General features: G+C 36.2%; 98 protein-coding genes, 1 tRNA gene and 1 pseudogene (2 of these 100 cut by a window edge). 40 read left to right on the plus strand and 60 right to left on the minus strand.

Translation table 11 applies throughout. The annotated features are described in order from the left end of the window. Nucleotides 1-163: the end of an NRDE family protein gene (locus tag ACFSRZ_RS13910; RefSeq protein ID WP_379667176.1), read on the plus strand. The gene continues 548 nt to the left of window position 1, outside the view; the window shows 163 of its 711 coding nt (coding positions 549-711); its start codon lies beyond the left edge, outside the window; it ends in the stop codon at nt 161-163. Here ACFSRZ_RS13910 and ACFSRZ_RS13915 read toward each other — a convergent pair. The 4 genes and pseudogenes from ACFSRZ_RS13915 to ACFSRZ_RS13930 form a co-directional block, all read right to left on the minus strand. Then, complete coding sequence (locus tag ACFSRZ_RS13915) at nt 160-975, minus strand: hypothetical protein (RefSeq protein WP_379667177.1); 816 nt, start codon at nt 973-975, stop codon at nt 160-162. The two genes, ACFSRZ_RS13910 and ACFSRZ_RS13915, sit on opposite strands and share 4 nt — an antisense overlap. Before the next feature lie 12 nt (nt 976-987). Continuing rightward, nucleotides 988-1,302 (minus strand): annotated as a pseudogene (locus tag ACFSRZ_RS13920) (DUF3667 domain-containing protein); the annotation flags it as partial. Then, nucleotides 1,290-1,676 carry a Co2+/Mg2+ efflux protein ApaG gene (gene apaG / locus ACFSRZ_RS13925; protein WP_379667271.1) on the minus strand — a complete coding sequence of 129 codons (387 nt, stop codon included), beginning with the start codon at nt 1,674-1,676 and terminating at the stop codon, nt 1,290-1,292. The gene apaG and the pseudogene ACFSRZ_RS13920, both read right to left, overlap by 13 nt. 90 nt (nt 1,677-1,766) lie before the next feature. Next, a complete protein-coding gene (locus ACFSRZ_RS13930) occupies nt 1,767-2,999 on the minus strand; it encodes a type IX secretion system plug protein (protein WP_379667178.1) in 1,233 nt (410 codons plus the stop codon). A 211-nt stretch (nt 3,000-3,210) separates the two neighbouring features. Here ACFSRZ_RS13930 and ACFSRZ_RS13935 point away from each other — a divergent pair, with 211 nt between their 5' ends. The 9 genes from ACFSRZ_RS13935 to ACFSRZ_RS13975 all read left to right on the plus strand — a co-directional run bounded on the left by ACFSRZ_RS13935 (nt 3,211) and on the right by ACFSRZ_RS13975 (nt 13,457). Next, nucleotides 3,211-4,560 (plus strand): Na(+)-translocating NADH-quinone reductase subunit A, encoded by a 1,350-nt coding sequence (locus ACFSRZ_RS13935; RefSeq protein ID WP_379667179.1) that lies wholly within the window; start codon nt 3,211-3,213, stop codon nt 4,558-4,560. A 12-nt stretch (nt 4,561-4,572) separates the two neighbouring features. After that, the gene (locus ACFSRZ_RS13940) at nt 4,573-5,802 is read left to right on the plus strand and encodes an NADH:ubiquinone reductase (Na(+)-transporting) subunit B (protein WP_379667180.1); all 1,230 of its coding nucleotides are present in this window, start codon (nt 4,573-4,575) and stop codon (nt 5,800-5,802) included. A 2-nt stretch (nt 5,803-5,804) separates the two neighbouring features. Further along, complete coding sequence (locus tag ACFSRZ_RS13945) at nt 5,805-6,554, plus strand: Na(+)-translocating NADH-quinone reductase subunit C (RefSeq protein ID WP_379667181.1); 750 nt, start codon at nt 5,805-5,807, stop codon at nt 6,552-6,554. 4 nt (nt 6,555-6,558) lie between these two features. Beyond that, nucleotides 6,559-7,206 carry an NADH:ubiquinone reductase (Na(+)-transporting) subunit D gene (locus ACFSRZ_RS13950; protein WP_379667182.1) on the plus strand — a complete coding sequence of 216 codons (648 nt, stop codon included), beginning with the start codon at nt 6,559-6,561 and terminating at the stop codon, nt 7,204-7,206. Nucleotides 7,207-7,212: 6 nt separating this feature from the next. Next, nucleotides 7,213-7,956 (plus strand): NADH:ubiquinone reductase (Na(+)-transporting) subunit E, encoded by a 744-nt coding sequence (gene nqrE, locus ACFSRZ_RS13955; RefSeq protein ID WP_379667183.1) that lies wholly within the window; start codon nt 7,213-7,215, stop codon nt 7,954-7,956. 4 nt (nt 7,957-7,960) lie between these two features. Further along, the gene (gene nqrF, locus ACFSRZ_RS13960; RefSeq protein ID WP_379667272.1) at nt 7,961-9,268 is read left to right on the plus strand and encodes an NADH:ubiquinone reductase (Na(+)-transporting) subunit F; all 1,308 of its coding nucleotides are present in this window, start codon (nt 7,961-7,963) and stop codon (nt 9,266-9,268) included. A gap of 192 nt (nt 9,269-9,460) precedes the next feature. Next, nucleotides 9,461-9,658, plus strand: coding sequence for a hypothetical protein (locus ACFSRZ_RS13965; RefSeq protein ID WP_379667184.1), 198 nt, complete (start codon nt 9,461-9,463; stop codon nt 9,656-9,658). A 263-nt stretch (nt 9,659-9,921) separates the two neighbouring features. Further along, a complete protein-coding gene (locus ACFSRZ_RS13970; protein ID WP_379667185.1) occupies nt 9,922-11,571 on the plus strand; it encodes a tetratricopeptide repeat protein in 1,650 nt (549 codons plus the stop codon). Nucleotides 11,572-12,602: 1,031 nt separating this feature from the next. Beyond that, entirely contained in the window at nt 12,603-13,457 is an 855-nt protein-coding gene (locus tag ACFSRZ_RS13975) for a helix-turn-helix transcriptional regulator (protein WP_379667186.1), read from the plus strand. A 1,285-nt stretch (nt 13,458-14,742) separates the two neighbouring features. On the opposite strand, the gene ACFSRZ_RS13980 is transcribed toward ACFSRZ_RS13975, so the two are convergent. The 3 genes from ACFSRZ_RS13980 to ACFSRZ_RS13990 are packed head-to-tail and all read right to left on the minus strand — an operon-like array spanning nt 14,743 to nt 16,684. Beyond that, nucleotides 14,743-15,204 carry a Na(+)-translocating NADH-quinone reductase subunit F gene (locus tag ACFSRZ_RS13980; protein WP_379667187.1) on the minus strand — a complete coding sequence of 154 codons (462 nt, stop codon included), beginning with the start codon at nt 15,202-15,204 and terminating at the stop codon, nt 14,743-14,745. A 36-nt stretch (nt 15,205-15,240) separates the two neighbouring features. Next, entirely contained in the window at nt 15,241-15,834 is a 594-nt protein-coding gene (locus ACFSRZ_RS13985) for a DUF6090 family protein (RefSeq protein WP_379667188.1), read from the minus strand. 25 nt (nt 15,835-15,859) lie between these two features. Next, entirely contained in the window at nt 15,860-16,684 is an 825-nt protein-coding gene (locus ACFSRZ_RS13990) for a DUF6090 family protein (protein WP_379667189.1), read from the minus strand. A gap of 150 nt (nt 16,685-16,834) precedes the next feature. Between ACFSRZ_RS13990 and ACFSRZ_RS13995 the strand changes: the two genes are divergently transcribed. The 4 genes from ACFSRZ_RS13995 to ACFSRZ_RS14010 are packed head-to-tail and all read left to right on the plus strand — an operon-like array spanning nt 16,835 to nt 19,779. Continuing rightward, entirely contained in the window at nt 16,835-17,701 is an 867-nt protein-coding gene (locus ACFSRZ_RS13995) for an alpha/beta hydrolase (RefSeq protein WP_379667190.1), read from the plus strand. Continuing rightward, entirely contained in the window at nt 17,698-18,489 is a 792-nt protein-coding gene (locus ACFSRZ_RS14000) for an alpha/beta hydrolase (RefSeq protein ID WP_379667191.1), read from the plus strand. Before ACFSRZ_RS13995 ends, ACFSRZ_RS14000 begins: the two co-directional genes overlap by 4 nt. 29 nt (nt 18,490-18,518) lie before the next feature. After that, complete coding sequence (locus ACFSRZ_RS14005) at nt 18,519-19,394, plus strand: DUF4846 domain-containing protein (protein WP_379667192.1); 876 nt, start codon at nt 18,519-18,521, stop codon at nt 19,392-19,394. A 19-nt stretch (nt 19,395-19,413) separates the two neighbouring features. Beyond that, nucleotides 19,414-19,779, plus strand: coding sequence for a Na(+)-translocating NADH-quinone reductase subunit F (locus ACFSRZ_RS14010; protein WP_379667273.1), 366 nt, complete (start codon nt 19,414-19,416; stop codon nt 19,777-19,779). 1 nt (nt 19,780) lies between these two features. On the opposite strand, the gene ACFSRZ_RS14015 is transcribed toward ACFSRZ_RS14010, so the two are convergent. Both ACFSRZ_RS14015 and ACFSRZ_RS14020 read right to left on the minus strand, forming a co-directional pair. Continuing rightward, nucleotides 19,781-22,498 (minus strand): DEAD/DEAH box helicase family protein, encoded by a 2,718-nt coding sequence (locus ACFSRZ_RS14015; protein ID WP_379667193.1) that lies wholly within the window; start codon nt 22,496-22,498, stop codon nt 19,781-19,783. A 77-nt stretch (nt 22,499-22,575) separates the two neighbouring features. Next, nucleotides 22,576-23,427 carry an OmpA/MotB family protein gene (locus ACFSRZ_RS14020; protein ID WP_379667194.1) on the minus strand — a complete coding sequence of 284 codons (852 nt, stop codon included), beginning with the start codon at nt 23,425-23,427 and terminating at the stop codon, nt 22,576-22,578. A 131-nt stretch (nt 23,428-23,558) separates the two neighbouring features. Here ACFSRZ_RS14020 and ACFSRZ_RS14025 point away from each other — a divergent pair, with 131 nt between their 5' ends. Next, nucleotides 23,559-24,542 (plus strand): FAD:protein FMN transferase, encoded by a 984-nt coding sequence (locus tag ACFSRZ_RS14025; RefSeq protein ID WP_379667195.1) that lies wholly within the window; start codon nt 23,559-23,561, stop codon nt 24,540-24,542. On the opposite strand, the gene ACFSRZ_RS14030 is transcribed toward ACFSRZ_RS14025, so the two are convergent. Continuing rightward, on the minus strand, nt 24,539-25,600 hold the full coding sequence (locus ACFSRZ_RS14030; protein WP_379667196.1) for a helix-turn-helix domain-containing protein: 1,062 nt from the start codon (nt 25,598-25,600) through the stop codon (nt 24,539-24,541). The two genes, ACFSRZ_RS14025 and ACFSRZ_RS14030, sit on opposite strands and share 4 nt — an antisense overlap. A gap of 105 nt (nt 25,601-25,705) precedes the next feature. On the opposite strand from ACFSRZ_RS14030, the gene ACFSRZ_RS14035 reads away from it, so the two are divergent. Both ACFSRZ_RS14035 and ACFSRZ_RS14040 read left to right on the plus strand, forming a co-directional pair. Further along, nucleotides 25,706-26,416 carry a hypothetical protein gene (locus ACFSRZ_RS14035; protein WP_379667197.1) on the plus strand — a complete coding sequence of 237 codons (711 nt, stop codon included), beginning with the start codon at nt 25,706-25,708 and terminating at the stop codon, nt 26,414-26,416. Nucleotides 26,417-26,899: 483 nt separating this feature from the next. Continuing rightward, on the plus strand, nt 26,900-27,640 hold the full coding sequence (locus ACFSRZ_RS14040; protein ID WP_379667198.1) for a hypothetical protein: 741 nt from the start codon (nt 26,900-26,902) through the stop codon (nt 27,638-27,640). A gap of 209 nt (nt 27,641-27,849) precedes the next feature. Here ACFSRZ_RS14040 and ACFSRZ_RS14045 read toward each other — a convergent pair whose 3' ends face one another. Genes ACFSRZ_RS14045 through ACFSRZ_RS14075 form a run of 7 tightly spaced genes read right to left on the minus strand, consistent with a single transcriptional unit; the run spans nt 27,850 to nt 32,580 of the window. Then, on the minus strand, nt 27,850-28,608 hold the full coding sequence (locus tag ACFSRZ_RS14045) for a class I SAM-dependent methyltransferase (RefSeq protein WP_379667199.1): 759 nt from the start codon (nt 28,606-28,608) through the stop codon (nt 27,850-27,852). A gap of 8 nt (nt 28,609-28,616) precedes the next feature. After that, on the minus strand, nt 28,617-28,937 hold the full coding sequence (locus ACFSRZ_RS14050; protein WP_379667200.1) for a cupin domain-containing protein: 321 nt from the start codon (nt 28,935-28,937) through the stop codon (nt 28,617-28,619). Nucleotide 28,938: 1 nt separating this feature from the next. After that, complete coding sequence (map, locus tag ACFSRZ_RS14055) at nt 28,939-29,757, minus strand: type I methionyl aminopeptidase (RefSeq protein ID WP_379667201.1); 819 nt, start codon at nt 29,755-29,757, stop codon at nt 28,939-28,941. A 57-nt stretch (nt 29,758-29,814) separates the two neighbouring features. Next, on the minus strand, nt 29,815-30,219 hold the full coding sequence (locus tag ACFSRZ_RS14060; protein WP_379667202.1) for a BT0820 family HAD-type phosphatase: 405 nt from the start codon (nt 30,217-30,219) through the stop codon (nt 29,815-29,817). After that, complete coding sequence (locus tag ACFSRZ_RS14065) at nt 30,220-30,738, minus strand: thioredoxin family protein (protein ID WP_379667203.1); 519 nt, start codon at nt 30,736-30,738, stop codon at nt 30,220-30,222. 2 nt (nt 30,739-30,740) lie between these two features. Next, on the minus strand, nt 30,741-32,258 hold the full coding sequence (gene gpmI / locus ACFSRZ_RS14070) for a 2,3-bisphosphoglycerate-independent phosphoglycerate mutase (protein WP_379667204.1): 1,518 nt from the start codon (nt 32,256-32,258) through the stop codon (nt 30,741-30,743). A 49-nt stretch (nt 32,259-32,307) separates the two neighbouring features. Then, on the minus strand, nt 32,308-32,580 hold the full coding sequence (locus tag ACFSRZ_RS14075) for a hypothetical protein (protein WP_379667205.1): 273 nt from the start codon (nt 32,578-32,580) through the stop codon (nt 32,308-32,310). Nucleotides 32,581-32,695: 115 nt separating this feature from the next. On the opposite strand from ACFSRZ_RS14075, the gene ACFSRZ_RS14080 reads away from it, so the two are divergent. Continuing rightward, nucleotides 32,696-34,438, plus strand: a complete 1,743-nt coding sequence (locus ACFSRZ_RS14080) for an aromatic amino acid hydroxylase (RefSeq protein ID WP_379667206.1) — start codon at nt 32,696-32,698, stop codon at nt 34,436-34,438. On the opposite strand, the gene ACFSRZ_RS14085 is transcribed toward ACFSRZ_RS14080, so the two are convergent. Then, nucleotides 34,435-35,505: a family 10 glycosylhydrolase gene (locus tag ACFSRZ_RS14085; RefSeq protein WP_379667207.1), complete on the minus strand. Its 1,071-nt coding sequence runs from the start codon at nt 35,503-35,505 to the stop codon at nt 34,435-34,437. The genes ACFSRZ_RS14080 and ACFSRZ_RS14085 overlap by 4 nt on opposite strands. 1 nt (nt 35,506) lies before the next feature. After that, nucleotides 35,507-36,604, minus strand: coding sequence for a carbohydrate-binding family 9-like protein (locus tag ACFSRZ_RS14090; RefSeq protein WP_379667208.1), 1,098 nt, complete (start codon nt 36,602-36,604; stop codon nt 35,507-35,509). Nucleotides 36,605-36,713: 109 nt separating this feature from the next. Here ACFSRZ_RS14090 and ACFSRZ_RS14095 point away from each other — a divergent pair, with 109 nt between their 5' ends. Next, nucleotides 36,714-37,022, plus strand: coding sequence for a rhodanese-like domain-containing protein (locus ACFSRZ_RS14095; protein ID WP_379667209.1), 309 nt, complete (start codon nt 36,714-36,716; stop codon nt 37,020-37,022). Here ACFSRZ_RS14095 and ACFSRZ_RS14100 read toward each other — a convergent pair. From ACFSRZ_RS14100 to alaS, 8 genes are all read right to left on the minus strand, one after another. Then, nucleotides 37,019-37,411: a hypothetical protein gene (locus tag ACFSRZ_RS14100; protein WP_379667210.1), complete on the minus strand. Its 393-nt coding sequence runs from the start codon at nt 37,409-37,411 to the stop codon at nt 37,019-37,021. The two genes, ACFSRZ_RS14095 and ACFSRZ_RS14100, sit on opposite strands and share 4 nt — an antisense overlap. A gap of 49 nt (nt 37,412-37,460) precedes the next feature. Next, nucleotides 37,461-38,114 carry a response regulator gene (locus ACFSRZ_RS14105; RefSeq protein WP_379667211.1) on the minus strand — a complete coding sequence of 218 codons (654 nt, stop codon included), beginning with the start codon at nt 38,112-38,114 and terminating at the stop codon, nt 37,461-37,463. Continuing rightward, the gene (locus ACFSRZ_RS14110; RefSeq protein ID WP_379667212.1) at nt 38,111-39,883 is read right to left on the minus strand and encodes a tetratricopeptide repeat-containing sensor histidine kinase; all 1,773 of its coding nucleotides are present in this window, start codon (nt 39,881-39,883) and stop codon (nt 38,111-38,113) included. Before ACFSRZ_RS14110 ends, ACFSRZ_RS14105 begins: the two co-directional genes overlap by 4 nt. 37 nt (nt 39,884-39,920) lie before the next feature. Next, the gene (locus tag ACFSRZ_RS14115) at nt 39,921-40,199 is read right to left on the minus strand and encodes a hypothetical protein (protein ID WP_379667213.1); all 279 of its coding nucleotides are present in this window, start codon (nt 40,197-40,199) and stop codon (nt 39,921-39,923) included. A gap of 8 nt (nt 40,200-40,207) precedes the next feature. Then, nucleotides 40,208-40,645 carry a hypothetical protein gene (locus ACFSRZ_RS14120; RefSeq protein WP_379667214.1) on the minus strand — a complete coding sequence of 146 codons (438 nt, stop codon included), beginning with the start codon at nt 40,643-40,645 and terminating at the stop codon, nt 40,208-40,210. Nucleotides 40,646-40,782: 137 nt separating this feature from the next. Continuing rightward, complete coding sequence (locus ACFSRZ_RS14125) at nt 40,783-41,184, minus strand: hypothetical protein (RefSeq protein ID WP_379667215.1); 402 nt, start codon at nt 41,182-41,184, stop codon at nt 40,783-40,785. Between the two features lie 66 nt (nt 41,185-41,250). After that, nucleotides 41,251-42,201, minus strand: a complete 951-nt coding sequence (locus ACFSRZ_RS14130; RefSeq protein WP_379667216.1) for a GSCFA domain-containing protein — start codon at nt 42,199-42,201, stop codon at nt 41,251-41,253. Nucleotides 42,202-42,351: 150 nt separating this feature from the next. After that, a complete protein-coding gene (alaS, locus tag ACFSRZ_RS14135; protein WP_379667217.1) occupies nt 42,352-44,964 on the minus strand; it encodes an alanine--tRNA ligase in 2,613 nt (870 codons plus the stop codon). Between the two features lie 169 nt (nt 44,965-45,133). Between alaS and ACFSRZ_RS14140 the strand changes: the two genes are divergently transcribed. From ACFSRZ_RS14140 to ACFSRZ_RS14205, 14 genes are all read left to right on the plus strand, one after another. Then, nucleotides 45,134-46,099 (plus strand): M23 family metallopeptidase, encoded by a 966-nt coding sequence (locus ACFSRZ_RS14140; RefSeq protein ID WP_379667218.1) that lies wholly within the window; start codon nt 45,134-45,136, stop codon nt 46,097-46,099. Between the two features lie 9 nt (nt 46,100-46,108). Beyond that, nucleotides 46,109-46,438, plus strand: a complete 330-nt coding sequence (locus tag ACFSRZ_RS14145; protein WP_379667219.1) for a MerR family transcriptional regulator — start codon at nt 46,109-46,111, stop codon at nt 46,436-46,438. 160 nt (nt 46,439-46,598) lie between these two features. Further along, on the plus strand, nt 46,599-48,410 hold the full coding sequence (locus tag ACFSRZ_RS14150; RefSeq protein ID WP_379667220.1) for an acyl-CoA dehydrogenase: 1,812 nt from the start codon (nt 46,599-46,601) through the stop codon (nt 48,408-48,410). A gap of 132 nt (nt 48,411-48,542) precedes the next feature. Continuing rightward, nucleotides 48,543-49,307, plus strand: coding sequence for an SDR family NAD(P)-dependent oxidoreductase (locus tag ACFSRZ_RS14155; RefSeq protein WP_379667221.1), 765 nt, complete (start codon nt 48,543-48,545; stop codon nt 49,305-49,307). A gap of 9 nt (nt 49,308-49,316) precedes the next feature. Beyond that, on the plus strand, nt 49,317-50,006 hold the full coding sequence (locus ACFSRZ_RS14160) for a DUF6304 family protein (protein WP_379667222.1): 690 nt from the start codon (nt 49,317-49,319) through the stop codon (nt 50,004-50,006). Between the two features lie 4 nt (nt 50,007-50,010). Continuing rightward, a complete protein-coding gene (locus tag ACFSRZ_RS14165) occupies nt 50,011-51,228 on the plus strand; it encodes an acyl-CoA dehydrogenase family protein (protein ID WP_379667223.1) in 1,218 nt (405 codons plus the stop codon). Continuing rightward, entirely contained in the window at nt 51,215-51,472 is a 258-nt protein-coding gene (locus ACFSRZ_RS14170; RefSeq protein WP_379667224.1) for a hypothetical protein, read from the plus strand. The genes ACFSRZ_RS14165 and ACFSRZ_RS14170 overlap by 14 nt, the downstream gene beginning before the upstream one ends. A 12-nt stretch (nt 51,473-51,484) precedes the next feature. After that, the gene (locus tag ACFSRZ_RS14175; RefSeq protein ID WP_379667225.1) at nt 51,485-52,543 is read left to right on the plus strand and encodes a phosphotransferase family protein; all 1,059 of its coding nucleotides are present in this window, start codon (nt 51,485-51,487) and stop codon (nt 52,541-52,543) included. A gap of 82 nt (nt 52,544-52,625) precedes the next feature. Further along, nucleotides 52,626-52,991 carry a hypothetical protein gene (locus ACFSRZ_RS14180; protein ID WP_379667226.1) on the plus strand — a complete coding sequence of 122 codons (366 nt, stop codon included), beginning with the start codon at nt 52,626-52,628 and terminating at the stop codon, nt 52,989-52,991. A 73-nt stretch (nt 52,992-53,064) separates the two neighbouring features. Then, nucleotides 53,065-53,820 (plus strand): SDR family NAD(P)-dependent oxidoreductase, encoded by a 756-nt coding sequence (locus tag ACFSRZ_RS14185; RefSeq protein WP_379667227.1) that lies wholly within the window; start codon nt 53,065-53,067, stop codon nt 53,818-53,820. Between the two features lie 32 nt (nt 53,821-53,852). After that, nucleotides 53,853-54,458 carry a LemA family protein gene (locus ACFSRZ_RS14190; protein WP_379667228.1) on the plus strand — a complete coding sequence of 202 codons (606 nt, stop codon included), beginning with the start codon at nt 53,853-53,855 and terminating at the stop codon, nt 54,456-54,458. Nucleotides 54,459-54,460: 2 nt separating this feature from the next. After that, nucleotides 54,461-54,901, plus strand: a complete 441-nt coding sequence (locus ACFSRZ_RS14195; protein WP_379667229.1) for a TPM domain-containing protein — start codon at nt 54,461-54,463, stop codon at nt 54,899-54,901. Next, nucleotides 54,898-55,674 carry a TPM domain-containing protein gene (locus tag ACFSRZ_RS14200; RefSeq protein ID WP_379667230.1) on the plus strand — a complete coding sequence of 259 codons (777 nt, stop codon included), beginning with the start codon at nt 54,898-54,900 and terminating at the stop codon, nt 55,672-55,674. The genes ACFSRZ_RS14195 and ACFSRZ_RS14200 overlap by 4 nt, the downstream gene beginning before the upstream one ends. A gap of 90 nt (nt 55,675-55,764) precedes the next feature. Further along, nucleotides 55,765-56,652 carry an SdiA-regulated domain-containing protein gene (locus tag ACFSRZ_RS14205; RefSeq protein ID WP_379667231.1) on the plus strand — a complete coding sequence of 296 codons (888 nt, stop codon included), beginning with the start codon at nt 55,765-55,767 and terminating at the stop codon, nt 56,650-56,652. Between the two features lie 46 nt (nt 56,653-56,698). On the opposite strand, the gene ACFSRZ_RS14210 is transcribed toward ACFSRZ_RS14205, so the two are convergent. Continuing rightward, nucleotides 56,699-57,133: a hypothetical protein gene (locus tag ACFSRZ_RS14210; RefSeq protein ID WP_379667232.1), complete on the minus strand. Its 435-nt coding sequence runs from the start codon at nt 57,131-57,133 to the stop codon at nt 56,699-56,701. A 413-nt stretch (nt 57,134-57,546) separates the two neighbouring features. Between ACFSRZ_RS14210 and ACFSRZ_RS14215 the strand changes: the two genes are divergently transcribed. Together ACFSRZ_RS14215 and ACFSRZ_RS14220 are read left to right on the plus strand one after the other, a co-directional pair. Beyond that, on the plus strand, nt 57,547-57,930 hold the full coding sequence (locus tag ACFSRZ_RS14215; protein ID WP_379667233.1) for a fascin domain-containing protein: 384 nt from the start codon (nt 57,547-57,549) through the stop codon (nt 57,928-57,930). A 155-nt stretch (nt 57,931-58,085) separates the two neighbouring features. After that, a complete protein-coding gene (locus ACFSRZ_RS14220; RefSeq protein WP_379667234.1) occupies nt 58,086-58,907 on the plus strand; it encodes a hypothetical protein in 822 nt (273 codons plus the stop codon). 93 nt (nt 58,908-59,000) lie between these two features. Here the strand turns inward: ACFSRZ_RS14220 and ACFSRZ_RS14225 are convergent, their stop codons facing one another. From ACFSRZ_RS14225 to msrB, 11 genes are all read right to left on the minus strand, one after another. Continuing rightward, complete coding sequence (locus ACFSRZ_RS14225) at nt 59,001-59,669, minus strand: ion channel (RefSeq protein WP_379667235.1); 669 nt, start codon at nt 59,667-59,669, stop codon at nt 59,001-59,003. Between the two features lie 181 nt (nt 59,670-59,850). Next, entirely contained in the window at nt 59,851-63,504 is a 3,654-nt protein-coding gene (locus tag ACFSRZ_RS14230; protein ID WP_379667236.1) for a metallophosphoesterase, read from the minus strand. 183 nt (nt 63,505-63,687) lie between these two features. Then, the gene (locus tag ACFSRZ_RS14235; RefSeq protein ID WP_379667237.1) at nt 63,688-64,626 is read right to left on the minus strand and encodes an L-histidine N(alpha)-methyltransferase; all 939 of its coding nucleotides are present in this window, start codon (nt 64,624-64,626) and stop codon (nt 63,688-63,690) included. Then, the gene (egtB, locus tag ACFSRZ_RS14240) at nt 64,619-65,749 is read right to left on the minus strand and encodes an ergothioneine biosynthesis protein EgtB (RefSeq protein ID WP_379667238.1); all 1,131 of its coding nucleotides are present in this window, start codon (nt 65,747-65,749) and stop codon (nt 64,619-64,621) included. The genes ACFSRZ_RS14235 and egtB overlap by 8 nt, the downstream gene beginning before the upstream one ends. Before the next feature lie 125 nt (nt 65,750-65,874). Then, nucleotides 65,875-67,098, minus strand: a complete 1,224-nt coding sequence (locus ACFSRZ_RS14245; protein WP_379667239.1) for a bifunctional alpha/beta hydrolase/OsmC family protein — start codon at nt 67,096-67,098, stop codon at nt 65,875-65,877. Beyond that, nucleotides 67,095-67,619 (minus strand): peptide-methionine (S)-S-oxide reductase, encoded by a 525-nt coding sequence (locus ACFSRZ_RS14250; RefSeq protein ID WP_379667240.1) that lies wholly within the window; start codon nt 67,617-67,619, stop codon nt 67,095-67,097. The genes ACFSRZ_RS14245 and ACFSRZ_RS14250 overlap by 4 nt, the downstream gene beginning before the upstream one ends. Beyond that, nucleotides 67,609-67,890, minus strand: coding sequence for a DUF427 domain-containing protein (locus ACFSRZ_RS14255; protein WP_379667241.1), 282 nt, complete (start codon nt 67,888-67,890; stop codon nt 67,609-67,611). The genes ACFSRZ_RS14250 and ACFSRZ_RS14255 overlap by 11 nt, the downstream gene beginning before the upstream one ends. A gap of 105 nt (nt 67,891-67,995) precedes the next feature. Continuing rightward, entirely contained in the window at nt 67,996-69,546 is a 1,551-nt protein-coding gene (locus ACFSRZ_RS14260) for a protein adenylyltransferase SelO (protein WP_379667242.1), read from the minus strand. Next, nucleotides 69,543-69,785, minus strand: a complete 243-nt coding sequence (locus ACFSRZ_RS14265; protein WP_379667243.1) for a glutaredoxin family protein — start codon at nt 69,783-69,785, stop codon at nt 69,543-69,545. The genes ACFSRZ_RS14260 and ACFSRZ_RS14265 overlap by 4 nt, the downstream gene beginning before the upstream one ends. 67 nt (nt 69,786-69,852) lie before the next feature. Continuing rightward, the gene (msrA, locus tag ACFSRZ_RS14270; protein ID WP_379667244.1) at nt 69,853-70,389 is read right to left on the minus strand and encodes a peptide-methionine (S)-S-oxide reductase MsrA; all 537 of its coding nucleotides are present in this window, start codon (nt 70,387-70,389) and stop codon (nt 69,853-69,855) included. Nucleotides 70,390-70,471: 82 nt separating this feature from the next. Then, complete coding sequence (gene msrB, locus ACFSRZ_RS14275; protein ID WP_379667245.1) at nt 70,472-70,915, minus strand: peptide-methionine (R)-S-oxide reductase MsrB; 444 nt, start codon at nt 70,913-70,915, stop codon at nt 70,472-70,474. A gap of 138 nt (nt 70,916-71,053) precedes the next feature. Between msrB and ACFSRZ_RS14280 the strand changes: the two genes are divergently transcribed. Beyond that, on the plus strand, nt 71,054-72,250 hold the full coding sequence (locus ACFSRZ_RS14280; RefSeq protein ID WP_379667246.1) for a Pycsar system effector family protein: 1,197 nt from the start codon (nt 71,054-71,056) through the stop codon (nt 72,248-72,250). A 65-nt stretch (nt 72,251-72,315) separates the two neighbouring features. Here ACFSRZ_RS14280 and ACFSRZ_RS14285 read toward each other — a convergent pair whose 3' ends face one another. The 3 genes from ACFSRZ_RS14285 to der all read right to left on the minus strand — a co-directional run bounded on the left by ACFSRZ_RS14285 (nt 72,316) and on the right by der (nt 79,801). After that, nucleotides 72,316-74,706: a GAF domain-containing protein gene (locus ACFSRZ_RS14285; protein WP_379667247.1), complete on the minus strand. Its 2,391-nt coding sequence runs from the start codon at nt 74,704-74,706 to the stop codon at nt 72,316-72,318. A 445-nt stretch (nt 74,707-75,151) separates the two neighbouring features. Further along, nucleotides 75,152-77,950 (minus strand): outer membrane beta-barrel protein, encoded by a 2,799-nt coding sequence (locus ACFSRZ_RS14290; RefSeq protein WP_379667248.1) that lies wholly within the window; start codon nt 77,948-77,950, stop codon nt 75,152-75,154. A gap of 540 nt (nt 77,951-78,490) precedes the next feature. Continuing rightward, the gene (gene der, locus ACFSRZ_RS14295) at nt 78,491-79,801 is read right to left on the minus strand and encodes a ribosome biogenesis GTPase Der (RefSeq protein WP_379667249.1); all 1,311 of its coding nucleotides are present in this window, start codon (nt 79,799-79,801) and stop codon (nt 78,491-78,493) included. Between the two features lie 79 nt (nt 79,802-79,880). Between der and ACFSRZ_RS14300 the strand changes: the two genes are divergently transcribed. Then, nucleotides 79,881-80,381 carry a GTP-binding protein gene (locus tag ACFSRZ_RS14300; protein WP_379667250.1) on the plus strand — a complete coding sequence of 167 codons (501 nt, stop codon included), beginning with the start codon at nt 79,881-79,883 and terminating at the stop codon, nt 80,379-80,381. Here ACFSRZ_RS14300 and era read toward each other — a convergent pair whose 3' ends face one another. Then, nucleotides 80,382-81,263 (minus strand): GTPase Era, encoded by an 882-nt coding sequence (gene era / locus ACFSRZ_RS14305; RefSeq protein WP_379667251.1) that lies wholly within the window; start codon nt 81,261-81,263, stop codon nt 80,382-80,384. A gap of 140 nt (nt 81,264-81,403) precedes the next feature. Here era and ACFSRZ_RS14310 point away from each other — a divergent pair. Both ACFSRZ_RS14310 and ACFSRZ_RS14315 read left to right on the plus strand, forming a co-directional pair. Then, nucleotides 81,404-81,476, plus strand: a tRNA-Met gene (locus ACFSRZ_RS14310). 1,068 nt (nt 81,477-82,544) lie between these two features. Continuing rightward, nucleotides 82,545-83,831, plus strand: a complete 1,287-nt coding sequence (locus ACFSRZ_RS14315; protein WP_379667252.1) for a reverse transcriptase domain-containing protein — start codon at nt 82,545-82,547, stop codon at nt 83,829-83,831. 166 nt (nt 83,832-83,997) lie between these two features. On the opposite strand, the gene ACFSRZ_RS14320 is transcribed toward ACFSRZ_RS14315, so the two are convergent. The 17 genes from ACFSRZ_RS14320 to ACFSRZ_RS14400 all read right to left on the minus strand — a co-directional run bounded on the left by ACFSRZ_RS14320 (nt 83,998) and on the right by ACFSRZ_RS14400 (nt 107,094). After that, nucleotides 83,998-84,822, minus strand: a complete 825-nt coding sequence (locus ACFSRZ_RS14320) for a hypothetical protein (protein WP_379667253.1) — start codon at nt 84,820-84,822, stop codon at nt 83,998-84,000. Beyond that, on the minus strand, nt 84,815-85,561 hold the full coding sequence (locus ACFSRZ_RS14325) for a hypothetical protein (protein WP_379667254.1): 747 nt from the start codon (nt 85,559-85,561) through the stop codon (nt 84,815-84,817). The genes ACFSRZ_RS14320 and ACFSRZ_RS14325 overlap by 8 nt, the downstream gene beginning before the upstream one ends. Beyond that, the gene (locus tag ACFSRZ_RS14330) at nt 85,561-86,670 is read right to left on the minus strand and encodes a hypothetical protein (RefSeq protein ID WP_379667255.1); all 1,110 of its coding nucleotides are present in this window, start codon (nt 86,668-86,670) and stop codon (nt 85,561-85,563) included. Before ACFSRZ_RS14330 ends, ACFSRZ_RS14325 begins: the two co-directional genes overlap by 1 nt. Continuing rightward, on the minus strand, nt 86,657-88,078 hold the full coding sequence (locus ACFSRZ_RS14335) for a hypothetical protein (protein ID WP_379667256.1): 1,422 nt from the start codon (nt 88,076-88,078) through the stop codon (nt 86,657-86,659). The genes ACFSRZ_RS14330 and ACFSRZ_RS14335 overlap by 14 nt, the downstream gene beginning before the upstream one ends. Nucleotides 88,079-88,279: 201 nt before the next feature. Beyond that, on the minus strand, nt 88,280-89,065 hold the full coding sequence (locus tag ACFSRZ_RS14340) for a helix-turn-helix domain-containing protein (protein ID WP_379667257.1): 786 nt from the start codon (nt 89,063-89,065) through the stop codon (nt 88,280-88,282). A 226-nt stretch (nt 89,066-89,291) separates the two neighbouring features. Further along, nucleotides 89,292-89,789 (minus strand): hypothetical protein, encoded by a 498-nt coding sequence (locus ACFSRZ_RS14345; protein ID WP_379667258.1) that lies wholly within the window; start codon nt 89,787-89,789, stop codon nt 89,292-89,294. Nucleotides 89,790-89,798: 9 nt separating this feature from the next. After that, the gene (locus ACFSRZ_RS14350) at nt 89,799-90,836 is read right to left on the minus strand and encodes a hypothetical protein (RefSeq protein ID WP_379667259.1); all 1,038 of its coding nucleotides are present in this window, start codon (nt 90,834-90,836) and stop codon (nt 89,799-89,801) included. A gap of 33 nt (nt 90,837-90,869) precedes the next feature. Next, a complete protein-coding gene (locus tag ACFSRZ_RS14355; protein WP_379667260.1) occupies nt 90,870-91,406 on the minus strand; it encodes a hypothetical protein in 537 nt (178 codons plus the stop codon). A 14-nt stretch (nt 91,407-91,420) separates the two neighbouring features. Then, a complete protein-coding gene (locus ACFSRZ_RS14360; protein ID WP_379667261.1) occupies nt 91,421-91,912 on the minus strand; it encodes a hypothetical protein in 492 nt (163 codons plus the stop codon). 45 nt (nt 91,913-91,957) lie between these two features. After that, entirely contained in the window at nt 91,958-92,425 is a 468-nt protein-coding gene (locus ACFSRZ_RS14365; RefSeq protein ID WP_379667262.1) for a hypothetical protein, read from the minus strand. A 43-nt stretch (nt 92,426-92,468) separates the two neighbouring features. Continuing rightward, nucleotides 92,469-93,542: a hypothetical protein gene (locus ACFSRZ_RS14370; protein ID WP_379667263.1), complete on the minus strand. Its 1,074-nt coding sequence runs from the start codon at nt 93,540-93,542 to the stop codon at nt 92,469-92,471. Next, nucleotides 93,539-95,032 carry a hypothetical protein gene (locus ACFSRZ_RS14375; protein WP_379667264.1) on the minus strand — a complete coding sequence of 498 codons (1,494 nt, stop codon included), beginning with the start codon at nt 95,030-95,032 and terminating at the stop codon, nt 93,539-93,541. Before ACFSRZ_RS14375 ends, ACFSRZ_RS14370 begins: the two co-directional genes overlap by 4 nt. A gap of 30 nt (nt 95,033-95,062) precedes the next feature. Further along, entirely contained in the window at nt 95,063-99,394 is a 4,332-nt protein-coding gene (locus tag ACFSRZ_RS14380) for a hypothetical protein (protein ID WP_379667265.1), read from the minus strand. Nucleotides 99,395-99,405: 11 nt separating this feature from the next. Beyond that, entirely contained in the window at nt 99,406-100,140 is a 735-nt protein-coding gene (locus tag ACFSRZ_RS14385) for a hypothetical protein (protein WP_379667266.1), read from the minus strand. Between the two features lie 176 nt (nt 100,141-100,316). Continuing rightward, nucleotides 100,317-101,750, minus strand: a complete 1,434-nt coding sequence (locus ACFSRZ_RS14390; protein WP_379667267.1) for a hypothetical protein — start codon at nt 101,748-101,750, stop codon at nt 100,317-100,319. A gap of 2 nt (nt 101,751-101,752) precedes the next feature. Then, on the minus strand, nt 101,753-106,105 hold the full coding sequence (locus ACFSRZ_RS14395) for a DUF6603 domain-containing protein (RefSeq protein ID WP_379667268.1): 4,353 nt from the start codon (nt 106,103-106,105) through the stop codon (nt 101,753-101,755). Next, complete coding sequence (locus tag ACFSRZ_RS14400; RefSeq protein WP_379667269.1) at nt 106,102-107,094, minus strand: hypothetical protein; 993 nt, start codon at nt 107,092-107,094, stop codon at nt 106,102-106,104. The genes ACFSRZ_RS14395 and ACFSRZ_RS14400 overlap by 4 nt, the downstream gene beginning before the upstream one ends. Nucleotides 107,095-107,754: 660 nt before the next feature. Here ACFSRZ_RS14400 and ACFSRZ_RS14405 point away from each other — a divergent pair. After that, the coding region annotated (locus tag ACFSRZ_RS14405; RefSeq protein WP_379667270.1) for a beta strand repeat-containing protein crosses the window boundary (this coding region is incomplete at its 3' end): on the plus strand, nt 107,755-115,343 show 7,589 of its 8,056 nt. The annotated region continues 467 nt past the right edge of the window.

Below are 115,343 nucleotides of genomic sequence, written 5' to 3' on the forward strand. Positions count from 1 at the left end.
TAAAAGTACAGACAAGGGAACGGAAGGAACTACATTGAAAATGAAGCGTCCTTACGTAGAAACAGTAAGTGTTACCTCTGTAAAAAAAGAGCTAGGTGATGTAAGTATGAAATATCAGGATCTTCTAAAAGGATCTTCAGAAAATTTAGAAAACCTCTTCTAAATAAGTAAGAAAGAGATTAGTCCTACAAATATAATTCCTATAGTAGCCAAGAACAGGTATACCCAGTTGACAAGAATGTACTTGATCAATGTTTTAAAGAATCCTTGTCCGTAAAACTTCTTCATGGCTAAGAAAAGATAGATTAAGAATAGGATAGTAAACACCCATATAGGAGCATTCTGAGTAAAGAAATCCAGCAACACAAAAATGATTAACAGTAAGAAAAAGACTGTTTGTGTGTGAAAAACAAAGATCAAATGTTCTACATAGGTAAACTTTCTTCTGATATAGAAGAATTTTAAAAACAGGGTAAAGATTGGTAGTAATATAAATAATGATACAGATGCATACGACAGCATTTGGTTTAAGAACTTTTTACCGCTCTCTCTGTTGGTGAAAAATTCACCTGAAACTTTTGCTCTGTCATAGATAAATCGATTCTTAAAATTCTTAGCATAACCCAAACTATCCAAAGCATCATCAACGTTTATATTTGGGTGTTTTTGATGAAATACAACAAACTCATCAAAACGAGTAGCGCCCCCAAAAGAAAAGGCAGTACGATTCCTATTGCTGGTTGTGTCTTTTGCTTGTTTTTCGATTTCGTCTAATATTTTGTTCTTCTGTATAGAATCTAATGGAATAAAAGTACTGTTGAGCTTTTCACTCATTACATTTCTAATCGAATCTGCATCGATCTCTTTTGTATTGATTGCTTTGTTCAATTCTTCCAAAGAAACCTGTTGCTTTTTTGGAGAAGCTTGGGTCATGTCTTTGAACTTATTGTAGTTGTCAATAGCTCCAAAGATCAAAAAGAAGAGAATAGAAGTAGTTAAGTAGAATTGAAAAGGGTTTGAGTATCGGATTCTTTTTCCGCTAACAAAATCTTTGGATACTTTTCCTGGTTTGATTAGTAATGGGATTAATGTGGTCCAGAATTTGGCATCCCAAGAAATAAAACCGTTAAAGACCTCTCTTACAAAACTGACAAAGGTAATTTGTCTTCCCTTGTTCTTTTGCCCGCATTCAGGACAAAACTTTTCATGACCAAAAAAAGGATGACCGCAATTGAGACATTCCGAATCTTTGATGGTGGCAAGCTTTCGTTGTTTGTTATTTCTCTTAGTTAGTTTAATGATACAGGTGTTGAAAGTTGGAAAGTTGGTATGGTTACATCAAAACTCTGTTGTGTTTCTATATTTACCATGGTGTAAAATCCACTCATTGCTCCAGTGTTGGAAAGTAAGAAACATCCCGATTTGTATTTGTAAGTGTCTTGAGGTTCTAAAATTGGTGTTTGTCCAACTACACCTTCACCTTCTACAACTTCGGTTGTATTTAGTGAATCAAAGATCTTCCAAAAGCGATCTGTAAGTTGAACGGTTTCTAATGATTTATTTTCTATGGTAATATAATAACTGAAATTATGGTACAGACGATAATTTCTGTACAAAGTTCCATCATACTTCGTCTTTACAGAAATCTTGATCCCTTTTGTTATTTGCTGTACCATCATAGCTAAAGTAACATTTTTGGTTTAAAGTTCAAAGTTTAAATACGAAACAGAAAAATCTGAGATTTCCAATCTTCGCTCTTCAATTAGCTAACGCTCTCCTTGATAACTAATAGACCCTACACCAATTACTCTATCAAAAAGCCCACCTAAGGGTCTGTAGTAGACAATTACAGTATATTCGTTTTCTGTTTTTGAGAAGTTTCCTAAGATATCTGCTTGTGATATATCTCCATTACCTGAGCGAGTAACAAACGTATAGTTATAAAACCCTTGCTTTAAAGGAAAGTTGGCAAGGTAGGTTTTCGTGCCCGTATCATAGTACATTTTATTCTCATCTGTTAGTTTGAAGTTGTTAAATGCTCCATAAACGTATACATCTTTGTTTTCAAATTGATCTTCTACTTCCAATGCAAAATGCATCATGGCATAATCTGCTTCTGTTTTGGGATTGTCTCCCTCTAAAGTCCTGATAATAAACTGCCCGTTGATATCTGGATTGTATGTGTAGTTTTTTACCTCTTTGTTTTTATAAGGATACAGATAGTTGTGGTATAAGTCTTTTCGTACTACTCGAGCCACATTTACACTGGAGTTTCGTATGATCTTATTGTCGAAAAACAAATATTGATTTCCTCCCCAAAAATTGGTTTGCCTGGTATAGCGATAGATCAATTGGCTAGGTTTGTAAAACTGTGGTTCTACATTAGTAATAGCAGTTTTCCAGTTTTGATTTTGTAAGACAGCAACATGAATTTCCTGATTGGGATTGTTTAGCCTGATTGTAGGATGATTTACAATAAAGTTCACTGTTTGCTGTTGATCTAAGGTCTTGGTATTTCGACTCCTGCTTACAGAAACACCTACAACAGCAACAGATTCGTAAAGTGTAAATCTGCGAGTAAAAATAACTTCATCATACTGATCCAAAACGGATAATAAGTAGTTGCCACTTTTGGTAATTCTTGTGTTCTGATTAGGAAGTTTTACACTGTAGTGTGTGTAGTTTTGAAAGGTGTTGAACGAATTTTCTACGTTAAAAATTACGTTAGACTGAAACCCTTCTAAGTATTGATTGGCAATCAAACTGCTGGGAGTCCAATCGTGGTTCATCAATTCAACTTTATAATAATAATTCTTTTGATCCCCTTCCAAATCATCAAAGCTCAACTCTAAAGGAGTTCCCAAAGGAACTACAATTGAGAAATTTCTATCTCCCAAAGGCTTTAGTTGAATGGACTTGATGTAGTCCGGCTCGTTTTTTTGAGCAGTTGTTACTTTAAAAAGAAAGAGCAACAAAATGAAAGGCAATGTTTTTTTCATAAAAATAGAATCGACTTTTTAAGAAACGCAAAAATGAAACCACAATTATTCTACAAACCTAAACAATTAAAAACATGAGAGAAAATAAGTTTATTTAGAATTAATATAAATAAGTTTGAATCTCCAAGATAAAGTCCCATTTGTTCTGTCTTGACTATCAAAATAACTAAATTTGCATGATTTTTTTAGATAATTAAATTTCGTATTTACCATGTCAAAAGACATTCGTATCAAAAAAGGCTTAGATATTAAGCTGGTTGGCGAAGCAGAACACGTAACTACTGACATTTCTACAAGTGGAGTTTATGCAATAAAGCCAGAAGACTTCCACGGAATTATCCCAAAACTTATCGCAAAAGAAGGAACTGAAGTAAAAGCAGGTGAAGCTCTTTTTTATTCAAAGAGTGATGAGCGCATTTTATTTCCTAGCCCTGTAAGCGGAAAAGTAACTGAGATTATTCGTGGTGCAAAACGTAAGATATTAACGATGAAAATTCTTGCTGATGGAAAGCAAGAATATCAAGATTTTGGAAAGCAAGATGTTGCTAAGATGTCTGCTGATGAAGTGAAGAATCACTTATTTACAGCAGGATGTTGGCCATTTATCAAACAGCGACCTTATGATGTGATCGCAAATCCTAATCAAGCACCGAAAGCAATTTTTGTTTCTGCTTATGCAAGTGCACCTTTAGCTGCTGACTACAATTATGTATTGGCCGGAAAGGAAAAGGAATTGCAAGCTGCATTAACTGCTGTTTCTAAGCTTACAGAAGGAAAAGTTCATGTTTCTGTTGGAAAAGGTGATAACTCACCATTCAACGGACTGAACGATATTCAACTTCACAAAGTTTCCGGGCCACACCCTTCAGGAAATGTGAGTACTCAAATCGTAAACATAGATCCTATCAACAAAGGAGAAGTGGTTTGGGTTGTAGCACCAGAAGATTTAGTAGTGATCGGAGAGCTTTTGTTGACAGGAAAATTCAATATTACAAGAACAATTGCATTGACAGGTTCTCAATTTGAAAAGCCATCTTATGTAACGGCTTTAGCAGGAGCATCTATTTCTGATGTTACAGCAAAGAACTTGCAAAACAATAATACTCGAATCATCAGCGGAAACGTATTAACAGGAACTCAGGTTGCTGAAGACGGATTCTTAGGATACTACAACAACCAAGTTACAGCGATCCCAGAAGGTGATGATTACGAATTCTTTGGATGGAATAAGCCAATCTTTAACAAGATATCTACTTCCAGAGCCTTTACTTTTTCTTGGTTGAATTCAAAGAAAAAATATGACTTGAATACAAATACTAATGGAGAGCACAGAGCTTTTGTTGTAACAGGATCTTATGAAGATGTTTTCCCATTAGATGTTTATCCATTACAGTTTTTAAAAGCTTGTATGTATAAAGATTTAGATGAAATGGAAAACTTAGGAGGGTATGAAGTAGCTCCTGAAGATTTCGCATTAACAGAGTTTATTTGTGTTTCTAAGCAACCTCACCAAAAGATCGTGAGAGAAGGTTTGGATTTAATGAAACAAGAATTAGGCTAAAAATTTGAGAGAATGAGCTTAAAAACGAAACTACATAATTTAAAAGAGAAGTACAAAGGAACGAAGATGGCTCCTGCGTTTAACGCAATCCATACTTTTTTGTACTTGCCAAATGAAGTAACTCACGGAGGAACTCATATCAAAGCTGCAGATGATTTAAAACGTACAATGAACATTGTGATCATGGCATTAGTTCCATGTTTGTTTTTCGGAATGTTCAACGCAGGTTTTCAACACTACGCAGCAGTAAACGGCAACTTTGTGTCCGGAATGTCTTTCTTTAGTGGAGAGTTCTGGAATTTAGATAACTTCTTATTTGGAGCAGCGAGAGTTCTTCCTTTAGTAATTGTGTCTTACGTAGTAGGATTAGCAGTAGAATTTGTTTTCGCTGTAATCAAAGGACACGAAGTAGAAGAAGGATACTTAGTAACAGGAATGTTAGTTCCATTAATTGTTCCAATCGATATTCCATTATGGATGTTAGCAGTAGCTGTAATCTTTGGAGTGGTAATCGGAAAAGAAGTATTTGGAGGAACAGGAATGAACATCTTAAACCCGGCTTTAACAATTAGAGCATTTTTATTCTTCGCATATCCAACTTGGATGAGTGGAGATAAAGTATGGGTAGCTGAAGCTAGAGATAGAGCAGACCAACTTGCTGAAGGAGCAACAGGAATTGATGCTATTTCGGGAGAAACAGTTCTCGGAAGTCTGGCGCAAGGACAAGAATTAACCTATAGTGTATCAGATATGTTCTTCGGATTCATTCCGGGATCAGTAGGAGAAACATCCACATTATTAATCTTATTTGGAGCATTGTTCTTGGTTTTTACCAAGATCGGAAGCTGGAGAATCATGCTAAGTTCTGTAATAGGAGCCTTAGTAATGGGATTGATCTTTAACGCAGTTGTAGACCAAGGATGGATTACAGAGAGTAGCAAGTTCTATGCATTGATGAGTACTGAGTTCTGGCATCACTTGTTAATTGGAGGTTTTGCATTCGGAGCAGTATACATGGCAACAGACCCTGTAACAGCTTCACAAACCAATAAAGGAAAATGGATCTATGGATTCTTAGTTGGATTTATTTCAATTATGATCCGTGTATTCAACCCGGCATATCCAGAAGGAGTAATGTTAGCAATTCTATTGATGAACGTATTTGCTCCAACCATTGACCATTATGTGGTACAAGGAAATGTAAAGAGAAGATTAAAACGTTTAAAAGCTAAAAACGCATAATTATGAGCAAGAGAACTGATAGTAATATATATACGGTATTTTTTGCTACAGGTATGGTATTGGTTGTAGGCGCATTGTTGGCGTTCTTAGCATCCTTTTTCAAACCAACCATAGATGAAAATAAACGTATAGAGAAGCAACAGAACATTTTATACGCAATGGGCGTAAATGAAAATGATGAATCTAATGCGAATTTTGTTTCTAAAGATAAAGTAGGAGAAGAGTTTTCAAAATACATCACAAGACAATTGGTAATTACCAATGGTACAGAAGTAAGAGAAGATGAAAAAGCCTACTTGATCGATGTTAAAAAGGAGCAAGCAAATGCAAAAGATGGTATTGAAAGACAATTACCATTGTTCATCGGAGAAAAAGATGGAAAAACATTTTATATAGCTCCTATTAGAGGAAAAGGTCTTTGGGATGCTGTATGGGGATATGTTGCTATGGATGCCAATATGGTAGTTCAAGGAGTATATTTTGACCATAAAGGAGAAACTGCAGGTTTAGGAGCAAACATCAAGTTGCGTTTCTTTATGGATGATTTTACAGGAGAAAACTTAAAGGATGCTTCAGGAAACTTTGTAGGAATTGCAATTTCTAAGAGTAATGGAGACCCTTTAAATAAAGATAAAAATGATAATGAGGTAGATGCTATTGCAGGAGCAACTATTACAGGTGATGGTGTTGCAGCAATGCTGAAATCAGAATTGAAGTTGTATGTACCTTATTTTAAAACTTTAAATCAATAATTATATGGGACTTTTATCTAAGAAAGACGCAAAACTTATTACAGACCCATTTGCTGATAATAACCCAATTACCATTCAGGTATTAGGTATTTGTTCTGCCCTGGCGATTACAGCTGAGTTAAAGGCTTCTATTGTGATGTCTATTTCTGTAATCTTCGTATTGGGAGTTGGAAATGTTGTGATCTCTTTAATGAGAAATATCATTCCTTCTAAAATTAGAATTATTGTACAGTTGATCGTAGTAGCAACATTGGTAATTATTGTAGATCTGGTCTTAAAAGCCTTTGCTTATGAACTGAGTAAAACCTTAGGAGCCTTTATTGGACTAATCATTACCAACTGTATTATCATGGGACGTTTTGAAGCCTTTGCTTTAGGAAACGGACCTTGGAGATCGTTCCTTGATGGAATCGGAAATGCTTTAGGATATGGAGTTATCTTAATCATTGTTGGTTTCTTCAGAGAGCTTTTAGGCTCTGGAACACTATTAGGATTCCCTGTTTTAGGAGATCCAATTGCAAAAACAGGATTGTATGCTACAGGTTATGAGAACAATGGATTCATGTTATTGGCACCAATGGCATTGATTGTTGTAGGAATCATTATCTGGGTACAACGTAGTAGAAACAAAGCATTAATTGAAGAACACTAGGATATCATGGAACATATAGAATTATTTTTCAAATCGATTTTTATAGACAATATGGTATTTGCTACATTCCTTGGAATGTGTTCTTACCTTGCTGTATCTAAAAAAGTATCAACGGCCGTAGGTTTAGGAGCTGCTGTAATCTTTGTATTAGCAGTAACTGTACCATTAAACTGGTTGTTAGATCAATATATCTTAAAAGAAGGAGCTTTGGTTTGGTTAGGACCAGAGTATGCTGAATACGATCTAAGTTTCTTATCCTTTATCATGTTCATTGCTACAATTGCAACCATGGTACAATTGGTAGAGATCATCGTAGAAAAGTTCTCACCTTCTTTATACAACTCATTAGGAATCTTCTTACCATTGATTGCTGTAAACTGTGCGATCTTAGGAGGTTCTTTATTTATGCAATCTCGTGAAATTCCAACCTTAGGATTGGCATTAAACTACGGAATTGGATCAGGAATCGGTTGGTTCTTGGCAATCTTAGCCATTGCTGCCATTCGTGAGAAGATCCGTTACTCAAGTGTGCCTCCTGCATTACGTGGGTTAGGAATTACTTTCATTGTAACAGGTCTGATGGCTATCGGATTTATGAGCTTCGGAGGAATGTTAACCGGAGGAGATGAAGGTGAAGAAAAAGAGTCAACAGAAGTTTCAATTCAAAAAGAAGAGAAAAAAGAAGTTGATGTAGCCGAAGACGAGAAGACAAAAGAATTAGCAGAAATCACCAAAGAAACAGAGAAGTAAGATGATCACATTAGCAGCTAGTACAACAGGAACTATCGTAGCAACCGTAGCCGCTTTCTTAGTGCTTACATTGTTATTGGTAGCCTTATTATTGTTTGTAAAACAAAAGTTATCTCCATCAGGACCTGTAACTATTACAATCAATGGAGAAAAGAAAATAGAAGTAGCTTCAGGAAGTACTTTATTAACAACATTAGGAAACGAAAAAATCTTTTTACCATCAGCTTGTGGTGGTGGAGGTTCTTGTGTTCAATGTGAGTGTCACGTTAACGCTGGTGGAGGAGAAGCTTTACCAACAGAAACACCTCACTTTACACGTAAAGAATTAAAAGAAGGAATTCGTTTAGCTTGTCAGGTTAAAGTAAAACAAGACATGGACATTTCTATTCCGGAAGAAATATTCGGAATTAAGAAATGGGAAGCAGAAGTTGTTCGTAACTATAACGTAGCTTCATTCATTAAAGAATTCGTAGTACGTATTCCAGAAGATATGAACTACAAAGCAGGAGGATATATTCAGATCGAAATCCCTCCTTGTGAAGTAAAATATGCTGATATTGATATTACAGCACACCCAGAGGAGCACGAAACACCAGACAAATTCCAAGCAGAATGGGATAAGTTTGGATTGTGGCCATTGGTAATGAAAAACACGGAAATTGTAGAAAGAGCTTATTCGATGGCTTCTTACCCTGCAGAAGGACGTGAAATTATGTTGAACGTTCGTATTGCTACTCCGCCATGGGATAGAGCTAAGAATGGATGGATGGATGTAAACCCTGGGGTTGCTTCATCATACATCTTCAACCAAAAGAAAGGAGATAAAGTAACAATCTCTGGACCTTATGGAGAATTCTTTATCAACGAATCTGAGGCAGAAATGCTATACGTAGGAGGAGGAGCTGGAATGGCACCAATGCGCTCGCACTTATACCACTTATTCAAAACCTTAAAAACTGGACGTAAAGTTACATATTGGTACGGAGGACGTTCTAAACGTGAGTTGTTCTACATTGAGCACTTCAGAGAATTAGAAAGAGACTTCCCTAACTTTAAGTTCTACATGGCGTTATCTGAACCTTTAGAAGAAGATAACTGGAAAGTAAAAGATGGAATTGAAGGAGAAGGAGATGGATTCGTAGGATTCATTCACAATTGTGTGATCGATAATTATTTGAATCACCATGATGCACCGGAAGATATTGAATTATATTTCTGTGGACCACCGTTAATGAACAAGGCAGTTCAAAAAATGGGAGAAGATTTTGGAATCCCAGACGAGAACATTCGATTTGACGACTTTGGAGGATAATCCAAATAAAAATAAACTGAAAACCAGCTCATTGAGCTGGTTTTTTTATACCCCAAATTTACCTTGTCACTTTTTATCACCCTGCAGATTCTTTCTTAACACATATTGTTACCGCTAACAGGGAGCTTGCTTTTTATTCTGAACCTAGTTTTGTTGTAGCAAATAATGCTAATCTAATTAATAGCTAAAAAAATGAATAAAGGGAATGTTAAAAATAAATATGCAAACGCAATCTCACAGGAAGAAGCACTAAGAAAAGTAAGGGATTATGCGAAATATGCTGTGCTAACAGCAATTGGAATATATCTAATCTGGCATCTCATATCAATACAGGCAATGAGCCCATCTACTAATAGTGTTCCACCTCCACCAAGTGGATTTAGATGGTAAAAAACAAAAGCGAATGTGTCAACTGCACAAATGTTAAAAGTTTGTGATGCCACTTTTTGACACTGCTAATTTTTATAATGTACAATACAGAGTTATACTTTTGGCATATACTAATTGGTTTAGTAACTGTTAATAAAAAATCGATTAGGAGGGAAAACTGTTAATCCGTTTTCAGTTAGTTAAATACAAATTAGGGGACAGTATTTAACCAAAAAGCCGATAGTAACATATCGGCTTTTCTGTATTTTATTAGTTTTGTTATTATGAGATACTTATTAAGTTGTATTCTTACCCTATTCTTTCTTACCTCTATTTCCTCTCAAGAAGTAGATACAATCTTGGTAAACCTAAAAGAAAAAGTAAAAGAATCTCAGTCAGAAATTGAAAGAGCAATTGCACTTACTAAATTAGGAGAGCATCAGATAGAAACAGACCTTCCTAGAGCAGAACAAAGCTTTTTGGAAGTAAAAAACTTTTTAGAGTCCTGTAAAGGACATGATCATACCAGAGATACTTATTTGGCAAATGCCTACAACAAATTGGGAGTGATTAATCGTAGAAAAGCAAATTATATTCAAGCACTAAATTACTATCTCGATTCAAAAAAGATGTATGAAGAGATGGATGATTATGACAAAGTTGGAGATGTCATTCATAACATAGGAATCATTTTTCGCTATCAAGAAGATTACAAAAGGTCTATCTCAAATTTTAAGAAGGCTATAAGAATTAATGAGCAGACAAAAGATACCTTTGGAGTTGCAGCAGCATACAATATGATGGGAGTTTCTTATCGAAGGTTAAATAAGATAGACTCTGCAATGATCTGTTATCAGAAGGCAAAAGACTTGTTCAAAAAATTAAAAAGAGAAGAAGATATACGTGGAGTAGATAACAATTTAGCGACATTGTATTCTTCACAAGGAGATCATCAAAAATCTCTTCCTATTAAGCTAGATAATCTAAACTATTACAAGAGTATAGGAAATAAAATGTCTACTTGTGTAGGCTATTTTAACATTTCTAGAGATTATTCGTCACTTCAAGATTATGATACTTCATTAAAGTATGCAGACTCTTCATTAACAATTGCTTTGCAAGAAGGGTTTAAAGAAAGGATTTCAAAAGCATTTCTGCGTAAGAGTTACGTGTACAGGAAAAAAGAAGATTACAAAAATGCTTATGATAATTACAGAAGCTATAAAAGATATTCAGATTCCATTTTCAATATAGAGAGCGTTAAAAGAATTCAAGAGTTAGAATTGATGTATGAGTTTGAGAAAGAACGAAAGGAATTGGAAGTGATCTCAGACAAACAAAAATCGGAAGTACAATTATATGTTTTCTTATTTGTTTTAACTCTTATTGTAGGAACTACTGTAGGATACTTGCTATACAGAAACTATACGGCCAGAGCCAGAATTGTAAGAGAAAAGTTAGAGAAGGAAAAACTAAAGAAAGAGCTCTTACGTGAAAAAGTGAAAGTTTCAGAATCAGAATTAAAGTCATTGGTGGCTGATAACAGCATGCGATTGAAATTTATCATAGAACTGTCTGATAAAATCAAAGAAGATAAAAAACAGGCAGATTCAAAAGATATACAGCAATATACACAATCATTGATCTTACAATTGCAACAGCAGATAGCTACTGAGAGTAAATTATCATCCATACAAGATAGAATAGAAGAGGTAAACAGAGGCTTTGATAGTAAGATTGTAAAGCTATACCCAAGTCTAACAAAAACAGAACGAGAAGTATGCGCTCTGTTACGTTTAAATCTATCAATTAAAGAAATTGCATCCATAAGAAATGCGACAACAGATTCAGTGAAAGCTTCTCGTTATCGAATTCGGAAAAAACTGCAGGTTCCTAGCGGTGAAGAGCTTGAACATTTTATACAAAGCCTGTAAAAATGGTACTTGTCACTTTTTGTTACCTTCAAAATTTTCTACTTATCAGAATGTGTCCTAACATTGCTGTTTAAAATAAAGAGAATGAAAAGATGTCCTTGTTGTGGTTCAACATCAAGACTACGAATTAAAAGAAAGTTCCTTTTAAGAATTTTGCCATCTAGTAGAAACTACTTCTGCTATAATTGCAGAGCTGAATATTTTTGGTTCTCATTAATAGATAAAACTTTCCTCTTAAAAAGAAGGTAAGGTTATAGTATAATTGCCAAGTGCCAGTGTCTATCTCCATTAATTACTATAGATTCTCCCCAGTTCTTTGTAAAAGAACCTGTTTACATTGGCACTTTTTATTAGTTTAATTGATTAGTGCTAGTTGAGGGGCTAGAACTGATTTTATGAAAGTCGACTATATGTCGGCTTTCTTTTTTAACTTAAAAAATTACTTCTTAAGAAAATTTTGAGGAGTCCTTCTATTGTTTGAAAAAGTTAGAATTACCACCACATTATAGAGACCACCTAATTTCAAATTTACCCATAATATTCCTTTGGCTTTATAATGGATGTTATTGATAGAATATTGAATTGAACTAAAAACAAAATTATAGACGCCACCTTTTAACACCATCGAGGTTAAAGGGCTATAAAAGCGGCGTACTATATTTGAAAAGTATTTAGTTCGCAGGATGTATAATGTTGATTGCTAGGGTAATTAGCGGTTTAACTGTTTCAATTAAATACAGTTGGGGGAATAATAGTCTAGAAAGTCGATTGTAGAAAGTCGACTTTCCTTATTATCTGATGTATTAATTATGAAATGTTTTATAAGCTTAACATTTATCCTACTATTTACCTACTTTCAAAAAAGTGGGACTACCCTTGAAAGCTCAAAAGAAATAAAAAAAGAATCTGAGTTAGAAACAAAATGTCACTACCAACAGATTGGTGAAAAAGAGTTTCTTGTCAAAAATTATGATTTAGAATATTACAAAAGAGTTACCAAAGACAATTTTGCCTGTATAAGATATTCAAACATGGCAAAAAAATATTACAACTTAAAAGATTATTCCAATGCGTTGAAATATGCAGATTCTTCTCTTGAAGTTGCTAGGAAGGTTGGAGAAAGAGAAAGAATCTGTAAATCTTATTTAAGAAAAAGTTTGATATATAAAGAATTAGAAGATTATAAAAATGCTTATGAAAACTATAGAAATTACAAGGAGTATTCTGATTCTATTTCCTCTATAGAGAGTATAAAACGAGCTCAAAAATTAAAACTAATTTCTGTAAAGCAAGGAAAAAAAGTTAAGTTCTATATTCTTTTACTTTTAGGATCACTTGTAGTTTTTATATCAGTCGGATATCTATTATACAAGAAATACTCAGTTAGAGAACGAAATGTCAGAGAAAAACTAGAGGAAGAAGAATTAAATAAAAAATTACTCTGTGAGAAAGTAAGAATGTCAGAATGCGAACTAAAAACATTAGTAGCAGACAATAGTATGCGGCTGAAATTCATTACTAAGTTATCAGAACAAATCAAAGAGGATAAAGATGAAAGTGAATCAAGAGATGTAAGGAGGTATACACAATCTTTAATTCTCAGGTTGCAACAACAAATAGCTACAGAAAGCAAATTCTCGTCTATCCAAGGTAAAGTTGAAGAAATGGATAGGGGGTTTGATACTAAGATTGTAAAACTCTATCCAACCTTAACAAAAGCTGAACGAGAAATATGTTCTTTGCTAAGGTTAAACTTATCTATTAAAGAAATTGCTTGTATTAGAAATACATCAACAGATTCTGTAAAAGCATATCGCTACCGACTTAGAAAGAAACTTAAACTTCCCGGAGATGTTGAACTAGAACAATTTATGCAGAATATATAATTATTGCTGTAATACTTTTTGATACCATGAAAAATTTATTCTCAAAAAAATGGAGTGTAGTTTTACCTCGTAAAATTGAAATAGAATGAAAAGATGCCCAAATTGTAGTTCTAGATTTAGGTTTCGGGTAAAAAAAAAAGCCTTTTAAGAGTCATACCTGCCTGTAAAAATTACGTATGCTACAATTGTGACTCTAATTATTTGTGGTTTCCCATTTTTAATAGAAACGTCTTGTTAAAAAGAAGGCATAACTAAGAAAAATGGGAAAGGAAGCAGAGAACGTCAACGCTTTCGATTGTTGTTTAACAACATCGATTGTTTTGGCGTTTTTTTGTGGAATTTTCTACTTCGTTAAATAAGAATATATGACTATGAAGAGAAAATTGTTTTTGAGATAAACAAAAATATAACCTCATAACTCTTCAAAGAAAGCAAGATAAACTTAGAGAATTCATACAGTGTTTAACACTTTCATAAACAGAAGTTTTAAAAGTTTTTTATTGACTCCTTTTGAAACCTTAGATTCTTATGATCTCTAGTTTTGATGTATACCTTTGCTTTAAGTTTTAGTTGAGTTAATACTTGTTTAGAAAACTGTTATTTGTTTTCTCTTGTTAAATACAAACAAATGCCGTATTTGACCAAAAAGCCGATAGTAAAATATCGGCTTTTCTGTTTTTCCACTTCCAACTTTAAAAATATCTAGTTATTTCTTTAGCCTCTTTTCATCTAATTTACTCTTTCTAGAATGAACATGGTAATAAAGAGAAAGATCATAATAGTAGCATTAAAAACTATGAAGATATTTTAACACTTAATTCGAAAAGAAACATAGTTTGGTATAGAAATGAACTTAACTCTATAATGCTAAGGGTATAAAATTTTGCCCTGTTACCTTTTGCAACCGTTAAAATTTTTCTCTGAGAAGAATCATCTCTACTATTGCGGAGTGAAAAAAGTAATAATGAAAAGATGTCCATTTTGTGGTTCTTCTATTAAAAGAAACGTTCTCTTGAAATTATTTCCAGCTTATAGAAATGATTTCTTCTATAGTAGTAGAATTAAATGTTTTTGGTTTTCATTATCCGCTAGATTTTCCTTAAAAAAAAGAAATATTAATAGTAATAAAAACTAAGTGCCAGTGTCGATGTTTTGTATCCATTTATGTAGACTCCCCGTTTTATTAGTGACATTTACTAATGCTGGCACTTTTAACATGTTTATTTTGGTGATAGTTGAGGGGCTAGAGCTGATTTGATGGAAGCTGGTCTTTGACCAGCTTTTTTTAACTTAAAATTTTTTCCAAAGAGTATTTTGGAATATTGTTTTCCTGTTCGAAAAGCTTGGAGTAATTCATCACATTATCCAAACCTTCCAACTCACATAAAAGACTTACAACAGCAAAGAGCCCTTGGAATAGCACATCTTTATCTCTTGGGTTTTGTGGTTTAGGATTGTAATGACAAAGAGGAGTTTCGAAACCACAGGCCATCAAAAAGACTTTTTCGATCTCTAATAATTCTTGAGGAGAATATCCATTGAACTTCCTCCCTAAACGTTGATGCACAGTACCAATATAATTTAACTGAAGAGAACCGTGTTCATTAGAAAGGTGTTTCCAAGAATCTTGATTGTCTAAAATATTCCCCACAGCACAAGCCGTACAATCTTCCGGATCCAATGTGTTGTTGTGATACGCATTGTACAGTTTTATCAAAGCTTGTTCTAATCTTAGTGGAGTATTCATCATCAGTCCTTTAGCTTCCTAAATATACGAAAGAAATTAGTTAGTTAGAGAATCTATTTTATGCAAGCATTTTTGAAATAATCGATTCAAGTCAGATTCGAAATAATACAAATCAACCATAGTCATGTTTATGAAAATAGCAATCTTTTTAAAGTTTTCAACTTCAGAAAAATCTTTGTTATATAACCCTTGAGAAGCCGTTTTTGAAAAGTCATTATAAGAACTCTGAAAAGTGTACAAAGTATTTAAAGACTCTAACAAATCGATGTCAATGTTTTTACTTACCCCAGTTTGAATGGCAGTTTGAAATGAAGATTCTTGCATTCTGGGAATACGCAAACCTCTCCAAAAACTAAGAGCGCTTTCTACTTCTTCTTCTGTTTTTGGAGTTTTGATTTTTTGTAATGTATCACTTACCATTTTATGATAGTCATACACTTGCTCTATCTTTTTCTGATTGCTTAAGATCTCTTTTTTGATCCGATCAATAGTCAACTGGGTAGCCTCTGTAGTTTTATTGGCTTCATTCCAGTTTTGTAGCTGTAAGGCAATTACAATTCCAACAACAATTAATAAGACTTCTCCTAAAGCATAAAGGAGATAGCTTGAAAACTTTTTTTCATTAGCCATGTTTGTACGTTTTTTTCGAAAGAGTCTAATCATAATGATTTACCATTTCTGGGGTTAATCCTAAGTATTTATCTATTTTTTCAATCAACAGTACGCCGGTTTCCAGCGTTTCTTCTACAAGCTCTAAATGAACAGTATTCAATAAGATATGAGTTCTCAAAGCATTTAATAAGCGTAAAATATTTTGAGGCTTTTTCAACTCTCCTTTTAAAAATTCATCTGTTTTAGCATCGTATTCTAAAAGTTTCTTTTGGTCTTTAGATAACGCTAACCCGTCCAAACTGGTTTGGCACAGATTATAGAATATAGGATGAATTTCTTTGTAATACACATTGTCATTATTATTCTTGATGTCTATATAATTATCCTCGCAAAAGAGATAATAATCTATAATATCAATACTTAGATCCTTGTTGTTAATCAAAGCCTGTTGACCTGATGAAACCAATTCTTGATAAGTATTATCTGTGTTGGGAAAATTATCAGCTAACAGCAATGAATTCAACTTATAATTCAAGCTGTCTATAGCAGAGAAATCTTGTAAATGCTGATAATCTTCTAAAATAGAAGTAGCAATTTTTAAACACCATTCATAGTTTTGTTTTAACTCTTTCAGATCGCCTTTTTGATACTCAATGTCTTCTACAATATTTATTAAATACCAACGCTCTTTTGTCTTGTTTTCTCTTTCTATATTCCAATTATTGAACTGTAGTGCGAGTAAAATTCCAATAACCACTAAAAGAATCTCACCTATAGCATAAAGAAAGTAACTCGAAAACTTATTTCCTGCCTTTTCTTTAGATTGGTTGAACAGTTTTTGACGAATTCGCCTAAAAAATTTAATCATAGTTATGGTTTGGTTAGTGAAACTATTAATAGAACAGTTTAGGGAGGTGTTGCAAAAGTCTGACTTCGTTAAAGTTACAATTTTTTCTATTTGTTTCGAATTTGTTTGAGGAACTTAAAATCCTTAGATTCGTTCATACAAACCAACAATATGGGCTGGATATCCTATTTGATCATTTTACTAATTGTTGTAGCTACCGTAAGTCTCTTTTTGTATTTCTTTCAAGAACGATTCTTGTTCCATCCGGAAAAGCTACCTAAGGATTTTGTGTTTCAATATGAGAATCAGCAGGTAGAAGAGTACAATTTAGAATTGGAAGACGGAGCCATTATCAATGGCTTGCATTTCAAATCAGAAAGCCCTAAAGGAGTGGTGTATTATCTGAAAGGAAACTCGAAAAGTATTAAAGGTTGGGGAAAGTTTGCCGTAGATTTTACCTTACACAATTATGATGTAATCATGATCGATTACCGGGGCTTTGGAAAGAGTACCGGAAGACTCAGTCAAGAAAGCATGAAGCGAGATGCCTTATATGTATATGATAGGATTAAAGAAAAGGTAAAAGAAAACAGGATTATCGTATATGGCCGCTCTTTAGGTACAGGGTTGGCAACAAAAGTGGCTTCTATGAACGATCCTAAAGCTCTGATTTTAGCGTGTCCTTATTTTAGTATGTCTAAAAATGTAAAAAGATATTTGCCATTAATCCCGTTAGGATTGGTAATGCGCTATCAGATGCCTACCTACAAGTGGATGAAGTATGTCAAATGCCCGATCAATATCATACACGGAACCAATGATCGTGTCATTCGATTCAATTCGAGTTTACGACTATCAAAACTAAAGCCTGAACTAACAAAATTATACCCTATTATTGGAGGAGGACATAAAGATCTACATAACTTTGAAAGTTACCACAAAGCATTACACGAAATATTAGGTCGCAAAAGAGAGATCACAATAGATAGAGAAAAAACCAGTATCGATTTTATACGTACCAAAAAGAAGAAGAAATGATCAAAAAGATTGTCTATGGAGTTCTCATTCTCTTAGGAGTGGGATTGTTGTTTTTTTATTTCTTTCAAGAACGGTTTATCTTTTTAAACGGTAAAAAACTGGCCAAAGATTTTGTGTACCAATTTCCACAAACATTTCAGGAAATTAATATCACAACTCAAGACAACGAAACACTCAATGCTTTGCATTTTACACAGCAAGACTCTAAAGGAGTGATTCTGTTCTTCCATGGAAACAAAGGGAATTTAGAACGTTGGGGAGCTATTGTTCCTTACTTGTTGGATTATGGTTATGATGTGTTGGTAATGGACTACCGAAACTACGGGAAAAGCACAGGGAGTTTTGATGAAGCAAAGATGTATGAAGATGCTTTAACAGTATATGACCATTTAAAAGACCATTATACAGAAGAACAGATCGTGGTATATGGTCGTTCTTTAGGAGCCACTTTCGCAAGTCATGTAGGAGCCAATAGAAATCCCAAGCATGTAGTATTGGAAGCACCCTTTTATAACCTAAAAAGAGCTACGCGAAACTTTTTTATACTGGCTCCAACCTTCTTGTTAAAATACAAACTACCTTCTGATAAGATAGTGCCTAAGATATCCGTTCCGGTTACATTCTTTCATGGAGATGATGACGGAACTACATCATTTGAAGAGTCAAAAGAGCTGTTTGAATTGGTAGGATCTCAACAAAAAGAGTTTGTAGCTATTCCTACCGGGACTCATCACAATCTAAAAGATTTTGATCTTTATAAACAAAAGCTTCAAGAGTTACTGAAATAATTTTCTGACTACTTTTTCGTTGTAGAGATATGAAAAAGAAATTACTCATCCTCTCTGTAATTATTGTTGTAGCTATAGTAGCTTTTACTCAGGTTAAACAAGCACGACCAACAGTAACGGCTATTAAGTCAGTTTTTATTACACCTAGTCTTATAGATAAAAAAGGAAAAACGATAAAAGCACGTGTGAAAGTTCCGAAAAATTATGAAAGGATTACTTATAAGCAGGGAAGCTTTCAAGAATTTATTCAAAACTATCCATTAAAATCGTATGGAGCCAAAGTGATTAATTACGATGGATCAGAATACTTCTATCAATCGGGGCATTTTGGAGTACTGGAAGTTCCCGTACCTAAAAACGGATTACAGCAATGCGCAGATGCATTGATCCGATTGCGGTCTGAATACCTATGGAAGATAAATCAACAAGATAAAATTGGATTTGAATTCACCAGTGGACATTACTGTTCTTGGAAAAAATATGCAGAGGGTTATCGTCCAAAGATCAAAGGCAATAAGGTCAGTTTTCATAAAACAGCTGCAAAAGATGTTTCTAAGGCGAATTTTTATCGCTACCTGAATCTTATCTACATGTACTCAGGCACACTATCATTATACAATGAGTTACCCAAAGTAACTTCTTCAGCTCAATTACAAGTGGGAGATATGCTAGTCTACCCAGGAACTCCCGGACATATTGTAATGATTGTAGATGAAGTAAAAAATGAGCAAGGAGAGAAGCGTTTTATACTGGCTCAAGGAAATACTCCGGCACAAAGTGTTCACTTGTTAAAAAATCCAAACGGACAAACTATCAACCCTTGGTACGAGTTAGAACCCAATGCTTATATTGAAGTTCCCGGCTATTATTTTGACAAGGCAAAGTTTATACGATTCAAAGATTAGTAAGTATCTTTGCAGCATGTTGCAAGCTTTAACGGAGCAAGAGTTACACAATCTTGCCATGAACATTGTGGGAAAGAAATTACAAGAGATGGGCTATGAGTTTGTCGCTGTAAACTCACAATTAAAAAGACATCCACAATTTGTACTGTACAAGAAAGGAGAGCCTACCATTTTTGTTTTGGTAAAGGCCACTAAGAATATTCAGAACCCTCAAGAATATGATGTGATCTGGATGGAAACTTTCAAAGAGCACGCTTTAAAATCGAATGCAAAAGTTTGGTTTGCAGGAGTAGGAATTGCTAATGCAGAAAGCGTAGACCTTCCTGTTTTTAAAGACCAACCTTATTATGTGGCTTTTGAAGACTTTCTGAAGATAACGGAATAAGCTACCTCCATTTATTAACTCTGTGAGTTTTGTTATTAAACTCAGAAGCTAAAGAGTTTACTCTTGATTTTAGTAAGATTTTTCGCCCTTTTATAGATCTTGTGTAGACTAATTCAGATTTGCCAACAAAATGATTCCAACGTCGGTGGAAAAATTGAGCAAAAGATTTTTTTCTTCCTATAGCATCCGGAACAGAATGATAATCTTTTTGAGAAAATAATTGTAAGAACAGTCCTTTACGTATGATAAGGTACCTTGGATTGTCAACAGTGTCAAAAACCTCTTGCATCGCACCAATGAATGTAGATTTTTCATAAGTAGTTCCGCCTTCTAAATGGCAAAAAACAGTTCCATTTTTTAATACATCAGTAACAACTTCTAAATCGGTTCTGTGAGTTTTAATTGCTTTTATTTTAATGAGGGCATCTACCATTGTAAGTCCAATACCTTGAATATCTTTGGAAATATCTCTGTACTTTATGTACAATCTCATTGTCTTATAAGTTTTTCTTCCAAAGATTAAAACTCCAAGAACTCCTATAAAAAGAAGGTAATATTTGAAATTTTCAGTTGAGTTTGTACCTTTTAAAAATTCACCCATTCCTTCCAAAGCCTCCAAAAGAAACGTTCCCAAACCAGAAAGCAAAGAAAAGGTTAGATTTCGAATAGTCTTTCTATAATAAAGAGATTTGACTTTACGGTACTCTCTTTGTGTGGGGAAAGGAATTTTAATTTCCTCTATCAAAGTTGTTCCTTTTTCTAAAGCAAGAGCCCATTTGTCTTTTAAAGAACTTCTCTGTTTGGCTTGAAGAAAAAACGCTTCATTGATCTTTTCAATATCTTTTTTGGAACGTATGTTGGAAGGGATTTTCAATCGATCGATCCCATTTTCTATATTAGGCTGATCGTCGTAAGAAACGCCAATAAAACTTTTAAATCGTCTTTTCAGTAGCTCCAAATCTTCTCCTCCATTGCTAGCTGATAGATCAACACAGGCCAAGTGCCATATATGACTTGTCTTTTTGGGTTCATTACTATTGGTTCTGATGGCTCTACCTCTCATTTGGTTAGAGAGCACATAGGATCCAACAAAACTTGCCAGTACTAGCGAGTTAATGGAGGGAGCATCCCAACCTTCCCCAAGCAAAGATTTTGTCCCAACAAGGCATTCAATATGACCTTCCTCGAAAACCTGAGTTATAATCCTTACGATATCATGTTTCAACTTTTCACTTGATCGGATAATTAAATATTGAGAATCGTAAGGCAGGCTTTTGAATGATTTTATGCTAATCTTAGCCTGTTTGCAGATCTCTTGAAACCTATCTTGTGCCGTTACAGGAATGATTACCAAAGAACCAGTAAGAACTCCTACTTTTAAATTTTGATCATTCTCTCTCCGTATTTTTTCGAAAATAGACATGACTCCAATTTTGTTTAGAACCAGAGAATTATGAGGTTCATTAACCAAGAACTCTTTTCGGATGTAATCTGTTAAAATAACCATCCTTAGATCATCACCTAATTGCTCATGTTCAAAATCTACAACCTTTTGAATATTCTCCAGTTTGCTAATACTAGTTTTTAAGTGCTTATTAATTCTTTGGTTGTAAACCAAATTGATGGATTTCCGTTCCAGAACTCCCGCTCTTTTGAGCTTATTTTTTAGCTTTTCTTGATGCTCTTCATATTGAATAGAGAAAGAATTTTCTTCATATAGATAAAATGAGAGAAGTATTTCCATCCAATCAGGAGTAAACTCCGGAATTTTGAAGTTTGTGTCGCCGATAACTTCTAAATGTGTTCTAGTAATAACTTTTCCTAGTGAATGAAGGAAGATCAAAATTGCAGAATAATATTCAATATTTGAATAAATAGTTTCCAGGTTGTTTAAAGGAACTTGATAAATAGGGTGGTTCTCTATTGCAGAAATAAATGCTGTATCAGTTTTAATTTCTTCAATGAGCGAATCAATACGCTGTCTATAACGCACTATTTTTTGAGCCTCTTCATCCGTTGGAGTGGAAAGAACAACAAAATCCTGATGAGGACAAAGATTGCCTTCAATAACCAGTTCAGGTACCGATATTTCAGTATCTACAGGCCCGTTTAGTTCCAAATATCTATGCCATTCAGCATAAGAAACATCGTAAGGAGGTGTAGCGGTTAGCCCAACAACTGTAGCCTGCAAAGATTCTTTAACTTCAGTTAATGAACGCCACCAAGCATTCTTTAAATGATGCGCTTCATCTACAACAATAGTACCGATGTTTTGTTCCAGAAGTTTTGAGATAACAGATTCTTTTGTACTGTCAGGTTCTTTTTCTTTCTCATCAGCTTGAATTTCTTCTTCGGGATCTTCTTCTGTTTCTTCTTCTCCTGATATAGCAGAATGCAATCCTTGGTAAGTAGAAACAGTAAGGAATTTTGGGTTTCTGATATCTCTTGATATCCAATCAGGAAAGTTTTCTGTTTGTAAGAACAATTCACACAATCGAGAGATCCACTGATTCTTGATAGCGATTGTTGGAGCCAAGATCAATGTAGGTTTGTTTAAGCGTATGGCTACCTCTAAACCTAAAACTGTTTTACCCGATCCCGGAGGAGCAATTATATGTAGATGATTGTCGGTTAAATGGTCATTCAATTCCAAAAGAACCCTTTCTTGATAGGCTCTCCAAGAATATTTGAATTTAATATCTTTTGGAAATTGGTTCAAGCTATTTTTTTTGATGCCTCAAGATATTAAAAAAAGCGCCTAATAGGCGCTTTCTCAGTATATAAATCAACTTTTAATTACTCAGCTTTTTGTTCTAACAAATCAAAGAATTGACCAATCTTAGGTAAGATAATGATCTTAGTTCTTCTATTCTTAGACTTATTGGCTGGGGAATCGTTTGGTGCTAGAGGTACATAACTACTTCTACCTGCAGCAATTAATCTGCTAGGCTTTACACCGTATTTGTATTGTAAGATTCTAGTAATAGCTGTTGCTCTTTTTGCAGAAAGATCCCAGTTGTCTTGTAAGATCTTGTTATCAGCTTTGATAGGAGTATCGTCTGTATGACCTTCTATCATTACATCCATTTCAGGTTGTCCGTTTACTACTGTAGCTACTTTTTCTAATACTTTGTAAGCTTTTTCAGTTACGTTGTAGCTACCACTCTTAAATAATAATTTATCAGAGATAGAGATAAAAACAACAGTCTTCTCTACATTGATCTCGATATCCTCATCATCAATTCCATCTTTTAATTCTTTTTTCAAATGGAAAGCTACTACAAGGTTCAAAGAATCCTTTTTAGAAGCTGCTGCTCTAATACGATTGATGTACTTGTCTTTTTTACTCAATTGAGCCAAAGTTTCTTTGATATTATCATTTGCTCCTTTGGTCAAAACAGTCAAGTTATCAACATATTCTAAAGTCTTTTGCTTATCTTTTTTAAGTTCTTCGATGTTGCTTTTAAGACTTACTGATTCTGACTCACATTTTTCTTTTTCAATTAAACATTTTGTCAAACTGTTCTTTACAGCTAACAATTCGTCTTTAGTCTTTTTATGCTGTGCCTGCAAGGCTGCGTAGTCTTTTTTAGAAACACAAGAACTTACCATAACAGCTGCTACTAATAATAGTGCTAATTTTCTCATTTTCTTGAACGATTGAATTAAGATTTACACAAAGTTAAAAATAATGACTCGAAAAAAACTTCGATTAACAATAATTTATGAACGATTTATGAGAACTTTAAAAGCTATCTTTGTAAAAGAAAATTTTAGATATGAAACCTCGATTTCTTTTGGTTCTTTTTGTGGGCGTTTTGAGTATAATTTCTTGTAAAGAAAATGCAGAAATTAAAGACCCTATTCGTTTAAAAGGAAGTGTGTTTGGAACTACCTACAGTATTATCTACTACGATGTACAAACAGATTTTAATAATGAGATCAATCGGTTGTTTGATAAGGTCAACAATTCTTTATCAACCTATATTCCTACTTCTGATATTTCTAAGATCAACAAAGGAGAGAAAGGAATTAAAGTAGATGTTTATTTTAAAGAGGTTTTTGCAAAATCTGAACGAATCTTTAAAGAAACAGACGGTTATTTCGATCCAACGGTAGGCGATTTGGTAAATGCCTGGGGGTTTGGACCTAAAAAAACGTTGAATGATCTAGACTCTGCTAAAGTGAAATCTTTAATGCAGTTTGTTGGTTTTGATAAGGTAACTATTGAAAATGATGAGGTAATCAAGCAGTTTACGGAAACTTATTTCGATTTTAACTCAATAGCAAAAGGGTATGGAATTGATGTGATTGCTCGTTTTTTAGAGTCGAAAGGAATAAAAAATTACTTGGTGGAGATCGGAGGAGAGATCAGAACTAGAGGCGCAAAACCGGAAGGAAATGAGTGGAAAGTACAATTAGACAACCCAAATACAGACGGTTCCAGATCGGCTTTCGATTACCTGACATTGAAAGATGAATCGATGGCTAGCTCAGGGAATTATAGAAAATTCCGAATTACTGATAATGGCGAAAAATATGTGCATACCATCAATCCAAAAACAGGATATGCCAAAGAAAGTAACCTGTTATCAGCATCAGTCATTGCTCAATTGGATTGCGCAGATGTAGATGCTTATGCCACAGCTTTTATGGCTATGGGATTGGAAAGAACAAAAGAGTTTTTGAAGAAAAAGCCTGATTTAAAAGTAATTCTGATCTATGCTGATGAAAAAGGAGAGCTGCAAGAATACAGAAACTAAGAAGTAATCTTCTTTTTGTATTGATTAGGAGTCATTCCTTCCAATTCTTTAAATACCCTAAAAAAGGTTGCTTTTGATTTAAACCCGCTTTCATTGGCTAGGCCAACCAGATCGTAATTCTGATACTGACTATTATGAAGTAAGCGTTTAAACTCTTCAATTCTATACTCGTTAATAAATTCATTATAGCCTTTTTTGTAAGTTTCTCTTAGAAGTTTAGAAACTAGACTTTTTTCCAGTTCTAATAGTTTGGAAAGTTTATCTAATGATAATTCCGAGTCGATATAAATTTTTTCTTCATCGAAAAGTTGCTGAAGGTGTTTTCTTACTGCTTTTTGTGTGGTTAAATCAACTCCCGATTCCTTTAATGATTTGGATAAAAAGTATTTTTTGAATCTGGGAATTTCAGTAATTGTATACAAAGACAAAACAAAGAAATGAGCAAAGAGTATAGGGTAGTGTATAAAGCTGTAAAAAAACTCATTAACTACGGGGTATATTCCCACAAAAGGAGATACATCCAGAATGGCTAAATCCTCTAAGATTAACATGGGCGTATCTAGAACTAAATACACAAATGTGATTCCTATAAACCAATGAAAACGTTTCTTTAAAGTTCCGCTAAGAATACTATTCACTTGTTTGTACACGCCATAACTCTTTACAGAATAGAAGAGTAAGAAAGCGTAAATGACAAAGGCGTAATATGGAAACTGGACAATATTATACGTTAAACAAAAACTAAAAGGAAGAACATAATGTTTTAAAAGCTCTTTAGAGTTGGTAGCACCTTCAAGTTGTAAACTTTTAAGATACAAATACAAAGTAGGACCAAAATAAATATAACTGGCTACAATGTGTAGTGATTTGTTTAGATACCAATTATTCAAATCATAAGAAAAGAAAACATTGTAGGTGTAAACAATCAATAAACAAGAGTAGGCCAATAGTAAATTTCGAGTTTTTAACTCAAAAATATTCAACACAATACCCAAGAAAAGTTGTGCAGAAACGACAATTTGAATTGCCAGATAAATGGTGTCCCAAGTGATGTTCATTGAGGGTAATGGGTGTTTTTTGTCTTAATTGTATATATGAGACTTTCTAATTCTGGACTCAATACTGTAAAAATATAGTTTTGTTTCAAAATCAAAAATCATTTTATGAGAACACCAACAAACTTAGAAAGCAAAACAAGAAAATTGATATTGAGAAATAACATTCTTTTAATCTTGCTAGTAGCAAGTATCGGATTTATTACCTACAATCAATACTTTCAACAAAACGATATTCTTTACGCAAAAGGAATTGTCATTTTTGACGAACAAGGAAAAGAACGAATTCTTATTGGTGCTCCGGTTCCTAAAACCAAACACAGAATACGCGATAATTATGACAAAGCGATGGAAGCTTGGGAAGATGAATTTGGGCCTGAATATAAAGAGTGGTATAAAGAATACAGTCATAAAAATTATGGAATGTTAATTCTTGACGAAAATGGATACGATAGGTTAGCAATAGGTAGTCCTACTCCAGATCCTAATATTGGAAAAAGGTTAGGGTCGGCTACAGGAATTGAGATAAATGACGAGCAAGGTTTTGAGAGATCCGGTTATGGTTTGATGAAAGTAAATGGAAAAAATCGAATTGTTCTCGGATTGGATAACGATAATGGAACTGAAGGAATGTCGTTAATTTTAAGTGATGAAGGAAATACCGGATTGTTTTTAAAAAATAAATATGGAAAGATATTCTTAGGGAAAACGGAGGATAAGAACTACTATACTAATGAATTTCCGTTTAAAGGATTCATGATCGAAAATGATTCTCTTCAACAAGAGTTTAAGTATAATGTATTGAAAAAGAAAGAGTAATCATTTAAATCATACAGGCAAGATCTCATCCTTCATTAGGCGATATTTGCCTGCAAGTTCGGGTGAGATTTCTTTTGTGTAATCAACTTGCTTTATCCGAAATCTAATAGGCTTAAACATCTTAAAATAGTATCAGCCTTAGATACTATGATGATCACATTACTAACGTACGAATACTTCAAGTTTCATAAAAAGCTAATAATTCTTTTTAAGCCTTTTTGCCTTTGTCTATTTTATGTACTAAACTCTTCTCAAAAAAGAAAAATAGGGCTCAAAATGTGTCACAGAAAGGGATGCCCTTGAATTAGTTATAATTTTGTAGGTGTCAATTACGTTTTGACATGTTCAGCATATAAAAATTCGTATTACCAGGGGTGGATTATCTATTTTCTATTGATATGTAATAAACAAATTGAGGACGCTTATAACATGCAATAATCAAACAATTAAACTTAATTTTTAATCTTTAAAAAACAAATTATCATGAATGCTAAAAGTTTAATTTTCAGTTGCTTATTTCTAAGTATTCTTCTGTTGGGCTGTACGTCTGAAGATTCCATTGAAATGGAAGATTTATCAAAAAAGAATGATAGGTCTCAGATCAGTAAAGAAATCAAATCAAGTATAATATCTAATGGAGGTAGCAAAAAGCTATCAGAATTTTTTGGTGACCTTATTTTGGGAAACTTAGAAGGAAAAATGTATGATACTAAATCTATTTTAAAAGAATTAGATAATTTAAATCAAAAAACGTTTTTTGATGAAAGAGCTTCAGCTCCTTGCCCAAATAGCACTGGTACAGGCTCTCCTTTTCCTTCAAATGTAGGTTGGACCCAGCGACAAGTTATGTATGGTGATCTCCAGTTAAACTTTGATTATGGAGCTAATAACTTTTACTTTTATAGGTTTGGTCGTACAATTATCTTAGCGTCAACCGGACCTTCTCATGAGAATTTTACTCTTGAACCATTCGCCTTAAATACTTTCCCAAGAAATTCTACTGATATTTCTGGTTCAGAATGTATAAAGACTGCTGGGTTTACGTTAGGGTATAATAATGTAACAATATTGTCTCACCAAAAACTTGATAAGATATCCACCTACGTACTCCAAGATAATAATGATTATAGGTATGCGGCATACAGAGTAGCCAATTACTCAAATAATGTGTTTTTCTTCCCTATATTTTCCACAGAACATAAAGATGCTATAGGCTTTAAATAAATGTAAATAGCACATAAAATCAGCAAAACTTCAGATGAAAGTCTGGAGTTTTGTTGTTGAGAGTCCTGCTAGTACTTGAATACTTCACGTTTCATAAAAACAAAACTAAGCGGATCTTTTTAGTGGCTTTAATTACCCTGTTTATTTTCTGTTTTCAGCACCATACATCTCGGAAAGTTCAATGCAGGCAATTGTGAGGGAGAGGGGAATTACTTAAACACAACAGGTAAGATTTCACCTTTCATCAGGCGGTATTTGTCTGCAAGTTCGGGTGAGATTTCTTGAGTGTAATCAACTTGCTTTACTCGAAATCCAATAGACTTTAATTTGGCAAAATAATCTCTACCATACACGCGAACATGATCATACTGACCAAAGATCTTGGCACGCTCTTTAGGATCTGTAATAGAATCATCTTCAAAAGTAACCTCTCTGTTGAGATCTTGTGGAATCTGAAAAATACCCATACCTCCTTTTTTCATTACACGATACAATTCTTGCATGGCTTTAGTATCGTCAGGAATATGTTCCAAAACATGATTGCAAAAGATTACATCAAAAGAATCATCTTCAAAAGGAAGTGCCGTAATATCTGCTTTTACATCAGCTATTGGCGAGTATAGATCGGCTGTAGTATAATCGTGATTCAACTTTTTAAATCGCTTTAAAAAGCATTGCTCCGGAGCCATGTGTAATACCTTCTTTTTACTGGTAAAGAAATCTGTTTCATTCAGTAAATACAGCCAAAGCAATCGATGTCTTTCCAGTGAAAGTGTACTTGGAGACAAAACGTTGGGTCGTTGGGTGCCATATCCATAGGGTAAGAATTTTTTGAAACTCTTCCCGTCAATAGGATCTGTGTAGGTTTTCCCTTTTAGATAGAAAGCAATAAAAGGTCTAGCCACATAACTCAGTTTGATCAAAAGTGGCCTTGGAACAGTATTTAATATGGCTTTAAAAAGCTTCAAAAAGTTATCTATTTATAGTCTTCTCTTACTGGAGAAAATACATCGGTGATTTCACAATAGGTGAGTGCTTTTCCAGAATGTTCTACATGTGGTGGAATTACAGCAATCTTACCGGGTTTGTACACTTGAGTTTCTCCTCCTATGGTCATTTCAAACTCTCCTTGAGTAACCATGGCAATTTGTTCGTGTAAATGGGAATGTAATGGAAGTTCAGCTCCTTTTTCAATTTCCCAATAAGCAAGAGTCATATGTTCAGAATGAACAAAGCGGGCTTTGAAACCTTTGATGATCTCTTTTTGGGCAATGTGTTGAATTTCTTTGCTGAACAAATTATAGAACTAATTGTTTTTGTCTGAATTCTTTTTCTTCATCACTTTCAATTCCCAAAGCTTCGTATATATATTGGAAAGTTGAAAGTAATTCAGGTTTCCCATCAACAATAGCAACATCGTGCTCGAAATGTGCACTTGGTTTTCCGTCTTTGGTTAAGATAGTCCAACCGTCATTTAGTTGATTAATTCTATGTGTTCCTAGATTGATCATAGGTTCAATGGCAACAACCATTCCTTCTACAAACTTCTTACCTCTTCCACGTCTTCCGTAGTTAGGCATTTCAGGATCTTCGTGCATTTTTCTACCAAGACCATGTCCTACCAACTCACGTACAACACCATAACCGTGACGCTCGCAGTATTCTTGAATGGCATATCCAACATCACCAACTCTGTTTCCTACTTTGAGTTCTCTAATACCCACATACAAACTTTCTTTGGTAATCTGCAAAAGCTTTTCAGTTTCCGGATCAATTTCGCCTACAGGAAATGTATAGGCATGATCACCGTAAAAACCATTTTTAATAGCGCCACAATCTATAGAGATAATATCTCCTTCTTGTAAAGGTTTGTCATTTGGAATTCCGTGTACTACCTGAGCATTCGGACTCATACAAAGGGTGTTTGGAAAGTCATACAACCCTAAAAATCCAGGAATTGCATCTTGAGAACGAATAAAATCTTCTGCAAGTTTATCTAAATATAAAGTGCTTACTCCGGGTTTAACCTCTTTGGCCAACATCCCTAAAGTTTTGGATACTACCAATGCACTTTCGCGCATTAATTCAATTTCTTCTCTAGTTTTAACTACGATCATAACTCAAAATGAAAGTGCAAAGATACTCTTAATTTAGAATATTAAAAGAAGCACTGTTTACTTGAAGCGAGAAAAGAAACCTTTTTTCTTTTTGGGAACTTCAGGTTCCTCTTCAAAGATCAATTTGTAGATCTCTGTCCAACCTATAAAACCTCCAATGTTTCGGTCATCTATAAACAGGTCGGCATGAATCTTTCTACTAATCTTTCCGTCAAATTCCTCTTCAGGATAGTTTTTATTAACAGCGTAGAATTCAATGCCATTCGCTTCGCAAAACTCAACAGCTTCTCTCAGCTTTCTTCCATTTCTGTAAGTCCACAAGATCAATCTATGGCCACCAGCTTGAAGCTTTTTTATAGTTTCAAAGGCAAAGATCATAGGTTTCCCAATTTTTGGGTAGGCATCTTCAACGATGGTTCCGTCAAAGTCAATGGCAATGATCAAGTGATTGTGTGGAAGCATTTATTTTTGGTACGAGTGTTTGTATGGTTTTCCTTGTACAATTTTCAAAATGTCTTTTTCCATAGTCTCTCTTGGATACTCAACATAACGACCTATCTCTTCTCCTTTTTTATAGAAGATAAAAGTAGGTACTCTAATAATATTCTTTCCTTCTTGAAGATTGTCCGGAGTACGCTTACTTCTGTTTACAGCAACTAGCTGGAAATTCTTTTTAAAGTTGAAGTTAGCAGCTTCCATTATCTTATAAAAACGAGGTGTTTCACGTTTGCTATCTCCACACCAAGTTCCCATAAAGCATAAAACAGAAACTCCTTTTAGATTCTTTTTGATCTTCTTGATAATCTTCTCATCAGGCTGATATTTGTTGTAATGATGTTCAAACCAACCCTTGTATTGCTGTTTTAGAAAATCAGATTTTTGAGCGTAACCGATCAAGTGACCACTACGATCTTTTTTAGCTTGTGCTTGTGTTGTGTAAACAGCGAAAGAGAAAACAAGTAAGACAATAATTTTTTTCATAACTATACTAACGATTTTTGAGTCATTTCTTTAGGTTGAGCCACATCCATCATGTGTAAAATGGTTGGAGCTATGTCTCCCAAGATACCATTTTTTATGGAATTCAACTCTTTGTCGATCAAAATTATTGGAACAGGATTTGTTGTGTGTGCTGTATGAGGTGTTCCATCAGGATTGATCATGGTTTCACAGTTCCCGTGATCGGCAATTAATAAGGTGGTATATCCATTTTCTAACCCGGCAGTTACTACGTCTTTGGTACAATGATCAACAGCTTCACAAGCTTTCACGGCAGCTTCAAAAACTCCTGTATGTCCTACCATATCACCATTGGCAAAATTCAAGCAAACAAAATCAACATCGCCTTTTTCCAATTCAGGAATAATAGCATCACGAATTTCATAAGCACTCATTTCAGGTTTTAAGTCGTAGGTAGCAACTTTTGGAGAAGGGCATAAAAGTCTTTTTTCTCCCTCAAACTCTTTCTCACGCCCTCCGGAAAAGAAGAATGTAACGTGTGGATATTTTTCTGTTTCGGCAATTCGTATTTGTTGCTTCCCTGCCGAAGCTAAAACTTCTCCTAGTGTATTTTCGATATTATCATTCTTATAAATTACGTGTACATTTTCAAATGTTTCATCGTAATTGGTCATCGTAACAAAATACAAAGGAAGTTTGTGCATATTGTATTCGTGATTGTCTTGCTGACTTAATACTTGTGTCAATTGACGACCACGATCGGTTCTGAAATTGAAAAAGATGATCACATCATCTTCCTGAATGGTAGCTTTAGGTTTATTGTTCTCATCTACCATAACAATAGGTTTGATAAACTCATCCGTTACTCCTTCTTCATAACTATTTAGAATACTTTGAGAAGCATCTGTAGAATAAGATCCTTTACCATTTACCAAAGCGTCATAAGCCAATTTTACACGTTCCCATCGTTTGTCTCTGTCCATGGCATAATATCTTCCCGTGATGCTTGCCAATTGCCCGGTTGTTTTGCTCATATGCTCCTGAATATCCTTGATGAAATAATTCCCGGATTTCGGATCACAATCTCTACCATCAGTAAAGGCATGCAAGAAAACATCATTCAAGCCATAGTTATTGGCGGCATCTAACAATCCTTTTAAGTGATTGATATGAGAATGAATGCCGCCGTTGGAAACTAAGCCAAGAAAGTGTACATTTTTGCCGTGCTTTTTAGCATGGTCAAAGGCATGTAACAACTCTTGTTCTTTAGATAAAGTTCCTTCTCTAACAGCTATATTGATCTTAGCCAAATTCTGATACACAATTCTACCGGCTCCTAAATTCATGTGGCCAACCTCAGAATTTCCCATTTGTCCTTCAGGAAGTCCTACATATTCACCATCTGTACGTAACTCAGCATGCGCATAAGTGTCGTACAAAGAATTGATAAAAGGAGTTTTTGCATTGTAAATTGCAGATACCTTTGGGTCTTGAGTTATTCCCCAGCCATCTAAGATCATTAAGATTACTTTCTTATCCATTCTCATTAAAAATTGAATGGTAAAAGTAAGAAAGATTTAGAGGTAAATTCTAAAATTTTACGAAACCGATAAAGAAGATTGCAATAGCCATTAAAACCACCATAATGATCATATTTCGAATCACAATCTTACGATTCTCTTCTTTGACTCGTTTACGTATTTTCTCCAACTCCGCAGGAGAAGCTTGATTCTCAAAATGAAGTTCTGTTTTTCCGGAGTACTCAACTCCGCTATCTTTTAATTTTTTGAGTGCACTTTTACGATCTCTTTTGTTGTTCTTGAGAGCAGTAACCATAGCACTCACTGCACCTCCAAAGCTCATAGCATTAATGTTTAGGTTCTAACTATTAGTATAAAAATAGTTAAAAATGTTACAAGAAAGCAAATCTCTCAGTCGCTTCTTCGTAATTTTGCGGGATTATAAATAAGCGATAGGAATGAATCCTCATTTTGAATTAAACGAAGTCACCAAAAAACTTCCCAAACACCTGCATAAATTTGTTGTCAAGCAGCCTTACGAAGAGTATACTCCACAAAATCAGGCAGTATGGCGTTATGTAATGCGTACCAGTGTAGATTACTTGAAACAAGTAGCGCATGAATCGTATGTAGAAGGGTTAGAAAAAGCCGGGATTTCTGTAGAAAGCATTCCGCATATGGAAGGAATGAACCGTATCTTAAAGCAGATCGGTTGGGCAGCAGTTTCTGTTGATGGATTTATTCCGCCAAATGCATTTATGGAATTTCAAGCCTACAATGTATTGGTGATCGCTTCAGAAATGAGAACCATTGATCATGTCGAATATACTCCGGCACCGGATATTATTCACGAAGCAGCAGGTCATGCACCCATTATTGCCAATTTAGAATATTCAGAATACTTACGACGTTTTGGAGAAATAGGAAGCAAAGCGATCTCGTCTCCAAAAGACGATGAAATGTATGAAGCTATTCGATTATTGTCTATTCTAAAAGAAAACCCAAACTCTACCCAAGAAGAGATAGATGCTGCACAAAAGCAAGTAGAATATTTACAAGACAATATGGGTGAATTGTCTGAAATGGCTCGATTAAGAAACTTGCATTGGTGGACAGTAGAGTATGGTTTGATAGGAGATTTGGATGATCCTAAGATCTACGGAGCAGGTTTGTTGTCTTCTATTGGAGAAAGTAAAGATTGTATGCGTTCTGAAGTGAAGAAACTATTGTATACGTTAGAGGCAGCAGATCAAAATTTTGATATTACCAAGCCACAACCTCAACTGTTTGTAACCCCGGATTTTGCTTATTTAATCATGGTGTTGGATGAGTTTGCCAGTACAATGGCCTTGAGAACCGGAGGAGCAAAAGGAATTCGAAAACTGATCAATTCCAATAAGCTGGGAACAGTAGAATTGAGTACAGGGATTCAAATCTCAGGACTCTTTACAAATGCGATCAAAGATGAAGATGGAAAAGTGGTGTACATTCAAACTACCGGACCAACGGCATTATCAAATAGAGACAAAGAATTGATTGGACATGGAACCAAATACCATGCTGAAGGATTTGGATGCCCGATTGGAAGATTGAAAGGGATCAACTTACCAATTGAAGATATGTCGCCAAGAGATTTGAGAGCCTACGGAATTCACGAAGGAAAAATGATTTCTCTTGAGTTTGATAGTGGTGTGATTTTAAAAGGTGTGCCAATTACAGGAACCAGAAGTTTACGTGGTAAGATCTTGTTGATCACCTTTAAAGATTGTACAGTAACTTATAAAGATCAAGTACTTTTTCATCCGGATTGGGGAGTGTATGATATGGCAATTGGAAAGGAGTTGGTATCTGCTTATGCCGGTCCGGCAGATCCTGAATCGTTTAAAAATTTAGCAAAGGTTTCTGAAACAAAGACTGCAAAAATTCAATATTCTGTAAAGGAAAAAGAACTGTACAAATTGTACGCATCTGTCAGAGAAATGAGAGAGTCTGAAAGTGCTACTTCAGAAAAGTTGGAAAGTATCTTTAACGCATTAACATCAGAACATACAAACGATTGGCTATTGCCATTGGAAGTATATGAATTGGCTGTAGCTAACGATCTCTCTATTCAGAAAGAGGTACTCACGTATTTAGAGATTCTTAAAACTAAAGAACCACTACAAAAGCTGATAGAAAATGGACTGAAGCTTATTGCTTAGTTTTGGTTTTTCAACTTTACAAAAACAGCTTGTTGTTCTTTTGTTAGACCATCTGCTGTAAAGATTGAAATTCCATTAGCGCCATTTTCTTTGGCGATTAGGATGGCTTTTTCCAGATCTTTAGGATCTCGTAAAGCAGGAGCATAGAGACCGGAAACAACAGGGAATTCTACATCAGAAACACCTTGTTTGGTAGCAAAACCGATCCAATTGATATTTTCACGGTAAAAATTCTGATACAACATTGGATACGCTGTATCTAAATTCCAATCGTTCCATGCTTGACGAACCATTTGTCTTGACATTTCCGGGAAAGGAAAAACAGCTGCAGTTACTTTTTTGTTCTTTGCATGAGCAATTTCAACAATTTCATTCACCAAACTTGTAACGGCATTTAATCTGTATTGTCTCCATTCAGTTGATAGCTCCGGATGTTTAAAATCCATAGGATCTTTGTCAAATATCTTTTTAAAACCTTCTCTTGCAATAGGATGATAATCGTAATCGTATTCCGGCATTTCCGTTTCCTGTACTAAATTGTATTTGGGCTGTAAATCGGCACCAAGAATTACATCAGGATAACGAACATAATCCAAATGAACAGAAGCCAAACCTTCAACTTCCATTAATTTCTTTGCATTGTTAATGATATGATTTCTCGCTTCAGGATGAAAAGGACTCAACCATTGATAATAATCTACATAGGCTCTGTATTCCAAAGAGTTTTGACCATTTCTGTTTACAGCGTACCACTCAGGATGCTTTTTAGCTATGGTGTCTCCCGGGCGATTTAATGTCCACATCCAACCATGAACTTTGATGTTCTTTTCCTTTGCCAAAGGAATGATCTGCCTCAAAACTTCCGGAGAACCTCCCACTAGAATTTCGCTGATGCCTAAAGAATCATAAAAGCGAATTCTTTTTTTCCAAACATCTTCTTTAAACTTTCCTCCGCCATGAGCCCAAGAACTGAATGTAAATTTTGATGGTGTTTCAACTTGTTTTTCTTGCTCTTTACAAGAGAAGAAAAGTGTAGTCACGATAGCTAGTAAAAAGATTTTTTTCATGTTAGTTGGTTTGTTTTCGACGGATAAGCCCGGTTTCATTAATGGTATACACCGTATTCTTTTGAGTATTTTGGGTTTGCAGGGTAAATCCTGTATGTGTTTTTAAAAAAGAAGCATTGACAGTGATGCCTTGTACTTCAATAGGTTCGAATTCAAATTGAGTGCCCACCTTTTCTTTTTTAAGATGTTTCAGATCTTTAAAAGCGATCTTTCGATACAATGCATAAGTAACCTGCTCTGTAAGTGCATCTGTTTGATGTTTGAATTCGATTGGATTTGTAGGAACATTGTCTGTAAAATGAATGTATCCCCAATTTTCCGGTAAGTGCATATTGATGGCTCCTTGATTAGACCAAGTCCAATTGTATTCAGGTAAGAATTTACCACCTTTCTTTTTTCGAGAATACGTGCCATCCTTTAGATCATGATCCCATTGAACTCGTGAGAAGTTGATTCGCCATTGCTCACCATCTTTGGGTTTTATTTTGGGCCTGTTCTTAAGCTCGGCATAGGCACTTAATGGAATAGCCAATTCTACAGACCAATATTCATCAATATCACTAGGATCATTTAAAGAACCCTTGATAAAAACAGCAGATTTTAGATCGTTCAAATTCCATCGATTCTTTGGTTTTCCACCTACATTGTATGGTTTGTTTAAAATCAAATCCCAAACAGTTCCTAAAGCATTAATTTCTATTTCTCCGTAATTGTGGGTATCGTCGGAGGGACTGATAAAAACTTCAAAGTCGTTGTTGTAAAAAATAACAGCATCTCGTTTTGTAATATCTCCCCAGATATGCTTTTCATCTAGTTTTGCATAAACATACAGGAAGTTAGCATCCCATAGCATTTTTACTTTCGTAGTTTGGCTTGGAATTTTAACTCCTTCAATATCGATAAACTCATCTGTGAAGGCCGAATTTTTCCAGTCGCTTTCATCAGCTTTTCCATCAATAGTGATAGGCTGAGTAGTTTTGTATACGACATAAGTTTTAGGAGAAACAATCTCTGTTGAGACTTCTGCATAGATTGCTTTTTTACGTTCGCAACCTGTAATAACGAGAAGGAAAATGAAAAAATAAAAAGTGTTTTTCAAAACCATTTTTTGTTTAGAAAAGCTAAAGATACTAAAAGCACTCTTTTCAAAACTAATATTTGACCTACAGATACAAAATATGTAATTTTACCGCTACAAAAATTAACATATGGGACTATTTGGAATTTTCAGCCAAAAAGAAAGTGTAAATAAAATTCAGGAATACTTAAACAACGGAGCTGTTGTGCTTGACGTAAGAACACATCAAGAATGGAACGAAGGGCATAGCGAAGGAGCAAAGCATGTTGTATTGAACACAATTCCTGATCATTTAGAAGAAATCAAATCTTTAGACAAACCTGTCATAGCTGTATGCAAAAGCGGTGGTAGAAGTCAAAGCGCTACAGATTTTCTAAAACAAAATGGAGTTGATGTGATCAATGGTGGTCCTTGGCAAAATGTAGACCAATATCTTTAACCGTAGTTGTTAAATCCTCTTTTTCGTAGAGTTTCCAGTCTTCTATAAACTTTAAAAGAATGGGTGAGCTTTCTAATTACAGCAAAAGTTCCTCCAATAAGAGCTCCTGTGAATGCACCCATGATTCCCGGATCAAAATGATGTCCGGTTACCCAATATTTGATGTAAAAGATTGCAATTCCAATCACTATTGACATGATGAAAATTTGCAGTTTAGATTTGGAAAAATAAGCGTAGATAGAACAGAAAAGCCCCGTTACCATTGAGGTAGCAGTTATTTTAGTCAAAAATAACTCTTTGATTGGTGTTTCTTGAGGGAGAAAAAAAGAGGTCATAAAAAGACCTATGATAGCTCCAACGATTACCCCTATGGTAATTTTTTGAATCATACAGATTGTTTGCTATATCTAGAATTTAAAAATACAATTTTTTTTATAATCATATAAGATTTCTTTTTTGAGCTTTTAAAACGGCCTCCATTTTATTGTGAACTTGAAGCTTTTTGTAAATGTTTTCAATGTGTTTTCTTACTGTTGAAGGAGATATAGAGAGGTTTATAGCAATCTCATTGTAATTCAGTCCTTTACTTAGCTGAATTAAGATCTCAGTCTCCCTTTTTGAGAGCTTGATCTCTTCAACTTCCTCTTTAGAATCAAACTCTAAAGAAGGATTACGAAGCAAATTCAAAGTTTTTAGAGCAATACTTGGTGTCATTGGAGCTCCATCATTAATTACCTCCTGAATACTGTTGTACAACTTTTCTGCCTCTATTTCTTTGAGCAAATACCCATTAGCTCCAGCTTTGATCGCTTTAAAAACATAAGCATCATCATCGTATACAGTCAACATAATGATCTTGATCTGTGGGTATTGATTTTTAATGAGCTCTGTAGCTTTGATACCATCCATCTCCGGCATTTGTATATCCATCAAAATCACGTCCACACGATGATCTTCGGCTAGTTTTCCAATGAGTTCTGCACCATTTCGAGAAATAAACTTTACCGTAATATCTTCAAAGAAAGAAAGTTTCTCTCTGATGGCCTTCGCCAAAAAATGATTGTCTTCTGCTATGGCTACTCTTAAATTCATAGATGACTTTTGTCGATGTTAATGAGAATGCTCGTGCCTTTTTTAGGTTCCGATTCAATAAATACCTCTCCTTTGATATCAGAAATTCTACTTTCGATATTTGACAAACCGTTTCCGGCAGAAAAAGAAGTTTTATCAAATCCAACTCCATCATCTTTAATAGAAACAAATAAGGTTTTAGCATCTTCTTTAAAAGAGATGTCAATCTTAGAAGCTTCTGCGTGTTTGATTGCATTATTAATAGATTCTTGAATGACTCTAAAAAGATTCATACCCACAACAGAGCTAAACTTTAACTCAGAAGATACATCCTCTTCAATAGCAAATTGAGACGAGTGTGTTACCTCTTTTGCCTTTTCAACATACGAGAGAAGGCGCGCATATAATTCTTCAAATGAGATCTCATTTTTATTCATTGCCCAAATGGTATCTCGTAACTGACCAATGGTTTCGGCTGTAAACCCGCTAATACTAGTAAGCTTTTCTTTAACAATATCGTTTGTGTTAGAAGAAAGACGTTTTAGATTGTCTAATGAAGAAATAATAAAGGTCAATTGTGAACCTATATTATCGTGAAGATCTCTCGAAATTTCTAAGCGCTGTTCTTGTAGTCTGTTTTGAGTTTTAATCTGAGAAAGAGCATCTTTTAACTCCATCTCTTTACGGAATTGTTTCTGTTTGAATTGATGTCTTTTGTACAAGCCAACAATAATAATTCCTAAAATGATAATAGAACCTCCTAGAATAAGAGCAAAGATGTTTTTGTTCTTGATATGGAGCTTTTGTTGTGCAATTTCCTTTTCTTTTTCAGCCATTTTATATTTGGCTTCCATTTCTGTAACTCCGTCTGCAATTCTTTGATTGTAAATGGTAACGGTAAGGCTCCAAATACTATCGGCTAAAGACGCAGAAGCTTTGTACATTTTTAGAGAGTCTAATGTTCTTTTCTTCTCATTATAAGCATACAATAAAGTGTTCTTATCTTCTGTTTTCTGATAAATATCTATAGCTTCATTGATTACTGTTAGCGAAGATCGAAGATCTTTTTTCTTTTGGTAGATGCTACTTTTCTTAATCAGGGCAAATCCAATATAGTTGTTACTATTTGCCTGCTTTCCGTAATCGATGGCAAGATCAATTGTGCTTAAGGCATCATCTAGCTTGTTGAGCTGTATATAGCATTCTGCAAGTAAACTTGTGCATAAAGAAAGATCGGTAATCCATCCTTCTTCTTTGTAGATCTGAGAAGCTTTTGTATAGTTGTCAATTGCTTTGTAAAGAAGCTCGCTTCGTTCTTGGGCCATTCCTTCTTCCAAATTGATCGTTCCTAAATTCTGTAGAAGTTTGGTCTGAATTCTTTTCGGTAAAAAATCTCTGTAGGAATTGGCTTCAAGGAAAAAATCTTCAGCTTTAGAACGTCTGTTCAAGAAATAATTACAGATTCCTATTTGGTATAATGTTAAGCCAATATTTTTGGCATCTTTTTGTTTTTTGAAAAAAGCCAGACTCGATAGAAAAAACTGCAAAGCTTCTTCATTATTACCTTTTCTCATAGAAATAGCACCCTCAGCAACTTGCTTTCTGAAGTAAAGTGTAGAATCCTGAATCTTTTCAGGGAAAAGAGCAATGGCTTTATCCAAGTAAAATTGAGCAGAATCTAATTTTCGATTGTCTGTAAGTTCCAAGCTTTTGTTCAAAGACTTGTAAATAGCAGCTTTCGTATCCTCAGATTGCGAGAACACAAAAGCCGCTTGGAAAACTACTATCAAAAAAAGAAGGTACTTTTTCACACTATCAATTTACAAATTAATTTAAAAGACCGGGGAGAATCTCTTGAAGATCATCTTCTATAGATAGAAGTTCAAGTTTGATCTTGAGAAACTTTCGATCCGTGTTTTCAGATAACTGCAATACACTTTCTAGTTCTTCCTGATTTTGACTTTTCAGAGCCTTTTCTATGTTGATCTGCTCTATCAACTGTGTAAGTCTCTCAGTATCTTCTTGCTTCGCTACAACTAGATGATCTCTGATCAAGATAGCAGCAAAAAGAATGAGCAAGGCCAGGAAAAGAACTGTATTCAGCATAAGATGAACTATTCTGTAAATTGTCCCAAAAACTGGTTAGAAGTGCTACTCACATTTATTTCATTCAAAGCTCCTGATTGGGTTGCAGAAACAGCGTATTTTAAATTGTCTCTACAATCATCTACAAAAGTAACTTCAGAAGCTGAGGTTTGTATAGGGTTTTGAAGTGTAATACACTCCATCCCGTCAATTTCTACGGTTAATTCATTATTGGCTATGGTAAATGTAGCGGAAACACCATTGGCAAATGGAGCACCTGCTACGATCTCTGTATATGTTACTGTATGAGTTCCTACCAATGAAGCGGGAACTGTCCCGGCAGTTTCTCCTGCTGTCAAAGTATATGTACACGTTGTAGCACATGAACCCACAACGGTGTTATTAGAACTACAGGATAGGAACACAAGAAACAAAGAGCTTAGTATAAGAACTTTATAATTTTTCATAAAATTTGGTTTTAGATTCTATAGACAAATCTCTTGAACATACAGATGAAAAAAAATACGCCATTTGGCGTATTTTCATCAAATGATCGCGACCCATTTGCATCCCCTTTCTCTTTTTCTGGAGGAACAGTAATGTTTTATTTCGATTGAAAAGAGAGTGTCTTTATCGTATTAAATGTATTGTCACAAACCTCAAAATCTACAGGCTTTCCTGCAAAGACAGAATCAGATATCTGAATAGCCAATGCCTTAAACAAGAAGTCATAGGTGTCTTCTTTCTGAACTTTCTTATTGGTTACCATTCGAAAAACATAATGTCCGTTCTCTTCATTTTTTGTGAGCTGAACAGACTTGGTTTTGCCATCAGCAAACTTTGAGCGAACCAAAAATTCTCCCAAGCGTTTAGCATCTTCTGTATTTACCCCTTTAGTATAGTAAACTTCTGTTCCGTAGAACTCTTCTTTTTTACCATAGGAATTACAGGCGATCAATAAAGAGCAGAAAATAAGAAGAATGATAATTATTCGGTTGGTTTTCATTGAGGAATGATTTATTACAAAGATCAATGAATAACAGAAGAAAATCAATACGCCATTTGCCGTATTTTAAAAAGAAATATGAGGATGCTCTTGTTGAATGGTTTGCGCATCAGTAGTAACTTTTTGTAAAAACTGTTGATGCTCTTCAGAATTTGGATTGAAAGGTTTGTGCGATAATCTCTTTTGTACAGATTCAACTTTTTTCATTGTGTTATGTGCAGATTCTGAGATCCAGCTTCCGGCAAACTTCTCCCATATATAGTTGATGGCAGTTGCGTTTGGGTGAATCATATCTTCGGCATAAAAACGATAGTCGCGCAATTCGTCCATCATCAATTCATAACTTGGGAAATAATGAACTCTCTTTCGAGGCTCAACAACTTGATGAATAGCAGAGATCAAATGTGCTTTGCTTTGCTGATTTTCTACAAATCCATCTTTCAAATGACGAACCGGAGAAACCGTGAGAAGAATTGTCGCTTTCGGATTTACCGAATTGATCAATGAAATAATAGCTTCTAAACTTTCGGTAATCTCATCTACAGAGAGTAGCTCTTTTAAAAACTTCTTTTGAGGAACCTTATGACAATTGGCAACCAATGTGTCTGTTTCAATAAAACGATAGACCCAAGCAGTTCCTAAGGTAAGTACAATATGAGACGATTCTTTTAGTTGCTGATGTGTTTCTTGAACAGCAGCATTCAAATGAGTGAGCAAATCCTCTTTTGATACATTGCTCAACTGAGAGTGTGCATCAAAACAATGCCAACGTTCGTTTAAAAAGAATACATCTTCTTCTGTGTATTCCTTTTCATTGATAGCATGAGTTACCAAAGTTTCAATCGCTTTTGGATGAAAAAGAATACCCAAAGGGTTTTGGACTGTTTGAAACTTAAAATATCCTAATTTATTCCCGATGTTTTCAGAAAAACAAGAGCCCAACAAGAAAATTGAAGACGAATAATCGATAGGATTTCGTGTTTCCTTGTTAATGGGTATGTGGGTCTGAAGATTCATCTGTAAGCTGCAAAGGTTTAAAGTGTATGAGGCTCAAAGAATACTAAATATAATAACTTCTTGTTAATTAAAGACTGTTGTTGCTATGTCTTGGTTCTTTATTCTAAAAGCGAAGCAGTCGCAAGTCTGAAAATATAGAAGGCTCATATTTTACTCTAAATAGCTGATTGCTTTACTCAAGGCATCTTTAATTCCACCTGGATTTTTACCTCCTGCAGTTGCAAAGAAAGGTTGACCACCTCCGCCACCTTGGATAAATTTACCCAATTCGCGAACAATGCTACCGGCGTTTAAGGTATCAGAAACAATCTCCTTAGAAATGTAGCAAGTTAAAATAGCTTTACCGTTTACATTGGCTCCAAATAACAAGAACAAGTTGTTAAATTCATTTCCTAATTCAAAAGCTAGGTTCTTAATACCACCGGCATCCAAATCAACTTCTGTAGCTAGGAATTGCACTCCGTTTACTTCTTCTAATTGACTTTTTAGATCTCCTTTTAAGTTCTTTGCTTTGTCTTTTAATAACTGCTCTATTTGCTTTTTCAAGGCAGAATTTTCGTCCTGTAAAGATTGCAAAGCTTTTACAGGTTCTTTGCTGTTGTTTAATAAGTCTTTCATCTCAAAGAACTGTCTGTTGTTCTCAAAATAAAAGTCTTTTACAGCATCTGTAGTAATTGCTTCAATACGTCTGATTCCTGCAGCTACCGCTCCTTCAGATTTGATCTTGAAGTGCCATAGATCGGCAGTGTTTTGTACGTGAGTACCCCCACACAATTCGATGGAATTTCCAAAACGAATCGATCGTACGGTATCACCATATTTTTCTCCAAACAAACTCATTGCTCCTTCTGCTAGAGCCTGTTCTTTTGGAATACTTCTTTTCTCTTCTAAAGGTAACTTTCCTTCAATTCTAGCATTCACAAAATTTTCTACATCACGTAATTCGTCAATCGTCATTTTCGAAAAATGAGAGAAGTCGAAACGCAAATATTTCGAATGTACAGCACTTCCTTTTTGTTCAACATGAGTTCCTAAAACTTCACGTAAAGCTTGGTGCAATAGGTGAGTAGCTGTGTGGTTGGCAGCAGTTCTTTCGCGTTGCTTTTTATCAACAACAGCATTGAAACTTTCTGCCAAATGCTTCGGAAGGTTTTTGGTAAAGTGAATGATCACATTGTTTTCCTTCTTTGTATCCAAAATATAGATTACATCACCATGCACATCTTCCAAATATCCTTTGTCACCAACCTGACCTCCACCTTCCGGGTAGAAAGGAGTTAAGTTGAAAACCAGTTGGAACATGTCTCCATCTTTCTTAGAAGTTACTTTTCTATAACGAGTAATCTTTACCTTGGCCTCTAAAGTATCGTATCCTACAAATTCTTCTTCGGAATCATCCATCAAAACAGTCCAATCGTCTGTAGAGCTTTCGCTCGCAGCACGAGAACGTTCTTTCTGCTTTGCCATTTCTTCGTGGAATCCTTTTTCATCCAAGCTCAATCCTTTTTCACGAAGGATCAATGATGTTAGATCAATTGGGAATCCGTAGGTATCATATAATTCAAATGCTTTTTCACCGGAAATTACCTTTGAATTCGCATTTACGATCATTTGGTTTAATAATATCAACCCTTGTTCTAAGGTTCTTAAGAAAGAACTCTCTTCTTCACGAATCACATTTTCGATCAATTGCTTTTGAGCTTTGATCTCAGGGAAAGCTTTCCCCATTTTCTTAGAAAGAATGTCTACCAAACGATAGATAAAAGGTTCTTTTTTGTTTAAGAAAGTAAATCCGTAACGTACCGCTCTACGTAAAATTCTTCTGATCACATAACCGGCACCATTGTTACTTGGTAATTGACCATCAGCAATAGAAAAAGCAACTGCTCTTACGTGATCTGCAATTACACGCATGGCAATATCTTGCTTTTCATTCTCTCCGTATTTCAATCCTGATATAGCTTCTATCTCACGAATGATCGGAGTAAAGACATCTGTATCGTAATTAGAAGTTACCCCTTGTAACACCATGCACAAGCGCTCAAATCCCATTCCGGTATCAATATGTTTTGCAGGAAGGTCTTCTAAACTACCGTTTGCTTTTCTATTGTATTGCATGAAAACCAAGTTCCAGATCTCAACCACTTGTGGGTGATCCATATTCACAAGATCTTTTCCATCTACTTTGGTTTTTTCTTCTTCAGTACGAATATCAACATGAATCTCTGAACAAGGACCACAAGGACCTTGATCTCCCATTTCCCAGAAGTTGTCTTTTTTGTTCCCCATCAGGATACGATCTTCCGGAATGATCTGTTTCCAAAAATCATAAGCCTCTTGGTCCATAGGAAGTTTGTCTTTGTCATCACTTCCTTCAAATACTGTTACGTAAAGAATGTCTTTAGAAATTCCGTACACTTCAGTCAATAACTCCCAAGCCCAAGCAATGGCTTCTTTTTTAAAGTAATCACCAAAACTCCAGTTTCCTAACATCTCAAACATCGTGTGGTGATAGGTATCGTATCCTACCTCTTCCAGGTCATTGTGCTTTCCGGAAACACGCAAACACTTTTGTGTATCTGCTATTCGATTACTTTTAGGAACTGCATTTCCCAAGAAAAACTCTTTAAAAGGGGCCATTCCCGAATTGGTAAACATCAGGGTTGGATCATCTTTTAAAACCATAGGAGATGAAGGAACGATCGCATGCGATTTGTCCTTATAAAAGTCTAAGAATTTAGAACGAATTTCTTGAGATTTCATGAATCTTACAATTAGGCTTTTACGCCAGTTTTTTTAGTGTTAACTTATCTTTAAAAAATGCTTCAAAAAATTGAATAGTGAAACATTTTGTAACTTTGTCAGTTATTAGTGTAGAGCTGTTTAAAAATACAAAAGCGCTACAGCTCACAAAAGTAGCATATTTAGTCGTATGGCGAAAGTAAAATATTATTACGATTCAGAGACCCTAAGCTATCGTAAGATAGAGTCCAGCAAAGGATATATCACAAAAGTAATTGTGTTGTCTACTCTTGGTGGATTGCTACTCATGTTTATTGGATTTATTGCATTTAGCCAATTCCTAAAAACACCTGAACAACTAGCGCAAGAGCGTGAGTTAGAAAACTTAAAACTCAACTATGAAGTGCTGGACAAACGACTGGATGAAAGCTCTCATATTTTATCGCAACTGCAAGAGAGAGATAACAATATCTATAGAAAATATTTTGAAGCCAATCCTATTCCGGAAGAGCAACGCAAAGCCGGGTTTGGAGGGGTAAATCGATACAAGTATTTGGATGGTTTTGACAATTCTGCAATGATCAAAAGTGCTACCAAAAAGATAGACATATTATCGAAGCAGATGGTTGTGCAATCAAAATCTTTGGATGAGATTGTTTCTTTAGCCAAAGAAAAAGAGACCATGTTAGCTTCAATTCCGGCAATCATGCCGGTGAAAAAAGAAGAATCCTATGTTTCTTCAGGATTCAAATACAGAATGCACCCGATCTTAAAGATTAGAAAATTCCACAAAGGAATGGATTTTACGGCTCCTATCGGAACACCCATTTATGCAACAGGAAATGGTACGGTAAGTTTAGCAAGAAGAAGTCCTACTTTTGGAAAAGTTGTGTATATAGATCATGGTTTTGGATACAGAACCGTTTATGCTCATATGAGTAAGATTGCTACACGAAGAGGAAGAAAAGTAAAGAGAGGAGATTTGATTGGTTATGTTGGGAATACAGGAAGATCTGTAGCTCCGCATTTACATTATGAGGTGCATAAGAACGGACGTGCTGTAAACCCAATAAACTTCTATTATGGAGATTTAACTCCAGAAGAGTTTTTAGCAGTTCAAATTGCTTCTGAAAAAGAAGGTCAGTCTTACGATTAATATATTGCTATGCACATCGACTTACCTGAAAAAAGATACTACAAAATAGGAGAAGTAGCCAAGGCATTTTCTGTAAATACATCCTTAATCCGTTTTTGGGAAAAAGAGTTCGATATTATCAAGCCCAAAAAGAATGCAAAAGGAAATCGCTTGTTTACTCCCGAAGATATTTCCAACTTCAAATTGATCTACAATCTGGTAAAAGAGAGAGGCTTTACCTTAGACGGAGCCAAGCAAAAGCTCAAGAAAAACCCTGAAGGTGTGGTTAATAATCACGAAATAATTAGTAGATTAGAAGCAGTTAAAGCCGAATTGATCAAGATCAAGAATCAATTATAAACAACATTGTATCCAAGGTTGTTAAACTTAAGATTGTTTCACTAAAAGAATCAAGAGAAAAGACGCTATTCAGTATTAAGGAATATCTAAGTCTTTTTTATCTAAAAACGTAGGAATCTCTTGTCTTTAATGTCTAGGATACATTGAAAAAAATAAAAAAATGCCACAAAAGTATGTAGATGTAGATACATTGAAATACATGCTTTATGATGTGCACAATCTCGAAGGTTTACTTAACAGAGAGCGTTTTCAAGACCATGACAAGGAATCCTTGGATATGTTTTTAGAATCTGTAAAAGAATTTGCCGACAGAGAAATGTTTCCCTATTTCAAAGAGATGGATGAACAGCCTGCCTATCATAAAGATGGAAAAGTCTTTGTACACAACCAAGTAAAAACCATGATGCATAAAGGCGGTGAACTGGGATTGATCTCAGCTCCGTTTGACTATGATGATGGCGGACTTCAAATCCCACTTATGACCCAAACAGCTGCCTATTATATCTTAGATGCAGCCAACAATCATTTGCCGGGTTATGCAGCGCTGACTCAAGGAGCCGCAGAATTGATCGTGCATTTTGCAGATGAAAAGCTCAAAGAAACCTATGTGTCTAAAATGCTGTCCGGAATTTGGGGAGGAACCATGTGTTTAACAGAGCCACAAGCCGGAAGCTCACTTTCCGATGTAATAACCAAAGCAATACCTACCGAAGAAGGATATTACCATATTTCAGGACAAAAGATCTTTATCTCCGGAGGAGACAATGATTTTGCCGAAAATGTAGTACACATGGTATTGGCTAGGATAGAAGGAGCACCTAAAGGAACCAAAGGAATCTCTTTGTTTGTAGTGCCAAAAAACCGACTCAAACAAGATGGGACATTGGAATGGAATGATGTAACTACGGTAGCTGATTTTCAAAAACTAGGACAAAAAGGATATTGCACCACACACTTAGGATTTGGAGATAAAGAAGATTGTAGAGGTTGGTTGGTAGGAGAACCAAACAAAGGATTGCATTATATGTTTATGATGATGAATGCTGCGCGGATTGCTGTAGGTCGTGGAGCTTCAGCCATTGCAAGTGCTGCATATTATGCCTCTTTAGAATACGCCAATGAACGTCCGCAAGGAAGAAAGTTATCCAGTGATGGGAAAAAGAACCCTGATGAGAAGCAAACATTGATCATTAATCATCCTGATGTTCGTAGAATGTTGTTGCAGCAAAAATCTATTGTAGAAGGAACGATGAGTTTGACTTTACTAGCAGCCAATTATTACGATCGTACAGCGACAGCAACTTCACCGGAAGAGAAAGAAAAATATCATCAATTGTTAGAGATGATCATTCCTATTGTAAAAACCTATCCGTCAGAAGCGGGGATACAAGCCGTAAATGCCGGATTGCAAACTTTAGGAGGATATGGGTTTTGTGAAGACTATATTTTACAACAATACTACAGAGACATTCGTATTTTCTCCATCTACGAAGGAACTACAGGAATTCAATCGCAGGATCTCTTAGGAAGAAAAGTTCCTATGAAAAACGGAAAAGTCTTAGAGTTACTTTCAGGAGAGATTCTAAAAACCATTCAAGAAGCTTCCGCTTTTGAAGAATTGAAAACTCATGCACAAGTTCTGGGAGGAAAATTACAATTAACGCAGAAAGTTTTAGGACACTTACTACCACATGCAATGCAAGGGAATTATGAACGATACTTAGCAGATGCTTCCGTATTTATGGAGTTCATGAGTTTGATCTTAATGGGATGGATGTGGTTGGATTTAGGAACACATGCAACACGTTCGCTTCAGGAAGGAGGCGACTATTCTCATGAGTTTTATAACAGTAAGATCCATACCATGAAATATTTCTATACCTATGAGTTGCCTAAGACTACAGGGCTGTCAGAAATTTTACTGAATACAGAATCACTCACCATCAAAAAAGATACAGAACCTATTATATAAGATCGTATGAGAGATAAAAAGATCGCTTCGGTTATACTACCCTTGCGAAGACATAAAAGCTGTCTTTGCGAATGGAACAAAGTGAAATGCGGCAAACTTTTTAATTAGAGTTCATAAGATAAAGAGGAAATAATGGATCAATTTAATTTAAAGGAAAAAGTAGCGATCGTTACAGGATCGAGTAAGGGAATTGGTAAAGCCATTGCCAAAGGTCTGGCAGAAAAAGGAGCGCAAGTAGTTATCAGTAGTAGAAGTCAGGAAGCCTGTAATGAAGTAGTGCAAGAATTTGCAGAAGAAGGACTAGAAGCAATTGGTATTGCCTGTCATATTGGAAAAGAAGACCAACGAAAGAATTTGGTAGAGAAAACCATGGAGGCTTTTGGGCGTATTGATGTATTGGTAAACAATGCAGCTATCAACCCTGTTTTTGGACCGATAGAAGATGCAGATTCGGCTATTTTTGACAAGATCATGGAGGTAAATGTAAAAGCGCCTTGGGAACTATCCAATTTAGTTTTGCCTCATATGCAAGCCAATAAGAATGGAAGTATCATCAATATTGCTTCTGTAGAAGCATTAACTCCAGGGTTTGGTTTGGGGTTGTACAGTACAAGTAAAGCTGCTTTGTTGATGCTAACAAAGAATCAAGCCAAAGAATGGGGACGTTATGGAATTCGAGCCAATGCTATTTGTCCGGGATTGATTCAAACCAAATTCAGTGCAGCTTTGTGGCAAAATGAAAAACTGTTGAACAAAATAGAAAAATCCATTCCAAGCGGACGTATGGGGCAGCCGGAAGAAATGGTGGGCTTGGCTTGCTTACTAGCTTCCAATGCGGGAACTTATATGACAGGAGGAGTTTATACTGCCGATGGAGGATATATGATTTCTGGGTAAAAAAGTTAAATGAAAACGATACAATACAAAGCTTTTTTTGAGAACCAATATTATTCAACTGAAGTTGAGATTAAAAACGATCATGAATATTTAACTTTTGAGTTGGATGGGTTTAAATTTGAAGGATCAACATTTCATGACTTTGAAATGTTGAATTACAATGAGTATAGAGGGAGTAAACAAGAGAAGTTTTCTATAAATGAAATTTCTTGTGGAGAAAAATGTGTTGCTTATGAAATATGTGAATACAAGATGACAGTTTTTTTACCCGTTCAAATAATTGATTTTGAAACAGAAGAAATCATTTATAGTGAAATGGAAATGAAAATAAATTCAGGTAAAAGTTTAGGGAGAGGTTTTATAGAAAGTGTTTGGACTCAATTAACCTTGAATATACTAGGAGAAAAAATTGTTGGAGAGGATTATGATTTCGAAGGAGCGGCAAATAAAATCCTTAAGAAGATAAAAACAAGGTTTACATTCCGTAATTGTTTTGGATGCAAGTTTTCTGACTATAGTTATATGGGAAGTTCTGAGTTTGGAACAATGCTTTGTTTTAAAAATCAAAAAGAGAAATACATCAAAGTGAAGAGCAAATCAGATTATATGAAATTAGATAGACAAGATAAAGTAGTCCAAGAAATCTATGTATGTGATGAATATGAAATACGAGGTAATATAACAGGATATAGAGGCTAATATTATGAACTTCGAATACTCAAATAGATCACTAGAATTACAAGCAAAGCTCAATGCTTTTATAGAAGAACATATTGTTCCTGTAGAAGCAGCGTTTTATGCATTTCAACAAAACCCAGAGAATCTTTGGAAACGCTGGCCCAAAACAGAAGAGCTAAAACAAAAAGCCAAAGAAGCCGGATTGTGGAATCTCTTTCTGCCCAAAGAATATGGCAACTTGAGCCCGGGATTGACCAATCTAGAATACGCTCCTTTAGCAGAGATCATGGGAAAACGCATTTGGATCTCAGAGATATTCAACTGTTCTGCGCCCGACACCGGAAATATGGAAGTTTTGGCGAAGTACGGAACAGAAGCTCAAAAGCAAGAATGGCTTCAACCTTTGATGAATGGCGACATCCGTTCTGCTTTTTTAATGACAGAACCCGAAGTAGCATCATCCGATGCAACCAATATTGAAACCTCTATTGTTTTAGATGGAGATGAGTATGTGATCAATGGAAGAAAATGGTGGTCGTCTGGAGGAATGGATTCACATTGCAAAGTTGCTATTGTAATGGGAAAAACCAATCCGGAAGCACATCGTCATCAACAACAAAGTATGATCTTGGTACCTATGAATACTCCGGGATTGGAAATTGTTCGCCCTTTATCCGTATTAGGATTTTATGATTCGCCGGAAGGACATGCAGAGATTCAACTGAACAATGTTCGTGTTCCTAAAGAAAACTTGATCTTAGGAGAAGGAAGAGGCTTTGAAATTGCCCAAGGACGTTTAGGTCCGGGTAGGATTCATCACTGTATGCGATTGGTAGGAATGGCACAATATGCCTTAGAATTGATGTCGCAACGAACGTTGGAAAGAGAAACCTTTGGAAAGAAGTTCTACGAATACAGCAGTATACGACAAGACATCGCGCAATCGCAATGCGAGATAGAGCAAGCACGATTACTTACGCTTTCAGCGGCAGATAAAATGGACAAACAAGGCAACAAAGAAGCCAAAGATTTGATAGCCATGATCAAGATAGTAGCACCCAATATGGCGTTAAAAGTTATTGACAGAGCCATTCAGATTTTAGGAGGAAAAGGTGTTGGGCCGGATACACAATTGGCACACTATTATGCCATTGCCAGAATGTTGCGTTTGGCAGACGGACCGGATGAAGTACATATGTATCAATTAGGAAAAAGCTTGATTCGTAAATATGGAAAAGCCTAATTTAAAAGATAATCAATATGCTGTTTTGCATGCTGAATATGCAACCGGACATGTGTTGAATATTGATAAAACAAAACATATAGTTCCTCAAGGAGGAGAAGTGTTTTTGATTTTTGAATCTAAAAATGAAGCTTTTGAGTATGTGAAGAAAATAACCAAAGAAAACCCAACAATTGAATGTTCTATTTGGAATGCCAAAAACCAGCATTTAGCTACATTTGATTTAAATGGAGAACGAGCATAGTTAAAATTTAAAATGAGTAATCAACACGTACGAAAAGGAGAAGAATTACCCGAAGCAACGCTCAAGCAGTTTTTACAGCAAAATGAATTGATCGAGTCTATGCAAAGCGATTTACATGTAAAGCAATTTACACACGGCTATTCCAATCTTACCTATTTGCTCAGCATAGAAGAAAAAGAATTTGTATTGAGAAAACCTCCGGTAGGAGCCATCAAAAGAGGTCACGATATGAGTCGTGAGTTTAAAGTACAAAGTGGAGTACAAAAAGGTTTTTCTAAAGTGCCAAAGATGTATGCTTATACAGATGATGCTTCTATTTTGGGAAGTGAGTTTTACCTGATGGAAAAGGTAGATGGAATCATCTTAAATTATAAAGAAGCAAAAAATAGAGACTTAGCACCCAATGCATATCAAACTATTGCCCATTCTTGGCTAGACACTTTTGTAGAATTACATCAACTGGATTATCATGCTGTAGGATTGTCTGATTTAGGAAAACCGGAAGGATATGTAGAACGTCAGGTAAGCAACTGGGGGAAACAATATTTAAAAGCAGCTACAGAAGAAGTTCAGGCAGCACAAAAGGTAATGCAATGGATGGATGAACATCAACCTAAGACATACGAGCACTGTTTGATTCACAACGATTACAAATACGATAATGTTGTTTTTAAAGATGCTAGTTGGAAAAACATCAATGCAGTTTTAGATTGGGAAATGGCCACGTTGGGAGATCCGCTTATGGATTTAGGAACATCTTTAGGGTATTGGACAGTAGCTACAGATCACGATTTTGTAAAACAAGGAATTCCTTCACCAACCATATTTGAAGGCAATCCTATCAGAAGTAAAGTGGTTGAATTGTATGCCCAAAAATCAGGAAAAGACATTCAGAATATTGTGTTCTACTATGCTTTTGGTTTGTTTAAGATTGCAGTAATTGCTCAACAAATCTATTATCGATACAACAAGGGGTTGACTACCGATCCTCGTTTTGCCAATTTGAACAAAGCCTCAGAGTTATGTTGTAATTTAGCAATGAAAGCCATACAAGCACAATCGATAGATTAAATACAATGTCATAACGAGGAATGTAATGACGAAGTTATCTCAATTCTCGGAATCGCAATAACAACACGTAAATATATTTACTATGAAATTGAATGAACAAGGTTTAGAACAATTAAAAAGTTTTGCAGATGATCAACCAGTGTTTATGCTGAACTATTTAAACTATAAAGAAGTAGTTTCAGAAACAGGAAAAACAGGAGCAGAAACCTACAAAGCCTATTTAGAAGCAGCCATGCCTTTCTTTGAACATATAGAAGCAGAGATCATTTTTAAAGGAAAACCAATGGCTACAATTTTAGGCCCGGCAGATGAAGCCCTATGGGATGAGGTGTTGATTGTTAAATATGCAACCAAATATGAATTTTTCAAACTGGCACAGATCAAAGATTACCCTCATGAACTAAGAGCCTCAGCTTTATTAGACTCACGCTTAATATTTTGTAGATAATGGTGTCTGAGCGAAGTCGAAGACACCTGTAATGTGATTTCGACTTCGCTCAATCACCAAAAAAATAAATTTTATGCAAGTAAAAGACAAAGTAGTTATCGTTACCGGAGCCGGTTCGGGAATTGGAAGAGCCACGGCACTGCACTTTGCTCATTTTGGAGCCAAAGTGGTAGTTTCTGATATCGATTTGGAAAAAGCACAAAAAGTAGCCGATGAAATTGTAACAAATTTCGGAGAATCGCTACCTATAAAAGCGAATGTTGCTCAATACGAAGAAGTAGAAAACCTAATTCAGCATACAGTAACAGCATTCGGCCGATTGGATGTGATGGTGAACAATGCGGGAATAGGCCCAAAACAATTGCTAAAAACAGCTGAACATACATTGGAAGATTGGGAAGCTGTAATTGCTGTGAACCAAACCGGAGTTTTTTACGGAATGAAACTAGCTTTGCAACAAATGCTCAAGCAAGGCTCCGGAAATATTGTAAATGTAGCTTCTTTAGCAGGATTAAAGGCTTCGATAAACAATTTATCCTATTCAGCTAGTAAATTTGCAGTTGTTGGAATGACCAAATCAGCGGCCTTAGAATATGCCAAAACAGGCATTCGAATCAATGCCGTATGTCCGGGATACACAGAATCTGCATTGTTGGATAAATTACTGTCTGCCCGACCTGATATGGATACCATGCTAAAGAGTATCATTCCGATGAAACGATACGGAGACGCCAAAGAAATTGCCGATGCAATTGTGTGGTTGGCATCCGATCAAACAAAATTTATGACAGGTCAAACCCTTATTTTAGATGGAGGGACCTCATTATAAAAGCAATTAACTAACATAAAAACAAAGAACAAATGAAAAAATGGTTGCCATTAATAATTATTATAGGACTCATAACTATAGTAGGATTTTGGGGAGTAGGAGTATTTAATAAAATGATAGATATGGAGGGGCAAGCTCAGAAATCTTGGGCTGATGTAGAGAGTTCTTATCAAAGGAGAAATGATCTTATTGGTAATTTGGTAAAAACAGTGCAAGGAGCTGCAGATTTTGAAAAATCTACTTTAACAGAGGTGATCAATGCTAGGGCGAAAGCTACTTCTGTAACAGTAGATGCAAGTAATTTATCTGGAGTAAATTTAGCTCAGTTTCAACAGGCTCAATCAGGATTAACGGGAGCATTATCTAAGTTATTAGTAGCTGTTGAAAGATATCCTGACTTAAAAGCGAGTCAGAATTTCTTGGAACTACAAAGTCAATTAGAAGGAACAGAAAATAGAATCAATGTTGCAAGAGATCGATATAATAATACTGCAGGAGAATATAATATATACATTAATAAAATACCTTATAGAGTAGTTGCAGGAATATCAGGCTTTGAAGGTTTACCGTTGTACAAATCGAAACCAGGATCAGAAAATGCACCAGATGTAAACTTTGATTTTAATAAGAAGAAGTAGTAATGTCTGAATTTGAACACTTTCTTTCTCAAGAAGATGAGAAAGCCATTGTAGCAGCAATTAAAGAAGCAGAAAAGAATACGTCCGGTGAGATTCGTGTGCACATTGAGGCACATACAGATTTTGATCATTACGAGTATGCTCAGGAAGTCTTTGCCAATTTAGGAATGCATAAGACAGAGCTTCGCAACGGAGTGCTAATCTATATAGCCGTAAATGATCACAGATTTGTGATTTTAGGCGATGAAGGGATCAACAATGTTGTAGCAGATGATTTTTGGGAGCAGACGAAGAATATCATGCAAGGACATTTCTTAAAGGGTGACTTTAAAACCGGAATTGTAGAAGGAATTTTGCAAGCAGGTCAGGAGTTAAAAGCGCACTTCCCATATCAGTCAGACGATATAGATGAATTGTCAAACGAAATCTCAAAAAGCTCATGAAAAAGATAGTTTTACTATTATTAATGGGATTTCTATTTGTAGGAATTTCCCATGCACAATACGACATTCCTAAAAAGCCTAGTAAGCAGACCAGCGTTTATGATTATGTAAACCTATTAAGCTCTTCTGAATCTAGACAGTTGGAAAGAAAACTCATTCGTTATTCCGATTCAACTTCTACTCAGATCGTAGTTGTAATTATCAATTCTACAAAAGGAGAAAACATCAACTACTTAGGAGCTAATTGGGGTGAGAAATGGGGCATTGGACAGAAAGGAAAAGACAATGGGATCTTGGTTCTGATGGCATATCAAGATCGAAAAATTGCCATTTCTACCGGAAAAGGAACAGAAGGAAGATTGACCGATCTGATGTCGAAACGCATCATCGAGCAACGTATTATTCCAGAATTTAAACGAAATAGATATTATACAGGATTGGATCGTGGTACCGATGGAATCTTTGAAGTACTAAACGGTGAGTTCAAAGAAGATCGTGGAAACAAAAGATCTAATAAACGAGATAAAATAGGGTTTGTAGGAACCTTACTTTTTATAGTCATCATTTTCATACTGATTTTTTCTAGAGGAAGAGGTGGCGGACGTGGAGGAAGAAGATCGGCAGCCGGAACCATTATGGATGCCATTATTTTAAGCAACCTGGGTCGTGGCGGCTTTGGCGGAGGATCATCAGGCGGAAGTTTTGGTGGTGGTTTCGGAGGCGGCTTTGGCGGAGGAAGCTTTGGCGGAGGCGGAGCCTCAGGAGGCTGGTAACTCAATACAAGCACATAATTTTCTGTTAAAGAATTATTAGGAATCTAACTTGTGGTAAAATCTACAAGATAGATTCCTATTTTTGTATTTATGAAAAATAGAATCTTGCCTTTTTCTTTACTTCTATTCACTTTACTCTTTTTTACAAGTTGTGAAAACTTTGGGCAGTTAGAAGTAAAGACCAAACTTCCAGGATTGATGGAAGAAGTTTCCGGAATTCAATACGATGCTAATGAAGACGCTTTTTGGATGTTGAACGACAGTGGGAACAAACCTTCTGTGTTTTTGATCACAGAACAAGGAAAAGTCTTACGAGAGCTAAAGATCGATGCAGCTAATAACGATTGGGAAGACATTACCATGGATGAGGAAGGGAATTTGTATGTAGGTGATTTTGGAAACAATGCAAACGATCGAAAAGATCTACGCATTCTAAAGATTAAAAAGGAAGATTTAAAGAGCAAAAAGAAAATTCAGGTAGAAAAGATCTATTTCTCGTTTCCTGAGCAAAAGAAATTCCCTCCTAAAAAGAAATACTACGATGTAGAAGGTTTTTTTGCTTGGAAAGGAAGTTTTTATGTGTTTACCAAGAGTCGTGTAAAGAACAAAATAGGAAGAACATTCTTGTATCGTGTGCCTAATATACAGGATTACAAACCTGCTGAAAGCTATGGGGTGTTTCCTGCACAACGCATTGCTGATTTTACTACTTGTGGAGAAAAATACTGTTGGATTACCGGAGCAGACATTACGCGTGATGGAAGCAAAGTAGTGTTGATCAATCACAAATCGGCTTGGGTGTTTAGTGGTTTTACAGGAGATAATTTCTTTTCAGGAACAGCTACAGAATATCCGTTTGATCATTCCTCTCAAAAAGAATCTGTGACCTTTAAAAACGATACTACCTTATTTGTTGCCGATGAAGATGAAAGAGGTACAAGCAGAGGAAGAAATTTGTATCGATTGGAGTTGAAATAAAAAAACCTTTGAAATTCAAAGGCTTTTTATTTATCTAGATCGTTGATTACCTTGGTAGGTCGTCAATTTCCATTTTGGTTAACACACAAGGCATATCTTCTCCAAACCCTTGTATGGTTACTTCTCCTTCTCTCATTCCCGGTTTTAAGGAGATATTTACATTTGCTACAACATGTCTCTTTTTGTTGAAGTCGTAGGTCATGGTTCCACTTCCTATTCCGTTTACAGTTGTATATCCTGTGCTTCCGTTGAACTCTGCTACACCATTGTAAGTTAATGATGTATGCGTTGTGGTTCCCCAAAGAGTGGTGATTTCCATTTTTCCTGAAGCTTTTAATTCTCCAACTTCAGAAATGGTTAAGGTAAAAGTTCCTTGTGGTGCGTTGATTGATCCTGGTGTGTGGAAGGAATATGTTCCTTCAAAAACGACTCTTCCTTCTCCTAAGGCGAGTATATCTTCATGTGAATTAGGTGTTGCCATGATTGCAAAATATTTTAATAATTAAACTTGTTCTTTTCGGGGTGTTCCCGATCAAAATAAAAGTAGGTCAAAACAATACCGGATGTAAGCGTATTAGTCCTTGGATAAAAAATGGGGTGTTTTTACTTAGGTATTTTACTGGAAACAAGTATTTTGACTTTTTTGGTTGTGGTTGAGAATTCTTTTGTAGTAAGATGTTGGTGCTTATGAATCACAATTCGTTTGATCGTCAGGTACTTCTACCTGTTTTTTCAAAACAGGTTGTTCTACTCTAGGAAAGGTCTTTGTGTTCAGAGAAATTTGTGTGACATCAAAAAAGATGGGGGATTTTAAATTTTTTTGATATCAGGCGGACTCTGAAAAGCCTATGAATAGAGTAAGAAAAAGAAAATAATCAACTAAAAATTTTAATTATGCGTATTACATTAGAAGCTCTTGGAGCTGAAAAAGGACAGTACTTAAGCCACGCTTTAGATAGAGTATGGTTGCAAAACGGAGTTCAAGGAGAAGGAGAAGTTTTTGTTCTTGAAAACTTAGGTGGAGACAGAGTAGCTTTGGCTTGTACAGGAGGAGAAACCGGAAAATACTTAAGTCATGCTTTTGGTAGACTTTGGTTACAAGACGGAAATCAAGGAGAAGGAGAACAGTGGGAAATGGTAAACCACGGAAATGGAAATGTTTCTTTCAACTGTCTAGGAGGAGAAACCGGAAAAACATTAAGTCATGCCTTTGATAAGATGTGGTTACAAGACGGATACCAAGGAGAAGGAGAATTATGGGCTATGAGAGAGGTGTAAAACTTCTTTAAATATACATAGAGAAAACCTGAACATTTGTTCGGGTTTTTTTATGTTGGGGTTCCTAACCATTTTTAAAATCACGTATTTATACGCTCAGTTACATCTCTGTTGATCAGTAGTTTTAAATGCTATTAACTTAAAACTTTTACATCATGGCAAACTTTCAAATCGCAACTTGGTACGATACATGGAACGCAACAGGGTTACAAAATCTTGTCGATAAAAAAGTTCCTTTAAACTATGCAACTCGCTATAATTTGGCTTTCGGAGAATTGGCAGAAATAGGAACCGGAGGTTATAGTGTGCATATGACCGGTAAATATGCCGATCAGGTAAAAAGTCAGATTCTTTCACAAACCAACAACGGAGTAGAAATCTATGCAGGCTTGGGAAGCACAGGAATTGTAGATGCTGTTAATGACAATAAGAACAATAATAACCGTTCTTCTGTAAACATTGCCGATTGGTTGTCTACCAACGGGTACAAAGGAATCTCAATAGATGCAGAAGATCTAACGGTAATGAAACAAGTACCTACTTTGATAGAACAATTGAGTTCAGAGTTTGACAAAAAAGGATTGGGAATTGCAGTTTCTGTACCTTGGCCGGGTAATGGTCCGGAATATTTATACGGAAAAGGAGCTGTAAATATCTTTAACAAGTACGTGCAATACTTAGAATTCCAAGATTACTCGTCTTCAGGAACTCCAAATGACGTTTCTCCTTGGACTTCCAAAGGAATAGAAAAGAGTATAATTATGGGAGGTGTAAGTACTGAAAATGGAATCTATCAAACTTCACTGGCTAACACAGAAAGCTGGACTTTATATGCTTTGCAAAATGAATTGGGAGGTATGTTTAGTTGGCGTTTAGATAACGATCATGGTCAAGATGGGCAACAAGAAGATGTAGATCCTACATTCACAGGAGCCAAAAAAATCTATGATACGGTACAAGCATATTTTAAAAAATAATAACAAAATTAGATTGAGTTTGTCGAGGCTGCTGCATACGCTTCGATAGACTCATTTTTAGAATCGTAGTAGACTTTTTGAGATATAGAAATACTAATCTTTAGAAGAATGCTTGATGTATTTCTCTACCACTACGGCTGTAATGATTACCGTATAAAATTGCCCCATTAAACCAACCAATATAGCTGCTTTTTGAGCGATAGGAGCAATGGGAACAATATCTCCATATCCAATGGTAAGCATGGTGATGTACGCGTAATACAACAAGGAATCTAATTTATTAGCAAGATCAAATCCTTGTTCTGTAATTCCTGCAAAAGACCCCGGTTGGTATAATTCGATGGATGAGAACATGAAGAAAGCAATGAATCCTAATGAAATATAGCCACTCATCAATCCCACAATTACATTTCTATTTACTCGCTTTGCTCTCCATACTTGTCGGATAATACTAATGGAAACCGAAGCATAAAAGATAAAGTAAACAACGAGTCGGATTCCAAAATTCGATTCCACATCGTTTCGCTGAACAATATCTAGACCATATACTACCAGAGAGATGATAAACAAAGAGGAATACAGCCAAAAAAGAACTTTGGTCTTAGAGATCATCAAAATTCCTGAAGCGATATTGATTAGAAATAATATTGGTACCAAAACCTCTTCAAAAAATGAAGGAGGAAAGATCAGTGAACCAAATAAGATTGATAACTGACTGGTGAAAAAGATGAGAAATCGATATTTAAATAGTTTTTTTATCATAATACAAAGCTATTACATTTCCCAGTGAATACCTTCTTTGATCATCTTTGCCGGAAATCAAAAAAGGAAACTTAATCGCTTACCGAAAGGGAAGATATTTTAAGTTGAAAACTATCGATTTAATAGTTGCCCTTCTAAGAAACTTGAGATATTTAGACATCAAATAAAATCATATTAATTTTTAAAACCCGAATCCAATAGCAAAGGCAATTCGCATTCCGTCATCACTGTTAAATGCTGCGATACTGGCCGACATTAGATCTGCTGCATCAAAGATAAAACCTCCACCTACTGAAGTATTCCAATCTCCTGTAGGTAAACTATCAGCCCAAACCTTACCGTAGTCAAACCCACCGTATAATCCGATAGTTAGCGGCAATAATCCGGTTTTAAATTTCTTTACATTGATGCGAATGTCGGAACTTTGGTAGAAAGAACTCTTTCCGATAAAACGATCAAAACGATATCCACGCAATCCGTTACGCGCACCTAAACGTGCTCCTTGATAGAATTCAAAATCATCACCAAAATTGATTTGCCCACCTAATTTCGTGGCAAAAACAATACGTCCGTTATCAGTTAATTTATAATCAAATGCAATGGAAGGTTTGAAGTATCCAAAACCTCTAGACTCATCGATGTTGGATTTGTATCCCAAGATCAAATCTGTTTTCATGCCTAAAGTAGGGAAAGCAGCATTATCTGTATTGGCAAAATGATAACTGAACTCTCCTCCAATAAAGTTCTGATTGTTAAAGACAGGATTATTGGCTCCAAAAGCTGTTTCAATAAATCGTCCGGTAGTACGCTCTACTTCAATAGCTTCATAAGTTGCTGCCAATCGAACCAAAGACCCTAGATCTCCTTTCCATAAGAGCGAAGTGCCAAAACGTAATTGACGCATTTTTACTCTGTTGAAATCTCTATCAATAGCATCATTATCCGGTTGTGGGTTGATAGATTGATTTCCAAATCCGAAAAAATTGGTTGCAAAATTAGGACTGGTAAACGAAGCGTCAATCCCCAGATTTGCTTTTCCAACTACATTGGCCAACTCACCACTATAATTTAGCTCAAAACCACTGGTAGCTAAATAAACAGCTCCGCTAATGTTGTGTTTGTATGTGAATGGATTTCTTTCAAAACCATAAGACATATAAGTATGAGATGCTCCGATTTTTAAACCGTCATCCGGGTTGCTTCCAATACTTGGTAAGAACTGACGTGCATTTAATTTTAGTTTTTTATGATCGTATACATTGGTTTCGTAATCATCCGTTAAGCGCTTTTTTCCTTTGTTGGTAATAAACTTACTCTTCTTGGATTTGTGATCGTATACAATGACTTTTGTTCCATTCTGAATGTCGTAGGTGTCTTTGTTTTGCCCACCTACAATACGAACTTTGATGTAGTTATTCCCATTTCCTTTTACCACAAACTGATCGTCATCATCCAGTCCATAGATCCAAATTTCACGAGTGTGCTTTCTGTCGTATACCTTCTGATGAATCACATCACTTTTCTTTCCTTTTTTGATGCGGTATGCCGTTACTTTGGTTTGCCCGTTTGGCATACGCTCTACATCAAACCAATCATCTTTATCAGTACCTTTTACCACCTGAAACTTGTTCATGTGTTTGAAATAAGTATCTGAGATCTTTTGAAGATTGGCTCTACGTCCTTTTAATTTACGTTTGATCTCTTGAATGGTCTCATCATTTACTTCAGTTGGAAATTGAGCAAAAGCATTATTAATAACCTCATCTGTAATATTGTTTACAATCAGTTTTACTTCGGCATCCCAATCCGCTTTTACAGCTTCATTGATCAAGGCCATATCTAAAGGATAAGGCTCTAAGTTGAATCCAGGAACGTCTCTTAGATCTTCGTCATAAGATTGCATTAAAGACAATGTGGTCATTACTCTGGTAGCAAAACCTAACAGAAAACCATCTGCCATGATAGAGAAAGCTTGATCGCGATCACGAGGAACAGGTCTGTATATTGTTTTCTTTCCTTCTTTGAATTTTGCCCAACGCCATTGATCTTCATGACGATCCCAATCACCAATCAACATATCAAACAAACGTGCTCGGATGTATGCTTTTTCATCTACTATCTTGTCTTCATCTTTATGAATCTCTTTGAGCATATCGTCAGTACTGATCAATTCATTAGAATATCCAAAACTTTGTTGATTACCATGACCGTCAGAAGCTCGTTCTTCGATCATATATAGTTCGTCTCCAAAATCGGCATTGTACATTCCCAAAGCATTTTGTTTAGGAACGTAGTACAATACAGGGTTGGTATGATATACACCAATAGCATCTGCCAAAGTTCCTATTACAAAAGGAGCATACGGATGCGCTCCGGTAAAAACATCTTGTAGCAACCCTTGCGTGTAAGTATCGTTAAACTGACCTTCTATATATTGGTCTTTGAATGCTACAGCTTGCAAGTACTGAACTGCATTTTTACGCAAAGCTCTCATGACAAACTCACGACCGTCTTTGTCTTTTAATCGTAATGATTTAGATTGATTACCTCCTCCTTTTCTAACGGGTTCTAATCCTCCAAACAAAGTATCTAAACTTACAGTTGGTGCTTTTACTTCCGTTCCATAATACTTTCTGTAGCGATCACCCCAAAAGAATTTGTAACTCCCTCCTTTATTTACTTCTTCTTGAGTGTAGATAGAAGCTGTTTTTGAACTTGGAAATTGATCAGGATATGCGATCAATTGCATAGGCTTATTCGGGTTGATTACTGTAGTTTCAAAACTAGGATTTTTCTTATCAACAGTAAAGAACTGAACATGAGAAGAACCGTCTTCGTAAATGATCAATTTCGCATATCCTTGTTTTCCTTCTGCATATAAGCCTGATTTGGTCAAGCGAGTAGGATTTTCCTTAGATCCTGATCCACTTACAATTTGAGGAATATTGTCTTCTACTATGTATTGTAAACTATGTTCATGCCCGGAAACAAAAATGGTTTTCTCATTTTGCTGTGCTAGGTTAACAATGCGCTTCTTTAACTCGTTGTATTTTTTATTCTGCAGATCAGCATTAGAAATCCCGGAAGTTTTTCTCAAAATGTTTTTGATGCTTCCTAAGATAGGAAGAGGTTTTAAGTGACTTCCAAAAGAATAGTTTCCTCCATGGGATCCCATAGTAAATAAAGGATGGTGCATGGCAACAATGGCTGTTTTTCCTTGTGCTTTTTTGAGCAAGCTTTTAAATTCATCAAAGAACTTTGCACGGGTTTTGATCTCGCAATCGTCGTTTATTTTCGGATGATTGTCCCAGTTGGTTACATACCAATGCGAATCAACAATGATCAAAACAATATCATCAGAAATATTAACTTTTTCAATAGGGCACCCATTTTCTGGTAAGAAAGAATTTTTACCCAATGCTTTTTCTACGCGCTTCTCTTGATCTTTCAAAGCATCCATTCCACTATACCAATCATGGTTTCCGGGAATGAAAATTGTTCTTCCGGCATAGGCTTTTCCTAGATCGATCTGTACATCCAAACGATCTTTAGATAGCTGATTTTTCTCTAAACCTTTCGGATATATATTATCTCCCAAAAACAAGAGCGTTCCGTTTTTGTCTGCACTGCTTAATTCGTTCTTCAGTGCTGCCAAGGCAGGAGTTCCATTTCTATCAGCAGAATTACCGGCATCACCTATAAGATAAAAGATATGTGAAACTTCTTTTTGATCCTGAATACCAATGGGTTGTTGGTTGTATTGTGGTTGATAAGTAGCACAGGTGATAAATAAAAAAGTACCTGCAAGCATTAAAACCTTTTGTACATACTTCATAAGTCTCTTGGAATTGGTTGATACATTAAAAGTAACAAATAAAAGGTATAGTAAAATAGGATATAGGTGGTATTTTGTTGGACTACTGGTCAATTGTACAATAATCAATTAACAATTCTCATGAATCAAGAATTCTTGGTAACTGAAAACTGACTATTGATCACTGATTGTTGTCAATTGTATTTATTTTTCCCATAAACTATCTACAAAGTAATGTTTGCAATCCAAAAAGTTCTGCTGAATTGTAAAACCATTAACTTCAGCTAATTCTTTAAGTTCTTCCAATGAGTATTTCTTTGAAAGCTCTGTCCAAATCAGTTCATCGTAACGAAAGTCTATGGTTCTATTGAGCTTTTTAATATTAACCTTTTGATTACGGAGGCTTACAATATAGCTCTTAACATCACCTGTATCAGGATCGTAAAAACTATAAAAATCAAAATCATCTATTTTAAAATCAGCCTCCAATTCTCTGTTGATACGTAAGAGTAAGTTTAAGTTGAATTTCTTTGTGATTCCGCCATCATCCAAATACGCTTTTTGAACAATAAGAGGATTCTTTTTCAAATCAACACCAATGAGGAGTTTGTCTCCTTTTTTCATGTTTTGATTGAAGAGACTTAGTAGTTTATTGGCTTCTACTTCGATGTAATTTCCAATATTACTTCCCAAAAAGAGTAGTAAACTAGGTGTGTTGTCTTGCTTTAAGTCATTTAAGACTTCAAAGTAATCACCCACTTTTGCTTGAATAGATAAATTAGGCAATCGCTCTAATAATTTGTCGGAAAGAGTATCAATAGCTTCTTGTGAAATATCAATAGGGACATAATGAAATGCAACATTTTCATTGACCAAATGTTCAAGTAGTTTGAAGGTTTTAAAACCATCGCCGGCTCCTAACTCAATAATATTAAAAGGTTGAGCAAAGCCAACCGTGTCTATAATCTGTTTTGATTGCAAGGACAAGATTTCAAATTCACTATCTGTCAGGTAATACTCCGGCATATGCATAATCTCTTGAAAGATCCTGCTGCCGTTGTCGTCATAAAAATATTTTGATGATAAGTATTTGTGTTTAGCCGATAGGCCTTCTAGCACATCTTGTGCGAATGTTTCATCCATGTTTTACTAATCGAATGCCCGAATACAACCATCTCATATCTGGATGGAAGAAATTTCGGTAGGTTTTTCTACTGTGATTTTTTGAGGTTGATAAAGCGGCTCCGCGCAATACCATTTGATTGATCATAAATTTTCCGTTGTATTCTCCTAAAGCACCTTCTGCTTTTTGAAAATTTGGATAGGGTAAATAAGCACTATTGGTCCACTCCCAAAGTTTTCCCCAATCGAGTTGGTCTGCTGCAACTTCCCATTCAAACTCAGTAGGGAGTTGCATGTCTTTCCACGCGGCAAAGGCACTAGCTTCATAAAAGCTGATGTGTTTTACAACTTCGTTTGGGTTTACTTTTTCAAAAGCATGGAGATTGTAATGATGCCATTCTCCATCTACCTGATGCCAATACAATGGTGCTTTAAGTTCGTTCTGTTGTACAAAATCCCATCCTTCTGCATGCCATAGATTAAAGTCTTGATATCCTCCTGCTTCTATGAATTCTATGTATTCTTGATTGGTGATCAATCGATCTGCAATTTCAAAGGAATTAACGTATACTTTGTGCCTCCCCAGTTCATTATCAAAACAAAAATTGTCACCTTGATGACCAATTTCATATACACCTTCTTCAAACGAAATAAACTTTAAGGGTATGTTCTTTTGAGAAAAATCAAAGTTGTTTTCAATACTGGGAAAAGTAGCCTGATTTCCTAGAATATATTTGATATCATAATGCATCAACTCTTGATGCTGTTGCTCGTGTTGTAGGCCTATTTCTATGATATCTGCAACATTTCTAGAAAGGTCAGAAGCCAAGAATTCTGTCATCTTTTCATTTACAAATGCACGATATTCATATACCTTCTCTACAGAAGGTCTGGTCATCAACCCTCTGTTAGGACGCAAAACACGTTTTCCTACATTGTTGTAATAGCTATTGAACAAGAAGGCAAAATCTTCATCAAAAACACTGTAGTTTTTGGCAAAATTACCTAAAACAAATTGCTCAAAAAACCATGTGCTATGAGCCAAATGCCACTTAGGAGGAGAGACAAATACTTGTGGCTGTACCGAATAATCTTCATTGTTCAGGCCAGCGCAAATGTCTTCCGTATGTTTTCGAATCGACAAAAACCTGTCGAGTAAAGTTTGGTTTTTCAAAATGTGATAGCTTGTCAGGTCGAGCGGAGTCGAGATCCTCTTTATTTTAAATATAAATTGTCTCTCGACTCCGCTCGAGAAGACAATTTAATAACTTATTCTTCAATTACCATTGTGTCAAATACAACTCCTTTTTCCAAAGTTCTGTGTACCGGACAACGAGATGCAATTTCTTTTAATCGTTGTTTTTGTTTTGCATCTAAGTTACCAACAAATTTTAATTTTTTGCTCATGTGATCTAAATAACCGGGATTTTCTGTGTCTATTCCCAAGTCATCACTATGCTTCTTGGAGTTGGTAATGTATACAAATACCTCTTGTAGATCCCATCCTTTACGTTGAGCATACATTTTAAGAGTCATAACCGTGCAAGCAGCTACAGAAGCATTCAGCAAATCGTATGGAGAAGGACCAAAATTGTCGCCTCCAACAGATTCCGGTTCGTCTGCTACCAAAGCATGATGTTTGGTTTGCAAATAAGTTGTAAAATTATCTTCAATCAAATTCAAATGCCCGATCAATTTTTCTCCTTCAGTATCTAACATTGTATTTTCTTTTGCAGGAAAATAACGTTGAACCCAAGTTCCAATAACTTTTCCGGCATACTGGCTGTCTTTTGAATCAGATAACAAATGGTCTGCACCATCTAAAGAAACAAAGCTCTTTGGATGATGGGCTTGTGTATACAACTTTTGCGCATTTTCAATACCTACGATCTTATCAAAAGGAGCGTGCATGATCAGTAATGGTTTTCTTAACTCTTTAACGATCTTAGGAAGGTCTGTTTTGTCAAAATTCTCTACAAACTCTTTGTTGATGTTAAAAGGTCTGCCACCAATGTTTACTTCTACATTTCCTTTTTCAGGAAGACTCTCAGTTCCATGAGAGAACAGGTGTTTTACATGATCTACAGTTGCAGGAGCTCCAATAGTTGCAACAGCTTTAATGTCGTCCAACATAGAAGCAGCTACCAACACAGCAGCTCCGCCCAAAGAATGTCCAACCAATAAATTGGGAGTTCCAAAATTGGTTTTAATGTATTCATGTACATCAATAAGATCTTCTACATTGGCAGAAAAATGACTGTCGGCAAACTCACCTTCACTTCTTCCAAGGCCTGTAAAATCGAAACGAACCACGCCAAAACCATCTTTGGCAAGTGAACGACTAACATTTCTTACGGCTGTTAAACTGGAACTACAGGTAAAACAGTGGGCAAAAATGGCATAGTAGTTAGGTTTTTGATTTGCCGGTAATTCTAAGAAGGCATTCAAATGCAATCCTTTACTGTTTGGGATATTGAGTTTGATCGTTTTCATAATACTGGTTCCCTAGGTGTTATTTTTTCTGGGTTGATGTTTTTGCTAAACTTTTGCATTAAGAGCGAAAGTTTAGGGTTGATATAGGTTTCGCAAAAAGGCTTTTTCGGATTGTTATAATAGTAATTATGAAACATCTGATCCGAAAACTTAAAATCATAAAAAGGTAAAACTTTGGTGATGATCTTTTTTTCAAAATCTTTTTGCGTCTCTTTGAGAATCTCTGTAATGAGAGTTTCTTGCGCTTCATTAAAGAAGTAGATTGCAGATCTGTATTTCGTACGCATCGAGTGTTCGCTAGTGCTTTTGTGTGTGTACAAATGAATCTCGATCAATTCCTTGTAAGAGATTTGTTGAGGGTCAAAATGCACAATTACAGCTTCAGAAAATGAAGTTTCATTTCCTGTGGATGCAATAAAACCTTGAGCTACCTCTGCAACTCCGATGAGTGATTGAAATACGGCTTCGGTACACCAATGACAACCACCACCAAATCCAATTTTTTGCAGCTTATTTTTCAACTTTAACTCCTCTCCAGAAGGCTACATAACCTTCTATGTGCTTTGCATGTTCTGAGGTTTGCGGATAATACCAAGCGGCATTGTCGTTTTTATTTCCATCTACATCTACATGGTAGTATGATGCTTGCCCTTTCCATGGACAAACTGAATGCAGGTCACTGGACTTAAAGAATTCTTTTTTGATGCTGTCGGCAGGAAAGTAATGGTTGTTTTCTACAACAACGGTTTCATCACTTTCTGCGATAACTGTGTTATTCCAAATTGCTTTCATTTTGTTAGTGTTTTGCTGTCATTTCGAGCGAAGTCGAGAAATCTCTTTTAAAGCATTTATTATAAGATGAGATTCCTCCACTTTGGTCGGAACGACAATGAGTTTTTATGAACTACAAGACAGCATAGAGCAACCGACTTTGTGTCTGGCCCATTCAGGCCTTTTGGCAAACCATTGTTCAGAATTCGGTTGTTCATCGTATGGTTTTTTTAAGAGCTGGTAAAACTCTTCAATGAGCGTATAGTCGCCATTATCTGCTTTGTCAATCGCCATTTGTGCCATATAGTTTCGTAAGACATATTTGGGATTGGTTTTGTTCATTTGTTCCTTTCGTTGGTCGTAAGAAAGTGTCTCATCTTTCAATCGATCTGCATAGTCTGTAAACCACTGATTCCATTGAGTTAACACGTGGTCTTTGATTTCAGAAGGAACATAAAAAGCATCTTGAATGAGTTGAATTCCTTCTTCCGGGGTCTCTTTTTTGAAATTACTTAGTTTTCTGAAAAAGATGGTCATGTCAGTTTCAGAAGCGTGCAAATTGTGTTCTAAAGCCATGATTAGATCAATATCAGTGTTTTGCTCTGTGACTAAGCCTAGTTTAGAACGCATCATGTTTTGTGATTTGACCTCATAGTTGGTTTTGTAACTTTCCAAAATTGTCTCCAAAGGCTCTGCATCTTCGATCAATGGGAATAAGGCATTGGCTAACTGATATAAGTTCCACAATCCAATATTGGGTTGATTCCCATATCGATATCTTTTGTGTTGCCTGTCTGTTGTGTTGGGTGTCCAACCAAAATCAAAACCTTCTAACCAACCATAAGGGCCATAATCGATGGTCAACCCTAGAATAGACATATTATCCGTGTTCATAACTCCATGTACAAAGCCTACTCGTTGCCAGTGAATGATCATGTCTAAAGTTCTGTCTGTTACTTCTTGAAAGAATTTCAGATAGGTTTCTTTACCGGGCTCTCCCAATTCCGAAAAATGAGTTTTGATCGTATAATCGATTAAGATCTTCAGGTTTTTTATGTCATTTCTGGCAGAAAATATCTCATAATTTCCAAAACGTAAGAAAGAAGGAGAAACACGAGAAACAATAGCACCTTTTTCATAAGCCGAGTTTCCATCGTACATCATATCGCGCAAAACCTTATCTCCGGTCAAACTCAAAGACAAAGCTCTAGTTGTAGGAACTCCCAAATGGTACATGGCTTCGCTGCATAGGTATTCTCTTATAGAAGATCGCAATACGGCCAATCCATCTGCACTTCTTGAGTAAGGAGTAGGGCCGGCTCCTTTTAATTGAATAGCCCAATCATTGATTTCACCTAAATTGATGGCTCTTCCATCTCCTAATTGTCCTGCCCAATGGCCAAATTGATGTCCTCCATAACACATGGCGAAAGGTTTGGAATTTGGCAGTACAGAATTTCCGGTTACAAAATCTAAGAACTCTTGTGAGTCTACATCTTTATCTGAAAAACCTAATCTATTCTGCATTTCTTTAGAAACATGAAGAAGTTTAGGTTCAGATGTTTTAATAGGTGTTACAAAAGAGTACACAGATTCTAGTACCTGACGTCTGCTATTTTCTAAGTTAGAATCGCCAGGTAAGTTTTCTGTAAAATGATTTTTAATATCTATGTTCATTGTAATTTGTCAATCCATTTGGTAAGTTCTTGATCAGAAGGATTTCTCAACTTTTTGGAATTGATCGTTATGGTTGGGAAATTCAACCTTCTATTAGTATAGAGGTTTCTCAATTCTTCGGCATGATCCTCATTCTTTTCTACATCTAAAAACTCGAAATCCAACATATGCGCCTCAAAGAAGCGCATATAATGTTGGGTTTTATGGCATCTGTCTGCGCCATATAATTTAATATTCAAAAAATTAACTTTCATTTACTTAAACACCTCTATAATTCTCTCAAAGGGATGAATATAAACGTGCTTGTTATTTTAATTTATCTGCATGCAGCTTTCTCAGCTTTTGCAGTTTTGGTGTAATTACAAAGCTACAATATCCTTGTTGCTGATTATTTCTGTAATAATCCTGGTGATACTCTTCTGCTTCGTAGAAAATATCTAAAGGACTAATTTCTGTTACGATCTTTTGATCAAAATACGAAGCTAGTTCTTGTACTACAGATTCTGCAGTTTCTTTTTGTTCTTCGTTATGATAATAGATCACAGAACGGTATTGTGTTCCTACATCGGCTCCTTGACGATTTAATTGTGTTGGGTCGTGTGTGGTCATAAAAATGATCAACACATCCATATACGAAATTACATCAGCATCAAAAGTTACCTGAATAACTTCTGCATGCCCTGTTAATCCTGAACAAACTTCACGATACGTGGGTTTGCCGGGAGCATTTCCGCCGGAATATCCGGATACTATTTTCTCAATTCCTTTTACCTCTAAGAAGATGGCTTCTGTACACCAAAAACATCCTCCGCCAAATGTGGCTATTTGTGTGTTCTTACTCATATTTTAAACCTGTCATTACGAATGAAACGAAGTAATCTCAATGAAAAGATTGCTTCATCCAGTTCGGATTCGCAATGACCTATTAATTGATTAACTTCATTGATTCTGAATTGATACAATAGCGCAACCCGCTTGGTTCCGGTCCGTCAGGAAATACATGTCCTAAATGACCATCACAGGTATTACACATTACTTCTACACGAACCATTCCGTGCGAAGTATCTCTTTCATATTTAATTGCATTCTCTTTGATGGGTTGCGTAAAACTTGGCCACCCTGAGCTTGAATTAAATTTGATCGTAGAATCAAATAACGGTGTGTTACAACAAATGCAACTGTATGTTCCTTCTTCGAAGATAGAACATAACTCACCGGAAAAAGGACGTTCGGTTCCTTTTAAACGTGTGATTCTAAATTGTTCTGGAGTTAATAACTTACTCCATTCTTCATCTGTTTTTTCTACCCTTTTATCTGGGGTAGAGTTGCCATTCACGGCAAAATGAATGACATCTTTCCATGTGATCATGAGAAATAATTTAACGTAATAAATTTATTGAAATTTAACTATAATAAGTACGACTGATTAGACGTTTTGCAAAGGCAAATCTTACAAATTCGATAAGACGTTAATTTTATTCCTAAATTCGTAACAAATAATCTTTGTATGGAGACTTTACTTTTAGAAGCCGAAAAACATGTTTCTTCTTTACTGAATAATGAGCTAAAACATCACTTTTTATATCACAATCTAGGGCATACACAACGTGTGGTTGCTGCAACGAAAGAGATTATAGAAGGTGAGCAAATTGGAGAAGAAGATGCCAACAAATTGATTATGGCGGCTTGGTTTCATGATACCGGCTATACAAAGTCTATAAAAAACCATGAGGAGCTAAGTGTAGAGACTGCTACAAAGTTTTTGAAAAGTCATGACGTTGCAGATGATTTTATTGATGGGGTTTCTCATTTGATCATGGCAACAAAAATGGGATATGAACCTTTGAATCATCTAGAGAGAGTGATTAGGGATGCAGATTGCGCTCATTTTAAAGATAAAGATTATTCTGAGGTAGGTGAGTTGTTGCGAAGAGAATGGGAATTGAGTCAGGATAAGCGTTATGATGATATTGAGTGGATAAAAGAAAATATTTCTTTCTTTACCAAGCATCACAGATATTATACAGATTTTGCTTTGGAAAATTGGCAAGGAGGTAAGGACAAAAACTTGGCTTCTTTGTTTAAGAGTTTAAACAAACAAGAAAAGGAAAAGAAGAAAAACGAAAAGAAGGCAGAGGAGCTGGCTTTAAAAAAGGATAAAGCAAGACTGCCGGAGCGTGGAATTGAAACAATGTTCCGTGTTACTTTAAGAAACCATATTACGTTGAGTGATATTGCAGATACCAAAGCCAATATTTTACTATCGGTAAATGCCATTATCATTTCATTAGCCTTATCTAATCTATTGCCAAAACTAGATAATCCGTCTAATGGTTATTTGATCGTACCAACCATTATTTTTGTGTTGTTTACCATTGCATCGATGATTTTATCGGTATTGGCAACCCGTCCTAATGTAACCCAAGGGAAATTTACTAAAGAGGATGTTAAGCAGAAGAAAGTGAACTTATTGTTCTTTGGAAACTTCCACAAAATGAAACTGGATGAGTTTGAGTGGGCTATGAACGAAATGATGAAAGACAAAGATTATCTTTATAGTTCTATGACCAAGGATTTATACTTTTTAGGGTTGGTGTTGAATCGAAAATACAGTTTACTACGAACTACATATACCGTATTTATCATAGGAATAGTGATTTCCGTAATCGCTTTTGCTATTTCCTTTAAGTCACAAGGAGCGTAACAATGAACCAATAAATAATTGATTAATGATTCAATGATGTTTATTGATCATTGAATCATTGTGTATTAAGACTTGATCTCTTCGATAAGGTCCTGGAATGTAATCGTATTTTTTTCGTCAAAGTCTTTTTGATAGACTACTTCAATACGCAAAGCTTTCAATCCGGAAACCCCTTGAAGGTCTTCCAATTCTAATTTTTCTACTTTTCCTAAGAAATTCTTAGACTGCAAGTATTTGATGTACTTCAAATATTCATCAGCATCTTTATCTTGAGAGTAGACAATAGAAATCTTTCCGGGAATAGTGAGTCTTTCATCAGTTCCTTTGATATGCGCTTTGTCAATTCTCTTTTTGATGATCTCATAACGGATATTATAAGCGCCATCTACATCAAACTGCTTTTCATCCATTCTGAATTTGATTGCTAATGGATTACTGTGTACTAAGATTAGTGAGGCAACTTGAAGATCGTGAGGAATGCAGCTTCTCATAGTATTGGCAACATTCTCCATTTCACACATCAATTGTAATTGCCACAAACGCAAATTATACAAATAGATCGGATCAAAAGTTTTGTTCTTTACCAAAGATTGACCGATGTACATATCATGTTCTACACCATCAGTTTTGTATCGCTCAAAGTAATGTGGGAACATTTCCTGAGCTTCAGTTTGTTTCTTATCTATAAACTTAGCAAGCTTGTCATTCAGCATAGAAACGCTATCCTCATAAGCTTTACGTTTTTCGTATACCACATGAAGAACAGGATCTAAACGATCCATATACACATCTACTTCTTTAGACAATCCTTTTCCAAGATCTCGAATATGTTTAAAGACAGGGTAGATATCACGTTTTAGGAAATCTAAAATTCCAATTTCATCACCGGCATTCAATCCTCCTTTTACATTGGATAGGTATTCTTCTACACGGAACATCAATTCTTTGTAGATAGGAAGTTTTTCTGTTTCACACGCTTTATCTAAGACAGAAATAGCCAATGTCAATTGTGTTGTTAAATCTTCTTTAATGGCTTCATTTCTTGCTGTAGAAGAGCCTTTGATATCGGCTTGCCCGTATAACGGATGTACATCTTCAAAAACAATCTGATCTGGTTTTGTATCTTCAATACCAGATTGCAATTCGTTCTGGTATTTTTCTGCTGCATCAATAAATCGCCATTTTACAGAATCATGCAATGAAGTATAGTGTTCTTGAATAGTGGCTTCAATAATATTTTGATGTTCTTCCGAAGCTCTTTCTACAGCCGCTTCAAAAGCAGGTAAGATGTCCTTTAATTTATTCTGATTGATCGAATTCAACTCATAAGGTCTTGGAGAAGCGATTTCCAAAACAGCTAAGAATCCATTATTACTTGCTTTAAGAGGAATTAGAATAATACTACCAACTCCTTTTTTCTTTAAGGCTTTGTAAAAAGAGTTTTGATGCGTGTTTTTGCCATACTTTTCTACATCAGAAAGGGCAATGGTTTCATTGCTTTTAAAAATTCTTCTTGTAATATGGTTACAGAAAAAATCAGAACAAACAAAATCGTTACCTTGGGTAAAGATGAGGCTTTCTGCCATCTTTACTACAGTACGATCTGCTTCTTCATCTTCAATATTAAATAAAGAGAATCCTAACATCAGGTCTTTAATGTTGTAAAACTCTCTTAAGTTGTTTTGTAGTTCTTCTGTAAGATTGTCACCACTCTTCAACAGGTTTGTACGAATAGACGAAATGGTTTCATCGGCAGTAACATCGAAAAGATTCATAAGTCCAAAACCACTTAAAATGTAACTGTTGGGAGGAAACTTCTCTTTCCAAACATCAATATTGTCGAAATTATCTAGTAGCTCTCTGTAATCTTCTTCAGTAATCTTTGGTGCATTTTCAGTAGGAGTTACTTCCATAAAATCTCCATTAAACGCTGCTCTATAATGCTTTGTTACCCCAAGGTTTTGATCTGGAATATCAAAGAAGAAAGGCCTCTTCAAATCAATATTGTACCCGTAGCAGAGATTTAAGATGTAAGTACATGCCATGATGTACATCATATCATCCTCCATATTTCTTACAAACATTTCATACTCATCTCCGGCATTGTCTAAGATGTTTTCAAAACGATCTGTAAACATGAAGGAAGTAAAAGAGAATGGAATGGTTGCTGCTTTGATCTCATTTCCTAACAAAGGTTCAGGGAATAAAGGATCTAATAAGATCTGAATTTGCTCTTCGTATTTTTTTAATAAGGATAGATCCGAAAACCCTTCAATAAGCTCTGGGTATTTTCTAAGCTCCTTTACAAGATCCTTTGCAGATTTGTGATACGGGCTTCCGACCTGTTCTTCACTAGCGTATTTCTCAAACATTGAAAATACTTTCTTGAACGATACAGAAAGCTGTAACGGAAGCTCGGCATCTTTATTTATTGTAGAATTAACTATCCTCATCATTGTTTTTGTAGCCATTTAGTGACTAGCAATTAGACTGCAAATTTACGAAATTGTAACCTATTGGTCGCTTTTTAAGGTTTCGCGTTACATTTTTTCTATTTAATTACCTACAACAATATGAAATGGAAGGTTGCTGAAGAAACTAAAACAATCTCAGGAAGATCGTTGTTATAAAGCTGTTGAGGTAGATAAAAACAAAAAAGAAAAATTTATTTCAATAGTGTGGTTTGTCAAGGAATTACACTTTTCTATTGGTGCTAAAGATTATGGCAGATTGCTAGGAATTATACTTGAGGTTAAGATGGGTAACAGAACATTTGTTACTGAAAAATAGATCTTAACCCCAAGCATATCAAAATTGTAGTCCCTTCTATTGAACGTTGGAAGACACGTAAAGAATACGAGGATAAATACTAAAACTTCTTTAAAGAATAAGCATTAAAGCTTAGTCGAAAATAACAAAGTTTGTATTCTGCCTTCTTTTAGTTCCTAGTGTATTGAATTTCCAGCTAAAGCTCAACATGAAATACTGAGATAATACGGTACTTTGCGAATCTTCAATATAGTTGGCAGTAGCTCTTCTTCTTGCATTGGTATTCTGATTTAACAAGTCATAAGCCTTTAAGGAAAGCGTTGCTTTGTCTTTTAGTAAACTGTAGGCAAGGGTAGCATTCCAGAACCACGAACTTTTCTGGAACCCATCTGCAACATTCGGATTGTACTGGTATCGAATGTCATTTCTCCATTCTAAATTTTTAGGGACAAAGGTTTTGGTTCTTATTCGTAAGGTATGCTGTGTGAAATCCTGATCGGTAAACTGATCGATATCAAAATCAGTTCTTGTTCTTGATACAGAATATCTCGGAGCAATTTCAAATGCATCTTTCCATGTAAATGTGAATCCTAACCCGGGAGTTAAAGATCTGTTGATAGAGTTGTAACGAACATCGTTAAAGAAGTTTACTGACTTATTAATACCAGTTCCTAAACTAGCTCTGAATTTTATCTTTCTAACAGTATCTAATTTTACCTCTTTGCTATAGGTAACATTTCCGTATAAGTTGTAGTTACCATTTACATTCTCATAAGTTGTGGTACGAATTAAGTTGTTATCGATTACAGACTTAGAAACTACCTGATTGTTGGTTAACGATCCGCTAAAGTAACTGTAAATACCTGTTCCTTTTTGGAAGTTGAAATTGTTGAAACCAAAGTACAAACGGTTTTGGTTTGAAGGCTTTAATGCAGGGTTACCCGTAATGATATTTAATGGATTTGAAATGTCTGTAAACGGATTCAATTGATTTAATTGAGGAGGCCTGTTTGATAAACTATATCCTGTATACATAGATGCTTTTGGGCTAAATCTATAATTAAAGTTACTACTCAACTCAATGGCATTGAATGTTCGCTTTAAACTTAAGTTTGGGCGTAATCCATCACTGTTTTCTAAGGTTCTAGACACAAAACCGGTTTCAAAGCTAAAACGCCACTTGTCTTTTCTGTAAGTAAGATCAATACTAGGTGTAGATCTTGTGTTGTAAAAAGTGAAATCTGTACTTAGATCGGTATTGAATGTTTGATCGCTGGTTACCGGATCAATATCATAGGTATTTCGTTCGTTTTCTCTTCTATCTCTTCTATAATCGTATTTAAAGTCAATAAAGATCTTCTTGGCTTTGATCGGTAAACGATAAGTAAGTCCGGTAGTGATACTGTTAAACTCTGTTGTTTCGTCTCCAATCTGATTTCTGATCTCTGTAGAAGGAGTGGTGCCAAAAATCTCTAATTCTGAATTGAAACGAGTATTCACTTCTGTCTTGTCGATTTGATTTCTTAAGTTGAACTTTAAGAAAGACCCTTTAGAACCGAACTTTTTAGTTACATCAAAACGGTTTCTGAAGTTATTGGCTGTTGCTTCTCTGAAATTGTTACTGGTTGAAGAGTTGATAAGATTGTTAGATTCATCAGATGACTCCTCAAATTGATTGTTTACACTCTCGTTGGTGTTTCTGGTAAAAACAGGACGAATATTTACTAACAATGTAGAATCTATTTCAATATCGAAATCGGCATTCACACGATTGTTTCTGTTTTTAGTTCTGCTTGTTGAGTTTGAATTGGTAAAAAACGAAGTTCCGTCTGGTAAAATCGTTTCTCTGTTTCGTGTACTTTCATTCTCACTTTCAGCATTGGAATAGAAATAATCACCATTTACATCAAAACCTTTTCCAAATTCATCAGCATAAGTAGCTCCAAAATTTTGAGATGTAGTAATCCCACTTCCACCTCCAAAAGACAATCCGCCGACATTAAAGCCACCGCCTGAGCTTACAGAGAAACTGTTTCCTCCAAACATTTCTTGAATTTCACCAAAGCTAAATCCGGGCGAGTTTAGATTGTTTCCTCCCCCTAAGAAACTAATTCTTCTGTTGTTATTGAAACGATTGACAATTCCGGCAAATTCATAGAGGTCATCGGTTCCTTTTCCACCGGCGACTCGCCCAAAATATCCTTTGTTGTTTTCTTCTTTTATGGTAAGGTTTATGGTCTGGTTTTCAGCATCTCCTTTTTCTCCGGTAAATGCTTCTGATTTTGTTTTGGTATCTGTAATCTGAACTTTCTCAATGATCTCTTTGGAAAGGTTTCTAGTAGTAATTGTAGGATCGTCACCAAAGAAAGGCTTTCCGTTTACCAATATTTTGTTTACAGGTTTTCCGTTTACCGTAATTTTTCCTTCTTCATCTACTTCTACTCCAGGTAATTTCTTTAATAGGTCTTCTACATTTGCATCTTTCTTGGTTTTGAAAGATTTTACGTTGAATTCTAAGGTGTCTTTTTTAACGGTAATTGGCGCTCTAGACTTTACAATAACCTCATCCAATAGATTTCCTGAATCTTCTAGTTCAATGGTTCCGAGTTGGATCTTCTTCTTGTCAAAAACAATCTTTTTTGTAAACGATTTGTAACCAACAAATGAGGCTACCAACCTTAGTTCTTTGTCAAAAGTGGTTCCTTCTAATTTAAACTTTCCTGTTTTGTCTGAGATGGTATAAGTAACTACAGAACTGTCTTTTAATTTTTCTAAGTGTACTGTTGCCGATTCTAATAAAGAGGCATCGCTCTTAGATTTTAAAGTTCCTTCAATCGTATAGGATCTCGATTGAGCAAAAAAGGATAGTGTGCAAAATAAAAATGCGAGGGTAATGATCTTTTTCATTGAATTAGTTTGTTCTTTTTTCATTGAATTAGTTTTTAGAAATCATACGGCGAAGAAAGAATGTGATGCTCTGACAGCGAAAAAAAATCGATAAACACAATGTTTTTCTCGGCAAACAACAGTGTTTTTAGAAGAGCGTTAGTATTCTTTGTTCTATACATGTTTCAAAATCAGCGCAAACATAGACTTCCCTACTTTTGGGAAAGAAGAAAATGTAGTGAACTGAAATGTTTTCGTATTCAATTGTTGTCTTTCTGTTCTAGAGGATAGACTGCAATTTTTTGAAATCGTCACAAAATAAAGTCAAAAAAAGATGGTGGAAACTTAAGGAAGTGTTAAACAGTGTTAAAGAAAGGGGCTAAAACCTAATTTAACATGAATCTATATAAGATTGTAGAAGTATTACAATGTTCTTCGAATGTAAGAAGTTTTTCAAAATAGGTCTTAACTCCGCTCGACGTGACAGTATAATAGATAGTATCAAATAGTGTTATAACACGATGTATTATCAACACCACTTATAAATAGTCGAGTAATTAAAATACAATTTAGATTAGCCTTAGATTATTTAGGTCTAAAGTAGATAGTAATAGGCACTCCGGTAAAATCAAAATGCTCTCGCAACTTATTTTCTACAAAACGCTTGTAAGGATCTTTTACATACTGTGGCAAGTTGGCAAAGAATGCAAACTGTGGAGTTCGTGTAGGAAGTTGCGTACAAAACTTGATCTTGATATATTTTCCTTTGGTTGCCGGAGGTGGATTTTGCTTGATGATGTCCAACATGGTGTCATTCAACTTACTGGTAGAAATCCTTTTCTTTCTGTTTTCAAAAACCTCAACAGCCGTTTCAATTGCTTTAAAGATACGTTGCTTGGTTAATGCAGAAATGAAAACAACAGGAACATCGGTAAAAGGAGCGATCTGTTTTTTGATCTTAGCTTCAAAATCGCGCATTGTGTTGGTTTCTTTTTCTACCAAATCCCATTTATTGATCAATACCACAACTCCTTTTTTGTTCTTTTCTGCTAACCAAAAAATATTCTGATCTTGACTTTCAAAACCTCTGGTTGCATCTACAACTACAATGGCTACATCGCAATGTTCAATGGCTCTTACAGCACGCATTACAGAATAAAATTCTAGATCTTCTTTTACCTTGGATTTTTTTCGAATTCCGGCAGTATCTACCAAGTTGAATTCGAAACCAAAACGATTGTATTTTGTATCGATAGAATCACGAGTTGTTCCGGCAATATTGGTTACAATATTTCTGTCTTCACCAATCAATGCATTAATAAAAGAAGATTTTCCTGCATTGGGTCTACCCACTACAGCAAAACGAGGCAATTCTTCAGTTTCAACTTCTTCTTCATTTTGTGCAGGAACTGCTTCAGCAATGGCATCTAATAAATCTCCGGTACCACTTCCGTTGATAGATGAGATGGTGTGATAGTCTCCCAATCCAAGATTGTAGAATTCTACAGCATCTCCAACTCTCATGGCATTATCTACCTTATTTACTGCAATAAATATAGGTTTGTCTACTTGTCTAAGTAATTGTGCTACTTCTTTATCCATCGGAGTAATTCCGTCTTCAACATCCACAACAAATACAATGATGTCTGATTCGTCGATAGCCAATTGAACCTGTTTTCTAATCTCTTCTTCAAAGATGTCTTCAGAACCTACTACATATCCACCGGTATCGATCACAGAAAATTCTTTTCCGTTCCAATCGGTCTTTCCGTAGTGACGATCACGAGTAACTCCACTCACAGAATCAACAATTGCTTCTCTACGTTTGATCAAACGATTAAAGAATGTCGATTTTCCAACATTTGGTCTTCCTACAATGGCAACAATGCTACTCATGGTTCAAATTTTCGGCAAAGATACTGATTTGCAATAGAAATTGATGTACTTTTAGAGAAGTTAAAAAGAGAATCATCTTTTGAGTATATCTGAAAATGACATATTGCTAAGGCCTAGATTTAAACTAGATTTAAAAAAGGATAAGGAAGAGCTGCTCCGAGCGTTTTTGAATGCTAGAGAAACAGAAGCAACTCCTTTTTTGATCAAAGTGGTTGATGCTCATATTTTTATTGATGTTTTGGAAGATGATAGTCATTTTTGGTCGCCTCAATTGCATTTAGAGATCGTAGAAGAAGAAGAGAAGTCGGTTCAATTAAAAGGCTTATTTGGTCCCAAACCACAGGTATGGACATTCTTTATGTTCTTGCATTTTATTGTAGCCTCTGCTTTTATAGGGTGTGGTATTTGGGCATATGTGAATTCTACCTTAGACAAGACTAGTGTTTTCCCAATTGTCATGCTTATTGTACTGCCTTTGATATGGGGCTTACTGTATGTATTAGGTAGCTTAGGAAAGGATTTCGGAAAAAAGGAGATGAAAAAGATGCATGCTTTTATGATAGCAACGCTTCAGATCTGATTAGTCTTTGTAACCGTATCGTTTCAATTCTTTTTCGCTGGAACGCCAGTTCTTGTTTACCTTTACAAACAATTCTAAGTAGACTTTTTTACCAAAGAAATATTCCAAGTCTTTTCTAGCTTCTGCACCTACACGTTTAATGGCAGATCCTTTATGGCCAATAATGATTCCTTTTTGCGTATCACGTTCTACCATGATCACAGAGCGAATCTTGATAATGTTTTCTTCTTCAATAAAACTTTCAGTAGCTACTTCTACAGAATACGGAACTTCTTTTTTGTAATGTTTTAAGATCTTCTCACGAATAGACTCATTTACAAAGAAGCGCTCCGGTTTGTCTGTTAATTGATCTTTTGGATAAAAAGGAGGACCTTCTGGAAGCAGTTCGATGATCTTGTAAAAAACAGATTCTACATTAAACTTTTCTAGAGCAGAGATAACATAGACAAAAGAGTTAGGAACTTTGCTTCTCCAGTAATCGATCTTTTCTTTGACTTCTTCCGGAGTAGACTTGTCTATTTTGTTTAAAAGAAGGATTACAGGAATCTTGCTGTTGATGATCTTATTGAAAAAGTCTTCGTTTTTCAATTCCTTTTCACCCACCTCAACCATGTATACCAATACATCTGCATCATCAAACGCCGATTTTACAAAATCCATCATAGATTCTTGTAATTGATAGGCGGGTTTGATAATACCGGGAGTATCGGAAAAAACAATTTGATAATCTTCTCCGTTTACGATTCCTAAAATGCGGTGTCTTGTTGTTTGTGCTTTGGAAGTAATGATAGAAAGCTTCTCGCCAACCAGCGCATTCATTAATGTAGATTTCCCCACATTAGGATTTCCAATGATGTTTACAAATCCTGCTTTGTGTGTCATACTGCAAAGATAAATTGTTTTTGTTTCTAAGGATGAGAAATTTAGGAAAGTTGTTAGTGGGTAAACTAGAAAAACCTGAATAAAATTCGAAATTTTATTTGGTTGGTGAGGTTTATTTGTTCTATATTTGCAGTCCAAATCGCGGGATAGAGCAGTAGGCAGCTCGTCGGGCTCATAACCCGAAGGTCGCAGGTTCGAGTCCTGCTCCCGCTACAACAAGAGCAATCATCTGATTGCTCTTTTTTTGTGCATTCAATTTGAGAGCTTGCTCTTAAAATTGATACGCCAAAAAATAAATCATGCGAAGGATTACTTGTTGTAAAGCACCCCACTTAGGTCCAACGAACGAAGTGAGTTAATCCTGCTCCCGCTACTTTTACGCTGTAATCAATTGATTTTCAATTAGTTGCAGCGTTTTTATTTTTTACCGCCGCAAATTCGCCGCAAATGGATGTCGAAATTGGCAAAAATAGATTTTTTAAACACTTGATTATCAATGCTTTTTAAAATTTAAGAATAAGGTTTTTCGCATTGCCCCCGCTACAATGCATAAAGAAGATTTTCCTTTATAATATCTTAATTCTGGAGATTAATAATAACTAGTTTTGTCAGTTGTCAGAGTTTTATAAAAACGGAATTGACAGTATGTCAGCGATTTAGAATTGGAATAGATTTTGCTGTTAAAGCAGAGAACAAAGTTCATTGAAATAATAATTGGATTTAGACTTTAGGTTCACTCATAAACCTATCGTCAGGATTGCCCTAGAACATCTTTTGAGAATATGTGTCAGAACGACTGCTGTCTTTTGGCTGTATTTCACCTTAACTTGTTCTGTGTGCTTCTCGTTTGATGCCATTGTGTATGACAGCACAAAGCCATTGGAATCAGTGGTATCAAGTTCTTTTAAGAGCAGAGAACACAGGGAGTCAGATGCACTTTCTGCAAAAAATGCAAAAAACTTGCGTATGTCAGAAAAAAACCTAAATTTGAATGAAATGAGTACATACTATACCTTAGATTTAGGCGTCAAAGCACAGTCCAAAAAACCGCTGTCCAGAACGCCAATGAGAAAGCACTTGACATAAGAGTCAAGTTTGCGTTAGACTTTAGGTTCACTCATAAACCTATCGTCAGGATTGCCCTAGAACATCTTTTGAGAATATGTGTCAGAACGACTGCTGTCTTTTGGCTGTATTTCACCTTAACTTGTTCTGTGTCTAAATTGTAAAGCTGTCATACAGGCAAATTGTCTTCCAAGGGTCTTTGCAACACAAGAATTGATGAAAAATAAGCTATTATACAAGATCTCGTCTGTAGAAAATCTGAATGAGGCTTGGAGAAAATTAAACAAAACAAATAAATCTTCACACGGTATTGACAATGTCTCTATTCAAGATTTTGAAGATAATAGAGAAGATAAAATTGCTTCCATTTCTAAGGAGTTAAGAGACAACTCTTTTAAATTTTCTAAAACAAGAGCCGTTTTAATACCAAAAGGTAATGGTAAGTTTCGGCCCCTTCAAGTACCTGTAATAAGAGATAGACTAGTTTTAAAAGCTATTGCAATTGAGCTAGAAGAACAATTTTCTGAAACTATTGAGAAAAGCAATGGTTTTAGTTTTGCTTATCAGAAAAGATTAGGGATTAAAGATGCTGTTCATAAAATAAAGGAACACTATGACAACAAGAATAATGTTGTGCTTGAAGCAGATTTGATAAACTTTTTTGGAGAAGTGAATAAAGAGGATCTCCTAAACAAGCAAATATTTCCTAATCTCCCTGATGATAGTTTGAACGAATTAATTAACTCAGCCTTAAGTCAAGAGATAGGAGGTCTTGATAAGATTAAACAAGATCAAAAAAAGTATTTTGAAGGTTTGAATTCTGGAATTCCACAAGGAAACCCTTTATCACCTCTTTTCTCAAATATTTACCTATCACCATTTGACATCTTTTTAAAAGACAAAGGTTATAATTTAGTTAGATATGCAGATGATTTTATAATTCTAAGTGACAGTGAAGAAGAATGTAAAAAAGCATATGAAGATTGTGTTGATATTTTGCAGGAACTAAAGTTGAAGATTCATCCATTGGAAGAGGGTGATAAAACCAAAATAGTTGATCTACAAAAATCCCCAGTGAATTTTCTGTCTATTACATTTGACGGCAGATCATTTTATCCGTCAAGGGATAATGTAAATAGATTTAAAAGTAAAGTAAGAGATATTTGTAATGGTAAAATTGATTATAACGTTTTAACCTTATTGAAAAAAATTTCTAATGTATTTGATGGTTGGGTTTCAGCCTTTTATTATACAGAGGTCGAAAAATATTCTGAAGAGATAGATTATTATATTAATAGACAACTATTTCTAGGCTTGAGGAAGTTAGACTGGAAGTTTACTCCAAAATCAAAAGGGATTCTTCCATCAAAATATAGAAACAAAAATGAAAGCTCAGATTGTTTGTCTGAAATACAAAGGAAAAACTCTGGAATCCCGAATATTTCAGATTTATTAGATGCTAAGAGAAAAAAAACCGCCGCAAATTCGCCGCAAGTGAAATGAATTATTAACCAAAACTGTTTTGTAATGAGTTGATTATCAATTGCATTTAGTGTTTAAAAAGTGGGCTATAAAGTCCTGCTCCCGCTACTAGACAAACAAAGGCTTTCAAGAAATTGAGAGCCTTTGTTGTTTTTTGAGGTACAACATAGGTACAACAATAAGAAGTTTAATTACTTGACTTTTTTGGTTCTATTATCATCTTACCGCAAATATCACTGTCTATAATGTATGAAAGTCTATGACGAGGAAAAAGTTTTTTAATACTGTGTTTATAGATATATTGGGATGTCTTTTGTATGTCTTCAATAGGTTCATAAACCCAATTATCAGGGCAGGAAGATGTACGGCGAACATAGAAGCAAATAGCTAGCTTTAATTTCTTTTCTGAAATGTAATGCGATAAAACAGATGAATCCATCATAGCAGTTGGAATAGGCCAACGTTTTATATTCAGTACATCTGTTAAGTTTCCCTCTTTATTTCTAATACAAAAATCTCTTTTAGGGCGACCTGTAAAGTTCGCTTGATCTTCTAATTTTAAACCATCAATGAGGTCTTTATCTACCCTCAATTTCCAAACTTCATCTGGACGACTACGCCTACTTAAATTTATAAGTTGAGTAAGTTCTCCTAAATACATGTTTTCATCAGATTTTTCTTCAGAATCAGATGAGTGATCAATATTATTAAAAACAGGAGTGGTATTGATACCCCACTTTGCAGTCCATTTTGGAGATTTTAAAAAATCTTCTACATTGTTTTCAGGAATAAATTGGGCGATGATATTATCTGTAAGCGGATATATTCCTTTTGAAGAAAAAATAGTTAACCAACCATCTTTGTTCATAAATTGATTTTCAATTTTCTTTTTCACATCTTCCAGTAGAAATTCTTCAATTGATAATTTATCAACCTCAGGAAAGAAGTCTTTATAGGAATGTGTGCCATTTCTAATAATTTGAGGTTGACTTGAATCTTTTTTTTTAGTCATAAGGAAGACGATTTTTAAATTTAAGTTCTAAAATACTATGTTTATCAATCCATAGCTTCCCGCAAATATCACTTGTATAATATAAAGGTTCTATTGTGTCAGAATCATATTCTACATCAACGCGTGTTTTAGATATGGAATACTGTGTTTTTACTGTTTTTTCAAAAGGTGTGATTGATGGATAAATAGATTCTCTGATATTTCGTTGGCTAAGAAACTGAATAGCGAGTCCCAAATTGTTTTTTGTTAGGTACTCAATTACTTCATGATTCAATTTCATAGATACCAATTTTAACCTTGGTTCTATCTTGATAATAGGCTCTAACTCACCAATACTATTTTTACTATAATAAGTAGTATTAACATTTGTTTTTTCAGTTTCTGTTATTTCTAGGTCTTTAATTAATTGTTTTGAAAGCTCAAAAGAATCAAAGGTTTCTCCACATTCATCCTTTACTTCTTTTTCAATAAGTATATCAATTGATGTGTTGGTAATTTCATCATCACGATTTTGATAGTGATCTTTTAAGAACTCTTTTTGTAAATTAGAAGGAATTAAGCAGGAAGTAATACGGGTAATTTCACAAAACTCCTTATTGTTTCCCCAGTAATAAAGCACGATCCAATTATCTTTTATAAATCGTTCCTCTATAAAATTATCAAAATCTACACAGAGTACTTTTCTTTTAATTGTAGGATGCTTTCTACCTTTAAAGTATGTACTGTAACTAACACTCATTATTTACTGTAATTAATTTCCAAAGTGGTTTCTTTTTCTAACAATTTTTTACCATTGCTCCATGCAAATGATTGTACCTTGATAGGGTTTTGATACTCATCATAATAATACTGATATCTTGTTCTTTTTTGTAGCCGTTCCAATGGACTATGATAACGCTTTTTAAATTCTCTAAAAATAGCATCAATGGTCATTTGATTTGAGGTATAAGTTATTTCATACTTTTCAGTAAAATCGTTATGCTTTGTGTCTGCTATATAAAATGCTTTGAGTCTTTTTTTGTTGTCATTCTTATACAGCCCAATGATTTTTTTGGATTCGTTTTTTATGAAGTCATCTTCTTGATATGTTTGTTTTTCTAAGGGTTTCTCCCAATCAATATTTGTTGTTACATAGCGTGAATAATTATAATTGTAGCGAGAACAAAGGCCTTCTTTATCATATTCATATTGTATTTTATTGATGTCGATAATATCATCCTCGTCATCAACAACATATTTTTCTTTACTTAGCAGGCGATCTTCATCATAAAAGGCTAACTCAACCTCAGTTTCGTTTTTAGAACCTAAATAGGGTTCTCCAGTGTCATCTACAATATATAAGTATGTGAATGTTCTTTTTTGGGTTAGCCTGTTTTTTGAATTGTAACCAAAAACAGTTTCTTGTTTGTAAAGCAAATCATCAGAATAAATATGCTTTAATAAGGTATTGTTTTTATACCAATACTCATTTATACCTTCTTCTGGAGCTGAAATAGTGATTCTTTTATAACCATCAATTGAGTCTACTTCTTGTTTTGGTGTAGTTTCATAAATGGTTTTTCCTCTATTTCCATTATAGTTAAAGAAATAGGAAGCTATTTTTCCTTCTTCGTTAAACATAGCTGTTTTTGTTTCCAATGATTTTACAACAGCATCAGTATCAAAAACAGTGGTATTTCGGCTTACTTGTTTTATACTTCCATTTAAATTTTGAAAATGTTCTATTCTATCTTCTTCTAAAAGGTTATAGAATTGTTTTTCGGGAGTAGGGAATTGGGGGATTTCAATTGTCTGAGCAAACGATTGAAACCCTAAAAGAAACAGGAAAAGAAACCTAATTTTTGTCATTATAAAAATAGGTGTGATCATCATCGATAGCATCCTCTTCAAAAATTCTATAGATGATTAGTTTATGATTTATGTCTCTTCTTTCTATTCTTATATACTGTGTTGTTGAACTTTCAATATAGATAGATAATTCATCTGACCCAGATTTCTCATATTTTGAAGGTTCCAAAAAAGTATCGCGAATTTCATAATAATCTGCATTTTCTCTAGAGGTTTCTTTATACGATTTATCTAGGTATTTAATTTCGGTTTTTACATAAGTTGATTTAGGAAAATCTTTTTTCCCATAGTCTGTTCCAATACCATTTTTTTTAGAGCTATTTAATTTTTTATCGAAATATAGCAAACCAGATTTTCCTTTTTTATTGCTAGGAATGTCTTCAGTTGCTATGAGCAAACCAAAATCATCATTTGTAATTCTTCTAAAAACAATTTCATTTCTTTCAGGAATTTCCATCTTGTAACAAATAAATAGAGGCTGACCTTTATAAGAAAAAATGGTAAACCCGTCTTCTTGAATTCGATTGCTTGAAAGTATTTTTTTTGCATCGGCATCGCCTTGTTCAGCAAGCTTACGTATTATCATCAACCCATATTCCTTGGGAGAATTTAGTGTGTATGTTTCTGAGGTTTTTCTTCTATTGTTATAGCTATTATACTGTTCGTTTAACTTCTTCTTTACTTGCTCACGCAGTCTTCTTGCATTATCTAAACGAGTAACTGTAGGAGTTTCTTCAGCTTCTTTTTCACTATTTACAATTGTAATTTCTGTTGATTCTGACAGATGTGTAGATTTGCTCTTTTTATGGTTTTGATAAATTTTGAACTGTTTTTTATAGAGTTCATATAAATTAATTGCTATGATTTTATACTTATTGTTTATTTGAACAAGATTATTGTCATATTCTTTAACAATTGAATTTCGAGCAAGTCTATACTTTTCTATGTCTTTATCTTCTTGTTTTGCAATTAAATTTACTTTTTTTAATTGTATGTTATACTCTTTATTTTTCTTGTTAACTTGATTTGCATAATAGTTTTGTTCTTTTAAATAATCTTTATATTCTGCATACTTTTTGTTTACATATGCCTGCCCAAAACTGGTAAGTGTAGAGTAATGATATGCTTGATCTGCTAAGCTTTTATATTTCTGATATTTTTTTTCATAATATATAATATCCTCATCAATCATTTTTAACGATAATTTTTCAGGATGCTTTTCAAAATCTTTTATTCTTTTTGCAATCTCTTTTTCTGTATTTTTTGAAAAAGACAAACCTACTTTTCTAAGTGAGTCAAAACTCTTTTTTAATTGAAGCAATTGGGTCAATAACTCCTGTTTATTATTGTTTTTAACAGCATCTTCAAAGATTTTTTCTGATAGGTCGTTAGGGTTTTCGATAACCAATTGTGCTCCCTTTTTGAAATCAGCGGACTGCATGTTTTGAGCAACAAGAACAGAAAAGTTCAGCAATAAAACACAATAGATTAGCTTCTTGCATATATGATCGTTAATTGCTTTCATTTATTGTTTTAAGTTTAGATTAATACAAATAGAATGAATTTTAGTTTGTTAATCAATACGCTACTAAGCGTATTTTGCTGATTTTTAGCTGAAAAAGCTTTTATATTTTAAACAATCAAGAAGATGAGTAATCTGTAATTTTTTCCAAACTTTATTTCTGTGAGTACGAACAGTATGTAAGGAAATATGCATTTCTTTGGCTATTTGTTCATTGTTTTTGCCTTTAATGATAAATTGAAGTGTTTCTTTTTCTCTTTTAGTTAAAGAAGAAAAATTCTCAATATTTTCCTTTATAAAGTTGTTCTCGTCTATAATGCTTTTTATGACTTTTAAAGTGTTGCTTATTTCATAAGGAGATTCTTTAAATTCAATAATAGCATTTCCATCATCATCCAATCCTTTAAAAGTAATTTCTGTGTTTCTAATATTACTATCTGATTCATATGGAAATTCTTTGTTCAACCAATCGTTGGCTTCTTGCTCTGTTGCAAAATGCTTTGGGTTAAAAACACTGGGAGATGGTTCGTCAAAAACACCCATAACTTCCATATGGGAAAGGACATCTTTACCAACAACAAAAGCAATTGGGTGATACCCGTCTTTATCTTGTTTTATAAATCCAGCTTTAAACCTAGGTTTTAAAATATTTTCCTCTACCCACAATTTGGTTGGGTCATCTATGTGAAAAGTGAAATTTTGCTGCAACCAAATAATTTGTGTAGGGTTTACTTTTTCTAAAGCTGATAAGTAGTGTAATAATTCTTGTTTAAATTCATTGGTTGTATTTGGACTAGATTTCCAAGAATTTATAAATCTGTTGTTATCAGATTCATAATTTACCTTTAGATAAGGTCCGCTATAGATTTCCATAAAATTGCTGACATTTAGTTTGCTTTGAGCAAGATAACAATTTTAGACTTTTATATTTAAATGAACAAAATAAGCACCCCACTTAGGTCCAACGAACGAAGTGAGTTAACCCTGTTTTAAAGCGAACTTCCAACGAAATAATCATATTAAGAATTACTTATTGTATAGTAACTTTCTTTTCAAAAGCAACAACCAACTTGTGCTGTGTTTTTCATAATGTTGAGGTTTAAAGTTTCATAATATAATACAAGGAATAAAACTCCGGACGATTATCAATAGGAGGGATACTTGAGTTACCCTCAGATTTTATGGTAATGCCCGTTGTAGAGTCGGATATTTTTCCCATTGTATGTGGATTCAGAGAGTGAATGGTACTGTCTAAATCGTCTTTATTTCCTTTACCTTTAGGAGTTTTTTTTGGATTTTCTAAATGTATGGATAATGAATGACAATGTCCTGGGTCAGTAATGGCATGGCAATGAGCTGGTAAATGATCTTTTGTTAGTTGAATGCTATCTTGCCCATCTTTGGTACCAACAGGAGTGTTTTCTCCGACTCCTCTTACAAATTTATCTCGAAGATCTGGCGTGCCGTTCTGACCATCGCAAATAGCCCAACCATCTAGTTCGCTATTATGCGTTATGGGCTGACTCCACATGATAATACCCCCTTTAGGGATATTATTTATCTGAAGTGTTTGTGTTGAGGTTGCCTCTGATTTCATATGTTAAGTTTATAGTTTTTGAATAAAATAGAGCGCATAAAAAGGTTGCACATGGTCTATATGTTTACCTTCACCTTGCTCGACTTGAATGTTTGAATAATTTAGACTGGTTTTTTGACTATTGACAGTCTTTTTTTGCGGATTATTTGTTACAAACCCATTAGGTCCTGTTGGTTCTCCACCTACCACATCTCTAGGGTAATTCTTAAATTTAATAGTATGAGTATGACCATGGTCAATGATTGAAGGCCAGTTTAAAGGCATGTTTTCTTGACCTAAATTGATTTGCGTTGAACCTCCTGGCAAATTGAAAGGGTATGGATTGTTGGTACTTGATTTACTTTCATATGGCCCTGAACATCCTATGATAAACTGTTGACTTAAATCATATGTTCCGTTATGGCCGTTGCAGATCGCCCAGCCTTCAGGAGCATTGGGTTGATCCCACATGGCGACTGTTCCTGAAGGAATGTTATCTATATATATGGTGGCGCTTGCTTTTGCTGTTGCTGTTATTAGGGGAAGTGGTGATTGTTTAGTTTTAGATTGTTCTGCTGAGTTTGATTTCTTAAAAAAATGAACTGCATGAAAGGGTTGTATAACATTCTTGACTTTTTTCCCACTTCCTGTTTTTTTGATATAAAGATTAGAACTGCAGCGTGAAACCACTGCTTCCATTTCGCAAAAATTTCCAGTCTCCCATTGATAAATGTCAGCACCGTTAGGAACACATCCTTGAACAGTTGTAGTCGAAAATTTTTGAGGAGTAAATGGATGCTGATGCAATTGGCGATTCACTGAAGGAAATCCAAGCGGAATATTTGCTTTCCTGATTTTAAATTTCGTAGACCCTCCACTTTTTCCGAGAGGATAAGGAGTTGACTCTGACGCCCCAATGATAAATTTGCCTGTCAAATTAGGAGCATCTGAGTTAGAACCGTCACATTTGTCCCAATTAGTATTGGGTTCTGTTGATGAATTCTGTTCATTGGCTTGCCAAGCAATAATGGTTCCTGGCGTAACTCCCGATTTATATTTTGAACACATGGTAATAATTGATTATAATTAAACTTAAGTTGATTATATTTTCTGAATGAAATATAATGGATAATTGGGTTGGACATGTTTTAAGCTTTGCCCTTCACCTTGAGAAAGTGTAACTCCTGTTTTACTGCTACCGGAAGTAGTTGTATTGTATATTGGTAGTCCCGATGGTTTCGATGGGTCCGATGACGGAGGATAAGGATATAATAATCCTTGAGTGCTAGAGTTGTTGTTAACTTTACCTACAACACCATGGGTAGACGGTATACTGGTATTATTATGTCCATGCTCATCATGAGTTATTTTTGGAAACCCTTTAGGCATATTCTCCACGCTTAAGTTGATTTTAGTGGAGCCTCCCTTTTGGGTATAAGGGTAAGGATTAGAAGGGGTTATTGGACCATTTGGACCTGAACTCCCCACAATAAAATGTTTCCTTAAGTCAGGCGTTCCATGTTTACCATCACAGATTTGCCAACCTTTGGGCGGTGGAGTTGATTTTGTCCACACGAGTATAGTACCTACAGGAACGCTATCTACATAGACTGTTGTTGTTTCTGTTGCTGATTTCATATGTTGTTTTGTTTTTAAATTTTCTGAATAAAGTAGAGTGCATAATACGCGGGGCGGTTGTCAAAAGCCACGCCTTGTCCGGGGTTTGGAATGGAGACACCTGTCTTATGAGATGCAACGGTTGTACTAAACGTAGCTGCCGTACCCCCCTCGTTTGAGGCATATCCTGTTGTACCCTTACTACCAGTACCAACAACATACTGACTTTTTAATACGGGCCCAGTAGTTGTAGCAGTATGTATATGACCATTATCTTGGATACTAGGCCAACCGCTTGGCATATTCGCTATTCCAAGTGTGATGCTATCGGCTCCACCTTGCTGTTTATAAGGATAAGGGCCTAAAGTTTGTCCATTTACAGTTGTTTTGTCTGCACAAGCAGCAACGATAAATTGATTCCTTAGATCTGGAGTTCCGTGATGACCATCGCAGATATGCCACCCTTTAGGTATGTTTGCCAGGGGACCGTTCCACATCATAATGGCTCCTTTTGGGACGTTATTCACTTCTACTGTCGTTGTTTCTGTTGCTGTTGATTTCATAATAATCGATTAAATTTTTTGGATAAAACAAAGTGCATAATAGGCGGGCATATTGTTAATAGCGACACCTTGTCCTTTTTCTGCAATGGAAATATTTGAACTTACGGTTGATGAGATGAAAGGCCCTAGTTGCTCATCAACAGTTTTTCCACCAGTTTGAAGATATGCTTGAGTATTATTATTTGGAGGGTTCCCCTGAACACCTCCTTGACGGATATTCAAACAGGAAGCATGTGTATGCCCTGGATCATAAACACTAGGCCAACCATTTGGCATGTTTGTAATTTGCAATGGTAAAGAATTATTGCCTCCTTGAGAATTCAAATTAAAAGGACCTACACTCTTATCAGATATTGTACTGGCCGTATTTGAGGCGGCCACAATAAATCGACTTCGCAGATCTACGGTCCCAGGGGTTGTTCCATCACAAAGGACCCAGCCATGTGGTATGTCTGCTGCATTACCGCTCCATATCATAATAGCACCGGAATATGTGCTTGATGTGTCTCTTAAATTAGTATCATTTTTGTCCATAGGTGTCTATTTTTTGAATATAATACAAAGGGAAATATACAGGCATATTGTTTACGGCAACCCCTTGTCCCTTATCAGGAATTGAAACGTTTGTTTTATTCGTGTTTATTTGAATGGGAATATTTGTTGGATCCATAGGATTTACATCTCCTGATTGAAGAAAATAATCTGGAGCAGGACTCGTAACCCCTATTACAGGACTATATTTTAAATGGATATGAGCGAAATGATTATGAGTTTCGTCTATAATGCTGGGCCAACCCGATGGCATGTGTTTAATTTTTAATTCTAGAGAATTTTGACCACCTGTTTGGAGAGGTTTTATGGGTTTTGTTGAGCTTGGTCGATTTGGAGCTCCCACAATGAAACGATTCCTTAAATCCAACGTTCCTTGGCTATTATCACAGAGACTCCAACCGTGTGGTATTTTATGAGCTGCTCCACTCCACATCATAATCGCACCCATAGGGGCATGAAGAAGGTCTGCACTTGTTTCTGTTATCTCAGTTGCTGTTGTGGACGTCACAATCTTTTGAATGAAATACAAGGCATAATATAGTGGTCGATTGTCGTACTGAACTCCCGATCCTTTCTCTTGAATTCCAACATTGGACAACATGTTATCCAAGTTCAGTGGGGGTGTTGCAGGACCTGTTGATCCATAGCCTGTAGTCAGATATCCCATGAAGGATTGGTCAGAAGTTGCAGCAACCTTACCTGGTAACATACCTGCTTCGGCAGAATGAATGTGCCCTGGGTCGTGAATCTTAGGCCAGTTATTAGGCATGTTTTCTGGTAATAGCGTTATTTCATTGGTTCCTCCTTGTTTTCCGAAAGAATAAGGGCCAATTGTACCATCACCCTTACCATTTGAAGTGGCTATTTTCCCTGCACTCATTACAAATTGATTGCTTAGGTCTACATTGGTGCCATTTTTCCCATCACAAATTTGCCAGTTATTGTTTGGCATGGCCTCTTTTGTCCACATCATAATGGCTCCATCAGGTATGTTGTCTACAAGGATCTTTACTGGAGGTTTCCATTTTGCTGTTGCTTTCATGGTGTTTCGTCTTTTTTGATTTCTGCTGCGATCATCTGGTTAGAATCTGTGATGGATGCACTAAAATCGAAGGTTAACTCTGTTTCATTGGTAAGGTCCCAACTACATTTATGAGTTAGATTTATTGGGATAGAATACTTATACTGAGTCTCTGTTACTTTAGTTATCGTTGCAGTCTGTAAAAGCGTATTAGAAATGGTCTTTGAAGTGTTAGGAAAAGACGTCGATTTGATAAGAATACTATAGCTTACATCATCTTTATGAAACCCTGGTGGCCAGGATACTTCCCATTCAAAAGTAGCATTAGCATCCAAGGCACCATCTTGATAAGAAATAACATTGGGGTGGTTGGTATTGGCTGTGGTTACAGAAAAGTTATGAATAGTTGGTGTAATCCTTTTTTTATTGATCGTCAATACGAAGAATTCCGAGTCATAAGGTTCGCCGGATGCTTTTTTGAACCCATCAAAGTAAACATACATAATGGTAGTTCCTGGGTAGAATACTTCAATATTGTCAAATTTAAAAGTAACGGTACTATTGGCTCCTGTACCCAATACAGTTCCGTTATAAGGTCCTGGTCCTGATGGTTTAAGAGGTTGGAATACCCATTGAGGGTTGTCACTGGTTCCTCCGTTAGAATTCCCTTTTCCTGGTGAGGATGCTGCTGGTCCTGACCAAACATAAGGAGAGCTTAAATTTTGAGAAATGGATCCTGCAATTTGGCTGGCTGTATAGGGATTATTAGTTCCACCTGGCTTGGCACATTGATTTGCTGTACCAGGAGTAAGAGCTCCGGGACTACAACCATAAACAAAATAAACACTAACAGTAGCATCGGAGTTATCTACGGTACTTACGGGTTCCTGCTTTTTGTTGGTAATATTTAAGTAAAGAGTATTGGCAGAAGGTAAGGGATTATTAAGGTCTGTAACAAAAATTTCGTTTTGCTGAAGCTCTACAGTGAGATGATCCGATAGTTTTTTATTTCCGGGTGTTGAAGGTTTGATCAGGTTCAAACTTGGAGACAAAGTAGGGATTAGGTAAGCGAATTCTGTATGAAAACTAATTTGAGCTTCCTTCCCAACTGCAGATTGAGTTTTTGAAGATTTCACCTTGTTAATGGTAAAGGATAGAGAATCACCAGCATTCCAGACCAGCCCATCTGCTTTAGGTGAAATTTGGTAATCATTGCTATCCGAAGTATCCTCCCATCCAGAATTTTCCTCTGGGGTAATGGTAATTTGTGTGTTTCCCGGTTGAGGCAAAAAGTCAGGCAAAGTTATTCTAATGGAATAATCTTTTTTCCAAGTGAGGTTTTCATTCATATTGTTCGTGAGTTTAACTGTCAACGAACATGCATCGGCTCCTATATCTATTTGAGCCGGAGTATTCTGCCCTGGACCTGGAGAAAACGTTTTATTCGCAGTATTTTCGAGTTTGTCGAGTGTAATACTTTGGGAATCGGAATTGCTGAGTAATAATGACATGATGATGAATTTAATTTAATGAGTTGATGATTATTCTGATTGTTTAGGTTTTAAGTTTAGCCACCCTTCTTGTAAACTTTGTTTTGAATAACCCCATTGAGGAGATTCTCCAACCTTTTGAGCCTTCATTTTAGTGATCGGTTGAGCCTGATCGTCGCCAAGTAAGTTCGGGGTCTTTTCGAGAATCCACTCCCATTCATAACCTGATTCTTTGGGGATCGGAATGTTAAAATGATGGGCTCCTCTCAAAATGGGTCGGGTGGTAAAGCTTACTGAAATTTTATTCAAGGCTTCTTTATAAAAATTTGCCGGAAGTTTTAATTTTTTCACAGGAAGAATTCCTGTAGTCGCATGGATATATCCTCTTGGGTCTGCAATAACGGTTACATAAGAGTTTCCTTTATTAAGACTGAGGGGTAACATAGTATCCAAAGTTGGTTTTAAAACCTTGGAGTCTTGGGTCTTGATAGCTGCTGGCGATAAGAAGTTGGCATTTGAATAAGGGTCAGAGGAACTGCCTTCTATCAAATATCCAACAACACCGTCATCGTAATGTGCAATATTTCCTAATTGAACAGGAACGTTTACCTCAGACAAATTCGAAGAACTGTACTCCATGCGATCCGTATACTTGTAACGATCTTTAGACACATCCTCGCAAAAAGCGCTTGTTGTGTGTAAAGCACTCTGATCTAGAGGAAGGAGTCCTCCTTGAGATTCCAATCCAATTTCTGCTCGGGTAATCGCCAAAGGCCTTCCCATAAGTACTGAAAGGGCTTGACTCTCTTGGTAATCTTTAGGAATATTGGTGTCTTCAGATTTTTGAATACTTGCCATCAAGTCCTTAAAAAATTGAATGTCGACCCCTTGGTCTTTCACATAGTGCATTAAAAAGGCCAAATGAGCATTGATTCCTTGGGCAGGTTGTCCCTTTTGACCTATGTCATCACTTAGAGTGTTGTTCGATGGATTTCCTGGCCATGTATAGTACTTGAGTGAATCATTACCGTCAATACGAAAAGATCCAATACCAGAACCATTTGCATTGTAAAAAACAAGACTGTTATCCAAATGGTTGGGTACAATCCAACCATTGATGGGGTTGCTTATAGGTTCTTTTGCCATTTCCACCAAGTTATCTTGCGCAGAAATCCATTTAAACCACAGACGAGAAGGTGATAATATCCGCGGAGGTAAATAGACTTGTCCATCATGTGTAGTATCTCCGTCTATTGGCGATATAGGAAAAGAAGGATGAAAACTACTTCCACCATTTTTACTGAGGTTGATTTCCACGATCTGCCCAAAGACATCTACAATCTGTACGCTAGTCAATTGCGTAAAACCAGCTCTCAAAGGATTAAAACCGCCTGATGGACCATTGGAAATTGGAGCCAATCGATTGAATTGATGAGCGTACCAATTGTCTGCAGAGCTCTCAATTTCGTGCTTAAAAAAACCGGTTACTTGATCGTTACCATTATGATCTCTTAAATTGTCGACTTTGATTCCTGCTACCGGTTTGGTCAGAATCTGCTGATCATTAAAAGAAGACATTCTCTGAGAGATGATTTTTTTATCAGTCAATTCAGTGATCATCTTGGTTAGTTTCTTGTGATCCAGATCAGTAGGGTTTTTGTCATTATAATCTTGAATCTCTTTGATAATTTTGAGAGCAGCATTGGGACTAAGGGTAGCTGAGTAGCTATAACTCTGAGGAATAGAAACTGAAAAATCTTTGGGTTTTCCAGCTGTCATTAGGTATTGATAGTCTGTTTGATCAGAGTCAAAATCAAAATAATCTTTAATATTGTCTTTGTTATAACCTGCTTGATTTACTGTTACTTTTCCTTTTTTAGTTACAGTTGAACTTGGAGTGTTCTTTACCAAAGGATAAAAATCCATTCCCCAGATAATGAATAAGGGAATAAAGGGGTCTACTCTGTTAGGTTCATCATTAATCAATTGCTTCTGTAAACTTTGAGCATTCCAAGCGTAAGGGCTCATCACATAACCACCATGAGTACTGGTATTGGTAAATTGGAATTGAATTGAATCTCCTGATGTTGGTACTTCTACGGTAGGGTTTTTTAAAGAATTTCCTTCTTGAGTTATTTGCTCATAAAGCCCCTTTTGGCTTGGTTTCGCTATAGCTGCTGCTCCTTGAAAATCTAGAGGGCTTAACCCTCCCTGCGCCGTCATCAAATCCAATATAAATTGATCTGCATCCGATATGGTAAAAGCATTGGCACCTTGTTCTGGTACCAGTCCGGTCATGGCAGAGGATGCCAACGTTGGACACAAAAGATACATTTCATTGATTAGATCCTGTACTTCACTTGGCATTCCGTTCTTAGTTGAAAATTGTGGAATGCCAGGAGAGGCATTGATCTGAGTTGCTTTGATTGTTCCTGATTTTGAACCTTGTGTGATATTAATTTGGGTAAGGATTTCATTCGAGAAACGTACGAAAGCTCCACCACCCAATGGTTTTCTTTGATTGGGATTCAAAGCTTCTGTTTCCAATAAAAGAACGGGATCAGAAGGTGTATGAAAACGATCCAAAGCTTCTGTATGAAGGTGTAAATTCGCATTGCTTTCAATAGCATTGTATAAATTTTGGAAAGCGTTTTTAACATCCAATGCTTTGGTGCCATTAGCCGGTGTATTGGTTATGCTAATAACATTGCCGCTTTTGGAGTCTGTCTTATAGTCCAATTCACCTAGCGTATTTTTAGCATAATTAGCAACGTCTAAAATTTCGGCTTGTTGACCAAATAGAAAAGGATTGAGCCCTACATTGTTTTGGTTAAGATGTAGCTTCGGGTAAGGATTTGAATGAGTTGTGTTATAGTTGCGATAGCTGTACAATTTGATGTATCGGAACCAATCCATAAATAGTTGTTTTCTCTTTAGATACAATCCAAATCGACTTTGATCATAAGCCTTTTGTGCTGTATTCAATGTGTTTAATAAAGTTGCAATCGAATCATCTAGAGTTTCCGATGCATTCTTTTGAGTATTGTTTATCTTCCATACCAAGCCGCCATCATGATGATTAAAAGCATCACTATGCAATTTTTCCTCTAAGGAAATCAGAGTATCAGGATTGTTTTCTAAGTCTTTTAACATTCCCAATTGCAAAGCATCGAGCATCAGTTCATTCTTCTTCTGATCCGCAGTAGTTTGCCCAGTCTTTTTAGACCCTCTTAATAATGCAGACATGGCCTCTACTGTTGTATTCCCCATTGAGATGTTCCCCGTAGTTTCAATCGCTGCGTTACCATTTTGCCCAAGAAAAGGAGTGCTTTCATCAGACATTTGATCCCAAACAATTTCTTGCATGATTCCAGAGCAAATACTCTTAGTCGGAATTTCTATGGAGTCGATTTTCTTTGAGGGTTTTAATGAATACTGAATTGCTTCTTTATTGTATGACCAATCAGTTTCACGTTTCATCATTTGATTAAAGAAATCCGCTGGAGTTTCAACCACTTGAACACCTTTTGATTTACAGGAATCTACATAATCATTGTACTGAGTTATGATTTCTTCTTTGAATTTGTTCACGGGATCCTTGAGTTTTTTCAAAGGATTCTTGCTAGGACTATCTACCCATCCAATGACACTGTAGCTCACCTTAAACTTTGTTGCAGAGCCACTCATGATGTTACTATGAAGAGTAGATTGGTCTGAAAAGTTGTCATGAAACCCAAAAACACTGGAGCATTCGGGATAATAGGAGCTAAAGTAGGACCCAACAAAACCAATAGAATCCAAATATTGTTGATCATAAGAAGATAAATATTTGCTTTCGTCAGGAGTCTCTGTTATCCAATCATCATATTTCACAGTACGTCCCATATACATGAAGGGTTGTTTGGAATCACCAGACTGAGGTTTTAATGGCACAGCAATCGACCTACGCCCATTGGTAGAAGATTCGCTAGATATATAATCGCTTTCAACCACCCAAGACATTGGAGTTTTGGCAACGTATTTATACGATTGATCTGCTTGTTTCTCACAAACGCTCAAAAATCGCGTGACCAACCAACGATTGTGTACTTGAGGGAATTCAATTTTTGCTTTCTTGTGATGTTGTTTTCCTTTTTTGAAGTAGTCCGGAAGGTCCCAATGCAAATGAATACCTTCTTGAAGCGATTGGACACCATCGCCACCACCACCTAGAAGGGGATTATAAATTGAATCACCGGTACTTGATAACTTATTAGATTCTCCTTTATAATAGGGTAGATCCTGAAATAAGGCAGTTTGACCACAGAAATTTGAAGTAATATTTTCTGTATCGTCTAGGCTGACTCTAAGTGCTTGTATGTTTAATGGAACAATTACATTCATGTTAATTCATTTTAAGAGTTGAAAGTAAAACTTACGGTACCTACACCTTCGGTCATCACAAATCCCATCTCCGCGGAATTGATAGCTACATTATTTTCATGCGAAGAGATTGTAGAAGCCAATGTGCTCATATTGATGACTCTCTGTGCTTTCGCATTCTTACGGAAAGCACTGCCAATCGGAACAGATGTTGGATTTTCATTCGGAATGCTAACACTATTTCCTGAGACAGTAAATGACTTTACACTTTTTGAGGCAGTCACGGTATTGTTACTTTTATCGTAGGAATAGTCGTCAATTCCAAGATGCAACACCTCAGGCGCTTCGTGTAAATCAATTTGTACTGCCTCACCTTGAATCAAACAGATCATAACATCTGAACTTCCTAATTGCTCGTATCTCAGAATAGGTAGGAGCTGAGGACTTGAGTCTAAAGGTGTATGTCCTGACGGATAGGCATTAACGCCCATATTTGGATAGGCATTTACCACACTAGATCGGATCAAGAAACCTGTAACGGTTTGAACTTCTGGTGTCGTTATTTTTTTCATTTTATTGACATAGTTCTGATCCAAATAATCTGCCATGCTACCTGCAATGTTTTGTGTCAAAGCAGCATCACGTGACATGCCCATACTTGTAGCCTCATTGGTCAGGTTTCTACCTAAGCTAAAAGCTCCGTCAATTAATGCTTGTTGCCAATTCGGATCAACATAAAAGAATTTGATGGACTCTGGTGGTAACATACTCTCATCAGGAACCAAATAGTTAAAAGGTACCCCCTTGAGTAGCGAAAGTTTCGCCAACCATGAGCTAATGCTTTCTGGTATTTCGGCCCCATCCAAAGCTTGGATAAACGTTTCTGGCTTTTGAACAGCAGATTGCACTGCGTCTTGTAGTACTTTTTTAGAAAATCCTTTTTTCATGAGGCGTCGGTTAAGAGTTGTACAATGCTATTGATGGCCTTGGTTTGAAGACTACTCGTACTGGCATCGAAAGGTTTAGTAGTTTGTGTTGGCATTTCATCAATCATACCTTCGATCAATAGTTTTTCAATATTGTTAATTATATCACGCGAGATCCCTTTTTTCCAATTGTAAAGCTCCGTTGAGAACGATTTATTCTGCAGAGCCATTAAGCGACCTAATTCCCAAGCAGCGGCATAAGAAGCATCAAATAATCCTGTAGTAGGATCAAAAACTAAGGCACTATCCGAAGAAGAAAAAGGCAGCTTAAAATTCTTGGGGTTCACTTCATAGGGAGTGAAAGGTCCTCGATACCATGAGACTGTTTTTTCTCCAGTTCTCAAGGTCTCATTCATGGGCGTATATCCCATTTTAAGAGCGTTGTCCAACAATGTACCTGAATTATCGTAAGGCAAGGTCAGATTAGGCTTCAGAGGTTGAGAAGTTTTGGCGTCGTTTAAAGCTTCAAGTGTGGCATCAAATTTTACAGGATTTTCTTTGTTAAAAAAGCTCCAGGATTTCAACACAGCTAAACGCATGGAATCCCCTGTCGGAATAGCTGTGGTAGGTGCATCATCATCATTACCCGGTAAATAATCTTGAAGTCCTTCTAGAGACACTAAGTACGCAGTAGATTTGGTCACCTCTTCGCTGGGTAATCGATTTCCGAATACAACAGAATACGATCCTAAATCCGGATCCTTGGAAACATTGCTGTCTCCTGGATCGGTGGCTACACTTCTTCCATGTGCCATCAGTTGTAGATCAGCCATACTAGGTGCCAGTTGCACAAAAAGCTCCCCGGGAATGTCTATATATTGAATCTTGTCAGTGGTTGATTCTCCTACATCCAATGAGTTTGTAGGGGTATCACCAGTTGTAAAATAAGAACAGAAAGTATCACCTACCGCAGGAAATAAATCTTGAACAGTTCCATTTTTCGGTGTGAGTTCTAAACCGGGAAAGTTGTTTTTATCGTTTTCATCCAATAGCAGTACCCAAAGCCAAGTAGCTACATCTGTGCTATCATTATCCACATATTTCATGGTTCCAGATTTAGGTGTTCTAATCCAAGGAAACTTTGTCTTGGAAAAAACCACCTGAGGTAGCACCTTGTTAAACTGTCCTGAATTTTGTGGGAAAATCGAGTGAATGGTATTCGCAGGTTGCGAGATGAAGAATCGATCTCCTTTCACAGCATAATACTCCGTTGCTGTATAGGTTCTTGGTAGCGCGTCTCCTTGTGTTGCAGTATCGCCATCCGTAGCTTCCTGAATGGTTTGAGTCAATTCTAGTTTGTATTTACCAGCATCCAATCCCGGTAAATGGTTTTGACAGAAAGTAACATTTTCGTCAAGAATATAATTCGATGTTCGTGGATTTGTGCTCATAATTATGCTCCTAAGATTTGTACTTGAGGCCAATCATACATTGCTGTACCGGCCATTTGTGTTAAAGAGAGGTCTGCAGGGAATTCACTAGGGAATTTCGACTGTAACTCTGTCAAGACGCTGCTTTGTTGATCTTTCACCCATTTACTGGTAAGGCAACTTAGTTTGAAATTCGAGTTCTGAAAGGGCGAACCTTTTACTGATACATCTGACTTGGTAACGGTGATTGCCAAAGAGATGTCAGTTGCTATATCGGTTTCTGTAATAGTAACTTTATAGGTAGAATCCGCAGCTGCAGCTGTGTAAGAGACAGGGAAGATATTCCCTTCTTGAAAGATCAGATCTAATAGAGGTACTTCTCTTACATTAAACGGATCGTTTTTATAGGGAGTGATGATGAATCCTTCTAAGGTATTCGCCACCATTTGATTTTTTGGATCATCTTTCTTTTTTGGGTCGCCATACAGTGCATAACTCGAATTTGTATAAACAGGAGTAATACTCACTCGAGTCACTTGAGTATTATTATCTATGTCTACCAAAGAAATGGCTAGCGTCGAATCTAACTTTTGAGTTTTCACAGGATTGTTGTAAATATCCGTATGCCATGGTTTTTGCCCTTTGAATGATTTGACTTCAGGATTATTATTTTTACTGTAGTCTGTGGTACTTGCATTGTTAAGAACCGTATATGTACCAGTGTCGGAAGCCCAAGTAGCTCCGTTTGCTGGGAATTTCACGCCTGTGTCAATTACAAAGTCATTAGGGTCCAGGACAGTACCTGTCTTATTGGTGCCCATAGACACACCTTTTTGCAGTTGTCCATGCGATACGGTGGCTTCAATATTTTTACTATTTGACGATGGATCTTCAACTTCTACCAAGAAGGCTGTTGTATGGTGAGTGGTGTTTGATTGTCCGGAAGGAAGGAATTTGGTTTCAAATTCAGACCAACTGAGTGGAATGGTAGTTGTTTGTTTTTCGCCAAAATGAATGGTAAAACTGACCACATCTAAATTCACATGAGCTTCCCCTCCGAAAGGTGGTCCCCATACAATAGCATCAGCACCAATAGAAGCATGCACCGTAAATAATGCCAAATCTACCGACACTCCAACATTCACATAAGCATGAGCGGTATAGGATAGTGGTGCCCATTTCACATAGAAATCGATTCCTTCAGAATACCAAGCTTTGACATTGGCGAAAGAGAAAGAAGCTGTATATCGTAAACCAGCCATAAAAGCACCTGGAGTAATGGCTAAGTAGGCACTACCTTCGGCTTTGAATGGTCCCATACTAAAACTAATATCTAAAGGAGCTACTTTCGGATAATAGCTTGGAATTGTAAATTGTGGATAGTATCCTCCAACGGTGAAGACAAAATCACCTTTGTACTGTCCGGCATACCATATGTAAAAGGCAAACCCTCCGTTCAGTTGAATTTCAGAGCTCATCAAGTAGGATTGGGGCGATACCACACCAATCATAGGCAATACATTCGAGGCCGGATTAAAGTTAACGGACATATCCAACTCTATGAGCCCAATAGGATTTTTATCATTTGTTGGTAGTTTCATACTTACCGATCCCAAAATTCCAATATCCGTTTCTACGCCATAAGAAACCGTAACCAAAGCAAAACCTTTGATCATATTATAGGAGATGACTTTTACACCTGCGGCAAACCAGTTTTCACCATCTTTCTGTTCAAGAACAGCAGGTGAACCATTTGCTTGTGGTTTTGTGAGATTTGTGATGGCGGCCATGCCATCGGAATCACTCGGAGCATAATCAGGTAACAGCCCATAGGTTCCTAAGTCCTTTATGGTGGGTGGATTCAATTGATAATTCAATCCCATTCCGAAGGTAATTCCTGTGACAAAGAGCGAAGGTGAACCTCCCAGGTCTGCATTCAAATTGGCATAAATAAAGAAGGAGGCATCAGTCTTTGTTGATTTAGGAATATAGCCTCCCACAGCCGATAATCCAAATTTTGAAAATTGAGCAATCACCTCACCTAAGTATTCCGGATCTCCCAGTGAATCTGTAGATTTTAAAAATTGACCTGTAATTTGAACGGTATCACTTTGATAGCTAACACCCAATCCATCAATGGAAAAGCCTACATCTAATTTTTCCTGTAAAAGTTCTGCTATTGAGATATCTATACACAATCCATCTAGATCTAGTTCAATACCACTCTTTGATAAGACAATATCTGGATAAATCGAAAGTGATTCACCACTTGGCAATAACCCAAGCTTTTTAAAGGTGATAGGACCAATGGTTCTAGAGAAGTTGATCCATTGAATATTCTGAGAAGGCGGATTGGATTTGTCTTTGATTGCGGTAAGAGTAGTAAACTCTTCAGTTTGATTCAGACCCTCTTTAGATGACTTATATACATATAAAGGTACTATAACTGCTGGCTCTGCTTGTCCGTCAAGTTCCGCGGTTAGTGATAGACTTACTCCGGGAAGTAAGGTAGGATAATCAGCTGTAAACTTATCTACGCTTTTGGATGTTATATAGAGACCTATATCTTTTAAGATTACTAAATTGCTGAGGTCTGAACCAACCACCGGGAATTTACTTCCTAAATCAATATTTCCTGCACTAACATCTATATTAAAATAGAATTCCCATGCATCTGTGACAGTATTTTTGATTGCTTTAAAAGTAGCATCTCCATAGTTCGTTGTAGCTGTGAAATTGATGCTTTTTTTGGTGAAATCATAAGTCAAGCTAACTGACTCTAAGGCAAGGTCAAGTCCAGCTGGCAAGGTTGGAAGCGTAAACCCAAAAGTAGAGGCAATGTCAGATAAAGTAATAGGGTCTTCTGTATCACTCCAGGTTGCCGTAAAGCTCAAATCATCAGTTTCTTTACTGAAAGTAACATCAAATTCAGCACTTCCAATAGTGAGTTTACCAGTAGCAGTTTCAGAATAAGTACCACCATTATTTGTAATGGATATCTTGGCATCCAACTCAATTTGTTGTCCGGATACTTCGAAGGATAAGTCGAAATAGCAATAAATGTTAGTTGTATCTCCTGTAGCAAACCCAACTTTTACATTAGATAGCTCAAAACTGTTCAGTACATTTGGGAGGTTGATGCTGAACTTGTTATTGATGTCTTTTATAACGTTGCTAATGTCTATAACACTACCTGGAGCTGTACTTCCAAAGAAACTCCATCCGGATTCACTACCCGATGGAGGCATTTGTGCATAGAGGTCAACCTCAACATTGCTTTGTGAACCTAGTAAAAATGAGCCAGAGATTTGCCCTCCGTATTGCCTTTCAGTAGCCTTGAGTGGATTGTCTACCCAAACTCCGGCCATCACATTTTTTAATGTAATTTTATTTTCAATAAAAGACCAATCTGTTTTAACGTCGATCCCAAATGAAAAGGACTGTAAGGCAGCTGTAGGTTCTACTGTGCCTAATAACCGTAAATTGGTCAAATAAATATCATTCAGGAAAGAACTACCTGAGCCTCCATTATTATTTTTGGGCCAAGGGATGCTTGGAGTAAAGTTGATTAAACTAAAAACATCTGCCAAACTATTGGAAAGTGTCAAAGACTCATCTTTGGCTTCAATTAATACAGTACTGTCTATATTAGAATAGGTCCCATCAATATTTAAGGTGGTTCCGGAAACAGGAATTGTTGACTTGAATTGAATAGTTTGATAACAAGGTGATGAACCTTGATCTAACTTATTGGATGCTATGAAAGTTGAAATACCAGCGTATGTCTTGGGTAAACTAAAAGAGGAACCAAAAATAGAGGCTATAGGGCTAGCTAACCATAAGTTTAATATGGGCTGATCTGCCCCTCCAGACATACTCCCTGAAATTTTCACGGAACCCGGTAACAATTCAGACAAAGGACTTGATAATCCGCTAGAAATAGTTCCGGAAAAATTTAATCCTTGAACCAAATTTATGGGAGATGTAGTGGTATAGGATTGTAAAATTAGCTTAGCATCGCTAAATACAAAATTATTGAGATAACCACCTGTAATAGAAGGCGCATATTGAGAAAAGCTCCAATTAGTAGGTAAGGTGATTGTGAGTTTGAACTTTGGATTTGACTCAGTATCCAAACTGAATACGATGGAAGCAGTTGTATATGGAATTGAGTATAAAGTAATACCTCCTGTAATGGTGATTTCTGAATCAGTTGAGTTCAGAGAAGTGCTAGTTAAAACCAGAGACTTACTAGACGGGAAATAAGTGTCTATAACACTTTGAATACTTGTAGCCCCCAATTTATCCGCTGCAAGTGTGAATGTTCCTCCTGAATTACAGGATTCAAGGGTACTTTTTAAGTCTGAAAATTTCATAGTTTGTTAAGGTTTACTATTGCTGTATCTAAGGCTGTAATAGTTGCAGCAGGCATTGAACTTTTTTTACTATCACTTGAATCAAAACTTCCAGAGACATAAGAAACTTGTTCCATATTAGGTATGGCAGTAGCTGCTTGTCCCATTCTAGAGTTTGCAGCTGGAGCAGCTCCAGATTGTTCTTCAAAAAATATGGTAGGAACTCCAATAAAAGCGGTACCATCCATAGCTCCACTCATCATACCAACTTGCATCTTAACCTCATATTTGCGAAAAAGCACGAAGAAGAACATCAACTGAGCTACGAATGAAAAGTCTTCTTGTTCAGACTCCCCTTGACCCGATATTTCCTTGAACTTAGTATCGTTAAGAAAACCGCGCAAATCGATAAATGATACTCCAGAAGGTTCTGGAGGTAAATCCATTGAGTCTCCAACAAAAATAATTTCTTGAATATTGGCATTGGTTTTTAAACTCGTCGCAATTTGTCCTACGAGTTCTTTTGTTATATTTCGATTTTGTCCTACTTTATTCCTAATTCTGATGATTGCTCGTTTACTTTGCGTCTTTAAATTGTCATCTTGAGTTTTAATGAAGTTGGTCAGTTTTTTAGACATCTCTTTGGCAGCATCATCGGCAGCTTCGCCTTGATAGTTGTTCAAACACTCTATTAAAAAACACTTACGAACTATGTTGCCAGCAGCTGTGGGGCTATTTGCAAAAGCAGGGGCAATGATATCTTCTGTGCATTCATTTTTTGCAAGACCATTATTATTTACTCCATTACCGTCTCGAGGATAAGATGGCGAGTAGAGAACAGAATTCAAAAAATTTAATTGCGCATTAGTCATTGGATAATCACTATCAGATTTATAGGATAAATGATATTTCTGGCACATATTAGATTTTGGAGCCAAAATCATTGCTGCGCCAATGTGATAGGTTTCTCCAAATTCTAGGCTCGAAAGATCTACTTTAGTAACTGGCATTATAAATCATTTGTATTAGGTTTAACATTTAAAAAGTTTTCTGTACTGAATAATTAAATTCGTCTCTAAAGAGCCTTTGTTAACAGAAAATGATCCTAGCGAAGCATATTTTTGAGATACAAAGCCATTAAGGTTGCAGCTTTTTTTAGACTGAGCTGAAATCATAAACTTTAAAATTTTATTCTGAAGTTGTGGAGGGGACAAAGACAGAAGTGTAAATATTACTTTATTGACTTTTTAAAGTTAGAAGTCTTTGTTTTTAGAAAAGCAGGTATAAATACCTGATTTTCATTTTGGTGTAAAATTCGGGGCGGGTAGTTTAAGGTTTAACAAACTCTTTAGTCATAGAAAAACAGTTCTATTTTAGAGCTAATTAGCAATTTGTACTGAGCTTGACGAAGTGAGAGAGCTATAAAGTTTTGCTTGTAAAACGTTCCATACTCGGAACAAACGGATTTACCTGCCAAAGGAAGGTGACGCGAGTAAATTTAATTTTAGTTTAAGGAAAGACCAAGTATTTTTTAGAGTAGTTTCTTTAAAGTTTATAATTAGGTAAATATACCTGATTTAAAACTCAAATAATTGATTTTTAGTTGATAGATGGTTTTTGAAAGTTTATTTTACTATTTTTAATAAGTCTAAACTAACTAAAAGCAAAATATGAAGATTCTCCTCAGGGCTATCATAACGATAGCTGCATCTTTATTGTTTGTTAGTATATCTTATTCGCAAACTGCTGGACTTATTTATGAAGGTTCAACAGCGGGAAGTCCCTTAGACCCTAACGCAGATGGATATACATCGCAAACAAGTAGCGGATTTCCCGCAAATCAATTACCCACAGATATTTTTGATATACTTTTTAGTGAAATCCCTTATGTGGCAATTCCTAAAGTGCAAACAGAACCAGACTCCGATTTGGGGCCAGGGCCAGACTGTTTTTATACCGATATGGTGCCAGCAGCAGATGGAGAATCTACCTATTACTATAATGATGGGACCAATATGTTGTTTCGATTCCGTTTGGGAGGAACAGCACCCAATTCCAAGGGATATTCAGTTTTGATTGATACCGATCAGAAGTTTGGGTTTGAAGGACCCAACAGAGATCCTAACGCTGTTGTTGGTAACCCGGGATTTGAGATAGAAATCATTTTAAGAACAAATTTTGGGGTGAGTGTATACAATATTGATGGTCTTGCTGATGGAGGTACAGAAATAGGAACTTTTAATGATAGACCTTATGAAACATTTGCTCAAAAATCATTAGCACTAACTACAAATTGTGATGACCCAGATTATTTCTACGATTTCTATGTGCCATTTGCAGATTTAACTTCTCTTGGAGGAGGAGTAACTCTTACCAGTAGCACCAAGGTTAGAATGGTAACTTTAACAGTAATCAATCCTAATGCAGCTGTTGGGAATAATGGGATTTCAGATTTAGGAGGAATAGATGATACTACCGGAGGTTTAGATGATTTAACTGAAGAAATAATAGATAATCAAACTCCAACAGACGGAACAACAAGCGATCCACCATTACCTAGAGCAGACTGTCCAACAGTTGATGCTATTGTAAATGGAGCCACTTCGGTAAGCGGAACTTCTACCGAGGTAGATGGTACAATCATTGAAGTGTTTAAAAATGACGTTTCTATTGGGACAACCACAGTGAGTGGAGGAACATGGACACTCTCTCCCATTGCACCAAGTTTGGTTACAGATGATGTGATCAAAGCAACGGCAACAGTGCCTGAATCTGCAGGAACAGAGAAAGGAACATCTATAGACAATTGTGATATAGAAACTGTAACAGCAGTAGCCTGTACACAATCAGATACTCCGGTGATTACAACCATAGGTTCTAATAGTGGTAGAAACATTACAGGAACTACTACAGAGCCTGTAGGAAATACCATAAGAGTATATTTATATGATGCTAACGGAGCAGTAGCATCAATGGGCTCTGTAAGTATGCCGCAAGATGTTGTCGTAGACGTAGGAGGAACCTGGGAAATTGGTCCTAGTTCTGGAGGATATAAAGTTCCATCCGGGTATTATTCTGTTTCTATCGAGAACATAACAGCAGGAGAGTGTGAATCAGACAGAACAGCGCCACCTTTTGCTTACTGTAGAACAGGAGGAGGTGGAGATGCACTTTCTACAACGATAAGCATCACTTCACCAACAACTTTGTTAACATCTTCATCTACATTATCAGGAACTTTTGGAGCAAGTACTTCTGCAGATGTTGAAGTCTATAAAAATAATGTAGCCACAGGATTAACTACATCAGTAGTGAGCTCAACAACATGGTCTATAGATATTTCTAGCTTAAATTTAACTGTAGGTGATGTGTTATATGTAACTAGTTCAGATACAGGAACTCCTTGTGTAGCAGAGTCATCTACTTTAACTGTTGTAGGGAAATCTTTAGAACCTGTTGTTACAGGAAGTTATTGTGTATCAGGAACAGTTTCCGAAGTGTCAGGAACATCAAGTGAAATAGGAGCTACCATTACCGTTTATTCTAAAGCAACCTCAGGAGTAACCACTTCAGATACTAATGAAGGAACTACAACTGTTGCAGCTAATGGTTCTTGGACTTTATCAGGATTGAGTATTGCTTCAGGAAGATATATTGCTGCCACAGCCAAAAACGGCTCAGAGTTGGAGAGTGATATTTCGAATGAAATCCTAATACAAACAAAAACAGCCATAGGCACCTTAACAATAACAACTCCTACCATTACAGAAGGAGATGCTAGTGTTTCTGGAACCAGTAGTTTTGCAGACGGCACCGTGATTCAACTTTATTTGGATGGAGATTTTGTTTCAGGAGCAACGACAACAATTTCTTCAGGAGATGGATCATGGACAATCAGTAGTCTAGATGCAGCAACCAATCCAGATGGATTTGATGTTTTATATACAGGAGCCACCGTTTCTGTTACAGCAACCGAAGCAGGAGGAAGTTGTGAAAGTGATCAATCTTCAAGTAAGACTGTTGTTTGTGATCCACCATCAGCTTTTACAATTTCGTCATTATCATCTTCTACAGCTTGTGAAGATAGTACCATTAGTTTAACAATTGATGCTACAGAAACCGGAGTTATTTATCAGGTATATGATCAGGACGGAAATACTATTGGACCTTCAAAAGTAGGAACAGGAGCTTCAATGTCTATTAGTACTGATGGATTAGGAACTTCTGTCACTTCGGTAGAAGTAAGGGCTTTTAAAATTGGAGTTACTTGTTCAACGGTAACCTCAACAAATACCTTAGGTCCGATAACTGTAAACCCAGCACCATCCATAACCTTAGGAGCAAACCCTTCAGCATCATTTAGTGCAGGAGCTCAAACGGTGAACCTTACTTATTCTGCTACCACGGGATCTTCTTTAGAATACAAAATAGATTATGATGATGTAGCTTTTACAGATGTTACTTATACAACTTTACCAGCATCACCAATTGTTCTTGATGTGCCTGCTGGATTAGCGGCAGGATCTTACTCAGCTACTTTTACTTTGAGAGAAGGAACAAATAGTTGTGAAAAAAGTTATCCAATTACCATTACGATCACAGATGGAACAACACCAACGATTACATTAACAGATACAGCTCTTGAAGCTTGTCCTGGAGACGGGAATGTAAATTTGGCTTATAGTGGAACCACAAATTCACCAGATCAATATAGTATTAACTTCGACACAGCTGCCGAAGCAGTTGGATTTAGAGATGTAACTAACGAGACACTCCCAAGTTCTCCAATATCTGTTGTAGTTTCTTCAATAGCTACAGCAGGAACTTATAATGCAGTTTTAACAGTAAGAAATTCAGGTACAGGAAAAATTAGTATAGAGTATGCTTTTTCAATCACCATTCCTGATGGAGGAACCATAGGATCCGATCAAACAATTTCTTCAGGAGATGATGTAGCTGCTTTTACAGAAGTGGCAGCCCCGGCAGGACATGTAAGTGCAATTACTTATCAATGGCAAAGAAGTACAACAAGTGCAAGCTCTGGGTTTACTAATATTGGAGGAGCTACAAGTGCTACTTATGATGAAGGAACAATTACACAAACAACATACTATAAAAGAATAGCAACCAGTACTATAAACGGAAGTAGTTGCTCTATAGAGAGTAACGTTATAACTGTTACGGTTTCAGTTGCTTTAACCACTTCAGCAGCGGGTAGTGATCAATCACAATGTAATGATGGATCATTTACTTTGGCGGGAAATACCCCTGGAGCAGGAAACACAGGAACATGGAGTGTAGTAAGCGGAACCGCTACAATTACGACCCCAAGTTCACCTACCAGTGGAGTCACAGGCGTACCAGCCGGAACCAGTGCTACTTTACGTTGGACAATTACCAATGGAATCTCAAATAGTACAGATGATGTAGTCTTGACCAATGACGAGTTAGCAACGACCTCAGCCGCGGGAAGTGATATTGACCAAGAAGCCAATGGATCTTTCACCTTAGCAGGAAACACTCCAGTTGTAGGAACAGGAATGTGGAGTGTTGTAAGTGGAACAGCCACGATCACTACACCAAGTTCCCCTGCTAGTGGAGTCACAGGAGTTCCCGTAGGAACGAGTGCCACTTTACGTTGGACCATTACCAATGGAACTTGTAGTAGTACCGATGATGTTGTGCTAACTAATGTTCAAGCAGTTACCACCTCAGCAGCAGGCACAGATCAAGCACAATGTAACGATGGGTCATTTACCTTAGCAGGAAACACGCCAGGAGCAGGGAACACAGGAACATGGAGTGTTGTAAGTGGCACCGCTACGATCACCACGCCAAGTTCACCTACCAGTGGAGTCACAGGCGTACCAGCCGGAAGCAGTGCAACTTTGAGATGGACTATTACCAATGGAATTACCAACAGTACAGATGATGTAGTCTTGACCAATGATGAGTTAGCTACGACAGCCGCAGCAGGGAGTGATATCAACCAAGTATCCAACAGTAGTTTTACACTTGCAGGAAACACTCCCGTTGTCGGAACAGGAATGTGGAGTGTTGTAAGTGGAACAGCTACAATCACCACTCCAAGCTCACCGACCAGTGGAGTCACAGGAGTTCCCGTAGGAACCAGCGCCACTTTACGCTGGACGATTACGAATGGGGCTTGTAGTAGTACAGATGATGTGGTACTAACAAATAACGCAGCAAGTTTAACCACCGCTGCAGCAGGAACAGACCAATCACAATGTAACGATGGAGCCTTTACCTTAGCAGGAAACACCCCAGGAGCAGGAAACACAGGAACATGGAGTGTAGTAAGTGGAACCGCTACAATTACGACCCCAAGTTCACCTACCAGTGGAGTCACAGGAGTTCCCGCAGGAACCAGTGCAACTTTGAGATGGACTATTACCAATGGAATTACCAACAGTACAGATGATGTAGTCTTGACCAATGATGAGTTAGCTACGACAGCCGCCGCAGGGAGTGATATCAACCAAGTATCCAATAGTAGTTTTACACTAGCAGGAAACACGCCAGTAGTAGGAACTGGAAGTTGGAGTGTAGTAAGTGGAACAGCTACAATCACCACACCAAGTTCACCGACCAGTGGAGTTACAGGAGTTCCTTTAAATACTTCAGCAACGTTGCGTTGGACGATCACCAATGGAACTTGTAGCAGTACAGATGATGTGATATTAACCAATAGTTCATCAACCTTAACCACTTCAGCAGCGGGTAGTGATCAATCACAATGTAATGATGGATCATTTACTTTGGCGGGAAATACCCCTGGAGCAGGAAACACAGGAACATGGAGTATAGTAAGTGGAACCGCTACAATTACGACCCCAAGTTCACCTACCAGTGGAGTCACAGGAGTTCCCGCAGGAACCAGTGCAACTTTGAGATGGACGATTACCAATGGAATTACCAACAGTACAGATGATGTAGTCTTGACCAATGATGAGTTAGCTACGACAGCCGCAGCAGGAAGTGATATCAACCAAGTATCCAACAGTAGTTTTACACTAGCAGGAAACACGCCAGTAGTAGGAACTGGAAGTTGGAGTGTTGTAAGTGGAACAGCTACAATCACCACACCAAGTTCACCTACCAGTGGGGTTACAGGAGTTCCTTTAAATACTTCAGCAACGTTGCGTTGGACGATCACCAATGGAACTTGTAGTAGTACAGATGATGTAGTACTAACAAATAACGCAGCAAGTTTAACCACTGCTGCAGCAGGAACAGACCAATCACAATGTAACGATGGGTCATTTGCTTTGGCGGGAAATATCCCTGGAGCAGGAAACACAGGAAGTTGGAGTGTTGTAAGTGGCACGGCTACGATCACCACGCCAAGTTCACCTACCAGTGGAGTTACAGGCGTACCAGCCGGAAGCAGTGCAACTTTGAGATGGACTATTACCAATGGAATTACCAACAGTACAGATGATGTAGTGCTGACCAATGATGAGTTAGCTACGACAGCCGCCGCAGGAAGTGATATCAACCAAGTATCCAACAGTAGTTTTACACTTGCAGGAAACACTCCCGTTGTAGGAACAGGAATGTGGAGTGTTGTAAGTGGAACAGCTACAATCACCACTCCAAGCTCACCGACCAGTGGAGTAACAGGAGTTCCCGTAGGAACCAGCGCGACTTTACGCTGGACCATTACCAATGGAACTTGTAGCAGTACAGATGATGTGATATTAACCAATAGTTCATCAACCTTAACCACTTCAGCAGCGGGTAGTGATCAATCACAATGTAATGATGGATCATTTACTTTGGCGGGAAATACCCCTGGAGCAGGAAACACAGGAACATGGAGTGTAGTAAGTGGAACCGCTACAATTACGACCCCAAGTTCACCTACCAGTGGAGTCACAGGCGTACCAGCCGGAAGCAGTGCAACTTTGAGATGGACGATTACCAATGGAATTACCAACAGTACAGATGATGTAGTCTTGACCAATGATGAGTTAGCTACGACAGCCGCAGCAGGAAGTGATATCAACCAAGTATCCAACAGTAGTTTTACACTAGCAGGAAACACGCCAGTAGTAGGAACTGGAAGTTGGAGTGTAGTAAGTGGAACCGCTACAATCACTACACCAAGTTCACCGACCAGTGGAGTAACAGGAGTTCCTTTAAATACTTCAGCAACGTTGCGTTGGACGATCACCAATGGAGCGTGTAGCAGTACCGATGATGTGGTACTAACAAACAACGCAGCAAGTTTAACCACTGCTGCAGCAGGAACAGACCAATCACAATGTAACGATGGGTCATTTACTTTGGCAGGAAATACCCCTGGAGCAGGGAATACAGGAAGTTGGAGTGTTGTAAGTGGCACGGCTACGATCACCACGCCAAGTTCACCTACCAGTGGAGTTACAGGCGTACCAGCCGGAAGCAGTGCAACTTTGAGATGGACTATTACCAATGGAATTACCAACAGTACAGATGATGTAGTACTTACCAATGACGAGTTAGCAACGACAGCCGCCGCAGGGAGTGATATCAACCAAGTATCCAACAGTAGTTTTACACTTGCAGGAAACACGCCAGTAGTAGGAACTGGAAGTTGGAGTGTTGTAAGTGGAACAGCTACAATCACCACACCAAGCTCACCGACCAGTGGCGTAACAGGAGTTCCCGTAGGAACCAGCGCGACTTTACGTTGGACCATTACCAATGGAACTTGTAGCAGTACCGATGATGTAGTACTAACTAATACTATAGCGCAAGCAGATTTAAGTATAGCGAAAACAGTTGATGATTCAACGCCTAATGTTGGTGAGAATATTGTTTTCAGTTTAACTGTTAACAACAGTGGACCTGACAATGCAACAGGAGTGGTAGTGAATGATCTATTACCTTCAGGATACACGTACGTGAGTGATAATGGAGGAGGAAACTATAATTCTGGAACCGGTGTTTGGACAATAGGCAATTTAACTAACGGAGGGAATGTTGTTTTGCAGATTACAGCCACTGTAAACGCTACAGGAACTTATGCAAACACGGCTACGGTAAGTGGTGATCAGAACGACCCTGATGGAAGTGATGACAGCGATACCAACACACCTGTACCGGTATCTCAATCAGACTTATCGATCACCAAGACAGTAGACAACTCTACACCTAATGTAGGAGACAATATCACCTTTACATTAACAGTATCAAACACAGGTCCAAGTGATGCAACAGGAGTAGTAGTAAATGATCTATTACCATCAGGATA

The organism is Pseudotenacibaculum haliotis (genome assembly GCF_042684245.1).
Classification (GTDB): domain Bacteria; phylum Bacteroidota; class Bacteroidia; order Flavobacteriales; family Flavobacteriaceae; genus Polaribacter; species Polaribacter haliotis_A.

Excerpts from the sequence above, each read along its gene's own strand:
- ACFSRZ_RS14025 (WP_379667195.1), top strand. The coding sequence starts at position 23,559 with ATGAAACCTCGATTTCTTTTGGTTCTTTTTGTGGGCGTTTTGAGTATA.
- ACFSRZ_RS14400 (WP_379667269.1), bottom strand. The coding sequence starts at position 107,094 with ATGCCAGTTACTAAAGTAGATCTTTCGAGCCTAGAATTTGGAGAAACC.
- ACFSRZ_RS14105 (WP_379667211.1), bottom strand. The coding sequence starts at position 38,114 with ATGAATTTAAGAGTAGCCATAGCAGAAGACAATCATTTTTTGGCGAAG.
- msrA (WP_379667244.1), bottom strand. The coding sequence starts at position 70,389 with ATGAGTAAGAACACACAAATAGCCACATTTGGCGGAGGATGTTTTTGG.
- map (WP_379667201.1), bottom strand. The coding sequence starts at position 29,757 with ATGATCGTAGTTAAAACTAGAGAAGAAATTGAATTAATGCGCGAAAGT.
- der (WP_379667249.1), bottom strand. The coding sequence starts at position 79,801 with ATGAGTAGCATTGTTGCCATTGTAGGAAGACCAAATGTTGGAAAATCG.
- ACFSRZ_RS14260 (WP_379667242.1), bottom strand. The coding sequence starts at position 69,546 with ATGAACATAGATATTAAAAATCATTTTACAGAAAACTTACCTGGCGAT.
- ACFSRZ_RS14100 (WP_379667210.1), bottom strand. The coding sequence starts at position 37,411 with ATGATTCAAAAAATTACCATAGGGGTAATCGTTGGAGCTATCATAGGT.
- ACFSRZ_RS13935 (WP_379667179.1), top strand. The coding sequence starts at position 3,211 with ATGTCAAAAGACATTCGTATCAAAAAAGGCTTAGATATTAAGCTGGTT.
- ACFSRZ_RS14190 (WP_379667228.1), top strand. The coding sequence starts at position 53,853 with ATGAAAAAATGGTTGCCATTAATAATTATTATAGGACTCATAACTATA.
- ACFSRZ_RS14140 (WP_379667218.1), top strand. The coding sequence starts at position 45,134 with ATGGCGAAAGTAAAATATTATTACGATTCAGAGACCCTAAGCTATCGT.
- ACFSRZ_RS14235 (WP_379667237.1), bottom strand. The coding sequence starts at position 64,626 with ATGGATGAAACATTCGCACAAGATGTGCTAGAAGGCCTATCGGCTAAA.
- ACFSRZ_RS14080 (WP_379667206.1), top strand. The coding sequence starts at position 32,696 with ATGAATCCTCATTTTGAATTAAACGAAGTCACCAAAAAACTTCCCAAA.
- ACFSRZ_RS14185 (WP_379667227.1), top strand. The coding sequence starts at position 53,065 with ATGCAAGTAAAAGACAAAGTAGTTATCGTTACCGGAGCCGGTTCGGGA.
- ACFSRZ_RS14215 (WP_379667233.1), top strand. The coding sequence starts at position 57,547 with ATGCGTATTACATTAGAAGCTCTTGGAGCTGAAAAAGGACAGTACTTA.
- ACFSRZ_RS13970 (WP_379667185.1), top strand. The coding sequence starts at position 9,922 with ATGAGATACTTATTAAGTTGTATTCTTACCCTATTCTTTCTTACCTCT.
- ACFSRZ_RS14350 (WP_379667259.1), bottom strand. The coding sequence starts at position 90,836 with ATGTGTTCAAAATATAAATCGGGAGTTACGCCAGGAACCATTATTGCT.
- ACFSRZ_RS14180 (WP_379667226.1), top strand. The coding sequence starts at position 52,626 with ATGAAATTGAATGAACAAGGTTTAGAACAATTAAAAAGTTTTGCAGAT.
- ACFSRZ_RS14245 (WP_379667239.1), bottom strand. The coding sequence starts at position 67,098 with ATGAAAACGATCAAACTCAATATCCCAAACAGTAAAGGATTGCATTTG.
- ACFSRZ_RS13995 (WP_379667190.1), top strand. The coding sequence starts at position 16,835 with ATGGGCTGGATATCCTATTTGATCATTTTACTAATTGTTGTAGCTACC.
- ACFSRZ_RS14030 (WP_379667196.1), bottom strand. The coding sequence starts at position 25,600 with ATGAACATCACTTGGGACACCATTTATCTGGCAATTCAAATTGTCGTT.
- ACFSRZ_RS14165 (WP_379667223.1), top strand. The coding sequence starts at position 50,011 with ATGAACTTCGAATACTCAAATAGATCACTAGAATTACAAGCAAAGCTC.
- ACFSRZ_RS14115 (WP_379667213.1), bottom strand. The coding sequence starts at position 40,199 with ATGCTGAATACAGTTCTTTTCCTGGCCTTGCTCATTCTTTTTGCTGCT.
- ACFSRZ_RS14395 (WP_379667268.1), bottom strand. The coding sequence starts at position 106,105 with ATGAAATTTTCAGACTTAAAAAGTACCCTTGAATCCTGTAATTCAGGA.
- ACFSRZ_RS14325 (WP_379667254.1), bottom strand. The coding sequence starts at position 85,561 with ATGAGTGTTAGTTACAGTACATACTTTAAAGGTAGAAAGCATCCTACA.
- ACFSRZ_RS14345 (WP_379667258.1), bottom strand. The coding sequence starts at position 89,789 with ATGAAATCAGAGGCAACCTCAACACAAACACTTCAGATAAATAATATC.
- ACFSRZ_RS14095 (WP_379667209.1), top strand. The coding sequence starts at position 36,714 with ATGGGACTATTTGGAATTTTCAGCCAAAAAGAAAGTGTAAATAAAATT.
- ACFSRZ_RS14175 (WP_379667225.1), top strand. The coding sequence starts at position 51,485 with ATGAGTAATCAACACGTACGAAAAGGAGAAGAATTACCCGAAGCAACG.
- ACFSRZ_RS14145 (WP_379667219.1), top strand. The coding sequence starts at position 46,109 with ATGCACATCGACTTACCTGAAAAAAGATACTACAAAATAGGAGAAGTA.
- ACFSRZ_RS14365 (WP_379667262.1), bottom strand. The coding sequence starts at position 92,425 with ATGATATGGAGCGGTAATGCAGCAGACATACCACATGGCTGGGTCCTT.
- ACFSRZ_RS13990 (WP_379667189.1), bottom strand. The coding sequence starts at position 16,684 with ATGATTAAATTTTTTAGGCGAATTCGTCAAAAACTGTTCAACCAATCT.
- ACFSRZ_RS14205 (WP_379667231.1), top strand. The coding sequence starts at position 55,765 with ATGAAAAATAGAATCTTGCCTTTTTCTTTACTTCTATTCACTTTACTC.
- gpmI (WP_379667204.1), bottom strand. The coding sequence starts at position 32,258 with ATGGATAAGAAAGTAATCTTAATGATCTTAGATGGCTGGGGAATAACT.
- ACFSRZ_RS14020 (WP_379667194.1), bottom strand. The coding sequence starts at position 23,427 with ATGAGAAAATTAGCACTATTATTAGTAGCAGCTGTTATGGTAAGTTCT.
- ACFSRZ_RS14370 (WP_379667263.1), bottom strand. The coding sequence starts at position 93,542 with ATGAAAGCAACAGCAAAATGGAAACCTCCAGTAAAGATCCTTGTAGAC.
- ACFSRZ_RS14035 (WP_379667197.1), top strand. The coding sequence starts at position 25,706 with ATGAGAACACCAACAAACTTAGAAAGCAAAACAAGAAAATTGATATTG.
- ACFSRZ_RS14075 (WP_379667205.1), bottom strand. The coding sequence starts at position 32,580 with ATGAGCTTTGGAGGTGCAGTGAGTGCTATGGTTACTGCTCTCAAGAAC.
- apaG (WP_379667271.1), bottom strand. The coding sequence starts at position 1,676 with ATGGTACAGCAAATAACAAAAGGGATCAAGATTTCTGTAAAGACGAAG.
- ACFSRZ_RS14170 (WP_379667224.1), top strand. The coding sequence starts at position 51,215 with ATGGAAAAGCCTAATTTAAAAGATAATCAATATGCTGTTTTGCATGCT.
- nqrE (WP_379667183.1), top strand. The coding sequence starts at position 7,213 with ATGGAACATATAGAATTATTTTTCAAATCGATTTTTATAGACAATATG.
- ACFSRZ_RS14220 (WP_379667234.1), top strand. The coding sequence starts at position 58,086 with ATGGCAAACTTTCAAATCGCAACTTGGTACGATACATGGAACGCAACA.
- ACFSRZ_RS14200 (WP_379667230.1), top strand. The coding sequence starts at position 54,898 with ATGAAAAAGATAGTTTTACTATTATTAATGGGATTTCTATTTGTAGGA.
- ACFSRZ_RS14160 (WP_379667222.1), top strand. The coding sequence starts at position 49,317 with ATGAAAACGATACAATACAAAGCTTTTTTTGAGAACCAATATTATTCA.
- ACFSRZ_RS14375 (WP_379667264.1), bottom strand. The coding sequence starts at position 95,032 with ATGTCATTATTACTCAGCAATTCCGATTCCCAAAGTATTACACTCGAC.
- alaS (WP_379667217.1), bottom strand. The coding sequence starts at position 44,964 with ATGAAATCTCAAGAAATTCGTTCTAAATTCTTAGACTTTTATAAGGAC.
- ACFSRZ_RS14230 (WP_379667236.1), bottom strand. The coding sequence starts at position 63,504 with ATGAAGTATGTACAAAAGGTTTTAATGCTTGCAGGTACTTTTTTATTT.
- ACFSRZ_RS14000 (WP_379667191.1), top strand. The coding sequence starts at position 17,698 with ATGATCAAAAAGATTGTCTATGGAGTTCTCATTCTCTTAGGAGTGGGA.
- ACFSRZ_RS14195 (WP_379667229.1), top strand. The coding sequence starts at position 54,461 with ATGTCTGAATTTGAACACTTTCTTTCTCAAGAAGATGAGAAAGCCATT.
- ACFSRZ_RS14385 (WP_379667266.1), bottom strand. The coding sequence starts at position 100,140 with ATGTTACCACCAGAGTCCATCAAATTCTTTTATGTTGATCCGAATTGG.
- ACFSRZ_RS13950 (WP_379667182.1), top strand. The coding sequence starts at position 6,559 with ATGGGACTTTTATCTAAGAAAGACGCAAAACTTATTACAGACCCATTT.
- ACFSRZ_RS14225 (WP_379667235.1), bottom strand. The coding sequence starts at position 59,669 with ATGATAAAAAAACTATTTAAATATCGATTTCTCATCTTTTTCACCAGT.
- ACFSRZ_RS14340 (WP_379667257.1), bottom strand. The coding sequence starts at position 89,065 with ATGGAAATCTATAGCGGACCTTATCTAAAGGTAAATTATGAATCTGAT.
- ACFSRZ_RS14065 (WP_379667203.1), bottom strand. The coding sequence starts at position 30,738 with ATGAAAAAAATTATTGTCTTACTTGTTTTCTCTTTCGCTGTTTACACA.
- ACFSRZ_RS14255 (WP_379667241.1), bottom strand. The coding sequence starts at position 67,890 with ATGAAAGCAATTTGGAATAACACAGTTATCGCAGAAAGTGATGAAACC.
- ACFSRZ_RS14005 (WP_379667192.1), top strand. The coding sequence starts at position 18,519 with ATGAAAAAGAAATTACTCATCCTCTCTGTAATTATTGTTGTAGCTATA.
- ACFSRZ_RS14125 (WP_379667215.1), bottom strand. The coding sequence starts at position 41,184 with ATGAAAACCAACCGAATAATTATCATTCTTCTTATTTTCTGCTCTTTA.
- ACFSRZ_RS14060 (WP_379667202.1), bottom strand. The coding sequence starts at position 30,219 with ATGCTTCCACACAATCACTTGATCATTGCCATTGACTTTGACGGAACC.
- ACFSRZ_RS14355 (WP_379667260.1), bottom strand. The coding sequence starts at position 91,406 with ATGAAATCAGCAACAGAAACAACAACAGTCTATGTAGATAGCGTTCCT.
- ACFSRZ_RS14120 (WP_379667214.1), bottom strand. The coding sequence starts at position 40,645 with ATGAAAAATTATAAAGTTCTTATACTAAGCTCTTTGTTTCTTGTGTTC.
- ACFSRZ_RS14390 (WP_379667267.1), bottom strand. The coding sequence starts at position 101,750 with ATGAGCACAAATCCACGAACATCGAATTATATTCTTGACGAAAATGTT.
- era (WP_379667251.1), bottom strand. The coding sequence starts at position 81,263 with ATGACACACAAAGCAGGATTTGTAAACATCATTGGAAATCCTAATGTG.
- ACFSRZ_RS13965 (WP_379667184.1), top strand. The coding sequence starts at position 9,461 with ATGAATAAAGGGAATGTTAAAAATAAATATGCAAACGCAATCTCACAG.
- msrB (WP_379667245.1), bottom strand. The coding sequence starts at position 70,915 with ATGATCACATGGAAAGATGTCATTCATTTTGCCGTGAATGGCAACTCT.
- ACFSRZ_RS14150 (WP_379667220.1), top strand. The coding sequence starts at position 46,599 with ATGCCACAAAAGTATGTAGATGTAGATACATTGAAATACATGCTTTAT.
- ACFSRZ_RS13980 (WP_379667187.1), bottom strand. The coding sequence starts at position 15,204 with ATGAATACTCCACTAAGATTAGAACAAGCTTTGATAAAACTGTACAAT.
- ACFSRZ_RS14155 (WP_379667221.1), top strand. The coding sequence starts at position 48,543 with ATGGATCAATTTAATTTAAAGGAAAAAGTAGCGATCGTTACAGGATCG.
- ACFSRZ_RS14330 (WP_379667255.1), bottom strand. The coding sequence starts at position 86,670 with ATGACAAAAATTAGGTTTCTTTTCCTGTTTCTTTTAGGGTTTCAATCG.
- ACFSRZ_RS14210 (WP_379667232.1), bottom strand. The coding sequence starts at position 57,133 with ATGGCAACACCTAATTCACATGAAGATATACTCGCCTTAGGAGAAGGA.
- ACFSRZ_RS13940 (WP_379667180.1), top strand. The coding sequence starts at position 4,573 with ATGAGCTTAAAAACGAAACTACATAATTTAAAAGAGAAGTACAAAGGA.
- ACFSRZ_RS14380 (WP_379667265.1), bottom strand. The coding sequence starts at position 99,394 with ATGAATGTAATTGTTCCATTAAACATACAAGCACTTAGAGTCAGCCTA.
- ACFSRZ_RS14130 (WP_379667216.1), bottom strand. The coding sequence starts at position 42,201 with ATGAATCTTCAGACCCACATACCCATTAACAAGGAAACACGAAATCCT.
- ACFSRZ_RS14320 (WP_379667253.1), bottom strand. The coding sequence starts at position 84,822 with ATGACTAAAAAAAAAGATTCAAGTCAACCTCAAATTATTAGAAATGGC.
- ACFSRZ_RS14290 (WP_379667248.1), bottom strand. The coding sequence starts at position 77,950 with ATGAAAAAAGAACAAACTAATTCAATGAAAAAGATCATTACCCTCGCA.
- ACFSRZ_RS14040 (WP_379667198.1), top strand. The coding sequence starts at position 26,900 with ATGAATGCTAAAAGTTTAATTTTCAGTTGCTTATTTCTAAGTATTCTT.
- ACFSRZ_RS14285 (WP_379667247.1), bottom strand. The coding sequence starts at position 74,706 with ATGATGAGGATAGTTAATTCTACAATAAATAAAGATGCCGAGCTTCCG.
- ACFSRZ_RS14085 (WP_379667207.1), bottom strand. The coding sequence starts at position 35,505 with ATGAAAAAAATCTTTTTACTAGCTATCGTGACTACACTTTTCTTCTCT.
- ACFSRZ_RS14315 (WP_379667252.1), top strand. The coding sequence starts at position 82,545 with ATGAAAAATAAGCTATTATACAAGATCTCGTCTGTAGAAAATCTGAAT.
- ACFSRZ_RS13945 (WP_379667181.1), top strand. The coding sequence starts at position 5,805 with ATGAGCAAGAGAACTGATAGTAATATATATACGGTATTTTTTGCTACA.
- ACFSRZ_RS14280 (WP_379667246.1), top strand. The coding sequence starts at position 71,054 with ATGGAGACTTTACTTTTAGAAGCCGAAAAACATGTTTCTTCTTTACTG.
- ACFSRZ_RS13985 (WP_379667188.1), bottom strand. The coding sequence starts at position 15,834 with ATGGCTAATGAAAAAAAGTTTTCAAGCTATCTCCTTTATGCTTTAGGA.
- ACFSRZ_RS13975 (WP_379667186.1), top strand. The coding sequence starts at position 12,603 with ATGGCAAAAAAATATTACAACTTAAAAGATTATTCCAATGCGTTGAAA.
- ACFSRZ_RS13930 (WP_379667178.1), bottom strand. The coding sequence starts at position 2,999 with ATGAAAAAAACATTGCCTTTCATTTTGTTGCTCTTTCTTTTTAAAGTA.